The organism is Streptococcus chenjunshii (assembly GCF_003086355.1).
GTDB lineage: Bacteria > Bacillota > Bacilli > Lactobacillales > Streptococcaceae > Streptococcus > Streptococcus chenjunshii.
Window position 1 is genome coordinate 1,611,815 of the sequence record NZ_CP031733.1, and the last position, 115,343, is coordinate 1,727,157.

The window sequence follows — 115,343 nt, forward strand, 5'->3', positions numbered from 1 at the left end:
TTTCGCAGGAGAGCACCCAACTTCCTTTTTGATATACCTACTGATGACACTATTAAGAGTAGGGCTTCTTATCCTAGGGGCTGTAGGCGGTGATTATTATGAAAAAGACACTAGAGTCGGCAATACTCCCGGTATATTAATGAATATAGGCAGCACAATTTCTGTTATTTCCTACTTCAGCTGGATTGGCGGCAGTCTTATTATTGTCAGCAGCCTGTTTTACTTCAGAGCTTTAAGAAAATTTACAAAATAGGAACTCCAGATGACAAACAATTACTTGAAAGAAATCTGGTTTTTATGCACTTTTTTCTCTCCGTACGGTTGACTGAGCCAGCACTCTACTTTATTTTATAATTAAAAGTTCAGATTTTTTCTTAAAAATTAATTTTTCATCTATTTAAGATTAGCGCATTTCCTTTCCTAAAAATCTGCGAAAAAATACAACTATATTTTTTAGTTTCTAGAAAAAAATATAGCAATTATCTAATTTTTTTATTATAATGATAATGGAAGGGTTTACTTCCTTTATTTCGTGTGCTTAAAAACAACTGCTAGGCACGCTCTAACATCTAAAGGAGAGGTTCTATGAAGAAAAAAATACTTAGTTTATTAACCCCATTCCTTCTGATATTTGGAGTAACAGTTTTTGCTGAAACTGCAAGCGCTAAGGAACTGACCAATGTTATTACAGATGTCATCATTTGGGATGTTGCAAATGGCAAAGAGGCCACTCAGACCAATGGGGTTTACCAGCTTACTCAAAATAATAACTACAGGTATGCTGTAAACTTTGATTTGAGTGCCTATGACGGAAATCTTAGTGATGGAGATACCTTTACTTTCACTATTCCTGCACCACTGACAGTGACAGGGACAACTTTTGATTTAACTGACAAGACAACCGGCATAGCGGTCGGCGAAGCAAATGTTGTCTCAAACGGGGCAGGGTCTGGCGGCACCGCAACTATTACCTTAAAAAATCTGGCTGATTACCTTAAAGAGAAAGGTGGAACAGAGATTCAAGGGGTATCCGGCACTTTTTATACTCAGTTTAAGCCGGAGGAACTGACGGAAAATACAGAAATCACCTTTTTATCAACTGAAACTAAAAACACCATCACTCATCAAATCAAAGTTTCCCCCAGCGGAGGCAGTGACTACTCTGACGTTATCGACAAAGAAAATTTTGCCAAAACCGGCGGGATTCTGTATGGTAAAAACTGGACATCCGAAGCTCTTGAAAAGAGTGGCCAGTATGTTCACGGCTGGACGGTACGGATTAATACGCGACAGGTAGCCTATGATACCATTGAAGTAACCGATACCGTTTCAGAAGACTATTCACCAATGCAGTTTATACCTGAGACAGTCACAGTGACGGCAGGCTGGTACCGTAGCGACTTTAGTCTCATGGATCAAGAACAATTAAAACTGGGAACTGACTATACCATTGACTGGAACGAATCGCACACTCAGTTTGTTCTGAAAATCAACAATGCTTCGTCATTTATCAAAAACGGGAAACCTGCCAGCTTCCGGATTCAGTATGATACGACCGCACCGGCTGATGGCACCAAAGTGCAGAACGCCGTTTCAGTGAAGGGCGATGACAAAGATATCACTGCTACCAGCACGAACACACAGTTGGTTTATTATAATACAGGCAACTCTCTTGTCACAACTGGTGGTACCATCCAATTGCAGACCGGTTACCGCATCACACTTTACAAGGTAGACAGCAAAACACTGGACCGTCTTCCTAATGCTCAGTTCAAAATTACACCTCCGGCAGGGGCAACCGCAGCCGAAGAAATTGTCACAACTGACCAAAATGGTGTAGCACAGTCCTCTGTCTATTCCGAAGAAGATGTAAAACTTGGCGCATTCACTATCACTGAAGTGACTGCACCAACAGGCTATGTGCTTGACTCCACCCCAATTAAGGTGACTGTCGGTTCAGAAGGCGTAATCAGAACAATCAGCAACGAGCGTAAAACAACAACGGCAGATATTGCTGCTACTAAAAAGCTGACTGGGCGGGACTTAAAAGCAGAAGAATTTGAATTCACACTGACTAATGCTGATACAGGTGAAGCCGTTGAAACGGTAAAAAACGATGCGGACGGCAATATCTCCTTCTCCAAGCTTACCTATGATACTGCTGGTGTTTACAACTACACCATTACAGAAGCAAATGCTGGCCAGACCATTGACCGTGTCACTTATGATGCAGAACCTATTAAAGTCACTGTCAATGTCGAAGCCGATGAGCAAGGCGATTTGAGCGCAACGGTGACCTATGCTGACAATGATACGTCTTTTGAAAATATCTATATACCGGAAACAACAACAACAACAACAACAACTACGACCACTACAACAGCAACAACAACTACTACTGCGCCTACAACGACCGAACCAGCAACAACGACAACATCTGCTACTACATCAGAAGCAAGTACCACAACGGAAGTAACGACAACTACTGAACCAACAACGACAGCGGCAGCCACCACTACATCAGAGGTAAGTACCACAACAACGGATGCCGCTACAACAACGGAAAAACCAGTAACCACTACAACCGCCGAACCGGTCACTACGACTGTGACTGAAGCAAGAACGACCGTTGTAACAGAGTCAACAGAATCTACTACTACTGAAGCAAGTAGTTCTGATCCAACATCTACTACTACAACGACTACGACCAGCACAAGCACAGCTGATCCAGCAACGACAACAGCTGATGGTAAACCAACCCCAACAACGACAGCAAATAAACCGAAGAAAAAACTTCCAAGCACTGGTGAAAGTACATCTGCGGGAGCAGTTATTCTTGGTTTCGCATTTCTGTCCATAAACGTTGTATCGATTTACTTCCGCCAATCTCATAAGCAATAGAATTTTTGCTAGAACAACTGGACAAACTGGTTGTTTACCCGTCGTATCAAAAAAGACAGGTTTCCTCTTACCGGGGACCTGTCTTTTTTGATACAGCAAACACACCCTCATCATATCAAGTATGCTTGCTGACTATTCAGAAGACCCATTTTTGTCATCATTTTACTATAAAATGAAGTCTATTATTGCCTGTGCACACAAACTGATCTGAGCTATTTATAAACTACTTCAAACTCATCAGCCTCATAAGAACAACGTTTGAGAATATTATAATAAGGAAATGAAGGGAACTCTCTATCATGTACAAGTATAAAAAAAGGTAGGAAGCGATGCAAAACTTGTTCAGAAAAAGGGGGATAAGGGGGAGCAGAGATTACCTGCAATATTACAGATATAGCAGCAAGGTGAGATTGGATTGAACTTAAAGGTGTGTTTGAAAATTAAGATTTATGGTGTGTCCCACAGTTATCAGAGATCAATACAAAACGCATTAAAAATCAAAGGTTTTATTCAGTTCATTAGATCAAAGAATAGCACTAAAGTTAGTTAATGTTGTTTTTTTAACATATTTAAACAAAATACATTGACATAATGTTTGATTTTGAGATATAATAAAAAATGAAAAACAATAAAAACGGTTTTCGAACAAAAATTAAAGGAGTTTAAAAATGATTAAAAAAATAATAACGATCTTCTTTTTAATGAGTGCTTTTGCTTATGGGGCTTTCACAGTTGAAGCTGCAGAAATTGAAGGCCATATTGCACATTATCCCAATGAGACGGCTCGAAATTTTGTTACCGGAATTGATGGAAAAGGATACGGAACACAAGTATCATGGGTATCTTCAGCATATTTTGATGGTGTCAATGTAACAGTAGAAGATGGGTCAGGACAAGTGATTTATAGCGGTTTGTCAGGAAATAGTGGTAAGGGAGCATTCAAGGTCCCCGATCTTCCTGTCGGTACCTATACAGTAACTTTATCAGATGATAAAGTGCTTCCTCTCCCCTTTAGTAGAGAGCAATTGGAAAATCCGAATACTCCTCTTGTATTACAAGATAAAATGACAGCCACTGTTGAGATTACTGAAGATACAGAGCTGAAAAGATTGTACTGGATCATGGTCAGTAAATCAAAACAGGTCATGAGTTACTCTCTCCACGGAGAGTTTCCAAATGGTTCTCAAGGAGTTGATCAAAATGGAGCAGCTGTATCTTATCGTGTCTGGTATAAAGGAGGAGATTGGCCAAGTTCGTTTACAAGTGCGAACAACCGACAATTTATTTCATTCCCTGGGGTGCTAGTAAATGATACATTAGGGATGTATGCTGGCTATTCAACTATCCCAACTCTCTCTGCTGAAGAACAAGCTTATGGCTGGACTTTTCAAGGCTGGCGTGTCAATGGCAGTGACAACATTTACACATTAGAAGAGATTGCACGTCTCACTATTACTGAGGATATACAGTTAGAAGCAGTCTGGACCGCACCGAACCATAACGTTACTTTTATGACAGACATTGAAAAAGGGGATATTGCAGGACAATCAAGTGTGAATTATAAGATTGAAGGAAATAGTAGCACAGTTTCTGATGCTACAGCAAATACACTACCTGAGGTTAGTGCCAAAGAAGGCTATACTTTTTTAGGATGGTACATTGATAATTCGACTAATCTTGTTAATGATAGTGATATCTTAGCAACTAATGTTCAGAAGGATTTGGTTTACTACGCAAAATATAAGAAAAACACACCCGAATCCAAGGGGGAAAAAGGGGATACTGGTGAACCCGGACCCAAGGGAGATAAAGGTGAAAAGGGTGATACTGGTGAACCTGGATCAAAGGGAGATAAAGGTGAAAAGGGTGACACTGGTGAACCTGGATCAAAGGGAGATAAAGGTGAAAAGGGTGATGCTGGTGCGCTTGAATCCAAAGAGACTACACCTAGAACTCTGGGTGGTGCTACTGTTAATTCAGGAAATTCAGGAAATCAAGTTGCTAAAAATATATTACCGAATACAGGTGATAATGGGGTGCCAGTGCTTAGTATATTAGGAATGATATCTATCATCACTGCTATTTCTCTCTTTAGAATAGGTAAATCCAAGAAATAATTATTATCCCCATATAACATACTTTCCTTATAACTTCTAGCGAAACAAGATATTTCACTAGAAGTTATAAGGTTTTTTGTATCCCCCTAAAAAGTTCAAAGTCAGCAAAGGAGACGTTAGAGATTAGCATCTTTTCACCACCTCCACCATAACTACCTAAACTTCCAAATGAGCTAATCACACGGCAGCAAGGCATTGGCTCCTTTGGCATTTTCAGCAGCCCTTACTTTGTGTTCATCTCCTCAACTTTAAAGCTAGGTTTTTAAGCTGAACACAGCCCTTTTTAAAATACATAAAAAAAGATGGCTCGAATCTGCCATCTAAATGTTCAGCGTCGGCTCCTCAGAAATTTTTCTGTAATTTCTTTTTGGATATTTAAATTGTTCTGATAGCCCATAGACAGAACCAGACCTACTCCGATAAGATTAGTAATAAGAGCGCTCCCGCCCTGAGAAATAAAGGGCAGAGGAATACCGGTGAGCGGCAAGAGACCGATAGCCGCTCCAATATTTTCAAGAATATGAAATAAAATCATCATAATAAAGCCGGTTGAGATATAAACATAAAAACGATTATTTGAAGCAAATGTTACACGAATCATGCGGTAAATTAAAAGCAGATATAAGCCTAAAACTACAGCGCTTCCTATAAAGCCAAAATCCTCGGCAATGACTGTAAAAATCATATCGCTTTCACGAACCGGAACCGATAGCGCAACATTGCCAAAACCCCGTCCGAACAAGCCGCCAATACCAATCGAAACCATGCTTTGCGTTTGCTGATAGGCGATCGTTTTTGAAAAACTAAACGGATCCAGCCAAGCAGATATACGGTTAATCTGATAAGTATCCATCCCCATATTAAAAAGAAACTCTTTGCCGTTAGGAATGATAAAAATGATAATAAAAATAAGAAAACAAAGGGCGATAAAGAGAATAACCGGCAGAATCAGCCACCAAGAGATGCCAGCAATTAAAATCATCCCTGCCAGTATCGCAACGAAGACCATGGCTGTCCCCAAGTCTTTCTGCAAAGCTAAGAAAAGCATAACCGGCAGAGTAATCAAAGCATAGGTACCAATCAGCCTTAAATCCTGTTTAAAGGTTAATTCCTGATACTTTTGATGAAACCATATGGTTGAACGGGCCAGCATCAGGATATAGGATATTTTCATAAATTCTGATGGCTGGAATAATGTGACTGAACCGACAGTCACCCAATTCTTAGATCCCGTTGCTTCCACCAGGGTCGGACTATAGAAAATCAAGGGTAGAACCATCAAAAACAGCCCTAAAATATAAAGATAAGGGGTAATTTTCCAGAGCAGCTCCGTGCTAAAAAGCATAACAATAAAGGCAATAATGCAGCCACAAAGCATCCAGACTACCTGCTGGGTCATAACCACCATAACATTATTAGGATAGTCATGCAGCGTTGCAATATAAACTGCAGCTAAACCGATAAGCAAGAGAAAAAAAACGGGTAACACAACTGAGTAGTCAATACGGCTGTCTATGGAATTTCTTTTACGTGCCATGATATTTCCTTTTACGTTTTTCTGATAACGCTCCTATTATACCATTTTTCTTAAAAGTTTGGCAGACTAGGTATCAATAAATCACATCCGGCAGTTCAAATAACCAGAAATAGTCTCCCATCAAAACAAAAGACGACTCACAGGCAGCCGTTTATCTTTTGTTTTTTTGAATAAAAGCAGACTCTGACTGCAAAGTAAGACAGTCAGAGCCAACTGAGAGTATCCGTTTTCTGTTCAGACAGGATTATAGCCAACAGCTTTTGTCTTATTTCAAAACGGAGTTTTTCTTAGATTTGCACCAGATACCCCCTGCCGGAATCGAACCAGCAACTACTCCTTAGGAGGGAGTTGTTATATCCATTTAACTAAGGGGACAAACCTCTAACTATTATACCCTAGACTAAAAATGAATGCAACTCTAAGAAGATAATTGAGACAACTAAAACGTGAGTCTATTCCTTTCCCAAAATCAAGTAAACACCTTGCCGCTCTTCCATTACAACATCTACTATCGCTCAAGAAATGCTAGAAGAAGGATTCACCTTAGAAGCTTCTGTAAAAAGTTGAAGAACGTCTGTCAACTCTGAATGATATCTTCAAAAACTTATCTAATTATTTAGAAGATAAGCCGTCAAATTCTGAAGAGAAACAAACAGTCTGACAGACTATTCAAAACATAGATAAAACTTATTTTAATAACTCTGGAATGATAGATAAGCTTTACTACTTTTAGAATTGCTGATAGCACAGCATTCTAAAATTTTATCTTGCAAATAAAAAAGTTGAAGAAAATAGTTATTTTCTTCAACTCAAACAGCTCAGTGAACTGTTTCTTATTTACGGATTTCCTTGATACGCGCTGCTTTACCTTGCAATGCACGCAGGTAGTACAGTTTTGCCCGGCGAACACGCCCGCGACGAGTCACTTCGATTTTTTCAACACGCGGTGTGTGAAGGGGGAAAGTACGTTCAACACCGATACCGCTTGAAATTTTGCGAACAGTATACATTTCTGAAATACCTTGCCCTTTACGGGAAATAACAACACCTTCAAAAATTTGGACACGCTCACGGTTTCCCTCAACAACCTTAGCATGGACACGAACAGTATCACCAGCACGGAATTTGGGAATATCAGTACGAAGCTGACCTTCAGTAACACTTTGAATTAATGGATTCATTTGATTCTCCTTCTTTGCTAATCATAAGAGCATCAGTCCCAGCGGATTAACTGTTTTTTGTGCTTCCATTATAATGCACAACCATTATTTTAACAGAAATACATACAGCTGTCTAGTCTTACCTCAAGAAAAAATGCTGTTTTCACCTGACATGGTAAAACTCGATTAAAGCAACTCCGTTTCAAACGCTATGAGCACCTGTCCCCCCTGCCTCAAACAGACATACCGACATACACCATAAGAAGTCCCAAACAATAGGTTAAACTATAATAAGCAAGTGCGTGTATCCGTTTAGCAAAAAAGACAGCAAATTCATAGTTCAAAGCCGAGTAGGCTCCTAGCCCTCCTAAAAAACCAGCAGATAGAATAAGGTAGGAGATTTCATCAGTAATATTCTGAGAAAAATAGCCCATTAAAAAGGAGGCTAAGAGATTACTAAGCAGAGTTCCCCAAGGAAAATTATCACGATTAACAGACAACAGAGCATAGCGAAGGAGCGCCCCTGCACCGCAGGCAAAACCAATTCCTAAAATGTTAAGCATATCATGTCCTCTTCTTTTTCTCTGCAAAATAGACACCTGCCAGTACAACAATAATACCGCCGCAAAAATATAATAAAAGATCAAAAATAAACGTTGCCTTATCTCCGGTCCGCAGCCCCTCAAGCATAGCCAAAACCGGACTGGCAAAGGTTGTCAAGCTGCCGATTAAACCAACGCCAAGAGCTGTTAATACTGTTTTTGCTACCTTTTTTCCTCCAGCGAGCACTCCCTTGACAAAAAAAGCCAGTACAAAGGTCCCGAAAAAATTGGCAAACACCGTTCCCCAATCAGAAGGAAACCAGCAGCTCAAAAGGTAGCGCATAATACCGGCAGCAAAAGCAAAAATGAAGATGAGGAAAACTGTCAGTAATTTTCTTTTCATTGCTCTATTTTACGCGTCTGGTAAGCTCGTGAATGTTTCATAATATCAGCAAATATATTGGCAATAGTCTCTTCAAACTCTTTATCCTCTACTCGCTCAGACACACTTTTAAGAACTGCCGTTTCGCGTGCGCTGTCTGCAACTGCCTTCTGCTGCTCTTTTTTATACTCACTAACCTGCCTGACTAATGCCATCCGTTTTTCAAGAAGCAAAGTCAGCTCTTTATCAATAACGTCAATTTGTCTGCGAATACACTGTAAATCCATATTTAATTCCCTTTTTTCCTTGTAAAATAGCGATAAAGTCCGTATACTGTCCCCATGGCCAACAGAATAAGCAAAATACGCTTGATATTCCCCGATAGAATAGCGTCCCCTCCAAAAGCATACAAAAGACTGGTTGGCATGACTCCGATAAAAATACAAGACAGCCAAATCCGCCAAGAAACCTTCAGTTCTAAAACACTGTAGTCAACGACAAAAGTTGGGAGAATTGGCAGCATATAACCTGCAATCAGTGCGGCTTTCGTATTGCCGAATGCATCCAGTTTAGCCAGATTTTTTTTCAACTTCGTATCCTTGTCAATAATATCAATTTTATTCATCAGCCGAATCAGGAAAAAATTTCCCAAAATATTGGCGCTCACATTCATAACAAATCCCAGCCAAGGACCAAAAACAAGACCATTAAAGATTGCAAAAACAGCGTTAGACATAAAAGGAATGGCTGCTGTAACAGCAGTCAGCAGGATAAGGATAACAAAGTTTAAAGGCGTTCTGGCTTTCAGATGCGCTTCAAACCTTTCTAAGGGCTTTTGGCTGCTCAAGACGGCCTCAAAATCTTGATAATGCTTCAGTACAAAAATGAAAAAATAAAGGACAATCAAGAGCAGTCCCAATCCGAGAAACCATTTTCTAAGTTCATTATATTGCCAGTGTTTTTTCTTCATCTTGCTAAATATTATAAATAAAAATAACTGACTTTGCAAGATGATTACCAGTCCAAGTACCTTCACAGACAAAAACATTTGTACTTTAGCAGCCCGCTTGCTAGAACTGAACTCCGCCTAAGAGCTGAAAAAAAGAACCGCACTCGTATGAAGCACTAGCAACTTACGGGTGTAGCAGCTCTGTGAGTATAGCCTTTCCTAGGCCTGCGGTTCTTCGTCCGGTCTCCTAGCTTCGCACTTTTAACGGCCTTTGTATCTTGTTAAAAAGCTTTAGGCTGCTTTTGCAGCAGCTTAAAGAAGCTTCTGTTTTTCTGAACGCTCTTCTTCAGCCGACAGACCCTTCCATACTCATATTAATCAAGGTATTTAATTCAACAGCATATTCCATCGGCAATTCTTTGGTAATTGGTTCCATAAAACCATTAACAATCATGGCTGTTGCTTCCTCCTCAGAAATTCCCCGGCTCATCATGTAATAAAGCTGAGCTTCCGACACTTTGGAAACTTTCGCCTCATGCTCCAAAGCAACATTGGCATTGTGGATTTCATTAAAGGGAATCGTATCAGATGAAGATAAATCATCCATAAGAATCGTATCACACTCAATATGGGATTTGGATCCGGAACTGTCTTTGCCGAAAGTAACCTGTCCACGGTAATCTGTCCTGCCGCCGTCTTTAGCCACCGACTTTGAAATTAAAGTTGAGGAGGTGTGGGGTGCATTGTGGAAAACCCTGCAGCCAGCATCCAAATCTTGACCGAAGTTAGCAAAAGACATGGATAAAACCGTTGTTCTGGCATGCGGCCCATTAAGAATGGAGCAGGGATATTTCATGTTGACTTTGCTGCCGATGTTCCCATCTATCCATTCTAATGTGCCGTTTTCAGCAACTGTTCCGCGCTCAGTAACTAAATTATAGACATTATCAGACCAGTTCTGCATTGTGGTATATCTAAAATAAGCATCCCGTTTAACAATGATTTCAACTGTAGCAGCATGCAAACTGTTAGCCGAATATGTCGGGGCTGTACAACCTTCAATGTACTGGATAGAGCCTCCTTCTTCTACAATAACCAAGGTCCTCTCGAACTGGCCGGCGTTTTCACCATTAATCCGGAAATAAGTCTGCACCGGTATATCGCACTGCACACCCTTAGGGACATAGATAAAAGTTCCGCCGGACCATACAGCACCGTTTAGGGCAGCGAACTTGTGTTCTGCATTAGAAATGATGGTACCGAAATATTTTTTGACCAGCTCTGGGTATTTCTGAACAGCTGTGTCAGTATCCGTAAAAATAATACCCTGTTTTTCAAACTCTGCCTGCATATTATGATAAACTACTTCAGATTCATACTGGGCAACCGCACCGGACAAGAACTGTTTTTCAGCCTCAGGAATTCCTAGGCGGTCAAACGTTTCTTTTATTTTATCAGGCACATCGTCCCATGAACGGACATTTTCGCCGGCATATCTTTGATAGTAAATCACCTGCTCAAAATCAATACCTGATAAATCCGGTCCCCAATCAGGCAGAGGAAGTTTATGAAACAGTTCTAAAGACTGCAGACGGTAATCAAGCATCCATTGCGGTTCATTTTTTATTTCAGAAATATCTCGGACAATTCTTTCTGTCAAGCCTTTGCCAGTAGAATATAAAGGCCGGACATCATCATGAAAGCCAAAAGCATAATCTCTCTTCTTTACCATATTGTACCTCTTTCATATTTGCAGCAAGAAACCCCAACTGTTAGCAATGTTTGTAAATCATTCATCTGCACACCAAAAAAAACCAGACATTAAAATCAGCAAATCCTCCGCCTATCTTTGTCAATCAATTTGTTAGCGCTTAAACTCTTTTCTCTATTATACTCTCTTTTAAAAACAATTTCATAGAAAAAAGCCGCAAAATGATGGAATCAAATGGGAGACTTGCTGTTGACTGCCTGATAAACTTGCAATAAGCATTTCCGTTTCTCTGCAGATAACAAAAAAACAGTCCGCCGGACTGTAACTTAAACTTAATTCAGCTTTGCAGAAAGCTCTTCTGCAAATGCTTCTAAGTTTTCAATATCTTCATCTTCAGCAGCTAGATCAACCTTGACAGATTCTGCACCTTTGAGAGCACCTGTCAGAGCAAACTGTGCTTCAAAATCATCCACTGACTGGCAGAAATAATCGTAGAAAGTATCACCTGAACCAACAACTCCATAAAGTTTTCCAGATAAATCCAAATCACCCAAGTCCTCATAGAAATCAACAATTTCATCAGGAAGCTCACCGTCACCATAAGTATAAGTTGCCACAACTGCTAAATCAACATCCTCAAAGTCCGCTGCATCTACTGTTGTGCACTCATCTACTTCGACAGTATGCCCTAGATCTTCCAGTTTCTGAGCAACAATATCGGCAATTTCTTCTGTATTGCCGGTCATGCTGGCAAAAACAATTTTAGCTAAAGCCATTTTTTCCTCCAATTACAAAGTACTTTTATTTTAGCATATTTCTACAGGAATGCAGCATATATTTTTTCTATTTTTCTTAATAGGTCTTTTTTTTCAGACTCACTGGCAAAAGAAGCTTCAACCGCATTGCGGTTGAACTGCAGGAAATCAGCTAAATCGGCGGCAAAATAGAGATGGAAAAGCTCATATTCCTTGGTCAGATTCGTATCTGATACCGTCCGATTATCAGTATTAATAGTAATTTTTGCTCCTGCTTCGTACAATTCCCGGTAAGGAAATTCGGAGATTTCTTTTATAGCCTTGGTTTGCAGATTGCTGGTCAAGCAAAGTTCCGCTGTTACGCAGTTGTCAACCAATGACTTGATCAATTCCGGCTGGTTATGAATAGCTGTCACATGTCCTAAACGTTTAATACCGAGGGCAATGGCATCAGCAATATGGTTCGGGCAGCCGCATTCTCCGGCATGCAGGGTCAGAGGACGGTCTAAAGTTTGCGTATAGCGGATTAAATCTTCAATTTCTGATGTTGGATACCCTTCCTCATCACCAGCAAAATCAAACCCTGCCAAACCCGCTTCAGAAAGATCCGCCAGCTGCCCAAAAAGATCTCTAGTCAGTTCCTTTGGAGACTGGCGCATGCCGCAGGCAATAACTCTGGCTGTAATATCAAAATCAGCTTCAGCTTGTTTCAGCCCGTCTAACACGGCAAAAACAGTATCTGCCGCTGATAGCCCCTTATCCATGGAGAGCTCAGGTGCAAAGCGAATTTCAATATAAATCACATTATCCTCTGCTGCTTGTCTGGCCACATCATAGGCTGCCAGCTGCAAAGCCTTTTTAGTCTGTAAAAGCGGACGAATAAAATCAAAAGTCTTCAGGTAGTCTACTAAACTTTCTGTCTGTTCAGGCACTGTAACCAGTTTTTTTAAATCTTCATCCGCCTGAGGCAGTGAAATTCCAGCCATAGCCGCTAAAAGACGGATTGTTTCCAATGAGATAGATCCGTCTAAATGACAATGCAACTCTGTCTTTGCTAATTTTTCTAATACTTTTCGATCCATTATCAGCCTCCTGCAGGAAAAAGATATTTTTTCTATCTTAACACAATTTATTTGAAATTCAAGCTTAAATTTGCTATGCTTATCACATCATTTAAAGCAGTCAGCGTTTTTTCACTGTGTTATGTTTGTAAGTGTGTCTGTAAACAGCGAAACTTACTGAAATCTCTATGACTTCAACGGCCTTTGTATCTTATTGAATTGAACACGGCCTAAAATCTTGAATAGAACACGGCCTAAAATCCTAGTGAAAAAGACGCAGTCCATCGCGACGTGGAGCTTCGCTCGTCCTTCCCTATTTTCATACGGATTTTTAAACGGCCTTTGTATCTTATTATAAGGAGGAAACAATGTCAGACTATACACCACCGAAAATTTGGAAAAATCCTGCTAATCTTGGCGGTCAATGGGGCGGCTTGAATCAGCCGACTGCCGGAGCGCGTTTTGAACAAAAACTGCCGGTTGGGAATAAACCTTTTCAGCTCTATTCTCTCGGTACACCAAACGGTATCAAAGCGACCATTATGCTTGAGGAGCTTAAAGAAGCTGGCATTTCTGAGGCGGATTATGATTTGTATCGGATTGCAATCAGCAAGGGTGAGCAGTTTGGATCGGACTTTGTAGCTATCAACCCTAATTCAAAGATTCCGGCTCTGATTGATCAATCAGGAGATAAAACAGTCCGAGTTTTTGAATCATCTCATATCCTTCTCTACCTAGCTGAAAAATTCAACCAACTTATTCCAGCTGATCATACCCAGCGCACTGAAGTATTAAACTGGCTCTTCTGGCAAACCGGAGCAGCACCTTTTCTCGGCGGCGGATTTGGGCATTTCTTCCATTACGCACCTGAAAAAATTGAATACAGTATCAACCGTTTTGCAATGGAAGCCAAGCGCCAACTTGACCTCTTGGATAAAGAATTGGCCTATAAGCCTTTTATCGCCGGCGACAGCTACAGCATTGCAGATATTGCTATTTGGTCGTGGTATGGACGCTTAGCCCAGGATAACATTTGGGATAGAGCGGGAGAGTTTCTTGATGTCCAAACTTACCAAAATCTACAGTCTTGGACTGAAAAAATAGCTATACGGCCGGCTGTTATTCGCGGGCTTCAGGCAAAATATCAGGACATTAAACAAAGCTCTTCAGAATGAAATCTTCACTTGCACACTATCCCTGTCTGGAGTTCCTGACTGCAGAAATTATAGAACCACAGAACTTCTGGAAGCCTTGAAATACAGGGCATTCTGGAAGTTCTGTTTTTATGATATAATATCCTTAGAAAGGACCGTATATGTGGAAACTAAAAACATTTGCTGAACTGACAACCTCGGAATTATTTGCCATTTATCAAGCACGGGTTGCTGTTTTTGTTGTGGAACAAAACTGCCCTTATCAAGAAGTTGACTCTCTTGACTTAGAAGCTCTGCACTTTTTTAAAGAAAAATCCGGTTCCATTAAAGCCTACTGCCGCTTAATTCCAACTAAAGGAACTGTAAAACTGGGCCGCGTTTTAACTGCAGAGGACTGCCGCCATCAAGGGCTTGGCCGAGAGCTGGTTTTACAAGTTCTGCGATTTTGCAGAGATAAATTTCCAAAGCTTCCTATCTATATTCAGGCACAAAGCTATCTAAAAGATTTTTATAATTCTTTTGGTTTTCAGCCCATTTCCTCACAATATTTAGAAGACGGTATTTCTCATATTGATATGCTTTTGAAAGGGAATTAATTTTTTTATGACAACATTCAAACACATTTTAGCCAAAATTGAAGAGTATGATACCATTATTATTCATAGACATATGAAACCGGATCCCGATGCTTTGGGGAGCCAGCTGGGACTCAAAGCCATTATCAAAACCAACTTCCCCGAAAAAAAGGTCCTTGCACCAGGTTATGACGAACCTACATTGACTTGGCTGGGTCATATGGATAACATAGATAGTAAGGACTACTTAAACGCTCTTGTTATTGTGACCGATACAGCTAACAGACCTCGGATTGACGGCAGCGATTATATGAGAGGACAATTTCTTATTAAAATTGATCACCATCCTAATGACGATGTATATGGCGATTTGGTTCATGTGGACACTGCTGCTTCCAGCAGCAGTGAAATTATTGCTGATTTTGCGATAACACTGCAGCTCAAACTTTCGGATGAAGCCGCTCGCCTCCTCTACGCTGGTATTATTGGAGACACCGGCCGCTTCCTTTATCCTGCTACCAGCAGCAAAACCTTTGCCATAGCCAGCGAGCTTCGAAACTACCATTTCGATTTCGCAGCTGTAGCTCGGCAAATGGATAGCTTCTCTTTAAAAATTGCTAAACTACAAGCCTACACCCTTGATAATCTTGAAATTAATGAGAACGGAGCTGCCCGCCTTATCCTAACCCAAGACTTAATGAAAAAGTTTAACATCACAGATCCTGAAACATCTGCTATTGTTGCCACTCCAGGAAAAATTGACTGTGTGGAAGTCTGGGCGATTTTTGTGGAACAACCTGACGGTCATTATCGTGTACGTTTACGCAGCAAGTCCCACTCGATTAACGATATCGCTAAACGGCATGCTGGCGGCGGCCATCCTCTGGCCAGCGGCGCCAATTCGTACAGTCTCAAAGAAAACGAAGATATTTATCAAGAAATCAAAGATCTTTTAAAGAACTGACACTCAGTTCTTGTCACAACACAGGCAAAATAAGATATTGACTTAACATTTTTTTAAATAAAACACTTGTCAAGCTCTCTAAGTTCTGATAAAATAAAATGGTTAACAACTATGGCAGGCAGCTGCCATGGCAGAAAGGAAAAAGTTTAAAATGAGAAAAGACATTCATCCAGAGTACCGTCCTGTTGTCTTTATGGACACTACTACAGGTTACAAGTTTCTTAGCGGTTCCACAAGATCTTCTGACGAAACGGTAGAATTTGAAGGAGAAACATATCCGCTTGTACGTGTAGAAATTTCATCAGATTCACACCCCTTCTACACAGGACGCCAAAAATTCACACAGGCAGACGGCCGTGTCGATCGTTTCAACAAAAAATACGGTCTCAAATAAAAGACTGTATCTGCTGGAAAAAAATATTAGACTCTGTAACTCTGTAAAGGACAGATCCTTCAGAAATTACAGAGTTTTTTTGTATATGCAAAAAGCTAATAATGATAAAACAGTTAAAGATGACATCTGTTTTTAAACTCCAATCCTGTATTTTTGGGGGCAGTTTATTACAAGTAGTTCTGTTCAGTAAATTGTTTTTCAATTTACAAGCCACATAAACAAGAAAAAGAAGCGGATTTTCGCTTCTTTTTCAATAATTATCAAGCCTTTATTTTCTCAGTTTTCTTGCCGGAAAAAACCAAACAAGAACAGCAATCAGCATAACCCCAAGAATAGGCAGAAGGTTATGACTGTCTTCGCCAGTACTAGGGAGAGTAGACTTTTTATTCTTTTTAACCTGTGACTGTGATGACGTGACAGCCAATGAAGGACTGCTTGTTGAAACAGAAGTCGCAGATGTGCTGTCAGATGTTGAGCTTGAACTTGTTGGGGCTGATTCCGAAGTTGTTACCGAACTTTCTGTCGTAGTCCCTTCTTCTGTTGTTACTGATTGTTCAGTTGTGGTACCAGCAGTTGTAGTCGGAGCTTCTGTGGTTGTGGCATTTTCTGTTGTCGTTTGCGTAGTAGTGGTTGTTGCTTCAAACTGTGCAGGAACAATCCGTGATGAGGCACTGCCATAAGCGGCTTCTATGCGAGCATAGCCTGTTTCTGTAGAATAGGCAACATTTTCACCAGAAACAGCGATACTGTTAGTCATGTCAGTGCCAACTGACTGCGCTGAAGTTAAACGCGTATCATAAGAAAGGAAAACCGCATTGTTACTGCTGCCTCCAATCGTATGCCTAAAGCCGTTTGTTTTGCCTAAATCATCAGTTGTATAGGTAATATCAGCCGAAAAATTATAGCTATACGGACGTGATGCAGCTTCCTCAAGGGAATCTACAGCATCTCCTTCAACATACTGAACCTGAACACCAAGCATTGTTTCCGGAAGCAATTCCTGACCTTCACCAAGAGTATCAGCGACTGTCAGGTTATCAACAGTACTCTGCTGACTGTTAATCAAAACGCGCCAGTGAATAATACTGGAATCAAGATCGTCTTGATAGCCTGTTTTAGTGATAACAGGACTGACAGGAACTACTGTATTTTCTTCAACAACTAACGGATAAACTACCCCTTCATAAGTAATATCAATCGGTGTATTGGTCGGAACCGTATCATGATTCACTTGTACATTGAAGTTTAAGGACATTTCCTTATCCAGCGGGAGTCTTTCAAAAATATCAGTAAAAGTAACGGTCACCTCACCTGTCTCAGAATTGATGACAGCCTGTCCTGCCGGATCGCCGCTGGCGTGCATCACGTCAAAAGGGATAGTAGTTGAAAAACGCAGCTGCTCAGGCAATTTAAGAGTCAGCGTATCCCCTTCTTTAATAGCCTGCTCGTCAGGGAAAGTGATGCGGTTACTGACTGCTAAGGGCTCCCAGTAACCTACCGTACTGTTTTCGGACAGCGATGTTCCGTTTTCTTTAGTTAAAGTAGCTGTATTAGTATAATTCGTAATCTGATCAGCCTTAACTGTTTGCGTCAATGAAAAGATTCCTACTAAAGCCGCTAAAACCGTAAATAAACTTAAAAGTTTTCGCTTCATTTTCATAGTTATTAAAAACCTCATTATTTAAAATATAGAATGTAACAATAACATCTATAACTGATATTTTAACATAGAAATAATGAAGAAACAATCTCTTCTACTGTTTCATAAACTTCATGTAACATTTGTAACCAAAATGTTTTGTGGTTCTAATAATCTAAAAATTGAATCATTTGCTCATTCAAACTATATGATTCAACTGCCCCTATTTTATCGATATGAAAGGGTAAAAAGCTGATTGCTAGGCGGATTCGATCTTACTTGCTGCTTGCTGTTTTTACAGATTTCTTAATGCTTTTTATAAAAAAACTCTGGAATTCAGCTGTTAAGCGATTTCCAAGAGTTTTTTTCTATAAAGATTCCAATGCTACTAAAGTAACTAAAGCTGCTTCATAATAATTTTCAGAAGAAAGCTTCGTCATGAAAACATATTTATTTTGCTGAACCAGTTTACGGTAATCAGCATCTCTGTTTGCTGCATAAAAAACCGGTGCTGCAAAGCTGGATGCCTGATACTGATTCAAAGGCTCACCTTCAAGCGAGTAACCCGCCTTAATACTGTCTTCCTCCATAAAGAAATCCAGCATTTTAGTTAGTATCTTTTGGCTCCTTTTATCCTTGCTCTGAGCTAAATTATACGGCAAACGGCAGGCATTGTAAGAATAGTCGCCGTCATTTTCCGTCGAAATATCATTGGGTGCTGCAGCGGTTACTTTGTCACCATCAACCCAAATAAAGTCGGGAATCAGACCTGTCTGATGCTGCTGACTGACTGTCTCCAGCTTAGCCAGCATAGAGTCTTTGATCTCTAACCACTCCTGATCGCCTGTCAAATCATAAAAAGCTTGGAATTGCGCCGGCAGTATATCCGACGTTCTTACAAGATTATGAAACTTCGTATCAGCAGCAGCCCAATTGCCGACAGTCAGGATTTTTTGTTCACTGTTATAATTATAAGTCAAAACATCCTGTAAGATAGCTTGGGCTTGCTTCTGATACTCGTCAGACTGATTCGGCCACTGCTGAGCTGCCTTAATTAAAGAGTAAGCAATATAAAGGTCGCCATCAGTAGCGTTATTCGCTTCATCGCTGACTTGATTTTGAACAACGGTCTGGCGCCAAGACATTAACTGAGTATCACCGTCTTTGTGAGACAGATAATAACGGTAAAGCTTTTCAAAATCTTCCTGTTCAGCCAAGCCATTTTCAGCTGCATCAACTGCAATAAGCATACCGTAGCCCTGTGCTTCAGATAAAACAATATCTTTATCCTTATCGGTAGTTGTTTTGATATAAGCATAGTCTTTCCCGCTTACCACAAAGTGCTGCTGCCATTCTTTATAGCTATTCTTCTGCAAAATACTTTTGCTGTCCTTTCTAGCGTAAAACATGACAGCTATCAAAGCCGCTATAGCCGCTGTAAACCAAATAAATCTAAATTTTGTTCGTTTCACGTTTTCTCCTAACCTGCAAATCGTTTTGTCTTGACCCACTTCGTTCCATCGCGCCGGAAGATTTTATCCAGCGTTACAGAAATAACGGAATCAATAGATACAATAATAAACAACTGTGCATAGGTGAAATAGGCAGCCAGAGCCAGCCAAACCTGTCTTACTGTAGCCTGTCCAAACTGAGTGGCTAAAGAAATATTAATTTGCAGAAGGTAAAGCAGAATCATTAATATCCAGTTAAACAGCATCAGTTGTGTAATGTAAATATTGCTTGAGTCAAAGGTAAAAGGAAGTCTTACATCCGGCACAAACAGATGAACTGCCATTGCAATAATATTAGCCAGAAAAACGAGATCGGACAAAATAATCGCTGCATTGAACCAAAAGAAAGTACAGGAATAATAAAAGACTTCCAGTTTTACTCGCCAATTGCTTCTATCAAAAAGGTGCTTAAAATTAGCAAGAACCACTTCATAATTACCTTTAGCCCAGCGTTTGCGCTGCATATAATAAGTCTTTACTGTCTCAGGTTCCTGCTGAAAAGCCTCAGAATTATATGCAAGGGCGATCAGTTTTCCGCTCTGCATAATTTTAAAAGAGATATCTGTGTCTTCCGTCAAGGCACCGTTGCGCCAGCCGCCGATACTTTTGACAAAATCGCTGTTGATGATAAAATTCGTCCCCGGAATACGGCCGATTTTAAAGAGGTGCCACATCCCAACATGCTGAATACGCTGAGTAACAACAATTTCCTGATTGATACAGCGTGTTAAAAAATTTTGCTTAGCATTGCGTGTTTTGTTACGTCCAAAAGCTGCTACATGCCGTTCAGGATCCTCTAAAACCTTTTTAACTAAAAAATACAGAGCATTTTTTTCAGGCATGGCATCAGCATCGTAAACGCAGATATAGTCACCTTTGGCCATTTTTAAAGCGTCATTAAGGACACCGGCTTTTCCGCCTGTCCCTTTGCGGTCAATAATGGTGATATCTCTGCCAGCGTATTGAGGCAGTGCTTCTACTTTCAGACATTCTGAGTAGGTATTGTCATCACAGTTATCAGCAAATAACAAAAGTTCTACTTTATCATGCGGATAGTTCATGTCTAAAATAGCGCTGGCTGTCTGAGCAATGACGACATCTTCATTATGAGCCGGAACAACAATTGTCACCATAGGATACTCTTCTAAAGGATCAGTGTTAACCTTGAAATTACTGTGTTTCAGCCAAAAATGTGTTGCTGATGATAAGGTCATCAGGCTCCATGCCAGCGAAAACCAGATTGAAACCAGCGTTATTATCATAATAATCTGACTAATCATGTTTAACCACCTTAAAATTTCTATTGACTTTATTAAAAATGACCAGATAACAAATGAATAAAATCAGAAAACAGCTTGCAAAGAATAAACTCAGCACTAAGGCAAAAATGAAGAAAATATTTGTTAACATAGGACTCCTTCTCAATACTCAACGATGATATCTGTCTCCAGCTGTCTGAGCAAATTATTTAAGACATCATCAAGATCTCGATATTCTTGCAGGTTAGCTTTATTAATCAAGATATAGCCTCCCTGATACTGAATCTCGTGAAGGCTCTTACTGTTTCGAAAATGCAGGGTCGCCAGTTCAGGCAAAACCTGCTGCTGAAAAAACGTCCGGAAGTCCAGACTGCTGTCAGACGACAGAATAATAAAATCTCCGTCTGATAAATAAAAAATCTTCGAATCGTAATTGCAATATTTATATAAAGCCATTTTAATTCGTTTTAACATCCGGCGGAATTCTTTAGAATGAATTTGTTCAAAATAATCATTATGGGCCCAGTGCAAAAGGTAAAGCTGCAACTCTGCTTCACTTTCAGTTTCGATCATTTCTGTGTAATCCCGATAGTAATCATAGGCCTTCTGTGTTTCATCTTTGACTTTAGATAAACGCAAATGATGCTGATAGGCCAGCCGCTTAGTCAGCCCCAGAATAAGAGGAAAAGTGGCTGCGAGCAGAAATCTTTGGTAAAACGGAATGTAGACAACACCGGCAACCAAGATGATAGTCGAAAGAGCGAGTGAAAATAAGACCAGCCAAGTCACCATCATATCGCTGAGAAAAACAGCGCTCAGCAAGGCAAGAATCAGTAAAATCAAAATTTCATATAAAAAGCCATCAGCAAGAGCAAAAGTAAAGATAATAAGCGCTGCGCTCAGCAAAATGAGACCAAGTGTTTCTAAAACGAGGTATTTCTTTTGATACATTATGACTCCTTTATCCCAAAATCAGCAGGTCTCTCATCTGACAAGCCAAAATAATATGCAATAGCCTGAGCAATACGGATAGCGCCTTTTCCATCACCATAGGGATTAGAGGCCTGTGCCATTTGCTTATAGCTGTCTGAATTTGTCAGCAGCTCTGTTGCAGCTTTTTTGATGTCAGCAGGTTTTGTTCCAACAAGTTTTAAAGTACCTGCTGCAACACCCTCAGGACGCTCTGTTGTATCACGCAGGACAAGGACAGGCTTGCCCAGAGAAGGTGCTTCTTCCTGCACACCGCCCGAATCTGACATAATAAAATAGCTTCTGGCAGCAAAATTATGAAAATCAACAACATCTAAAGGGGGAATAAGATGAATACGGTCGTGATGGCTGAGAACGGCTTCTGCTGTTTTCTGAACTGCCGGACTGAGATGAACAGGATAAACAATACTGATATCGTCACGGCTGTCTGCGATTTCTTTTAATGTTTTAAACACCTGCCGCATGGGCTCTCCCTGGTTTTCACGCCGATGCATGGTGACTAAAATCATTTTACGATTAGAAGGCCAGCTGTCCAAAAGCTGATGCCGGTAATCCTTTCTAACTGTCAGACTTAAAACATCAATTGCAGTGTTGCCCGTCACAAAAATATTTTCTTCAGCATGATTTTCTTTCAGCAAATGATGCTTGCTCTCCTCTGTAGGAGCAAAATAAAGATCTGCCAAAACATCTGTCAGCTGTCTGTTCATTTCCTCAGGGAAAGGAGAGTATTTATTCCACGTTCTGAGGCCCGCCTCAACATGGCCTACCTTAATTTGATTGTAAAATGCTGCTGCTGCAGCCGCAAAAGTAGTTGTCGTGTCACCGTGGACAAGAACCAAATCCGGCCGGCTCTCTTTTAAAATAGGATCTAATTTTATAAGAATATTAGCAGTAATATCAGTTAAGCCCTGATTGGCTTTCATAATATCCAAATCATAGTCGGCTGTAATAGCAAACGTCTTTAAAATCTGATCCAGCATTTGCCGGTGCTGGCCGGTAACTACTGTGACAACTTCAAATAAATCTGCCTGCTTTTTTAACTGATGAACAAGAGGAGCCATCTTAATCGCTTCCGGTCTTGTCCCAAAAACGAGCATTACCTTCACTTTTTTCATAGTCTTACGAGATTGTTCCTTACAAATTAATAGTCAATTTTACACTTTGATTAATTTATTACTTAATAAAAACACCTTAATAATCAAAGATCAAAAAGCACTTTGGTGATTATCTCACAGAAATATTAAAAATAAATGATTCTTATATTTCTAGTCAGTTAAAAAAACACCTTTGCTCTCTTAGATTTATTTGTTTGCAAAAACCCTTATATAACAAAGGTTTACGGCTTTATTACTCAGTTTTCTGTCATACGTTTGTAATATTTCGCCTCATTCCATGAGAAAGAAGAAATTTTAGCAGTCTTTTTTTACAAAATAAAACGAAAACTCCTTAAATTGCTGGTAAACAACATTTAAGGAGTTAAAAAAATATAAAGACCGTCAAAACGCAAAGAGAAAATAGGAGTCTGATCGCCGACTCAAGGGAAGGCTGTACTCACAGATCAGTCACACTCGTAAGCCGCTAACGCTTCCAACGATGGCGTCTCTTTTTCTCACAGCTTTAGGCCATGTTCAGTTCATAAGATACAAGCGCCGTTCAAAAATCTGTATAAAAATGGCGGTAAGGCAGAAATCTTAGATTTCGTAGGCCACCCCTGCCAGAGGTGCGGTCGGCCGGCAAGATGGCAGCTACAAATAACAGTAAGCTGCCTGTGTTTCATGCAATTGTGTTTCCTGCTGCAAAAGTTCTGTTATAATTCTATTTGCAGAAATTTACATTTTTGGGCAGCTTTGAAGGCATGAAGCTGCTGAGGCTGAATGACCAGCAAATCCTGAGCAGTTAATTTTTGAGGAGCTTCATCATCGCCCATCGTGACTTCTAAACAGCCCGCTAAAACCTGAATAAGCTTTGTCTGCGGACTCTGTTCACCGCTGATTGTTTCCTCTTTATCCATGGCATAAATCATTATCGGAGCTGTAAGACCAAGTTTTTTCGATAAGGAGCGGCTGGTGATTTGAGCATCGTGGTAATCAACCATCTGATTAAGATTTATTTTCATTGTCAGTCCTCTTTTTTACAACAGTAAGCAACATTTGAAAAGCTTCTTGTGCGTACAGAGAGTGCGGGATATTTGCTGGCATAATAAGCGTTTCGCCCGCCGCAACTAAAAATTCTTCCTAATCGATTGTAATTTTAGCTTCGCCGCTTAAAATATTGACCATTGCATCTCCCGTTGCTGTATGGCGTCCAATTTCCTGCCCCTTGTCCAGCGAAAATACAGTAATCCCTAAATCTTTGCGCTGAACTAAGGTCCGGGACAATATTTGTTCTTCTTCTATAGGAACCTCTTTTCTTAAATCGAGAACTTGCGCATGTTTAATTTTTTCAATGTAGGCCATAACCTCTCTCCTTTCGCTTTTGCGATGCATATGCAACAGTATATAAATGTTTGTATTTTTTACTGAAAAATAACATATTTAGGTAAAGAACTAAAAAGGGACGCCAGATGAGTGGTATTATAGTCTATAGTCCATACCAGAAATTATTTTATCATATTTTTTGACTGTCTAAGCCAGAAAAAGAGTAAGAAAACTTCCTTACCCTTTATCCTGATCACAGTTATAGTCAAAATTGATTAACACATACTGCAAAAGAAGCAGCCTCCTTCAAAAATGCAGATTTTAAAGATTTTTCTTCTTTTTTGGTTTTTTAGTTAATGAAAGATCAATGCGGTTAACACTGTGAAGCAGTTGATTAGTGAGAGAATAATCATCAACTCCGGACTTCAAATCAACTTCGTAATCCAAACGCAGGTAGCTTCCCTCTTTAGAGCTGCTGACAGAAATTAAATCTGAGCTGCTGCAGCTGTTTTTCAGTATTGTACTGATACGCATCTCTTCTTCCTTTTCTTTAGGCACTTCCACTGTGAGATAGCGCCGTGTTTGCTGACTGTTAAAAAGGGAGAATTTTTCCATAAGCCGCCAGATAATAAGAAAAACCAAAGTTGATAAAAGGGCTAACAAAAGATATCCCATACCGACTGTCAAACCGACAGCCATTGATAGAAAGAGAGACAGCAGTTCTCTTGACCCTCCAGCAGCCGAGCGAAAGCGCACTAAGCTGAAAGTTCCTGCGACGGCTACACTGGTTCCTAAGCTGCCGTTGACCAGAAAAATGATTAAACTGATGATACTTGGAAGCAGGATCAAAGTGACCACAAATTCTTTTGTGTAGAAGGTCCGGTATTTGTAAACCCAAGCGAGAGCCGCACCTAAAATGAGACTGGTCATCAAAGATAAGAACAGCATTTTGGGTTCAACTGCTGCTGTCGTTTGCGTATAAACGCTGTCAAATAATTCTGTCATTGTTGCTTTCCTTTCTTACTGCTCCTGTACTAAGCCTGATTGATATAAGATAAAGCGCGGATAAGAAAACAGCTCCTTCACCAAACAGGCAACAATATCAAAAAACATAATAAAAGCAGCCGTTTATTTTGATAAACATCTGTCTTCAGCCTACTGTAAAATCCCTTGCGACTTGCGATAAGCGGTTCCGTATTTAGAAAAGGAAGTCGGTTCAAGCTCATATTTTTTTATAATCTCTTGAAGCCAGACTGGCTGTTCTCCCGGTGCCTTAATTTCCATGATAACTTTCCCTTCGCCTACTAAATCTCTGCCATAGCGGTCTTCCAGCATCGTTACATCATAATCCCGGTAAATCAGATTCTGGTCAATTGTTACCCGAACCTTTGTCTGCGGATAGCCTTCAAGAGAATGTTTTTCTTTCAAAGAATAGCGTTCATAGTAAATATACATTTTAGGACTTAGGGCAGTATAACGCTTTTTTAATGAAGTTAATTCATCAATCAGTTCCTTATCATCAACAGTGGCATTGGTAGTTCTGCCGTTTTCCATAAACTGAAGAACTGACTGCAAATCCGAAGCAATTCGGTATTTATGGCCGACTCCCTCCTTATCTTTTTTCTTCAGTTCCAGAAAAACGCGGCTATTCGCTGTCGGATGCGCAACGTAAGTACGCATCCGAACTTTTTCACGGCCGTTTTTTCTGTCAATTGAATCTCGTATCACTTGAAAATCCTGATTGTCAAAATAAATATTTGTAATAGTCGATCTCGGAAAATCATCCTCTGCCAAATACTCTTTTAAATCCGCCAGCAGAGCTGATAACTCTTCAGCTGCTACAATATACTTGGTTTCGATACGTTTAAAACTGGTTTCAAATTCTCTAACCATCTTTATATTCCTCTGTTTCTAATATCATATTACTTTTAAAAGTAAATCAAACATTAAACTCATTTTGTTAATGAAATCATGTTTATTAGAATACAGTCTTTTCCTTATTTTTTTATTAAACAAAAAAAACAGTTAGATAACTGTCTTTTACAATTTAGTTAAGGACAATCACCTTGCCCAAACCTGAGCTGCTTTCCAGGTAACTGTGGGCTTCGGCAATCTGTTCCAGAGAAAAAATTTTCTCAGGACGGGTATCAACATGATAATCAGATACGTAGTCAAGAAGATCCTGTATTTTCTTTTGGCTGACGTTACCGGAATAAAAACTGGTCAAGTAACTATTATTTTTGAGCTCCATAATAGGATCGAACTCTTCCAGATACCATTTGCCGCCGAGCTGACCGTTAGAGCAGACAATTCCGTGTTCCTTGATATGATCAAAAGAATTTTTTACTGATGCCGGTCCAACCAATTCTAAGATTTTATCAAACATTTTATCTGTCTGCAGCCTGTTTTGCTGATCTAAAATAACCCCATCAAAACCTTTCTCCAGAAGTTCAGGCTCTTTCGATAAACTGCGGCTGCTGCCATAAACGTGGTTTTGCGGAAATCTAGCTTTAATTAATCTCAGCATAGCAATCCCCACACCGGAAGCAGCCCCCCGAACCAGAGTGACATCTCCAGCTTGGATTTGCAGATTTTTAAAAGCACCGTAAGCGGTATAATAGGTTTCCGGCAAAGCAACCAGCTGTTCCAGCGGGAGCCGGCTCTCTATTGGGTAAATCTGATTATTGGGGAGCAGTGTATATTCTGCATAAGAACCATCAAAATCCCTCCCCATCTCTCCCATAATGGAGATAATCCTTTGCCCAACTTGAAATTGGGGGGCTGTACTCTCAACGATTTCACCAACACACTCAATACCTAAAATACGCGGGAAGGAGACACTGGGAGACAGACCCTGTCTTGTGAAAATTTCAGAATGATTGAGACCAAACCCCAAGACTTTAATCAGGCTCCAGCCCTCCTTAAGCTGTGGTTTGCTCCTTTCCTCTATTGTAAGCACTTGTGGGCCTCCAGCCTGATAAACAACTGCTGCTTTCATAGGACACTATCCTTTCCTCGTTTTTCTTTCATTTTACATCAAACGACAGAAAAAAACCACTAAAGATCAAGCTGAGAAACTTCTTGGACAAGTTTTATTTCAAAACAACTCTAAGATAAAAGCTTGCCAACTATGTCTTTAAACTTAAAACACAGAAGCTGGCTGACCGTCTTCTAAGAAAAGAATGACGGTTAAACTAATAAACAAATCACTATACCAAACTAATCACTTATAAATTGGGAGTTGACAAAAATCGGTAAATCATCATTTTATGACAATTTACCGATTTTTGTCCTATTCTCCTTCTTATTCTGCTCTCAGGCAAAATAACTTGTGTTTATTGGCTTAATGAGCTATAATTTCTTGAGCAATTTCCCGTCCGCTCAGATCGGCTGGATAATAAGTCGGCCAATTCTCCAGTTCTTCCAGGAGTTTCTTTTGACTTTCTCCGCCCCAGTACAAGTGGAAATGCTCTGCTTTTTGTGAGGAAATCCCATGGTCGCTGAACTGCACGTATTTGAATTCTCCTGCATTATCATCCGTCGCTTCAAAAAGGTAACGCACTCCTCTGTTTCCTTTTTTATAGGTTAAAATTTCATATCCCTTATATTTATAGGTATAAGTGTGCTCCTGACCGTTTTGAACAAAACTGATTGTTTTTTTCTTACCGTTAATTGTTATTTTTTCAACATCTGTTTGGTAGCCGGTTGTATAGTAAGATTTATATTCTTCCGCCGACATATCCTTATTGGCTTTAGCTTTATACTCCCAGACTTCATCCAGTGTTCCGTCTGTCAAATACGGATAGACTGACTGCCACTCACCGCTCCAGTCTTTAAGGGAGCGATCTGTCACATCAGCATCATCGAAATAACCGTTAGCTGCTGTTTTGCTCGTGTCGGTTTCTGCCTTGATTGTTTTTCCTGAAACATCTGTTGTCAAGCGCAGAGCTTTCAGGTTGGCTTCCATGATAGAAAAGTAATCTTCTCCGGCTTTAATCTGCTTTTTGCTTAAATTTTCCAGCGGATTAAGCACTTGTGTTGTTACTCCTGCCTCATCTGCCAATGTCTTAGCAACCTTGCTTGAAGCATTTTCTTCAAAGTAAATATATTTAATATCGTATTTTTTAACATATTTTACCAGACTGGCCAAACGTTTAGCACTGGGCTCTGTTTCAGCAGAGACACCAGTAATCGGAATCTGCTCCAAGCCATAGTCCAATGCTAAATAGCCAAAGGCTGCATGCTGGGTTACAAAACTTTTCTGCTTAGCTTGTGACAGAGCCTCTGTGTAGGTTTGATCCAGTTGATTGAGCTTTTCAATATAAGCTGCAGCATTTTCTGTAAACACAGCACTTTTATCAGGATATTTTTGAATCAAACCATCACGGATATGCTCGACTAGTGTCACAGCTCGTTTAGGTGAAAGCCAGACGTGGGGATCATAAGCATGAGAATGTCCTTCATGGCCTTCTTCTTCACTTTCCTCACTGCCAGCCATAAGCAGCATATCACCGGTTGCTTTGATAGCTGTCTGCTCATCCAAATTCAAAGATTTTTTGATATCCGGGACCCATGTTTCCATATTATCATCCAGATAAACAAAAGCATCTGCATCAGAAATTGTCCTGATATTTTTGGTTGTCGGTTCAAAATCATGAGGTTCTGTTCCAGCCTTAATCAGCATGCTGACTTTTCCTTCATCTCCTACAACCGCTTTAGTGAACTCGTGAACAGGGTAAAAGGTGGTCACAACATCAAGTTTATCATCTGCAAAGACCTGTCTGCTTAGCAGTGCGAAACCAAGCATGAACAAACTGACCAAACTAAGTAACCATACCAATTGCTTCTTCATATTGCCTCCTTATTATTAACTGGTTAATTATTTACCAGTTAAGTATATCATAACTTTTCTGATTTGTCACTATTTTTTTTAAATCTTATATCAGCAGTCTTTTTTATGACTTTAGCTGTCTCATTTTCCAAATCAAATAAATGAACCAGCTATATTCACTGCCAATGTAAAAAAGCTGCCTCAGCAGCAATGAAAATACATATCTTAGTGCTACCGGGAACAAGAAAGAGAGCACTCTCAGTCTCACTATAGGTCCTGAATAACAGTGTCTTAATATCCAACTATGTTCCTTTTAGCAACAGTTTTAAGTGCGGTAATACCTCAAATCAGCTTAGTCTTTATCAAATAGCCAAAATGGCATGATTGGTCAGCACTCGTAAAGTTCTTTCCTAAATTTTTCTAAAAAGATGGGTTATATGACAAACACAATATCAAACTATTGATGTTGATAAGGTTTAAGCTTCTGCACTTCCAGTCGTAGTCCGGATCATCTCCTATGAAAAAGTCAGCACCAATCCAGAAAAAGAAGGGGGAAAACTGATACCTTATAAATGACAATTTTGCCCCACTCTCCAGATACAAACGCCAATCAGCTTATTTGCAGCTGGCAGTTAAACCAATCTGTAGTTTTTTTCAGTCGCTTGCAGAAAAATGGTTGGTCATAAGATTGCTGGCTCGAAAAAGAACCTGATTTAGCAAATCTTGAGTCGCTTCTTCAACAAAGTCACTCATTGCTTGATTCTCAGCCTCAAAATCTATGCTTCCATCTTTTGCCAAAGCGCAATCAACCCGATTAAGCATAGCATGCCCCTGTGCCATTGTTTTTTCAACATAAGCCATAATATCATCTTCATGCTGCTGGAAATGACTGTCAGCAAGGGCTGCAATCAGCCGGTTAGCCCAATAAAAACTGTCTGTTGATACCTCAGCTTTTGTTTCTGCAAAGTAAGCAGGTGTTTTGCTGACCTGTGTAAAGAAAGGGACTATAGTGGCAAAAGGCATTGATCCGTAAGCCAGCCATTGGATGCCCCTCGTTTCTTTGGGCTGGTCAGGCCGTATTTGCAGGATGGCTGTCTGACTTGTCCGATTAATCCCAATAGGACGAAAACGGTGCCGGCTTGTCTGATCACCTGTAAGGCCGTAAGGGTCATAAACTGTATCTTGATAATGATTGCTTAAGACATATTTTATGTCTTCTATGGTTATTTTACGGTAGGGTTTTTGACACCAAGGCTGGAAAAATGACTGCGGATCCTGCTGCAAATCAGGATTTAGAAAACGCTGAATAGCCCATGAACGCGGGGTGTTATAGCGGCGGTCTTTATCGCTTTGGCTGCCAAAAGCATAGCGCGGGTTAAAATGTTCATGGTTGTAGGTTAAATCTAAATGATGTTCTTCAATAAAATGCCGCAGATCACTGGCATAGAGGTAATCATTGGGATTATTAAATTCGAAATAATCAATCCCAAGCTGATTAGGATTTGTGACATAGGTATCATCTGGAACACGGCGGGCAATCCAGCGGTGTCCGCCAACAGTTTCCAGCCACCAGATTTCATCGGAATCAGCAAAAGCCACCCCATTAGCTTCATAGGTTCCATATTGCTCAAGCAAGGCTCCTAAGCGCTCAACTCCTTCTCTTGCAGAACGGATATAAGGCAGAACAAGAGTCAGCATATCTTCTTCACCAATACCTGATGCAACCAGCGGATCCGCTCCAAGAACACGCGCATTGCTGGTAATTGTCTCAGTTGCGCTCATAGCAACATTGGCTTCATTAATTCCTGCTTCTCCCCAAATGCCTTCATCAGGCAGAGCATTAGGGACAGAGGTATAGCTTAAAGCCTGACTGGGCAGTGTCAGCCTGAATGATGATAAAACTGATCTATATTCATTAGGCTGTTCCTTTGGCTGAATGACTTTAAATGCTTTCGGACAAAAACTGCCGTTTTGTGAATCCTCTGTTCTGGCAATCATGGCTGAACCATCATAACTTGCTTTTTTCCCAACTAAAACTGTTGTACAGCCCATTGTTTTCTCCTTTTATTATTTTATTTTCTACTAGCTGTTCCTGCTGAAATCAAAGCAAGACAGCACTTGGTCTACTGTTTTCTTTTTTACTGATAAACTTTTAATTTGGCAGAAATTAAGAGCTTATTTCACCTTCTAGTCTAAATGGAATAGTGAGAACTGCTTAAAACTATGAGAGCCTTAACAAATCTATTGACAACAACAAACAAGCAGAACAGGCTTTCAGGCTGCAGCTGAAAGATATCACAAGTCAGCTGCAATACTGTTAATTTTACGCAGACGGTGATTAACACCGCTTTTGCTTAAAGGCGTATCAAGCCTGTCGGCAATCTCCTGCAGAGAATAATCCGGATGTTCCAGCCTGATTTGGGCAACCTGTCTAAGCTCAGAAGGGAGAGCATCAAAACCGATGGTTTCTTTAATTTTAGTGATATTGCTGATTGTCTTCATACTGGCTGTAACAGTCTTGGCTATATTGGCCATCTCTGCATTATTAGCACGGTTCAAATCATTGCGTGTTTCCCTTAATAGTTTAGTCTCCTCAAAAGCCTGTTTCGCCTTCATCGCACCGACAAGAATGAAAAAATCCATAATATCCTCTGCCTTTTGCAGATAGGTCACAGCCCCGTTTTTACGTTTAATGACTTTGGCATCTAACATAAACTTGCGCAGTAGATTCGCTAAATCCTCTGCATGGTCCTGATAAACCGAAAATATTTCCAGCTGGTACTTTCCTGATTCGGGATCTCGAACAGTACCTGCGGCAAGAAATACACCCCGCAAGTAAAAACGCCCAGCTTCATCATCATCCAAAATATGCTGCTCAATTCCAGTCGCATGACCAAAAAATGAGTCTGCCAATTGCAGATCTGATAAAATTTCTGCAACATGCTGGGATAAGAATACTGTGTAAACACGGTTTTTGCGTAAATTTGTTTTTTGATGATACCTGACTTCAGGTGCTGTATGGTAAATGGCTTCTGTAAGAGCATAGATATGGCGTGCAATTTTAGCATTTTCAGTTGTTATTGACAAACTGAGAGTCTGACTGGCCAAACTGAGGCTGCCCGACATTTTTATGATAGCCGACAGTTCGCTTTTATCACTGGCCTGCAGATTCAAAATCTCTTCCTTCACTTTTCTCGTAAAACTCATGGTTTTCCAGTCCTTACCAAATTCATCAGCTCTTCTACAACAGATTTTCCGTCATGAAAGGCACCGCCATTTTCTAAGCGTAAAAAATCAGAAGAAATCACGCGTTTTACTGCTCGGCACAGCCCTTGAAAATCGTGGGCAACCTGAACCAAGGATTCATCAAATTTGTTTGAATCCATATAATCCTGAGGCACTTTTTCAACATTGACTAAAACGGTATCAATAACATCCTTTCCTAAATGCCTGTTAAGAACAGCTACGTGATCAGCATCTGTAAAATGCTCTGTTTCACCGTACTGGGTCATAATATTGCAGACATAGGCTACTTCTGCCGGCGTATCCACGAGCGCCTGCCTAATCTCAGGGATAACTAAATTAGGTAATATCGACGTAAAGAGTGATCCCGGACCAAGAACTATCATATCACTCTGCATGATGGCCTGCACAACTTTGCGGCTGGCCTTAGGAACTTCATCATTGTAGGTATTAGTTACGTAAACATGGTCAATCATTCCCTGATAATCAGCAATCTGGCTTTCTCCAACCACTTCATGGCCATCCTGAAAGACGGCATGCAGAGTTAAAACCTGCTCGCTTGAAGGATATATTTTGCCGGTTATATGGAAGAATTTTGTCAGAAGCTGGATAGCGTTGTAGGTTGAGCCCTGCATCTCAGAAATACCGGCAATAATGAGATTGCCTAAGGGGTGGCCGGCTAAAGCCCCATCCTGTTCTTTAAACCGGTACTGAAAAACTTTTTCATAGAATTTGGGCATATCACTCATCGCAACTAACACATTGCGCAAGTCTCCCGGCGGTGTTACCTGCATGGCAGACCGTATCTCTCCCGATGACCCCCCGTCATCTGCCACTGTCACAACAGCGGTAATATCTACATCTTCCAAACGAAGGCTGTTAAGGATTACCGGAATACCAGTTCCGCCTCCAATAACAGTTATCTTAGGCTTTTTCATGAGCGGTTCACAGTCTCCTTACGGCGGTTTTTATCACGGTGGCTTTCATTGACCGTCCAATTTGCTTTAAGTTCTTCCGCTAAACGGTGGGCAAAAGCCACACTGCGATGCTGCCCGCCCGTACAGCCGACAGCAATTGTTAAAATAGATTTTCCTTCTTTTTGATAAGCCGGAAGAATAGGAACAAGCATATTCAGCAAGTGCTGATAGAAGCTTTCTGAAGCACCATGGTTCATAACATAATCAAAAACCTTCTGATCTAAACCCGTTAATTCCCGCATTTGCGGATCATAATAAGGGTTTGGCAAAAAGCGGACATCAAAAACTAAATCTGCATCCAAAGGCAGGCCATACTTGAAACCAAAACTCATGACTTCAATACGGAAAGCGGACTGATTATTGTCACCGGAAAACTGATCAGTAATCGTTTTTCTCAGTTCCCGAGGGGTTAAATCTGTTGTATCCACAACATTCTGACTTAAATTTTTCAAAGGTGCCAGCAGCTCACGTTCCAGCTTAATCCCGTCCATGACACGGCCGGCGGGAGCGAGTGGATGGCTGCGGCGTGTTTCTTTATAACGGGAAACCAGCTCACTGTCTGTAGCATCTAAGAAAAGAATGCGCAAATCCACAGCTGAGTTCAGCTCAATTTCATCTAAAATCTTCTGCAGCTCTTTAAAGAAATGGCGGCTGCGCATATCGACGACCAAAGCGACCTTGTCATTATCATCACTCGTTTCAGCCAGCTCTAAAAATTTAGGAACCAGTGCCGGCGGCATATTATCAATTGTAAAGTAACCCAAATCTTCAAAAGACTGGATAGCTACTGTTTTACCAGCACCGCTCATTCCTGTGACAATGACAAGACTGGTTTTATTATCAAGCATATCTTACTCCTTATTTTTTTCTGTAAACTTCTTAGATAAGTCTCTGATAGCCTTTTACCTTATAGAGCCTCTGCATCACTGCGATGTCAGCCAGCTGCAGGCTATATTCCAACTTCCATTATAGCATAAAAACACGGTCCTGCCGTGTTTTCTTTTCTTATAACAGTTATGAGTTATTTCTGATAGCCAGTAGGATTTTGGCTTTGCCATCTCCATGAATCCTTAACCATATCTGATAACTCTTTTTTCGCTTCCCATCCCAGTTCTGTCTTTGCTTTAGTCGGGTCCGCATAACAGGTAGCGATATCGCCTGCGCGGCGGGCTTTAATAGTGTAAGGGATAGCTACGTGATTAACAGTTTCAAAGGTTTTAACTAAGTCAAGGACACTGTAGCCAGTGCCGGTTCCTAGATTATAGACCTTAGCCCCTTTATGTTCAAGATTATTTTTTACTGCTAAGACATGACCCTTAGCCAAGTCGACAACATGAATATAATCGCGAACACCGGTACCATCAGGTGTATCGTAGTCATCACCGAAAACATTGAGTTCCTGCAGCCTTCCCACTGCGACTTGAGTGATGTAAGGCATAATATTATTGGGAATACCATTTGGCGCTTCCCCAATTAAACCGCTTTTGTGTGCTCCAATGGGGTTAAAATAACGTAAATTAGTCAGCGACCATTCCTTATCTGCAGCAACAACATCATTAAGAATCTGCTCCATCATTACTTTTGTGTAACCGTAAGGATTAGTGGCCGATGTAGGCATATCTTCCGTCAGCGGCGAAATATTATTCATACCATACACAGTAGCGCTGGAACTGAAGACAATATTTTTCACCTTATTTTCAGTCATGGCTTCTAAGAGGACAATAGTACCTGTAATATTATTATGATAGTATTTCAGAGGTTCTGCAACCGATTCTCCCACTGCTTTAAAAGCTGCGAAATGAATAACTGATTCAATGGTATTCTCTTGAAAAATCTGATTCAATAGTTTCTTATCTAAAATTGAACCTTCATAAAAAGGAATGTCTTGACCGGTAATTGTATGCAGTCTGTTTAACACCTCAGGAGAGCTGTTAGAAAAATCATCAACAATAACAACATCAAATCCTGATGCAATCAGTTCTACAACGGTATGGCTGCCAATATAGCCAGCCCCGCCGGTTACTAAAATGGACATATTTTACCTCATTTTCTAAATAAAAAGATGCTTTTACTCAAATAAAACTAAACGTTCTTGTTCTTCCTGGCCTTTTACCGCAAAATGTACGGCATCTTTACCGGTCATCGGATCGACAATCCCTACTGAAATGCGGTACTGATTTCTGGTGGCCTCTGCAACTCCGTCGGTGGTCAGGTCTACAGAAAGACTTTGCTCGTCTTCCGGAAGCAGGCTGGATAAATCAAGAGGGAGCTCAACCTTTTCAACAACTGTTCCTGTAAGGTCCTGAACATAGACATAAGCCTGCCAGTTTCTGTAAAAAGGCGCTACTCCTGAATTCTGCCAGGTCATTGTCAGTTTTGTTGAATCTGTATTTTCTTTCAAATCGGCTTCAGAAAGCCACAAACGGTAACCCATATTTTTTAAAACAGTGTCATATCCTTTTTTATTATCATTAACATTTTGAGCAATTTTAGGCCCAAGAAACGTTGTATGGGAATCTCGGATAAGCTCAACTGTCTGTTCTAAATTTTTGACAAGCATGGTCTTCATACTATGAGAACTTGTAAATTCACCGCCAATCGGTGACTCCTGCCAAACTTCCGGCATAGCTACAATATCTGCTTCTCCCGTCTGGTCGTAAACTCCGCCGGATTCAATCCAATCCAGCCATTCATCAGTACTTTCCAAATCACCGGCCATATCATTGTAAATACCCAGCTGATATTTATCAGCTGCCGAAAAAGAACGGCGCATCAGTAAGTCTGCCTTAGGAAAGGCAGCCACCCAAGGCTCGACATACTGTTCTCTTACCGATGCATCAGGGAGCTGTCTGATACCTGCTTCAAGGTCAACATGCCACTCTCCCCAATGTCCCAAACCACCGAGTTCAATAAAGCTGATTAATTCCTCGTTGCCCCAGCGCTGTCCCATTGCCTCAACAGCTTTTCGGTAGTAAGCAATCAGGTTTTCATCGCCGTAATTAGGCGAAAAGCCCTTACCTAATTCTGAATTGTACCAGTCACCTGAATCATCCAGCTCAGAAGTCAGCCATTCAGGGACATCTTGGTGTTTTTTATCAGACGGATAATCTAAAACAAAGCGTAAGACAAGGTGTTTTCCTTCCTCCTGCCATCTGCTGAACTGGTTTTCTTCCTCAATAGCTTCCCAGTTATACACACCTTTTTCAGATTCTAATTCCTTCCAAGTGATGTCAACATAGACCAAATTGATATCGTCGGATACTGTCTCTTCAATAGCTGGCGGTGCATAGCCCATCAAAGGGTTAGCCAGCAGTTCATCAGAATAAGAAAAACTTCTTTTATAAATAGCTCTTTTCATAAAATACGTTGAAATTAAAAAACTTAAGCCTACAACGCTTAGAACAATTAAACTTATCAGCACTTTTTTTTTCATCATCCCGCCTTTTCTAAGTCAGTAAAATTCTTTTTGTCATTATACTAGATTAATTCTTTTCAAACAAGTCTTTACAGTTAAAAACTATTTAGTTTCTGACTTTCCCTAACCGTTTAGCCAAGTAGGTAAAGAGGCCGTTTTGTTTAGAGTGATACAGGGGCTGGCTTCCTAATACATGGTAAGGCAAATCTTCCGTATAGGCGTTTAATCTAGCAGAAGCAAAGATAAACAGAAGTGCTCCTGCTGCAAGAAAACCAAAACCGTAAAAAGGCTTGCCAAAAAACTGTGAAAGAATGGTTAAAGAAAGGCTGGCTGCTGCAAAAAGTCCGGCGCAGTTCTTTGCTCCTTTGTAGTCAGCGAAATACAGCAGTGCCATCAAATAAGCATTCCCGACAGCATAGAGGCCGTAAGCCAAGCAAAGAGTTTGGAAGTAGCCCCGCATTTGTCCGTTAAAACCTAAGGGCAGATAATCCAAAAGAAGGGTTCCTGCAAACATAATCAATATGGTAGCCAGCAATTGTTTCCAGCCCAAATATTTTAATTCATTATTAAGGACTTCCAGCATTTCTACTTCACTTTCTTCAATTTCTAAAAGATTGCCTCCTTCATTATACAGCTGGTAGTAGGTTTTGAATTTCGGATAAAAGAAGACCTCCACCGATATCACAAAATTTACAGTTGATACTAAAGTAGTCAAGAAAGCAAACATGGCTGGAATATCATAAGACGGAGCACTGCGAAAGAGGCCTGCCATTTCTTTGCCCAAGGGGCTGAACCAAATGATGACGATATGGGCAAAAAGCCCGATAAACAGATAAACACCAACTTTGAATAAATCAAAAAAGGAGTCAAACCATTGCAAAAATTCAAAAGACCGCTGATGATTATGAGGAAAATAACGATTTAAAAGCCAAACAAACCACAAAAGCATGAGACCGTAAGCTAAAGCTACACTTAAAAGCAGTCCTGATGGCACAGCATATGAAATGCTTAAAAATCCGCAGAAAAGAGTCGTCAGAACGGCAGCTGAAAATCCCAGAATAATACTTCGGTAATCTTTAACAACTGTTAAATAATTCATAGCATTCCAAATGACCGTAAGCTCTCCAAACAATAGCAGAGAAATAAACATGTCCAATGATGAAATGCCTGAAAACAGCAAAAATGTTCCATACAGAATCTCCCCTAAGAGCAAGACACAGGCGCTGGAGGCATAAAAGGAAGGCAGAATACGATCTGTTTTACGCTCATAAAGCATATCAGAAACATAGCGTGTCACAATAAAGGAAAAAAGACTAGAGACTGCTAAGGAAGCCAAAATCGCATAAGAAATTAAAACCATTATGCTGTCACGCTGACTGCTGTCCATTTTCCCAGACAGGCTCAAAACAACAACAGCAGTATTAAGCAGTATCCCCAGTATAACCGGTCCGCCATAGATGATGCCGGCATAGCTGTAGGCCTTTTGTTTTGCTAACAGTCCTGCCTGATTATGAATTTTCCTTAGTTCAAAGCCTATACCTGCCATGTTTGTCCATACTCCTTATATAATTGTCGATATTGCTGAATCATCTGCGGATATTGATAATAACGTTCAGCCCGTTTCTGGGCAATAGCGCCCATCTGTGTTCTGGCAATAGAATGCTTACTCATTTTGATTATGGCTTCGGCCAGACCTTCGCGGTAAGTCGGCGGCACACAGTAGCCTGCTACACCCAGACTGTCCTCCGGCTTTCCTTCAAGCAGTTCGCGGCAGCAGCCCACATCAGTTGTAACGCAGGGACGCCCTGAAGCCATAGATTCCAAGACAGATAAAGGCTGTCCCTCCGATATACTTGTTAAAACTGTAAAGTCTAGTTTTTCCATATAAGCCTTAATATCAACCCGACCGGTAAAGATAAGATTGTCCAATTTCAGCTTATCTGCCAAAGCATAGCACTCGTTGGCATATGCGCGATCATCCACCCCTCCCATAATATGTAAACGAACATTCGGAAGCCGTGAAGAAACTTCATAAAAGGCGTAAATTAATGTTTTAATGTCTTTAATCGCTGCTAAGCGGACAACCGCACCAATATCAATCCAGCCATCGGCCTTTTTCCTAGCAATTTGAGAAAAACTGGCATAATCAATGCCATTAGAAATCACCTGACATTTATCCGGTTCACAGCCAATTTCAATCTGTGTCTCTCTGGCTTTGGTAAAGAGACTGGTAACACGGTCAGCCCGCGAATAAATAACATCTGACAGCATATAGAAGAAATCTGTCCACTGTTTTTTCATGGAAGGCAGAACCCAGTCAGCCCGAATAATTTCCTCCTCCCTTTCCCGGGTATAGATACCATGTTCTGTTAAGAGGAGAGGCTTTTGATGAATATAGCTGCCTAATGCGGCCAAAACACCGCCGTATCCCGTTGAAATAGCGTGATACAGATCGGCTTTTGGAGTCTCTTTGGTCAAAAGGCAAAGCAAAGGCAGCATCATTGAACGCATGGTATGAAAAACATCTGACAGAGGGATAAACGGATATTTTTCTGAACAGATTTCTCTGACGATTTGCAAAAAAGCTTCACTTTCTAAGAAAGCGGTAGGATTTAATTTCCCTAACTGAAACAGTGCAAAAATGGTCGGCCAATGGGGACGTTCACAGGATACAAGCTGAGACAATGCCTGAAACTCTTTTTTTGTTAAGTGTTTGCTTCCCCGTCTCGGCATTCTTTTCTTGGATACCTCTAAATCATCTAAAAAGACTTCATGAACTTCTACCACGTTTTCGGGAAGTGTGTAAACAAAGCTGCCGCGGTTTTTCTCTTTGGCCCCGATAGCCCAGATAACAAATTCATGCTCTTTCATTTCAGTGATATACTGGTGGGCCCATGTTGAGACCCCTCCATGGACATAGGGGTATGAGCCCTCTAAAACCAAACAAATTCTCATAATTATTTCCTATTTCATTTCAATTGTTACTTGTGCCTCTTTTGCCTGCAGGAGGTAGAGGTTGCCCGTCAGATGGGTCAGACTGCCTCCCGAAACATTGCCGGGTTTAGCTTCATTATTGAGCCTAACCATCAGGTAAGCTTCATCATGGAAATTCCCCAGATTAATATTCAGACCGTTTTCATTCTGACTTTGCTGAACGGTTAAAATAGCATAACGCTGAACAGCTCCTGCTAACTCAGAACCAGTCAGTTTCCGTAAGTCGGGAGCAGACTCTTCTATCCAAACGATATCTTTTTCAAAGCTCTCAAACATCTTTGCCCAGCCGTTGGCTGCTCCCCGATCCTCATCCAAAGCATCATCGGGATGCATAAAGTGATTATTGACAAAGTGCATGTTTAATTCAGAAAAAGCAGTCAGCTTAGCATAGTCATCCCAAATCGTTCCTGATACCGTACGCGGCTGCTCAATCATTCCGTCATCAGCTATTTCAAATTCCTGACTGTAGGCAAAGTCTTCAGAGAAATAATTGCTGGCAATACTTTTAACTTGCGGGAACTGGCTGACCAACATCTGCCGGCCCTCAGCAGAAAGAACATTAGAAGGCGGAACATAAACGGATGTTTCAATATCAGGAAACAGATCCTTGATAAAACGATCCAGTTCTGTCATAGAAGCCGCCATGGCCTCCGTGCTGGCCCACGTTTTATAATTAGGATAAACATCCCCATAGTCTACATTATCTAAACTAAAAGGCTGATGATTATAGCCATGATAGCCGATTTCACCGTCATTAGCCAAAATGGAACTTCCAAAATAATTGAACCGTTCCGTGTCTTCCTGCCGCTTAATCTTCCCAGAAGTATCATCTTCATAATTTTCAATGACCAGACCGGTATATTTAATCCCATATTTATCATGTAATTTTAATAAGTCAGGCCACCAGACATTGGTATAGAAATCTGAAACAGACATGTTATAGTCACGCTTAATAAAACTGGCATTCCCTGCCGGAACTGGAGCCGGAAAATCATCCAGATAATAAGTTGCCCCATCAATAACAGGATAAACTGCTGTATCTGTTAACAGACTGTATGATGCGGCATGTATTCCGCGAACCGATCTGTCATAAAAACCCAGATTATCAATAACAAAATGACCTGATCCATAATCTTTCTCCCAGACCAGCGGATTCTTGCTGTTATCATCTATCCAAGCATAAACCTTGCTGTCATCAGAAAGAGACACTGTTCTGGCAGCATCAAATGGCTCATCAATTTTATAAGCTTTACCGCCGCCGATCATAAATGTATCATCAATAAAAATACTGCTGACAACTGCATTATTAGGATTTGAATCAAGCACTCCCAAGTCTTGATCAATCCCTTTTAGAATTTCTTCCTGAAATAAGGTCATTCCAAATAAGACATTTCCGCCGTCAGCTACCCAGGCCATCAAATCCGGAGTGCGCTCTTGCATCAAATCAAGTGCAGACAGTAAGATGACCACTTTTTGATAGGCCGAAAATTCTGGAATCGTTTCCGCTGCGACATCGACAGTCTGATAGCCCATCCTCATATCTTTTAAAATCTGCTCAAACTGCTCCTTAGCTTCCAGACTGGAAGGATCCGCTGAGTCTACCAAAACCAAGGTGTCCTTGCTTAATGTCGCAAAAACCTCATTACTAGTAGGGACATCTCCTTTAAGGTAGGTTTTCTTTTGAGAATCAACTTTATAAATTTCTCCGCGTTTTTGTATGAAAAGAAAACTTGTGATAGCTAAAAAAACAATCAGTACAAAAACAGCTTCCTTGCGGAAAATTTTCTTTCTTTTCTTTTTCACTTTTTCACTCCTAAAACAAGACACAAAGGCCGTTAAAGAGCAAAGCAAAAATAGGAGGCTGGACGAAGAGCCGCAAGGCTCTAGGACAGACTGTCTTTTTTGCATAGCTCTTAGGGCGTGTTCAATTCCGACAAGATACAAAGCCCGTTTAAAAATCCGTATGAAAATAGGGGATGGCAAGTGATGCCTAAGCATCGCGATGACAGCCATCTTTTTCACTAGGATTTTAGGGCGTGTTCAATTAAACAAGACACAAAGGCCGTTAAAAACGCAAAAGGAAAATAGGAGACTGACCGCTGAGTCATTAAAAACTCAAGGAAAGTCTATCTTTTTCCCGCAGCGTTTAGTTAAACAGTCTGCCAAAAGTCAACAAGCGCTCTATTATCTGCAGAAATATAGATGCTTTCTTCTTTCATCTTCCTAGCTAAAACAGCTGCATTGTGACCTTGCCGCATATCCAGAAAAAGCCGTAATTGAAGCAACCAAGGGTTTTCATCTTCAGGCCATTTCCGCATCATATAATCTATACAGGTCTGAGCAGGTTTATATTGTTTCAAAATCAGAAGATTGTCAGCCAGACTGGCAAAATCAGCCAGATTTTCCTTAAGCTGAATTTTTTTCTCCAGCAGTTCTACCAATTCCTCACGCCGTGCTTGTGCCATCTGCCCTGTTACAAACTCATTGTTTAAATAATTTTCCAGCACAGTGCAGTATTTTGTCAAAACCTCCAGATTATCCGGATTTTTAGCATAAGTTTTTTCCAGCTGGTTGATTTTTAAATCATACTGCCTTGACAATTCTGCAATAACAGTCGTAGCATAGTGAACGACTTCGGCATCCTCATTGAGCCTGGCCAAGTAAAACAGATCCAAAAAATCTTCCGGATTTTCGCCAATAATATCCAATAAAATATCTCTGGCTACATCAGAATTTTTCAAAAGAAGAGCTTCTTCTAAAGAAATGAGATTGTTATTTTCTTTCTCATCATTTGGGATAATATCTCTGTTATCAGCTGTTTTTTCTTCAGAAGCCTCTTCGATAATATCAAGCTTATCAGAATCAGACTGCCGTGTACCTACAGTAATCCAAAGCATCAAAGACCCGATTACAGGCAGGCCGCAGGAAAAAAGCAAATAATAAGCTGGAATAGCAACTTTTTTTCGAATAAATAGATAGGTGATTAAACAAAAGAGCAGATGAAATCCGAGTATCAGTAAATCAAACCTTATTTCCATAATATTTAATCAACCCTTCTGTCTTCAATATGAATAACACTATCACCATTTGCAGTATCAAAGGAAGAATGTCCTTCATCAGCACTCCTTCGAGCAGCTTCCTGATAGTAAGCTTTTTCCAAAGCAGAACCAATCATCTGGCTAATCATCTGAAAATGGTTAATTTGCTGCTGACTCAGCTGCGAGTAATTCACATCAGAAACCCAAAGCAAGTGCTGCAGTTTCCCTGCTATTCTGACTCCGACAGCATAGGTAGGATATTGTTCCAACAGCGACTTATTCACCCAGATTTCACCCTTATTAATCTGCCGAATTGCTTTGGGGAAATTCATTAATTCCACAGTCTGCTGATCAACTGGGATTTCTTTGGCGGATGCCTGCAAGCGCGCTGTAAAAACACTGTTGCGGAAGGTGTAGATACGAACATCATCTGTTTCCAGCCATTCTCCTAAAATAGCTGTGCTATTGCGCAGAATATCATCATATGCTTGATTGTCCAGCTGTTTAAAGACATGGAATAATTTAGCTGTTCCATTTCGGCTGCTGATAATCTGATATTTCAGCTTTTGTTTATCTCGGATAATGTTAGCATAGACATTCTGCACAAAAGTATTTTGTTCTTTTAAAACAGTATTTTCCTTTTGCAGCGAACGATTCTCATCTTGGTTTTTAGCTTGTACAAAACCGCAGACTGCTGCAACAAACAGATAGGCGATAAAAGGTACCCACTGCTCTGTGTTATAAAGAATTATCCGCCAGTCAGTCCCTGAAGCAACACTGGAAAAGAGGAGAGCCAGAGCCGAAAGCGCTGCAGCAAATAAGCCGAAATAAGTTCCAAATACTGTACTGATAAGCACTACAAAAAGCAAACGAATATCCACAAGCCGAAATTGAAGATTAGCACTTGTATAAGAATAAAGAATCTCGGATAAAAGAAAGAGTATACCGACTTCCCCCAATTTTTGAATCTGTCCTTGGGAACGGATTCTCCGTAAAATCTCACTTAAGCGCCGGCGCTTTTGATCGTTTTTTGCCCGCTGAGCAGCATGCCGATAAAGTTCAGGCAGGTCATCAAGAATCGATGATCTCATCTGCCAGCCGTAACGTTCTTTGAGGATATTATCTGCTTTCTCAGAATAGGTGCGCTCCCTACGCTGAGTTTTTTTGAACGCTACAATGTCTCTTCCTGCCAGTTGATTCAAACTATCTGCAACTTGCTGAAGAGTAATTTTATAAGGATTATTAATTGAAAATAGCTCACTGTTAGTATCCCAGCTGTCTAAAATCTTATAAAAGAGCTCTGCCAGTTCTTCTATGTTGACGAAATTAGCCATTTCCTGAGGATTTTCGGAAAAACCTTTGATTTCTTGATTTCCGGCATTTTCTAAAAGATCGGCCAAAACATTAGCTGACTGCTTGGAATAAAGGTAAGGGCTGTGTAATATTTTAATTCCCGAACCAGCGCTTTTCTCCCAATTCAAACATAACTGTTCAGCAGTCCTATCTAGTACCTGTTTATAGCTGGAAAGCTCCGGACCTGTATAGTAGATAAATTTCAGATACTCCTGATTCTGTGTATGATTAAGGACAGACTGCAGTCTCTCAAGCTCACCGATTTTTTCATTCTGAAACGATAAAGAATTTGAAAAATAGACAATTTGATCAAACTCATAGGATTCAAAAACTTCTTCAATAAGATTCTCTTTGACATAATCTGAAAAGACTGTAATTTCATCCCACCTTGATGTTTTTAAATCCGTTTCTCCTAAGATCAAGACCCGATTTTTCGGAAAAGCTTTCTTGATGAAAGATTTTGTAACATTTTTGGTATTGCCGATTAATAGTGTTTTCAAGTTAACCTCTCCTTTGATTAGAACACAGCAGCTAAATAGGAATACTGGCCTAAAGCCTTTTATTGCTTCCTATGTTCTATTTAATTATTTATTGTAAAAATTACAATATCATTCGGATTATTACATTTCATGTTTACACCGTTTCTATTTTAACTCCTTTTTGTAATATTTTCAAATATTATCGTATTCTTCAAAATATTTGTTTTTTCAAATTATATAGCAAGAAAAAGCAAAGACCGTTTTATTGTGCGGTAAACGGCTGAAATTAAGCAATTTTCAGCGATTAATTAAGAATTGTTTTAAACTCAGCTGATAGTCAGTAAAGATCAAAACAGCTTGCTGAATTAAACCTGCTATCTTACATTTCGAAGAAGATTGAGCAAAATAAAAAAGACTGAAGCAGACAAACGAAAAATGTTCACCTCTCCAATCTGAAATTTTTTAGCGGAATTTTTTATAGTCTCTGCCTCTTAAAACTCACCAACATAAGCGATTACTTCAATTTCAATTTTAACATCCTTGGGCAGACGCGCTACTTCGACTGCTGAACGAGACGGAAAGTCAGCCTTAAACGCCTCTGCATAAACCTGGTTAAACGCATTAAAGTCATTCATATCACTTAAAAAACAAGTGGTTTTTACGACATGTTCAAAATCTGTCCCCGCTTCTTTTAAAATAGCAGCAATATTTTTTAAAACTTGCTGAGTCTGCTCCTCAATACTGCTGCCGATAATTTCACCTGTTTCCGGAGACAGAGGAACCTGTCCGGAAGCAAAAAGGAAATTCCCGGCTATTTTCCCTTGTACATAAGGACCGATAGCTTTCGGTGCCTTATCCGTATGAATTATTTTTCCCATAGTCTCCTCCTCACATTTAGATACAAAGGCCGTTTCAAATTCATACGGCCCTGAGTCAGCAGAATACCAAATACAGTCTTCTTATCAATACCAAGGTTATGGTTTTAACCGATGAAGCATACGCGGAAAAGGAATCGCTTCCCGGATATGTTTAGTACCTGCTACAAAAGTTACCATCCGTTCAAGGCCAAGCCCAAACCCACAGTGCGGTACAGAACCGTACTTGCGAAGGTCAAGGTAAAAATCATAATCTTCTGGTTCAAGGCCGTTTTTCTTGATTTGCTCTAACAGCTTATCATAGTCTGTTTCACGTTCCGAACCGCCGATTATCTCGCCGTAGCCTTCAGGAGCCAGAAGATCGGCGCAAAGAACACGGCTTTCTTCATTAGGGACTGGTTTCATGTAAAAGGCTTTAATATCTGCCGGATAATTGGTTACAAAAGTCGGAACACCAAAATAGTTGGAGATCCAAGTTTCATGCGGCGATCCAAAATCATCCCCATGTTCCAGATGTTCATAGCCTGTATCTTGATCAGCCTCATGTTCCTGAAGCAAATCGATTGCATCATCATAAGAAATACGTTTAAAAGGTTCAGTTATATATCTTCGAAGCAAATCAGTATCACGCTCTAAGGTTTCTAAAGCCTGCGGAGCACGGTCTAAAACTCCTTGAATCAAAGCTTTGACATATGCTTCTTGCAAATCAAGGGATTCTTCGTGATTCAGGAAAGCATATTCTGCATCCATCATCCAAAACTCTGTTAGGTGCCGGCGGGTTTTCGATTTTTCAGCACGAAAAACCGGGCCAAAATCAAATACACGTCCAAGTGCCATAGCACCGGCCTCTAAATAAAGCTGACCGGACTGACTGAGAAAAGCAGATGTCCCAAAATAATCAGTTTCAAACAGCTCAGTTGTATTTTCGGCAGCATTGCCAGATAAAATCGGGCTGTCAAACTTAATAAAACCATTTTGGTCAAAAAATTCGTATGTAGTATAAATAATAGCATTCCGAATCTGCATGATAGCTGCCTGTTTGCGCGACCGCAGCCACAAGTGACGATGATCCATTAAAAAGTCCGTCCCGTGCTCTTTAGGGGTGATGGGATAATCCTTGCTGTCACCCACTATCTCAAGGTCGGTCACATCGAGCTCATAACCAAATTTAGAGCGCTCATCTTTTTTTACAACTCCCTTAATAAGAATTGCTGTTTCCTGATTGAGATGCCGGATAGTACTAAACTTTTCTTCGCCCATTTCTTCACCAAATTTTTCAATAAAATTAGGCTTAAAAGCTACTGCTTGAAAAAAGGCTGTTCCGTCACGCAGCTGCAAAAAGGCAATTTTCCCTTTACCTGATTTATTGGCAACCCAAGCACCAATAGTAACTTCCTGACCGACATAGTCTTTAACATCAGCAATTGAAACATAATTTTTCGGCATATTTTCTCTTCCTAATTTCTTTATTTTTCCATGAAAATTTTAAGGCGGCGGACTGCTTCTTCCAGTGTTGACAGATTTGCTGCATAACTGAAACGTATATTTTCCGGCGCGCCAAAACCAGCTCCCGTTACTAAAGCAACATCTGCCTCCTCTAAAATAGCATCAGTAAAAGCAGTAACATCGTCATAACCCTTTAAAATCATTGCTTTTTTCACATTAGGAAACAGATAAAAGGCTCCTTGAGGTTTAATGACTTCAAAGCCAGGAACTTGTTTAAGTAAAGGATAAATCGTGTTTAATCTTTCTTCAAAAGCCTGACGCATCGTTTCAACTGAATCCTGAGGACCTGTCAAAGCTTCAATAGCAGCATACTGCGATGCAGCTGTTAGATTGGAAGTGGTCTGGCTGACAATCTTTGCCATAGAGGAGACAATCTCTTCACTGCCAACAGCAAAGCCGACCCGCCATCCGGTCATAGCGTAGGTTTTGGATACGCCGTTAATGACGACAGTTTGTGCTCTAATTTTTTCTGAAATAGCAGAAATGGGGGTAAAGTGATTCCCGTTATAGACCAAATGGCCGTAGATATCATCGGCTAAAATCAGGATATCATTGTTGACTGCCCAATTGCCAATGGCTTCAAGCTCATCAGACGAATAGATCATCCCTGTAGGGTTAGAAGGACTGTTGAGAAGAAGAACCTTAGTTTTATCTGTTTTAAGAGCTTCAAGCTGAGGAACTGTAATTTTAAACTGATTGTCCTCACTGGTCTGAGCAAAGACTGGTACTCCTGAAGCCAGCTTTACTTGATCCGCATAAGATACCCAGTACGGGGTTGGAATAATGACCTCGTCTCCTTCATTCAGAACCGTCATGAAGAAAGTATAAAGCATAAACTTGGCTCCGGTTCCGACAACTATCTGACTAGATTTGACTGAGTAGCCATAGAAATGTTCAAAATAATGAATAACTGCTTGTTTTAACTCTGGCAGGCCGCCTGCCGGTGTATAAAAACTGGCACGGCCATCTGAAATAGCTGCCTGTGCTGCTTGCTGAATGTTTTTAGGTGTTATAAAATCCGGTTCTCCCAAGGTTAAACTTAAGATATCGCGTCCCTCTGCTTTTAGAGCCTGTGCTCTGGCTCCAGCTGCTAAAGTGATGCTTTCTTCCATTTCCAATATGCGCCTTGCTAATTTCATAACGCCTCCTTATATCATAATATTTTTTCTGATTTCTAAACACATTGACAGAAAAACAGCTTAATTTCTTTTTAAAAAATCACCTGTTTCAAAGTTTATAAGATAGTAGCCATTTTCTGCGGTGATTTCCCAAATCGGAAAATCATCAAAAATCCCAAAAGTAACCTTCTTTATCTTTTTCGCACCGTTTTCATAGGCTATCTGCCGTGCCTGTCTTTGACTGATCCCGTCGTTTAAACGGTAAGTATAAATCTTCCTGCCCTTTTTAGAGACAGCAACAACTTCTTCGCTTCCGGATTCTGTAGTACCAAATACACTGTAGTAGGTTTCCTTGCCGTGATAAAGCTGAAAATTGGCAATATGCACCAGATCGGTTTGCTTTTTAGCTGTCTGCACTGCAAACTTTTGGGCATCGTATTTAGGTTTCATCGCTAGAAATAAAACAATAGATGCAGCTAACAGAAAAAGAAAGCCAATTAAGGCAAGAACGAATAAACACCGTTTTAACAGCTTTACTTTTTTCATTGCTCCCTCCTAAATACACTGTTGATAACATTATATCAAAAAATCTTCTATTTCTGCCAGACAGTCAGCAAATTTTTGATTAGAAAGATAAAATTCCTCATCTAAAGCGTGATAAATAACCGGACTATAGGTTTTATTCAGTATACGGCTGTCCATAATCAAAACCGCGGAACGCTGGCTGCTTCGGCGCAAGGTCCGTCCGATAGCTTGTTTTAACCGCAAAATCATCAGAGGAAGACTGTAATCATAAAAAGGATGCTTTCCCTCCTTTTTTAAGCGCTTATTCATCTTTTTAACAAAAAAGTCTTCAGGATTGTCGAAAGGCAGGCGCGTTATCACTTCAATCATCCGGTCAGCTGCTACAAAGTCAGCACCCTCCCAAAATGAACCTGTACCTAACAGCAATTGGCTGTCACCAGCTTCAAATTTTTGTTTTACCTTGGAAGCTGTGCCGTTTTTTTCCTGAGTCAAATGCAAAATACCTGCTTTTTCTAACTCTTCTGAAACCATTAACATACTTTGGATTGAAGTAAAAAGAACTAAAATTGGTTTTTTCAGGGTCAGGAGCTGAAAGAGTCGTCCAGTAAGTTCCTGAGCATAATCTGCCGCAGACAGCTGAGTAATTATCGGCATAGTTCGATCAAGCCAAATGCGCTGACTGCTGTTTTTAGTTTTAGGAAGTCTGGCAAAGTCAACGTCTGTAAAGCCCAAAAGTCCGGGCAAACTGACTTTAGGACTGATATCTAAGGTTGCAGAAATAAAGTACAGTTTTTTCAGTTCAGGTAAAAAAGACTTGAAATTCAAAAAATCTTCCCTACCAGCATTCAGATACATTTGACGCTTTTCTTGGTTTATTTCCGAAGACAGCCAAAATTCTGTAAAAGAACCCGTTATCATTTCTTTGAGAGGCTGTAATTCAGCTCTATTTAATTCTGACAGATTTTGCTGCAGCTGATTAACTGCTGTTAAGTCTAAATGGCCGTCCTTTGTCTGATGAAATTGTTCCATTATATAGTCTAAATGGAAAGAAAGGCTTTCAAGCAGTCTCTTTTCTATAAGTTGCTGACTGTCTTTGCTCCAATGCTGAACAAGAGGCAGAAGCTGGCTTAAATTCAGACTTCTTCTTGAAAACTGCTCAAGGTTCAGCAAAAGTTTCTGTGCTTCATCAAAAACAAGAACTTTCTTTTCAGCAAAGGCTTTATCGTCTTGCACACGTTCCAGAAAATAAGCATGATTGGTCAGCAGAAGCTGGCTGCTCTTAGCGTTCTCATAGCTTTGGCGCCAAAAATCTACTGGGAAATACTGGGACTGTTTTCTTAGCTTACCATCATGTCTAAGTGAGTCAAAATAACTTTCAAAACGCTGTTTTTGTTTGATTTCGTCCAAATCGCCGGTCTCGGTTTCCAGCAGCCAGACTAAAATCTGCATTTTATAGCGGTTAATCAGCCGATTGCTGCTTTCGTGGTTAAGGCTTTCTGCAAAAGCATCGAGTTTAATATAATTTCTAGGACCTTTAATACTATGGCAAGGGAGATGAAAGACATCCTTAATTTTCTTAACTTCATTTGCCATAATCTGATCCTGCAGCACTTTGGTCGGCACAGAAACGATGAGCTGTCTGTCAGAGGATTTGCTCAGAAGCGGCAAAAGATAAGCATAGGTTTTTCCAAGACCTGCCTGAGCTTCTAAAAAACTTGGACTTTGATCGCTTAATCCTGTCTCAACCAGCTGGGCAAAAGCCTTCTGTTTTTCACGCGCCTCCAAACCGAGCAAAGCGAGATTCACTGTAAAATCCTGTGATAGCTTCCGTTTTTTGGGCAGAGGCAGACTCTTTTTCAAAATAAGCTGACCTACCTCAGTATATTCTTTTTGAGAAAGAAGAGGCGCCTTTATTAGGGCTTCATCAAGCAGCATTCGAGATTCAAACAAGAGATTATCCGCTAAAGGCAGGAGCTTCTCTAATGCTTCTTTGGGAAGCCCTTCTATTTTTTTCTTCAGCTTTAAAAAAAGCTGAGCTGTCGCCAGTGCATCAGCAATAGCTGTATGGGCTTCGGACAAATCAAGCTGGAGTTCAGCTGCTAAACTGACTAAAGAATATTTTTCAAAATGCGGATAAAAAACCTGAGTCAGCTCTACCGTATCAACTCTGGGAGTGCGCAAATCAAAGCCTTCTAAAAAAAGGTGCTCTGCCAGGAGGTTAGCATCAAATTTCACATTATGAGCTACGAAAACACAGTCTTTTATCAGATTATAAATAGCCGCTGCAACTTGAGAAAAATCAGGTGCCTGAGCCAGCTGCTCATCAGTGATGCCTGTAAGAGCAACAATGTGTTCAGTTAAAGCTTCATGGGGATTCACATCGGTTTGGTAGGTTTCTACAATCCGGTCGTTTTTGATAATCACAATTCCTACTTGAATAATCATCGCAGAGGCACTGCCACTGGTTGCTTCCAAATCAACAACAGCATATTTTCTGGAATTTTTATCAGTCATAACATTAAGATTATACCACAATAACAGAACTTTTATCAGCCCAAACCCGTTTATATGCGGGTAAAACAACTAAAAACTGCCGGCAATATTTATAGTTTTTATTGAAAGAGTGCAAAAACGATTATTTGCTTGATCGTAAAAAGCTTTTTCTTTCTGCTGTCCTTTATGTTATAATGAAAATTCAAACGGAAGAATTTTTAATACTTGGGAGCAATGATGAAACGGACAAAGCTGAATAATTACTATCTTGAAATGGCAGAACATTTTCTATATGTCCCTTATTATGATGAAGAACGCCGCATTCGGGTACTCCTTCCCAAAGATTATAAAAAGGAAGACTGGGCGACTTATCCTGTGCTTTACATGCATGACGGTCAAAATATTTTTTACAGCAAAGAATCCTTTTCCGGTTATTCCTGGAAAATCATTCCGACGATTAAAAAACACAAAGAGTTTCCTAAACTCATTATTGTAGGCATTGATAATGCTGAGGAAAATCGGCTCAATGAGTATGCTCCCTGGATGACTGATGTCGGGACAACTCCGGAGACTGCCAGTGTAGGGGGAGACGGTATGGATTATGGAGAATGGGTGGTCAATGTTGTTAAGCCTTTTATTGATAACCATTACCGTACCAAACCGGACAGAGCCAATACCTTGCTGGCGGGATCCTCTATGGGCGGCATCATCACCGCTTATATGGGGGCAGCCTATCCCCAGATTTTTGGCAATCTGGGCGTTTTTTCACTGGCTTCTTGGTTCAGCGAACGCGACTTTCTGCGTTACTGCAATCACCATGCTCTCAATAAACAAAGCAAGGTCTATATTCAGGTTGGCACGAAAGAGGGAGATGACGTGGATGAAGCTTTTGCACCAGATATGAATCAGGCTTATATTGACTGCAGTCTTCACTACTATCAGTCTCTAATCAAAACAGGAATGCCATTAGAAAATATCAGGCTGCGGATTATGGCTAATGAAATTCACCATGAAAAGCACTGGGCGGAACATTTTGTTGAATTCCTGCAGTTTACCCTAAAAGACTAGTTCTGTTGGAGCCATACGGCCTAAGAACTGTCACTCAATGGATAATTTCAGCCAGAACTTAGGGATGGCAGGGTGAGAGAAAATTAATTCCCCTGTTACTGTCCTGTTCTGCTCTCAGCATCTGCTTCAAAATAAGCCGTAAGTCTGTAGTAAATTTTTTTGTCCCGGCTTCAAACTTCTTTAACAGAAAAAAACTCCCCTTAAAGCAGACAGTGAAAATCAGTAGCTTTCACTGTCTGCTTTAAGGGGATATGCGTTTATTCCGGCTTTTTACTGCAGCAGGTCAATTGCTGTTAAGCCTTTAATAAAGTCCAAAAATACTTTTAAACAGTCAAGCAATTAAACTAAACTGCAGGAAGACCTTAAATGCCTCCCTCTGCCTCAAGCTTACCTAAAAAGTAGGGCATCTGCTGGCGCCACCAATCCCAGTCATGGGCAACATCGCCTCCCCAGTAATCAAACCAGGCAGGGACAGATTTAGCCGCAAAAGCTTCCTCCAGCCGTTTTGTGTCCGCAATGTGAGGTTCTTCCCAAGCCCCCTGACCGACTGCAACAATAAAGCGGTTTTGGCGGTAATGATAGAGAAACCAAGGATCATCTTGATTCCAAAGGTAATCAATGGGAGAATTGTAATAAACCGTATTATCACCAAAGTACTCTCCTGTAAAAAAACGGACATCGTAAACACCAGAAAGAGCAATTGAAAGATCAAAAAGATCCGGATGCCGCAGGACAAAATTAACTGTATGATAAGCTCCCATTGAACAGCCTGTCGCAGCCAATCCTCCCTGCCATCCGGATTCATAGCGGATAAGCGGAACCAGCTCATTGACAATATAACGGTCATAAGCTTCATGCGCCAAAGCCATATCATGACCGGATTTGCCTAAATTCAGCCATGATTCACTGTCATAAGACTCCGGCGTATAAAATACAATCAGCCCCCGCTCGATGAAATCCTGACAAGCTTCGATCATTCCAAAATCGCCGTATTCATTCTGACTGCCGCCTGATGACGGAAAGACGATGAATGGCTTACCAGCATGGCCGTAAACATTGAAATACATTTCCTTGCCGAGTTCTCCGGACCAGTGACTTCTTCTTTCAAAATGCATATTTTCTTTTCTCCCCCTAACCTTATCTGGGAATGGAACCAAACTCAAGGCATGGTATCCGCTGGCCATCCCCTACAGTTCATCCGGCAGGAAAAATTGATTTTTAGCTTTTCCCACCATCAGTCACTGCATCAAAATGTAATCACGTATTGATTGAAATGCCGGGAGAAATTTCCCAGCATCTTTGCTGTCAATCATTTTCAGCAGCCTTTTTCTGCTGATATTTTATGCTACTGCTTAGCATGTGCAAATTGGATAATGTCACGCATTTCTTCTATCTTTTCAGTCCGAGCCAAAATACCCACTTCCCCCATTATCTTAGAAAAAATACCTGGTACGGCCTGTACACTGATAATATTGGGCCTGAATTTCTCGACAACTGTGTTGACACTGTTAGCATAATTCTGATTGGCCTTGCGCGAGATATAGACAACATTGTAAGGCCGGGTAATGTCTGCTTCAAAAATATTATCACGCACAATATTGGCATATTCTCTAAAGATATCGAAATCGTTGGCATAATTCCACATATCGATAGTCAGTCCTCCCGGCGGCCGGCAGTTGACCTCCAGAGCAATCAGCTCTTTGCTCTCTTTGATACGGAAAAATTCAAAATGGAAGAACCGCTCCTTCACCTTAAAAGCATCAACACAAATTTCACCGGCTTTTATCAGTTCATCAGAAATATCGCGCGGGACATAATAAAACATGTCATGATCTTTCTCCACAGTTGCCAGAACAGCTTCGGAGTATTCCAGACTGGAATAAAAAACAATATTCCCATCATGATCGGTCAAACCATCAAAGGTTACAATATCTCCTTCAATGTATTCTTCCATGATATATTCAACATCAGCATTTTTATAGGTGAAAAAATCCTCCAAAGCTTCAGGTGACCTCAGCTTATAAGTATCTGAAGCACCCACACCGGAATTAGGCTTAATAATGACAGGAAAACCAAGTTCAGCAGCCAGAGCACGCGCTTCATCATCAGTTCGGAACACTTGCCCTCGCGCTACTTTTAAACCGTGCTGACGAAAAATTTCTTTCATCTGGGCCTTCGTTTTAATGGCCAGCATATCTTCATTTTTATAGCCAAAAACATTAAAGTCTGTCCGTAAAGCAGCATCTAATTCCAGCCAGTATTCATTATGTGATTCGATGCGGTCAATACGGCCGTATTTATGGGCAAAATAAGCCACTGCCCGATAGACCTGATCATAATCTTCCATATTATCAACGCGGTAATATTCGGTCAGATTTTCCCTGAGCCCCGGACTTAACTCGTCATAGGGAGCATCCGCAATTCCAAGTGTATGAAAACCACTTTCATGCAGTCGAAGGGCAAACGTCTCAAAATTAGCGGGAAAATGGGGAGAAATCATCACAAAATTCATTGGTTTTGTCATTTCATTTACCTCATTTTTTATTTTTCTTCCAGTTTAACATAATTTAAGATGTTTTTCTAGTAAGTTTTCTGAAAATAATATCAATTCAGATAATTTTGAGACAGGACCGATCTCTTTTTCCTGTAGGGTTCTCATTTCAGAAATGCGCTATCTTTTTTTAATTTTAAAATCACATTTTTTTTGTTACACTGATAAGTATGGAAGTCTTAAAAATATTAAACACTGTTGCTCGTGAAAACACCTATATCCTCAGCAATGATCAGGCGCTTATCTTAATTGATCCTGGAAGCAACGGAACTGCTATCGCTGAACGCATTGTATCCTTAGGAAAACCTCTGGCTGCTATTTTACTGACCCATACACACTATGACCATATTATGAGCTTGGACTTTGTGCGTGATCGTTTCGGCAATCCGCCGACCTATGTTTCGCAGAAAGAAGCAAGCTGGCTGGGGTCTCCAACAGACAACTTATCCGGCCTTGACCGGCACCGTGATATGCAGGATGTCACTGCCAGACCTGCTGACTTTTATTTTGACCAGTCTTCTTACCATATTGCCGGTTTTCATTTTACTGTTGCTGAAACTCCCGGACACTCTATAGGAGGTGTGTCCTTTATTTTTCCTGATGATGAACTGGTTCTGACAGGAGATGCTCTATTTAAGGAGACTATTGGCCGGACGGATCTGCCCACTGGCAGCCTTGAGGTTCTTATAGACAGCATCCGTCAAAATCTGCTGACACTGCCCAATCATTATAAGGTTTATCCCGGCCATGGCATGAATACCACCATTGCCCATGAAAAAAACTTTAATCCTTTCTTTCAATAAAATAACCGCCCAAATCTGCTGCAGAAATAGGCTCGGACATTGGATTGGACATCGTCAGCCGTAGATGTCTGAAAGCAAACAAAAATCCAGCCTCTCAAACCATTGCTTGTGTTGTAAACAAGACGCAGTAGCCTAGCGTCATTTTAGTCGCTTTTTCAAAGCTTTAAAATAAAATGCCTACTAGGCTTTGCGGGGGCGAGACGTCGAATGTTATAGTCTGGTTCTGTCTCGCTCCCTAGTCGTCCTGACAGAGGGGCGCAGACGAAATCAAAAATTTCTGGCTTACCGTCAGCCGTAGACGTCTGAAGGCTTTGTCGTCTTGGCAGCCGACCGCACCCTTCTAGTCATCTTGGCAGAGGTGCGCCTACGAAATCATAGATTTCTGGCTTACCGTCTTTTTCCTTTGGTGTTCTTTAATCTTGTTAGAATTGAACACGTCTTAAACTGCGGGAAAAAGAGACGCAGTCGTAGGAAGAGCTGATGTACGAATGTGGCTGCTTTGTGAGTATAAACCGTCTGGGCTAGCGATCTAGCCTTTGTATCTTAAAAATAAAAAACTACCTGTTTGTGTGAACAGGCAGTTTTTTGGGATACAGAACGTTTTCTTCAAAATTGAAAGTTCTAAAATGAAGTTAGCCACTTAGATGCAAAAAAACACCTCTATGTTACACTTGTAGTTGACGAAAACACAAGTAAAGGACATAGAGATGCAAGACCATTATACACCAACAGGCAAGCACTTGACAATAGCTGATCGCCGCTTGATTGAACGCTGGAAGCAAGAAGGGAAATCTAATCGTGAGATTGCAGGTCTCTTAGGCAAAGCTCCTCAAACGATAAACAACGAGATGAAACGTGGACTGGTCCTCCAACAGGTGCGTAAGGGGAAGTTTGAGAAGCTTTATAGGGCGGATAGAGCTCAGGAAGTGTATGAGATTAATCGAAAAAATAGCCGTAAAGCTGTTAGTCTCACGAAGAAAGTCAAGGAAACCATTGTCCACTACATCAAGCTGAAGTGGTCACCTGAGATGATTTCAAAACGTAAAGTCAACGTCCCACAATCCACCATATACTACTGGATGGACAAGGGGTACCTGGGGCTGACTAAGGCAGATAGGCTGTATCCAAGAAAAGGCAAATCCCCTAAGAAAACAGCCAGTCCTAATTTCATGCCTGTTGGAAAGTCGATTGAGGAGCGGCCTGAAGCGATCACTCAACGACTGGAGGCTGGGCATTATGAGATTGATACGGTTGTTCAGACACGGGCTAAAGCGCCTTGCTTTCTGACATTAACAGATCGAAAAACCAGGTATGAAATCATTCGTTACTTGCCCAGTAAGACAGCACAAGCCGTTAACGAAGCCTTGTCGAGCATTTTACAGGAATATCAGATCACGTCAATCACAGCTGATAATGGGGCAGAATTTGCTAGACTAAGCGAGATTTTTAGTGAAGAGAAGATCTACTATGCTCACCCTTATTGCTCTTGGGAAAGAGGCTCTAATGAGAATCACAACCGTCTTATTCGACGTTTCCTACCCAAGGGAAAAACAAGAGCGACCAGAAAACTGGCCACTCAGATTGAATGGTGGATAAACAATTATCCCAAACGAATATTAAACTACAAGACACCTAGAGAAATTGTATTCAGTGGCTAACTTCAACTTGAAATTTAGCGTTTTCTTCAAAATACATCATTTCATTCAGACTTTAAAATTTCAAATAACGGCGCATTGACAGCATCGAACCGATTGAGCCAATGACAATGCCGATCAGAAACAGCAGACCGATTAGGGATGGAAGGAAGAAACCGGGATCGTACAGTGAAAGACTTTGCAGTTCTAAGCTTGGACTGAAGGCTCTATATACATATTGATAAAGGAAGTAGACAACCAAAGAAGGAATAATAGCTCCCAAGAACCCTACCCAGGCACCTTCAAAGAAGAAAGGTCCGCGGATATAAGAATTTTTAGCACCAACCAATCGCATGATTTCAATATCACGCCGTCTTGAGATAATGGTAATCCGAATCGTATTTGAAATCAGAAAAATAGCGACCAGAACAAGCAGACCGGTACCGACAAGGCCCCAGGTACGTATTAGAGCAGCAAATCTGAAGAGCTGATCTGAATCAGAACCGCCGTAGTCTACGGACTCTACACCCTCAATGCCGCTGATACTCTCTGCAATATCTTTGACTTCCTCAGGGGCAGCAGCCTCGACGACATAAACATCCTGCAGAGGATTAGAATCCCCATCAAGCAGTGCCCAATCATCACCATAAGTGTCCTGAAGTTGCTTCAGCTGCTCATCCTTGCTGGAAAAAGTGATGGACTTCACGCCTGATATTGCCATAATCTGGTCATAAACCTTATGATAATTTTCGTTAGCAACAGGCTGACCGGCAGGATCAGCTGTCATTTCTGAATTATCCGTTGAATCAATCTCCAGATAAGTATTGATTTGGATATTATTCTCAATACCTGAGGCTAACCGCTCAGTATTCAGAAGGACTGCTCCAAAAATACCAAGCAAGGTCAAGGTAATTGTTACCGAACTGACAGAAGCCAGCGTCATCCAAAAATTACGCTTTAAGCTCTTCATGGATTCCCACAAATGATGGAAAAAGTTTCTAATCATCGTAACCGTATTCTCCTTCCTCTTCATCACGTACCACACGACCATCTTCAATTGCGACAACGCGATGGCGAAGTGAGTTCACAATTTGGCTATTATGTGTTGCCATAAGTACAGTAGTTCCCTGCAGATTAATCCGCTCTAAAAGCTGCATAATTTCCCAAGCGATTTCTGGGTCAAGGTTCCCAGTCGGTTCATCAGCAATCAGGACTTTAGGATTATTGACAATCGCCCGAGCAATAGCTACACGCTGCTGCTCGCCGCCCGACAGCTGATCGGGAAAAGAACGCATTTTGTGCTTGAGTCCTACTAAATCAAGAACCTCGGTAACACGCTTTTGAATATCACGCTTTTTGGCACCGATAACCTGCATGGCATAGGCAACATTTTCGTAAACAGTCTTGGCCGGAAGCAGTTTATAGTCTTGGAAGACTACGCCTATGCTGCGGCGCAGCATGGGAATTTCCCGCTTTTTTATCTTATCCAGATTGAACTTGCCGACACGCAGCGTCCCTTTAGTATGGGCCTCCTCGCGGTAGAGAAGCCTGATAAATGTTGACTTCCCTGCTCCGGACGGACCGACAAGATAGACAAATTCACCCTGATCAACAGAAATAGTAATATCTCTCAAAGCAGTGGTTGAACGGTGGTATTTTTTACTGACACCGTTCATTTCAATTAAAGCCATGTTTTTCTTTCCTTTTCTTTAAATTTTTGATGAAGTATCCGGGACAAAATATCCCAGCTTGTTTTACTATATAGAAATAACTGTTTGCAGCTGGAGGTTCTTATCGGGACACATCTTAATTTTCAGGTATCCTCCTTAAACCGTCCGCTGGGCTGTTTAGTTACTCTTACAGTAGCGGTCAGCTTAGACAACTATGCAGAGCAGGGACAGCCTATCACTGATCGCTCATCCGCCATTTTAGATAAGCATCAATAAAGCCGGTCAGCTCTCCGTCCATAACCCGGTCAACCTGAGCCAGTTCATAGCCGCTGCGGTGATCTTTCACCATGGTATAAGGCGTAAAGACATAGGACCTAATTTGGCTGCCCCAAGTAATTTCTTTTTTATCTCCCTTAAGTGCATCAATTTCCTGAGCTTTTTTCTCTTCTTCCATCTGGTAAAGCTTAGCCTGAAGCAGTTTCATCGCCCGATCACGGTTACCATACTGGGTACGGTCAACAGTCGAAGCTGCGACAAGACCGGTCGGTATATGTGTAAGACGGACACCGGTTGACACTTTATTGACATTTTGACCGCCGGCTCCGCCAGAGCGGAAAGTGTCCATCTTGATGTCTTCATCACGAATAGTTACCTCAATCGTTTCATCAAGCTCGGGCATCACTTCAACAGATGCAAAAGAAGTGTGGCGGCGCTTGGCAGAATCAAACGGAGAAATTCGCACCAAACGGTGCACGCCCATTTCCGATTTTAATAGACCATAGGCATTAGCACCCGTAAAAGCTAAGGTCGCTGATTTGATCCCGGCTTCATCGCCGGCCTGATAATCCAGAAGTTCAACTTTAAACCCTCTGGCATTGCCAAAACGGGTATACATGCGCAGCAGCATATCTCCCCAGTCCTGTGCTTCCGTTCCGCCAGATCCCGGATGAATTTCCAAAATGGCATTATTATGGTCATAAGGCTCTGATAAAAGCAGAGCCATTTCATAGTCTGCCATGATTTTATCCAGCTCTCCCAGCTTCTCTTCCAGTTCTCCCTGTAAAGACTGATCTTCCGGCAGCATTTCCAGTAGCAATTCTGTTTCATCACACAGTTCTGCCATACTATGGAAGGTCTCATAGGTTGTCTTCAGTTCATTCAGTTCCTGTGATATTTTTTGAGCAGCCGAGCTGTCAGTCCAAAAATCAGGCTCAGTCATTTGATGTTCAAGCTGGGCAATCTCTTCTTCCAAGTTTTCTAAGTCAAAGAGACCTCCTGAAGTCAGTCAGCTTCTCTTGATTTTCTGCTATTTTTTGACGAATTTCAGCTAATTCCACAAAAGTCACTCCTTTTTTATCGTTATAGATATCAGTCAATTATTAAAGATAGATAACTCTCCAGTAAGAAACACAAAAAACGTCAGCATCCCTTTGGAGTTCTATCTATTTTAATAGTCTATCATAAAAATGTCAGTTTTGCCATTTTGCAAGCACTGCAGCCAGTTCTTTTTGGCTATCCTCTTCTTTCAGATTCAGATGATGCAGAAAATCCAACAATGCAGCATCCGGTTTCCTGACAATCTCTCCTATTGCCCAGATAGCTGTGGCTGTATGAACAGGATTATTATTTTTATCAATAATTTCCATAAGTTTGACTAAGGCACTCTTGTCATGAATGTTCGCTAAAGCAATGATGGCATTGCGCTGCAGAATATTCTTTCCGCGCCAGGCTGCTGCAAGCAGGCCAAACTGTTCTTTAAAAGATTTATTAGTTAACTCCAAAAAAGGCAGCAATTCGGGCATCGCCAATTCCGGGTCAATAGCACTAGCAGGAGGATTATCAATACCTTTATTATATGGACAGCAAATTTGGCAGATATCACAGCCGTAAATGACCGTCTTGATTTTTTTGCGAAATTCCAGCGCCATCATTCCTTTGTCCTGTGTCTGAAAGGAGAGGCAGCGTCTAGCATTCATACTGCCATCGCCGATCAGACAGGACGTCGGACAGGCATCCAGGCAGCGCCGGCAGTCACCGCAGTCATAATCAACCGGCTGGTCAGGTTCAATGTCCAGATTGGTAATCAGTTCCCCTAAATACATGTAAGAACCAAATTCCTTAGAAATAACCAAGCCGTTTTTCCCGATAAAACCGATTCCGGCTCGTCTGGCAACCGCCGTATCAACTAAAGCACCTGTATCTACCATAGCTTTATGCTCAAAAGAAAAATCTGCACAGAGCTGTTCAATCCCTTCGGCTAAACGTTTCAATTTGTCCTGCAAAACCTGATGATAGTCCACTCCCCAAGAATTGGGTGTGATTTTCCCGCGGCGGTATTGTGTTTTAGGCGGTTTAATTGACAGCTTATGCGGATAAGCGACAGCGATAGCGATAATAGTCTTAGCAGATGCAAGCGAACGCTTAGGATCGAGACGGTCTTCAATGATTTTATGTTCAAAGCCCGAATTTCGCTTTTCTGCAACAGCCAGACGCAGTGATTTTTCTAAATAAGCAAAATCATCCGCTTTTGTGAAACCGATTTTTGAAATCCCAATATCGGCAGCCAGCTCCTTAATTTCTTCTTTGATATCCATATTCTTATTCTAAAGCAAAAAGACAGGGACGGCAAGGTTAAGTTTTTGGAACAAGAGTGCCCTAGACCAATTTATTTGATAGAAATCAATTTTTACAATTGGAAGTCCTTAGCTGGGTACGTCTTATTTCCAGGTTCCCGCCTTAGGCAGTCTACTGGATCGCTTAACGACTAAAATATAAGCAGTTACTCTGACTAACTGTGCGGAAGGTGGATCCCAACCTAGAAATTAGAAAGTGAGGAAAGTTTATGTTTTTGGGCTCCGCTTCATTCTCTTAAAAAGGCTTTTACATCCGTGAGTTTCACTGGCATCGCCAAAATAAACAATACTGCAGAGCCTTAAATCAAACATTATACTGTCCAAGTCTTCATCCATTTATTAAGAAAAAGTATTTTCCTCTGCAATTTTTTGCCATACTTGACTTAAATGATCAACCAAAACATCTGCTTGGGTTTGATCGATACCAAACAAACGGTCACGAATAGCAAAGACGCGCAAGCCGGCTGCTTTTCCAGCTGCGATTCCCTTTGAACTATCCTCAATAACGAGAATGGCTTCTTTTTCGAGACCCAGCATCTCACAGGCTTTATTATAAATAGCAGGGTCCGGTTTGCTTTCTGTAAAGTCACTGCCTGAGAGAACCACTTCAAAAGAGTCTTTAAGCCCCGTACTTTCCAAAGCAAAGAAAATATCACCGTATTCAGCATTAGAAGCTAAAGCCAGCCGAATCCCTTTTTCCTGTAAACTGCGAATGACCTGTTTAGTATCAGGAAAAATCAGTTCCTGATAAGGTGCCCGGTGTTTTTCTTTATACAGAATGTACTGCCCTTCCAAACTTTTAGTATCATAATCAGAAGAACGGCCAGCTAACAGTTTATCCCAAATCTGATCCAGACGTCCGCCTACAAAGTCTCTGGCTTTTAAATGAGCGATAGAAATGCCTTTTTCTGCTAGAAACTGCTCCCTGCGCTTAAAATAAAAGCTTTCAGTGTCAAATAAAACACCATCCATGTCAAAAATTACTGCTTTAATCATTTGAAGACCTCATTTCTGCTTTTATTTTACCATATCTCCACTACATGCGTCTTTGCTTAAGAAAGAATTATTCCTATTTTTTTGTTAAAATAGATATATGACTAAACTCGCTATTATCAGTGATCTGCATATCGATCTCAATCAATTCGGCGATTTTGAAATCGAAACACTGATTGCTGTACTGAAAGAAGAAAAGGTTAGCCATTTGCACCTGGCCGGAGATATTTCCAACCATTTTTATACTGTTTCCCAGCCTTTTATAGAACAAATGGCTGCTCATTTTACGGTTACTTACAATTTGGGGAACCATGATATGCTGGATTTATCTGAAAAAGAAATTCAGCAGCTGGACTTTCAAATCTTTCCGCTTGGAAATAGGACGCTTCTTTCGTTCCACGGTTGGTACGATTATTCTTTCTACCCGACCAGAACGGATGCACAGAATCTCAAATTCAAAAATACTTTTTGGTTTGATAGAAGGCTTAAGCGCAGCATGAGTGATAAAGAGCTGACTCTGCAAAGCGCCCATCGCCTTGAGCAGACCTTAGCACGCCTTGACCACAATCTTATTGTCAGTATGCATTTTGTGCCCCATCGCCGATTCACCATGACGCATGAAAGATTTAAACCTTTTAATGCTTTTTTAGGCAGTCACATTTTCCATAATATTTTTAAAAAATACGGCGTTTCCGATGTCGTTTTCGGTCACGCCCACAGATCTTACGGCTGCCAAAATATTGAAGGTGTCGCCTACCATTCCCGGCCACTGGGCTATATCCGCGAATGGGACTTAACCATCGGCTTTGTCAGCCAGCACCCTGTCTACAACCCCAGCGGTACTTGGAATCTCAGCAAACGTTATAATGCGGTGAAAAATCAAAAAGACTTTCTAGCCTATAAAAAAAAGCATCTGGCTGAGGAATTTAGAAGATCCATAACCCTTTTTCCGCTGAAATAAGAATATTATAGAAATACCCCCTCAGCTTCGTTTTGCAGTTCAAGCCGAGGAGGTATTTCTTAAACAATATATTTTAAGCTTTTTACTCAGTAAAGAGCGTTTTTTATGCGTGTTCTTCCGTTCCGAGCAAGTAACGGCCGACAAGAGCCGCCAGAACTGCTCCCAGAATCGGTGCTAAAATAAAGACCCATAATTGACCGAGAGCATCGCCTCCAGTTAATAATGCTGGGGCCAAACTCCGTGCTGGATTAGCTGACATACCGGTCAGCGGTATCCCAACGAAGTGAATAAGGGTCAGGGTTAAACCGATAATCAAACCAGCCAGGTTAGCATTCCCTTTCTTGGCCGATGTGACCGTCACAATCACCAGAACAAAGATAAAGGTCAAAATCGTTTCAACCAAGAAAGCACCGACGGCATTAACACCATTAAACAGATTCTGCCCAAGGTTATCGGTTACAACACCGATATTAGCAATCAAGACTTGTAAAGTAAACGATCCTAAAAGTGCACCAATAATCTGAGCACAGATGTAGATAAGCAGGTCCTTGCTGTTTATACGCTTATTGATGAATAAAGCGATAGAAACAGCCGGATTTAAATGAGCGCCTGATACTGTCCCAATACTGTAAGCAGAAGCAACAATGGTTAAACCAAAAGCCAAGGCAATCCCAGTGATTCCAATACCGGCTGAACCGCCGCCAAAAACAGCAGCACTTGTCCCAACAAAAACAAGAATAAAGGTTCCAATCAATTCAGCAAAAAACTTTTTCATAATAAAATTCCTTTCTTCTGATATTTTAATCTTAATTGAAAAAAACTGCAAATAAAACAACTTCTCCTATAGCTGATGCTGCATGAAAAAAACACAGCTGAAAAAAAGGGGGGGAATCTCCGCAGTTTTCTCTGCTTAAATTTCCGGAAAGTCAAGACCTCTAAAACAGACAACAGAGGATAGTAACTATAATCCCAATCGCAATTCGGTACAGCCTGACTGCTTTGGACTGCACACGGTCTAAAATATCAAGGGAAAAAGGAAATCGCTGCGATGCAACCATCAGCTGTCCTTTCTTTCATTTTTTAACATCCTTTATCTCGTAAAACAAAAAGAACTCAGGATGAACTCCCGAGTTCTAAAAATATGCAATGAAGCATTGGCAGTTCCAAAACAAAAACTGATGCCAAAGCAGCTTGTCTTAAATTTACTTGCAGCTTTAGATAGCTTTTTTGTCTTGACCGGCTGCTCGCTGTACGGCCTTAACCAGTTCAACAATAAGGACCATCAGAAGGCTGCCGAGAACAACAACTCCCCATTGTGTTAAACTCAAATGGGCAACATGGAAGAAAGTATTGAAGCCCGGAATAGCAATCGTTGACATCAAAAGAACAAATGCCACCGGAATAGACCAGTTAAAGAGTTTATTTTTAAAGAGTCCTACTTTAAAAATAGACTGATAAACCGACTTGACGTTAAAGGCATGAACCAGCTGAATCAAGCCCAGTGTCGCATAAGCCATAGTCAGGGCATCCTCGTGTATAGCCTGACTGCCCGCATGTTCAGGATTAATAATAGCCCAGCCGTAAACCCCTAAAACCAGCAGCGTCTGCAGAATTCCCTGATAAATAATGGCCCCCATCACACCGCCTGAAAAGAAACTGGATTGGCGGCCGCGCGGTTTGTGTCTCATAACTCCCGGTTCAGCCGGCTCAACTCCCAATGCAATAGCAGGCAAAGTATCAGTTACCAAATTAATCCACAGCAGATGAACCGGTTCTAACACATCCCAGCCAAAAAGGGTAGCAAAAAAGATGGTAAAGACTTCAGCCATATTAGCTGACAAAAGGTATTGAATTGATTTTTGAATATTAGAGAAGACCTTGCGCCCCTCTTCAACCGCTACAATGATTGTCGCAAAATTATCATCGGCAAGTACCATATCCGAAGCGCCTTTAGAAACTTCCGTCCCGGTAATTCCCATACCGATACCGATATCAGCTGTTTTAAGAGACGGTGCATCATTAACTCCGTCACCTGTCATAGCCACTACCTTGCCCTCATTTTGCCAGGCTTTAACGATTCGCACCTTATGCTCCGGCGATACACGCGCATAAACAGAATACTGTTTGAAAACTTTTTGGAACTCTTCATCTGATAATTCATTCAGTTCAGCGCCAGTAAAGACATGATCTTCCACATCATCCGCTTCAATAATGCCAAGCCGTTTAGCAATAGCTTCCGCTGTATCCTGATGGTCTCCCGTAATCATAATCGGACGTATGCCCGCCTCTTTGGCTACACGAACAGCTTCTGCGGCTTCTGGCCGTTCTGGATCAATCATACCGACAAGTCCGGCAAAAATAAGATGGTTTTCAATAATATCTGAATCGAGTTCCGGTACCCTGTCTTCATATTTGTAGGCCATCATCAGCACGCGCAGAGCTTGTTTGGCAAGCGATTTATTAGCGGCAAGGATGGTTTCCCTGTCAGCCTCTGTAATCGCACGAACAGACCCGTTTTCTTCAATCTGTGTGACACGTTTAAGCAGCTGATCCGGTGCCCCTTTGACAGCCACTAAAAACTTACCATCTGCTATTTTATGGATGGTTGACATAAGCTTCCGGTCAGAATCAAAAGGAATTTCTCCCACACGCGGTTCTTCTTTTAGCGCTTCACGAACATCAAAACTATGGTCAAAACCGTATTGTACAAGCGCTGTTTCTGTCGGATCACCAATCAATTTTCCTTTTTGATCAACCTTAGTATCATTTGCAAAGTTCATAATTCGAAGCGCCATATTGTTCGCTTCAATATCATCATTGGCATCATGGAGCTGACCATTGTAATACATTTTTTCAACAGTCATTTGATTCATCGTCAGTGTCCCTGTTTTATCAGAGGCAATAATTTCTGTAGATCCCAATGTTTCAACAGCAGGAAGCTTGCGCACAATCGAATTACGTTTAGCAAGCGTTTGTGTCCCCAATGACAGAACAACTGTCACGATAGCCGGGAGACCTTCCGGAATCGCAGCAACAGCAAGGGCTACAGCAGTCATCAGACCAGTGAGGACTTCCTGACCGCGAAGAAAGACACCAACTATAAAAGTGACCAGCGCAATAGCCACGACAACATAGGTTAGGAACTTAGACAGCTGATTTAAATTTTGCTTAAGAGGCGTATCTGTCTCATCGGCATTAGCCAGCATCCCCGCGATATGGCCAACCTCAGTATACATACCGGTGTTGGTAACCAGCCCCATACCGCGGCCATAAGTCACATTTGAGTTTTGATAAGCCATATTCAGACGGTCGCCAATACCGGCATCAGCAGGAACCGCAGCCGATAAATCTTTATCCACAGGAACCGATTCTCCTGTAAGGGCAGCCTCTTCAATCTTGAGCGAGTTAGCCTCTAAAAGCCGCATATCAGCCGGAACAACATCGCCCGCTTCCAGCATAACAATATCGCCGGGAACAAGCTCCTTTGCATCAACTTCTTTTACATGACCGTCGCGGCGGACTCGCGCTAAGGGACTGGACATTGATTTTAAAGCGGCAATGGCAGCTTCGGCCTGTCCCTCCTGATAAACACCAAATGCAGCATTTAAAATAACAACAGCCAAAATAATAATGGCATCTGTAACACCTTCTCCGCCTGACGTGATAACCGACAGAACCGCAGCAACCAGCAGGATAATAATCATTAAATCCTTAAACTGATCAATAAACTTGGCAAAAAGAGTGCGCTTCTCTCCTTCATCCAGTTCATTGCGGCCATAATCGGCCAGACGCTGCTGCGCTTCTTGAGTTGTCAGCCCCTTTTTAGAGCTTTCCAAAGCGGATAGCACAGAAGATACATCCTGCGTATAAAACGTTTCTTTCTTTTGTTCTTTTGACAAAATACATTCTCCTTAAATTAAGATACAAAGGCCGTTTAAAAATCCGTATGAAAATAGGGAAGGACGAGCGATAATCTGCACTGCGACGGACTTCATCTTTTTCACTAGGATTTTAGGCCGTGTTCAATTCAAACAAGATACAAAGGCCGTTAAGAAATCTGTATGAAAAGGCGGTAAGCTAGAAATCTGTGATTTCGCAGACGCCCCTCTGCCATAGACGGTTTGAAAACCGAGGCAGATGATAAAATATCAAATCTCTTCACAGCAGCCCATCATCTATTTTTCAAACTGAATTTTCAGTCTCTTTTTTTAAAACAAAAAGAGACCTGTTTATTTAAACAAGTCTCGCTGTTTAAGACCCGGCCGGAAATTTCTTTCGTAATGACGACCGGAGCCACGGTAAAACCGTCTGCTACTCCCTTGATATAGATTCATTATAACAAAAATTTATTCTTCTTGGCAAGTGCCTGCTTTTCTGAATCCGTAAAACAGCAGCAGAGGATTTAAATCTTTATTTTTTAACCCCCTGACCTGAGGTTGGGTTGTAAAGACCTTCACTTTCTCTTTTTTCACCTAAAACATCAGCAAGGCTAAAACAAAGATATTTGACACACAGACGGTTTTTGTAAGCATAAACAAGATGCAGAAAACCATCCTTGCTTTGATACAATGTCGGATATTCGTACTGAGCATTGTTTGTTTTATTCTCCGAACCGATAAAACCTTCAGCTGGTTCAAAAATCCGTCCCAAAGGCCAGGTCTCCCCTAAATCCTCTGATAAAGAAACAGCAACAGAATGACGCAGGCCCGGCCAAGCAACTTTGCCAAATTCCGGTTTTCCGGCAGCATTCAGATTATAGGCAAGGGCAAGCTCCCCTGACTGCAGTTTGATAGCGCTGATACTGGCATTATTATTAGGCAGAACTGTTTGACGAGGCTCACTCCATGAATCGCTAAAATCATAAGATTCACTGACATAGATATTATCTGCAAAGCGGCTGCGCATAAAGGCCAGCAGGTGTCCGTTTTCATCCTCCACAACATTGGCATGGACCCGACCGTTGCTCTCAGGCATAGGAACACGGCGCCAGGTCTTGCCAGCATCATCGGATAAACGAAATTCAGTTGGATCATTGGTCAGTCCTTCAGCAGAGTCTTCACAAAGCCAAGTCGAAAACAGCCAGCGCCCATTGCTTAAGATTTGAATCGTCTGGCGGGAAAAGGTGCCCTCCTCTGGGAAAAGGACTTCTGCTTCTCCCCAAGTCGTCCCCTCATCGCTGGATTTTTGCATCATAACGATTGAGGTAAACTGCATATTGTCCTTTCCCTCCTGACGGCTGAGCTGCGATGTATAAATCAGCCATATTTGACCGTCAGGAGCCCTAAAGAAAGCTGGATTTTGCTCACTGCGTCCCTGACCATGGGAAACAATCTGCGGCTGATCCCAGACGTGATCCTGTGCAGAATATTTAGATACTGCAATTGAAATGTCACCGCTTCCTTCGAAACTACCTGCGAACCAAGCGCATAGAAGACCCCCATCGTTTGTTTCAATCAATGTCGGTGCATGTGCTGTCGCCTTGCCGCCAGTTGGCAGTAAAGCATAGTCAATATTTAAAATATTGGTCATGATAAAGAATACCATTCGGATTATCAGTTCTTGTTTGCGGCAGTTGTTCTGTCATTGTTTTTCCTTTCTTCCACAGCTAATTTAATGACAGCTTTAGTAAATGTAAGAGGTTCATCAAAGTGGAAAACAGCCCTATGCGCAGCCCAAGGAAAACAGACATAAGCCATTCCTGCTGTCATTTTCATATAATGACGAACCTCGCCTTCATATTTTTCAACATCTTTTTCTTCTTGATAGGGCAGAGCAACTGATAAATTTAGCAAATCTTCCAGCGCTTTAAGAGAAAGGCTGTCAGCCGATGCTGTTTTTTTCAGACGAAAGCGCAGCCGGGTGCTGCAGTAACGAACATCTTTAACATTGGCAGCACCGCCCAGATGTTCCAACAGATTCTGTGCCAATACTTGTGTAGCTATAGCAGTCATTTTCTTTTCTCTTTCTCTTGTCGTATAAGTCAGCACACTGCAGACTGGCAAAACTATCTTATTTCTCTCTGATTGCTTAAGACAGCTTCTCGTACCAGCTTATTGCTAAATGATAATTCGCAAAAACAGCTTCAGTCTCTGCCTGCTTCAATGTATAATCGACTATTATCCTCTGTTTTTCGGGCTGAACAGAAAGATTTTCCGTTTCTATCAGTAGCTTCTGACTGCCCAAAGGAGTGGAAATCTGGGCTGCTGTCAGGTGATTTTCTCGGAATGTCATGATTGATTTAGGCTTTGAATAGCGAATCATCGCCAGTTCTTCATTCCTATATTTAAGCAGAACCTGCTCTTTTTCAGCATTATGATATATAATATAGGATGTTCCCTTTTTTTGACTGAATTGGCAGTCATGGGTTTCACAGATGGTTTCTGTCCGGCCGTCTGTTTGGACTGTATTTTTAATTTCGATTTGCATACAGGTACTTTCTAAATTTATACTATCGGCTTTAATTCTATCAATTTCTGAATAAACTTGCAATTTTTGTTATAATGAAAGCATGAATGAAAAAGTCTTTCGTGATCCCGTTCACAACTACATCCATGTCAATAATCAGCTTATCTATGATCTGATTAACACTAAAGAATTTCAAAGGCTCCGGCGAATCAAGCAGGTTCCGACTACTGCCTTTACTTTCCACGGCGCAGAACATAATCGTTTCTCCCATTGTTTAGGAGTTTATGACATCGCCAGGAGAGTAACTGAAATTTTTGAGCAAAAATACTCCGATATTTGGAATAGCGATGAGTCGCTTTTAACAATGGCAGCAGCCTTGCTCCACGATATCGGACACGGTGCCTATTCCCATACTTTTGAACGGCTGTTCGCTACTGATCATGAAGCTTTTAGCCGTGAAATCATCACCAATCCTGAAACAGAGATTTACCGTGTGCTCAGCCAGGTCTCTCCTGATTTCCCTGAAAAAGTAGCCAGTGTTATCAGTCATACCTATCCTAACCAGCAGGTTGTACAGCTTATTTCCAGTCAGGTAGACTGTGACCGCATGGACTACCTTCTCAGAGATTCCTATTACACTGCGGCCAGTTACGGTCAGTTTGACTTAACAAGAATTCTGCGCGTCATTCGCCCGACAGAAACTGGGATTGCTTTTGAACGCAATGGTATGCATGCTGTAGAAGATTATATTGTCAGCCGTTTTCAAATGTATATGCAGGTTTATTTTCACCCAGCCAGCCGGTCTGTGGAAGTCCTGCTGGAGAAAATTTTAAAACGTGCCAAATGGCTTTTCCAGCAAGAGGGCTATTTCTTTGAAAAAACAGCGCCTAATCTCATCCCTTTTCTGCAGGATCATTTCACTTTAAACGACTATTTGGCTTTAGATGACGGCGTTATGAATACTTATTTTCAGTCTTGGATGACTGCTGAAGACAAAATTCTGGCTGATTTATCCAGCCGTTTTATCAATCGCAATATCTTTAAATCAGTTACTTTCAACGAGCAGTCTCAGTCTCAGCTTTACCGGCTGAGAGACTTAGTGCAGTCAGTAGGGTTCGATCCTGAATATTATACAGGCATTCAGGCCAGTTTTGACCTTCCTTATGACATTTACCGTCCGGAAAAAGAAAACCCGAGAACACAAATCGAAATCATTCAAAAAAATCAAACCTTAGCAGAACTGTCCACACTGTCTCCAATTGTCAAAACCCTGACTGGAACCAGTTACGGCGATCAGCGTTTCTATTTTCCAAAAGAAATGCTGCAGCTGAATGACCTTTTTGCTGCTAATAAAGAAATTTTTATCAGCTATACTGCTAACGACCACTTCACACCTCCTAAAAAATAGAAACAGTCCCACTTCTTTAACAGTAAACCTGTTTGATCAGAACAAATGTGTTCACATCAAAATAGAAAAACATCCGAGAAACTGAAGTTTCTCGGATGTTTTTATCTGCAAAGCAGCCTTATTCCTAGCCTCCCTGCACTTCGCATAATTGTATCACCTTGTTCAAAGAGTTCAGACCATGTTCAGTTTTTCTGCACAGTCCCCATGACAAAACCCTTATTTTTTAGTAATATAGTATATAGAAATTTTTAGATTACGGAGAAATCAATGTCTATCAAACTTGTCGCTATTGATATTGATGGCACACTTCTTAACAACGACCGAAAAATTACACCGGATGTGCGGAAAGCTATTCAGGAAGCCAAAAAAGAGGGCCATAAAATTGTTCTGGCGACCGGCCGCCCAATAGCCGGCGTCCAAAGTCTGCTGACAGAGTTGGATCTTAAAGACAAAGGCGATTATGTTATCACTTTCAATGGCAGTCTGGTACAGGATACAGCCAGCGGCGCTGATATCATCAAAAAAACACTGACATATGAGGACTATCTAAACCTTGAATTTTGGAGTCGTAAACTCAATGTCCACTTGCATGCCATCACCAAAGAAGGAATTTATACAGCTAACAGAGATATCGGCAAATACACCATTCACGAAGCTACGCTGGTTGACATGCCAGTTTTTTACCGAACACCGGAGGAAATGGCCGATAAAGAAATTGTCAAAGTCATGATGATCGATGAGCCTGAGATTTTAGACGCTGCTATTGCTAAGCTGTCGCAAGAACTGTATGATTCATATACTATCGTAAAATCAACTCCTTTCTATCTCGAAATCATCAACAAAGAAGCTAGTAAAGGCAAGGCGCTCACCCATCTGGCAGAAAAACTGGGACTGCAAAACAGTGAAACCATGGCCATCGGTGATGAAGAAAACGACCGAGCTATGCTGGAGGCTGCAGGTACACCAGTAGCCATGGCCAATGCTGTGCCGGAAATCAAAAAGCTGGCTAAATATATCACCAAATCAAACGAAGAAAGCGGCGTAGCTTATGCGATTCGCCAATGGGTACTAAACTAATGCTTACATATAAAACTGGGATTTCAAAAACAGAGCACGATGAGTTTGTCAAAGCAAGCCATCAAACCAATCTTCTGCAGAGTTCAGACTGGGCGCAGGTTAAAGATAATTGGGGCAGTGAGCGTCTTGGGTTTTATCAGGATGATGTCCTTGTTGCATCAGCTTCTGTTTTGATCAGGCCTTTGCTGCTCGGAATGACTATGCTCTATGTTCCAAGAGGGCCAGTTATGGATTACAGCAATCCGGACTTAGTCAAAGAGGTCATTGCTGCTCTGAAGGCTTACGGCAAAACAAAACGTGCTCTTTTTATCAAATTTGACCCCGCCCTCCTTCTCAAGCAGTATAAAATTGGGCAGGAAACGGAAGAAAATGAAGAAACGCTTACACAATTAGCGAATCTCCAGAAAGCCGGTGCCCGCTGGACGGGCAGGACTAAGGAAATCGCGGAAAGTATTCAGCCGCGTTTTCAGGCCAATGTTTATACCGAAGCTGAACTGACAAAAAGCTTCCCCAAGCATACTAAACGATTGATGAAAGATGCCCAAAAAAGGGGGGTAGAGACCAGCCGCGGTGATGTTGCAGATGTCAAAGCTTTCGCCGATGTAGTAGCCTTGACTGAGAGTCGAAAAGGCGTAGCCCTGCGCAATGAAGCTTATTTCAAAAAAATGATGACTATCTATGGCGACGATGCTTACCTGCATCTTGCTAAAGTTAACCTGCCCAAGCGCCTGCAGGAATATAAAGAACAGTTAGCCCAAGTTGAAAAAGAACTCTCAGAAACCGAAGAGCATCAAAAGAAACGGCTGACCAAACTCAGACAGCAGGAAGCTTCTATCAGCAAGTACATCAAGGAATTTGAAGATTTTGTTGAAAAATATCCAGATGAACTGATTATTGCGGGCATCCTCTCTGTCCGCTTCGGGAATGTAATGGAAATGCTCTATGCCGGTATGAATGATGAATTCAAGAAGTTCTACCCGCAGTATTCCCTCTATCCTAAAGTCTTTGAAGATGCATACCAAGACGGTATTGTCTGGGCTAATATGGGAGGAGTGGAAGGCAGTCTGGATGACGGACTGACCAAGTTTAAAGCTAATTTTAACCCAACAATTGAAGAATTTATCGGCGAATTTAATATTCCTGTCAGTAAATTACTTTATCCATTAGCTAACTATGCCTATGAGACAGGCAAAAAAATGAGGAATAACCACTAATGCCTTTTACAATTTTAAGTCAAGAACAATTCAGCGATTACTGTGCACGTCTTCCTTATAAATCTTTTATGCAGTCTGTTCAAATGGCTGAATTGCTGAAAAAACGCGGCTTTACCGCTGAATTTGCCGCCTACAGTGAGCAAGGAAAAGTCCTTGTCGCTGCAGTTCTGTACAGCACGCCTATGACTGGAGGGCTGCACATGGAAATTAACTCTGGGCCGGCAGTTGCAGATAGCCGTTATCTCAAAAAATTCTATAAAGAATTACGGGACTATGCCAAGGAAAAAGGGGCTTTAGAACTCATTGTCAAACCCTATGATACCTATCAGACTTTTGATGGTGAAGGCAAGCCGCTTGACAAAGAAAAGCCGGAACTTATTGATAATTTGGTTGATTTAGGCTATAAACATGATGGCCTGCTGACCGGCTACCCAGGCGGTGAGCCGGACTGGCACTACGTCAAAGATATCAGTCAATTAGATGAAAAGTCCCTGCGCAAATCCTTTAGTAAGAAAGGACGGCCTCTTCTAAAAAAGGCTAACACCTTCGGTATTAACATCAGGCAGCTTAAGCGCGATGAACTGCCGCTTTTTAAGGATATTACAGCAGCAACTTCTGACAGACGTGCTTATATTGACAAACCGCTCGATTATTATGAAGATTTTTATGATGCTTGGGGAGAGGATGCAGCCTTCACTGTCGCTACCCTCAATTTTTCAGATTATTACCAAAATCTTGAACAAGACCAAGCTAAGCTGGCTCAGCGGATTGATAAATTAAAAGCAGCACTCGAAGAACAGCCGCAGTCTGATAAAAAACGCAACCAGCTGCGTGAACTCAGCAGCCAGTATGACAGTTTCGAACTCCGAAAACAAGAGGCTCAGCAGTTTTTAGAAGAATACGGCCAAAAAGACGTTATCCTTGCCGGCAGCCTTTTTGTTTACACTAAACAGGAAGCGATATATCTCTTTTCAGGCTCCTATCCGGCCTTTAATAAATTCTATGCTCCTGCTCTCCTGCAAGAATATGTCATGCTGGAAGCCCTAAAACGCGGTATCCCCAGCTACAATCTTTTAGGTATTACCGGAGAGTTTGATGGATCCGACAGTATCCTCCGTTTCAAGCAGAATTTTAACGGCTACATTACGCGAAAAACAGGGACCTTCCGCTATTATCCTCAGCCTTTAAAATTCAAAATCCTTCACACAATCAAGAAAATACTGGGCCGCCAATAAAAATAAAGTGAAACAGATTGGGGCTTCTAGGTTTTCGCTCATCTCCCTGTGCAGTTGATAACGCCTTTGGTATCTTAGTGAACTGTATTCAGCGGGAATGCCAGCGACAACTTAAACGAGGGTAGCTGCTCTGTGAATATAGATCCTCCCTTATGTTTAAGGCAACACTGCGATTAGTCTTCTATTTTTCAGTCACTTTTACCGATCTTTGTATCATGACGAAAGCGATGCGTTTATCGTTGCTGTTATCGGGGAGTTGTTGCCCGTCATTATTGCTGCATGGATTATACCTGCTACTATTCAAAAAGCCTCAAACAACGTTTTTAAGCGTCGTTTGAGGCTTTTTGACTGTTACTCAATAAAAAGAAAGACACCCTTTTAAGTCAGTCTGCTTAAAAGGGTGCTGTATTTTGTTATTTCCCTCTGCTCAGCAGTTACTTAGCAGCAGAAAATCAGTGAAATTAATTTTTTAGTTAACAAAGTCAAGCAAAGCAAGAAAACTATCTGGCTGCAGAGAAGCACCGCCGACCAAAGCACCGTCAACATCCGGACAAGCCATGTATTCAGCAATATTCTCAGGTTTTACAGAACCGCCGTACTGAACGCGGACCTTATCAGCAACCTCTTGACCGAAGTCAGCAGCTACAACGTCACGGACTGCTTTACACATCTTCTGTGCATCATCCTGAGTGGCTGATTTACCGGTACCAATAGCCCAGATTGGTTCATAGGCCAGCACTAAGGAAGCTACTTGTTCAGCTGTCAAGCCTTTAAGTGCTGCAGAAACCTGTGCTCCTACAAACTCTTCTGCTTTACCAGCTTCATAGGTTTCAAGAGACTCTCCGCAGCAAATAATCGGAGTCATACCGTTCTTGAAAATAGCCTGTGCTTTTTTATTGATATCGTCGTCTGTCTCATGGAAGTAGTCACGGCGTTCCGAATGGCCAATAATAACATAATCAACATTTAAGGCTGCAAGTGTTGCAGGACTGTTTTCACCGGTGAAAGCACCGTAGTCTTCAAAATAACAGTTCTGCGCTGCTACTTTCAGTTCAGTATCCTTAACCCCTTTTTTCATCCCTTCAAGAAACAGAGCCGGTGCACCAATAACAGTATCAACAAGTGCACTTGCCGGAATTTTGTCTTTCACTGCTTCAACAAATTCACGCGCTTCAGCAGCCGTTTTGTTCATTTTCCAGTTACCAGCAATAATTGGTTTACGTGACATTTCACTTACCTCTTCTTATTTTATTTTACGCTTCTATTGTAGCATATTTCCTGTAAATATTAAAGATTATTCTGTCTTAAAGACACTAAGGCCATTCAAATTCAAACAAACGTAAGGCAAAGTCGGGTAAACGTGCATCGCAACATCCACTGCACAGGCTGTCCAACTATATGTTAAAAATAATTCACTTTTTCTTGACAAACTGCACCGAAAGTATTATATTAGTAATGAAAAAGTTATAAATATATCACTTATAAAATTTTATTTTCTCCTAAACTTTCTGTTAAATCTTTAAAGAAAAGCTTCTTATTCTGAACCTATCAATAATCTTAATAACATACAGGCCTATCTCTACAAATAGAGAAAAATCACAATAAGGGGGACTGCACAATGAAATTTTTTTTGAGGATAGTAAAATACGTCGGTATTATAATTGTTCTGCTCATCTTGATTGTCATCGCTCTACGGCTGTACAATCATTACACTTACAGCAAGTATAATCATATCGACAGCAATTCTGTTTATTCTGACCCAACTAATCTTGACCTTTACCCTTCTGAGTATGAAGGAGTGCAGATAGAGCATATTCAGGGCGATTATCTGAATGGCTTTCACCTCAAACCCGCTGCAAAAACGAAAAAAGGGGTCATCGTTACTTTCGGCGGTTCTGAAGGATCTCCCGGTTATTATGAAGGAGTCAGTTTTGCCCTTCAAGGCTATGAAGTGCTGTCACTCTTTAGCTACGGTATGCCAAATCAGCAACCCTCCCTTTCAAAAATTCCAATTGACTTCTTTGATGAAGTACTGGCTTATATTGAGAAAAACGTTGCCGATCCTGCTCCTCTTACACTGTATGGGGCTTCTAAAGGGGCTGAACTCTGCCTCAATCTTGTTAATTATTATTCAGAGATTGACCATATCATTCTCATGGCACCAAGTGCTTATAACTTCAATGGTCTGGATTATGAAAACATCAGCTCATCATGGACTTATAAAGGAAAAGAGCTCCCCTATATCTCAACCATGCATGCCGGTTTTCCAGAGTATATCGCTTTCTTGTTTGGTATGGTTAGCGGAGCACCGACCTCCTATGAACCGCTTTACCGTACAGCAATTGCCAATACCGACAAGGTTGCAGATTATGAGATCCTCCAAAAAGCTGCTGATGCCGATATTTTGATTTTTGCAGGAGGCGATGATCGTATGTGGCCCAGTGCCAGTATGGCAAAAGTAATCAAGAAAACTCAAGGAGAACGAGCTGAGCTCCACATCTATGATAAAGCTGGCCATATCTTTGCAGAAGAAGGCTATCTTGCAAGTCCCTACGGACTTATAGCAACCGGCGGCAGCAAAAAAGAAAATGAAGCTGCCGGCCAAGCTTACCGTGAAGTTTTGGTGCAGCGCTTAAGCCAATGGCATCAGTGAGCATCTTTATTAGAAAATTACACATCTGCTTTATTAAGTAAAATATTTACTCAAAAATTAATTTCTTAAAATAATAGCTTAGGCTGAAGATAAACTTAATTTTTTGATGTTTATCTTCAGCCTTATCTTTTTTCTGCTGTTGTCATATTAACCTTTGTTTATATATTATACTCGTGGTGCTAGTTAAACTCAAAATAGCTTAGATTATAAGCCAACAGGATTTGTTCAAGCCTCAACTGTAGCCCAGTTAGTCCTCTGGCAAAGGTTTGTTCCATATCAAAAAGAGTACATAACTTAGAAAAGCGCGTTTCAATGGTTCGCCTCATAGCTAACAATCTCCAATTGTTGTGCTGGCCAGTCCCTTCCATGTTCTGACGCCATGGCGTCCATAAGTGATCCCCTCTTCGTTCCAAGTTATCTTTAAGCTCCTGACTGAGGTAGCCTAAGTCTGCTAAAATCACAGATTGTCGGCAACCTTCCAACAAGTCATCAACCACCTTGATATCATGAACAGAAGCTGGTGTCTCAACATAGTTCAGAATATAGCCAGATAAGGTAACGAGCATATGAACTTTGAAGCCATAGAACCATAAGCGTTTAGATGCATTGTAACCAATATCTGCCAGCCCTTCAAAAATCCTTGCTCTATGATTGCGAATAGACTGACAAAGAGTTAAAGGGAAACTATCCATGATGACGATGGTATCAGGTGGTAGTTGCTTGTTCATGGCTTGGCGAATCAGTTGCACTAGCCAAATTAATTGTCTAGAATGTCGGTTAAAGCGACTTCTTTCTAGTAATCTTCCGTAAGAAAAGAGTCGGCAGATTCTATAAAAATGACGTTGAGATTTCATCCCTAATTCAGCTTGAAGCACCAGGCAGTAGTCACGATAAAATTGATGACAAATTTTTGATAATTGCTTCATATCCCATTGTAAATGATGAGATTTAGCGGTATACTGTAAGTGGCTCATTTGGACTAGCCTCCTGTTTGTTTCGTCACTTACAGTATAGTCCATTTGAGCTTTTTATTGTATATCAAATGTAACTAGCACCACGGATATATTATATAATTTTATTCTCAACATAATCGCTATCTTTTTTTAGAATATATTCTCCCCATTTATCTTTAATGTCAAAATAGTACGAATTTCTGAAAACGGCATCATCCCCAAACAGATCTAAATATTTTATTGCAAGTAGTTGACGTGTGTTCATAACACCAACATCTCCTAATCAATTACTAATAAATTAAACATTCAATGAAATAGTTTTATCAAAATATTGTAATTCTTCCTTTCTATGCGTTATACAAATTATAACCTTATTACTGACAGTTTCTTTTATTAGTTGATAAAATGTACTAGATGATTTTATATCTAAACCACTTGTAATTTCATCAAATAATATAATATTAAAGTCTGATATAAGTGCCCTTAAAATGAGAATTTTTTGCTTCTCTCCTCCTGAGAAGGAATTGGTCATTTCTCCTGTTATCTCTATATTTAAATCTGCATGTGGCGAAATGATATTATCAATTTCTAGCTTTTTAGCTAAAGAGTATAAAGTTTCTAATTGGTCAGAAGCTAGCTCTGTATGTGGATATCCTAGATTATCTAGTAAACTTCGATTAAATAATACAGAATCTTGATTAATATACAAAACTCTTGTTTTTAAAGGTTGGTAAATTATTCCCTTATCAGGGATTAAAAAACCTGCTACTAATTTTAAAACAGTTGATTTTCCAGAACCATTATCTCCAATAAGAGCAGTTAACTTCCCATATTCAAAACGACAGCTCAAGTCTTTTAACACCTGTACTTCATTATCTAATTCTTTGTAGTAATATGAAATATTGTCAAATACCACATCTAATCCGTCATATATTACCCTATGATTCTGTTTAGTAATATCTTTATTATTACCATATTGTAATTTAGAAAGAGCAGCTTCTAGACGATCCTTCAACTCCACTCCTCCTAAAAAGTCAGTTCCAAAGTTAGATAAATTTAAAATAGAATATATTAGGATAAGTATAAACTCCAAATTCTGTTGCTTGAAACTACTAAAATTAATTAAACCTATATAAAGAATCAAACCGATAAGAAAAACTAAAATAATCTGCTGTAACAAATATACTAGATGTATTTGCTTTTGAATTTTATAATAGATATTTTTTTCGTAAGTAAGTCTAGTATCAAAAAACTCTAATTCATGTTTAAATGACATATAGGAAAATACTGTATCAAGATTTTTAAAAAAGTCATCTATTGACTTATTAACCTCAACTGTTGAATCTAAAGCCTTCTTTATATCATTCCTGTTTTTTTGTGTCAATAACGCTGATAACACCATATATACAAGGCAAACTAATAAGTATAAGATACCTATTTTAAGACTATATTCACCAATTAAGCTAGTATAAAACAATACAGTGACAACAACTTTTACCATAGATGGCAATATTTCTTGTACTAGATTTCTACAAACAAACGATACTTCAGACATTAGACTTTGAAGAGTGGAAGATTTATAATCATTATAATATTCGTAACCTCTCGATTCTAAAAAGAGGAACAAGATTTTTTTGGACGATTTTCGTGTTGCTTGTACTAAGTCATTTTTGATGAAATTGATAAGCGCTGGAATTAACAATGATATTAAAAAGAATAACAAATATTTATAATTAACTGTATTGTTCACTAACTTTGACAGAAAATAAGGTTGTAAGCAGGTAATAATATTTAAAACACATAGGCCTCCAACAGAAATAATATATTTGAATTTTCCAGTGTCTCTCATAACATTTTTTAAATAACTAATCATCATCTTCTAATTTTTTGAACTCCTCAAAAGTTTTAGCTGGGCTTGTTAATATACGTTTTAAAATTAGTCTCCATGTTTGAAAATCCGCATCTCCCCATGCACTTTTTTCTTTGACGTAATCTATTATTTTTCTAAGTTCTTGCTGTGAAATATTCTTACCATATTTTTTTAGCATCATTTCCGAAATTGCTGAACCGCTATTAAAATAATCACTTTGTCTCACTGGTTCTACAAAATCTGAAATAACATGTCTAGTAGGTAAAGAAATGACCCTATTTAAAAAAATAACAATACTAACCATGTTCCTGTATGTTTTGTAACTCCTCGTCTAATTTCGATTCTCATCGAGTATCAGATTACTCAACAATCAAAAAAAGCTCTTGTGTGCAAACGAAATTTTTTGTTTTTCTGAAACTGATATCAAGCTATAGCACTATACTATACTTGACTGTTCGCCCAATCTTCTAGTTTTTTCTCATCACGTATCATAATCCCATGCCCTCTCTTTTCAATAATACCTGCTTCTTTCAAATCTTTAATCAATCGGGCAACCGAAACCTCGTGTACTTTGAGAAAACTAGCAATTTCTGCATAAGTAAATACCTTATTCAGCCGCCTATACTGTCCCTTTTTCTGAGCATATTCATTGATAAATCGGCAAAGATGAACGAGGGTACTGCCAGTATTATTATCTTCTTGTTTATTCATGGCAAAAATATAATCCTGAAGAACAGCATCCAACATGGCCGTTAAAACAGCAGGATCATCCTTCTTTTGCAGAAATAGATCTGATGGTATCTTCCACACCTTACAAGCTGTCTTAGCTACCACTGCTACTTCTCGTCCATTCTCAAACCCTAATCTCGCACGCGTTAAAAAAGGGACAATAGTCAAAAAACTGGGTTCTGTAAAATATTGATGGGTTTGCTGTTCTCCTTTTTCAGTGACTGACACCAATGAAGCAATGCCTTCTTCCAATAGATAAATAGACGAAATCGTTTCTTGAGGGCCTATTCGAGTAATCAATCCCCCTTTGGGAATCGTTGCAACTTCTCCCCAAGACTTAAAGAATTCTAAATCCATTTAAAACCACCTTAAATCTTAACATATGTTATGGTCTTTTCTATTTCCTTCTTTTAAAATAGTTGACAGGATAAGTTTATTATACACTATCCTGTCGACAAATACGAAGAAAAGAGGAATCCCTATGTCAAAACAAAAATGGTTAATAGCAGGAGTAACCCTACTAGCTTCAGGTGCTCTACTCACAGCATGTACAAACAGTAATTCGTCTGAAACAACGACTTCCTCATCAACTTCATCTCTATCAACTGGTGAGGTGACGACAACCCTTGATCAAATCGATAATACAAAGTGGCTCTACAACGCCGAGGATAACGTCTACTATCAAATAGGCATATCCTACGCAGCCAATCCTACAGATACCGAGCAACAGACCCTATCTATCTTTGTTCCAGGTGATTACATGACTGCCACCGATAATGACGACGGTACCTATACAGCCAAACTCAACACGGAAAAAACAGTTGGCCATTATACAGCTCAAACAGCTCCCATTGTCATCCCATTCAACACGCCAGGCTACTCTGCCATGTCTGCTCTAACAGACTACAGCAGCCAAGCGGCAGATTATACGAAGGAAGGCATGATTTATGTCTCTGCTGGATTACGTGGCCGTGATAGCGGGGCACCATTAGGGGTTACAGATGCTAAGGCAGCCATTCGCTATCTAAGATACAACCAAGGCAATATCGCTGGAGACACAGATACCATCTTTGCTTTTGGAACCTCTGGCGGCGGTGCTCAAGCGTCTATCTTAGGTGCCTCTGGTGACAGTTCACTTTATGATGCTTACCTAGAAGAAATCGGTGCTGTCACAGGCGTTTCCGATGCCATCTCCGGTGTCATGGCCTGGGTTCCTATCACCAATCTCGACACAGCCAACTTGGCTTATGAATGGAACCTTGGTTCAGCGAGAACTGATTTGGATGACGAAACACAGGCAATTTCAGATGACTTGGCAGCAGCCTATGCGGAGTATATCAATGAGCTTGGGTTGAAAGACAGTGATGGTAACACTTTAACTCTTGACGCTTCTGATGAAGGTATCTATCAAGCTGGTAGTTATTATGACTTCATCAAGGAAACCATTGAGAACTCTCTCAACACCTTCCTTGAAAGCACCACTTTCCCTTATGATGCCAGCTCTAGTTCTTCAGCTATACCAAGCGGCGGAGCACCTTCGGGTGAAGCACCAAGTGGCGGAGCACCTTCAGGTGAGGCGCCAAGCGGTGAAGGAGCTTCAGGTGATGGTCAAACGGAACGTTCAGAGAACTCCTTAGAGGCAACCGATGGGATTTCAAGGGCAACGTCTTCTAGTTCAGCCCTAGACCTCTCAGGAACCTACGAGTCGGCAGAAGATTATATTGCCGCCTTGAATACCGACAGTGAATGGGTTTCTTATGATTCCAAGACCAATACAGCAACCATTACAAGTGTTGCAGATTTTGTGAAATACCTCAAAAATCCATCAAAAGATGTAGGAGCTTTTGATGATTTCAATGAAGAACAAGGAGAAAACCAGCTCTTCGGCGTTGATGGCTCAAGCACCCACTGGGATTCACGTATGGCTGAAATCCTCAAAGGGACCAGCTATGAAAGTGCTTATGAAGAAGATATGTCCTTAACGGACAGTCTAGGAAATGACCTCACAACACGAATCAATATGTACACACCGCTCTACTATCTCTCAGATTATTACGATGGTGTTGGAACATCGACAGTTGCCAAATACTGGCGAATTCGTTCAGGGATCAACCAAGGTGATACAGCCCTGTCCACTGAGGCTAACTTAGCCCTCGCTCTTGAAAATTATGGTGTTGAAACGGTTGATTTTGCTACCGTTTGGGGACAAGGACATACCAATGCAGAAGTTTCTGGAGATGCCACTGAAAACTTTGTTAGTTGGATTAATGAAATCTTAAGTGAACAATAATGGCTCTCTATTAGAAGAGGGCTGAGACAAAAAGTCTCTCGACTCAAGCAAAAAGCAACGGTTTTGATGCCGTTGTTTTTTGTGTTATAGAGGCAATAGCGGTCTAAAAAATATTGGAAAAACTACCTCACACACATCCACTATATCACACAAACCAGACGGCTTTACCACTAGAGCTTTCCTGCATTTGCCGCCAAACCATATGTCTTTACGATTGAACAAGGTGGTAAATGCTCTGGAAGAGAGTCATTTTAAAACCTTTTATCATGACTTTGGCCGCCACCCATCCTATCATTCCAAACTTCTTCTGTCAGTTCTTCTTTTGACTTATCCACAAGGGATTTCTAAGGAAGCGATTGCTTTAGATGAACAGAAACAATAAGCTCTGAACAATTGACTGACTTCACTATCTTAGAAACAGAACTCGCAAAGATCAATCAGGTTATTGAAGAAAAACTTGTTACAGGAAAAGATGATCGGAAAGCCAAACGCTTTTACCTGAAGAAGGCAGCTGGATTTTCGCACAAGGCAAAGTTGATATAGGCCTATCTTTGGCCAAATAAAGGTTTCTTTGGGGTTCAATCGGTGCCGTCTGGAGAGGTAAACGTCAAGTCAAAATGGACACGGGATGGGGCTCTTAACCAATAACTTCCTCAAATATAACAAGAAAATCGTATCAAACGAAAAATAGAGACTCACCAAACAGTGAATCCCTATTTTTTGAACTGAGACTACTTTTGTCTCAGACACTTTTCTAAATAATTGTCTGACGCTTATATCGTTTGGGAAAGTAAGTTGTTATTAGGCTTCAATTTCTGAAACGATACCTGAACCAACAGTACGTCCGCCTTCACGGATAGAGAAGGTTGTTCCTTGTTCAACCGCAATTGGGTGAATCAATTCAACATCGATAGTTACGTTATCACCAGGCATAACCATTTCTGTACCTGCAGGCAGTTCGATTGAACCTGTTACGTCAGTTGTACGGAAATAGAACTGTGGACGGTAGTTATTGAAGAATGGAGTGTGACGTCCGCCTTCTTCTTTAGTAAGGATGTAAACTTCACCTTTAAATTTAGTGTGAGGGTTGATTGAACCTGGTTTAGCAAGCACTTGACCGCGTTCAATTTCATCACGTTGAATACCACGCAGAAGCACACCAACGTTATCACCAGCCAAACCTTCATCAAGCTGTTTGCGGAACATTTCCACACCGGTAACAACTGCTTTTTGGATATCATCTCTGATACCAACAATTTCAACTTCATCGTTTACACGAACAGTACCGCGATCGATACGACCTGAAGCAACAGTACCACGTCCAGTGATTGAGAAGACATCTTCGACAGGAAGAAGCAATGGTTTGTCAGTGTCACGTTCTGGTTCTGGAATGTATTCATCAACAGTGTTCATCAATTCCATGATGATATCTTCCTGAGCAGTGTCACCTTCAAGAGCTTTAAGGGCTGAACCTTGGATAACTGGAAGATCGTCACCTGGGAAGTCATATTCAGACAAGAGGTCACGGATTTCCATTTCAACCAATTCAAGCAATTCTTCATCGTCAACTAAGTCAACCTTGTTCATGAAGACAATCAAGTTTTTAACACCTACTTGGCGTGAAAGAAGGATGTGTTCACGTGTTTGCGGCATAGGACCGTCAGTTGAAGCCACTACAAGGATAGCACCGTCCATTTGGGCAGCACCGGTGATCATGTTTTTAACATAGTCCGCGTGTCCTGGTGCATCGATGTGAGCATAGTGGCGTTTTTCAGTTTCATACTCAACGTGCGCAGTGTTGATAGTGATACCGCGTTCACGTTCTTCAGGAGCAGCATCGATTGATGCATAGTCTTTTGGTTGGTTAACAGCTGTAGGAAGGCGGCGAGCCAACACAGTTGTAATAGCTGCAGTCAATGTCGTTTTACCATGGTCAACGTGGCCGATTGTACCAATGTTAACGTGTGGTTTACTACGATCGTATTTTTCTTTTGCCATCTTAGGAAAAGCCTCCAATAAAATATATTTTATAGATAGACGGTAGGCAATACAGTCTAACTTTACCTTACTATTTTAACAAATTACAATGAAAATGCAAGCATTTTATGCTATTTTAACTAATTCTTTCTCCCTTTTAAACAGACTTACAGCTGCATGTCTGTTCTCAAAAATAAGAGAAGCCAGGAACACTAAAAACTTGTTTAATAGCAGGAAAAAGGCTTAGAACAAGTATTCCAAGCCCTCGATACTATTTTAATGATAACATACAGCAGCCATTCAAACAAAAACTTAGTAATCAGGGACAGCGTTATTCATTTGTGACTGATATTCTGCTTCTGCTTCTTCCAAAATACTTTCTCTTTTTTCGTTGGCATCGATATTAAGCACAAAACCAATAGCGACGGACAGGACAAGCAAACTATTGCCGCCCTGCGATAAGAAAGGAAAAGTTACACCTGTTGAAGGAATCAGACCGGATATACCGCCGATATTGACAAACACCTGCATCAGAATCATCCCCCCCACTCCAAGAGAAATCATAGAGTTGAAAGGATCCTTAGCTTTCAGGCCGACATTCATAATTCGCAGAATCAGAAAGAAGACCAGAGCTAAAATCATAATTGCACCAATTAAACCAAGTTCCTCAATCACAATAGAAAAAACAAAATCTGTGTGGGCTTCCGGAAGGTAGCCGCGTTTTTCGATAGAGTTGCCGAGTCCCATACCAAACCAGCCGCCATTGCTCATCGCATAATAAGAATTGGCCAGCTGATGCCCCGAATCGGTCAGATCCTTAAAAGGGTTGAAATAAGCGCTGAAACGTTTAGCTACATAGCCAAAAATCGGGATTTTAGCCATGTTTTTCACTCCCACAACAGCAATCGTTCCCAAAAATAAGGAAGAGAGACCGACAATAATCGTCAAAATAGTCGAAAACCACTTATAAGCAACACCGCTGACAGAATACATAATAACGACGGTAAGGACAATGATCGCAGCATTTCCAAGATCGGGCTGAGCTGCAACTAAGGCTATCATCAGCAGAGAATAGAGACGCCAGTCCCTCAGGTCACTCCAGCTTCTCGGATACCACCGCCGTCTGGTCAGCGCCTGATAGTCGTAAGTTTCAATCAGTTTCTGTTTTCTGGCGAAAGTAAAAGCCAAGAACCAAACCATAATAATTTTTAAATATTCAGCCGGTTGAAAACTGATGGGACCAATAACAATCCAGCCGTGAGCCCCGTTGACCTCCTGCGTAAAAAAGCGGGCGATTAACAGCAGGACCACTTCGATCAGCATGGCAAAAGTCAGAACTCTTGAATTTTTTAAGAAATTTAATTTCAGCCGGTAGATAAACCAAATGGCCAGCAAACTGACTACCCAAAAAATGCCTTGATTTAAAACTGAACGAAAAGGGTTTGCCCCATACTGAATGAGCGTTGCGCTTGTCGTTGAATAGACAATAATTAAACCAAGTATTGAAAGCACTAAATAAGGCAGTAAAATAGAATAATTTAATAAATGCTTCTTATCAATTTTCATACTTTCCCCTAAATTTGACATTATCATAAGCATTATAACATCTTTCCCAAGTAAAAAAAAGTAAGGAGGATACAAAAAAACTGCGTTATCTCCTAAGTTCAGTGTCAATTCAAACTCCACTCCAGTGCATATATGGACCGACTAGACTCGGGCTTTTTACGGTCTTGTATCTGCGCTGTGATTTTCAATAATTAAGATGAGGATAATACAAAAACAGGACTAAAGCTAACTTCTTAGCAGTTAGCTCTAGTCCTGCCTTGGTAGATTTGGCAGCTCTGCTGCATCAGCCGGAATTCCGCAATCCGGTGGCAATACCGTTAATAGTTGTATGAATGAGTTTTTCATAATCTTCATCCAATTCTTTGTTCCGCAAACGTTTAATCAGCTCAATTTGCAAATAGTTGAGAACATTGAAATAGGGCAGCCGGTAATCCAGACTGGCGCGCAGCGAGGAATTCTCCTCCAGTAATTCATCATGTTTTTCAATCGCTAAAATAACATTTTTTGTCAGCTGCCATTCGTCCAGAATGATGTTGAAAACATCGCGGACTTCTTGCTTTTCAGCCAGCTGAGCATACTGAAAAGCGATGTTCATATTTGATTTTGACAGCACCATATCGACATTTGAGAGCAAAGAATGGAAGAATGGCCATTTCTCATACATATGCTGCAACTTGGCTAGATTCTCCGGCGCTTGATCGATAAAATGTTTAAAAGCTGAACCAACCCCGTACCAGCCAGGAAGCATAACCCGATTCTGTGACCATGAAAAGACCCAAGGAATAGCACGCAGACCTGAAATTTCTGTAATTGTCTTACGTGCAGCCGGACGGGAACCGATATTGAGACTGGAGACCTCCTTAATCGGACTGGCCTCAAAAAAGTAATCATAAAAATGCGGATTTTCAAAAACCAAATTGCGGTAGATGCGATTGCTATCTGCTACAATACCATCCATGGCTGCCCGAAAGCCATTAATCTCATCCGGGCTGGTAATCATTCGAGTAACCATTCGGTCAATAGAGGCCGATATTAGCATTTCTAAATTATAATAAGCCACATCTTTGTTGCCATATTTATTTTCAATAATTTCACCTTGCTCTGTTAAGCGAATACGATCTTTAATCGAACCGAAAGGCTGGGAGGTAATGGCTTCGTAGGAAGGTCCTCCACCACGGCCGACGGTCCCACCGCGGCCATGGAAGAAAGTAATTTTTATCCCGTATTTCTCCCCGATCTGAGTGAGCTCATTCTGTGCTTTGTACAGTGTCCATCCTGATGACAGATAGCCTCCGTCTTTATTGCTGTCAGAATACCCCAGCATGATTTCCTGATAATGATGATTTGCAGCAATCCAGTTTTGAACCAGTTCATAGCTCAAATATTTTTCCATGATGCCGCGAGCATTATCCAAGTCTTCGATCGTTTCAAAAAGCGGGACGATCTGAACTCTGGCACCGTCTTTATCAACCAGACCGGCTTCTTTGAGCATAATTGCCATTTCAAACATATCTGAAACACTTTCAGTATGTGAAATGATATGTTGTTTGATAACTTCCTCGCCTAGTTTATCTTTTAATTGTCGCGCTGTCTGATAAATAGCCAGTTCTTTTTGCAGCAGCTCCGATTTTTCCAAATTAGCTGATGAAAGAGTTCGCGGATCTTCCAAAAGCTGCCTAGACAACAGCTGACATTTCTCACTTTCAGGTAAGGCACTGTAATCCTCACATATATTAGCTGATTTGAGGAGTTCGGCAACACAGGCTTCCTGAACGCTGGAATCCTGACGCAAATCAATGCTGGCCAAATAGAAACCAAAAATATCCACGGCCTGCAGTAAATCATCAAAGTCACCAGATATCAGAGCTGCATCTCCATTTTCCAAAAGAGACTCTTTGATAAGCAGCAAATCATCTTTGAAATCCTGAGCAGACGGATAGCCTGGGATTTCGGAAGCATGCAGCTCAGAACCAACTGCTCTTATCCTGGTCTGTAAAAATTTTGCAAGAACAGAAGCATTATTGCTTCCATTATTGATATCACCGTACAGAGCCCGCTCTTCGGCCTCTTCAGCTAAAGAAGGATGAGGGGCGTTAAAAGCGATTAAGGTTTGGACCAGACGGGACTGAATATAGTTAAAAGCCTTTCGGTAGGGTTCATTTTCACGGTAGATTGACTTATCCTCAGACAGCTGGGCTAATTTTTCGACAGCCGGACTGATTTGTGTCAGACTGGTTGATAATGAAAATGTGCGGTAAAGTTCTGAAAGTTTTTCGATGTAATAATTGATAATCACTTCGCTTTGAACCGCCGCTGATAAGGCCAGTGTTTCGGCCGTTACATAAGGATTGCCGTCACGGTCGCCGCCGATCCACATACCCATAGTAATCGGCTTAGGATTATCCAGCTGCAAACCTTTTGCTGCTGCTAACTTTTTATACTCGGCAGTCAATTTTGTAATGGCTTGAATCAAGGACGAATTATAATATTCCATGACATTCGTAATTTCATTCTTGACTTTCAGTTTCTTTTCCCGAATAATGTCTGTCTGCATGATGATTTCAACATAACGGTGCAGATCAGCATACCATTTTTCTTGATTGACTACCCCCGCTTTAACATCGCGGTATTTCCGAAGCAAATCATGGATTTTGTTAGTCAGCTCCAGAACGGTTTTACGCTGAACTTGTGTCGGATGGGCGGTCAGAACAGGGACAACATTGACCTGCTCAAGGATATCTCTTGCTTTCTCATTTTCCGCCAGCATATCAATCGTTGCAGAAAGTTTGCCTAAATAGTCTGTACTTGTATTATTCTGATAATTAATTTCATAAGCCAAATCAACATCTTCAGAAATATTGATTAAAAGAGGTAAAATTGAAAAATAGCGGGAAACAACGACCATCTCATCATTAGTCATCTGCGCCAGTAGTTTTTCCAGTTCCAGATAGTCTTCCTTGACAGATAGGTCCAGAATGCTTTCAATTTTAGCAAATGCTTCATCGCCAATCATATGACGGGTCGTTTCTTCAAGCAGTTCCTTTAAAATATTAACTTCTTCCGTAATGATAGTTTGATTACTGTTGCTTTCTAATTTTTTTATGGACACACCTCTACTCCTTTAGCTTCTAATAAACCAGCCTGCTTGCCTAAAGACAGTCAGTCGATCTTTATGCACATCTTTTTCAAGTTAAACTAGTTTTGGCTGCTACTCAATGTACCTTTCTTATCATATCATTTTTCTGCTTAAATGTAACCTAAATTTTGTTGCTTACAGCCTCCTGAAACGTTTTTAGACGATCTGCATGACTGATTTTTTAACAGTTAATAGACTGCATCAGCCCCTCTTGAGCAAATCTTATAGCTTAAAGTCTGCAGTTTGTCTCTAACATCTGCGAACCGCCTGTCCCATTTTTTCCAAAAAAATGCAATATGAGCAAAATTTTGATATACTGAATAAAATTAAACACAGCCAAAAAGCTGTGTAATACCATAGGTCAAAAAAGCAGAGGTTCAAGTTTTACGTTGCCTTTCTAGTCGTCTTGACAGTGGTGTGCCTGCGAAATCAAAGATTTCGGACTTGCCGCCTTTTCATACGGATTATTTATGGCCTTTGTATCTTGTTGGAATTGAACACGGCCTAAACGCTGTGAGAAAAAGACCGCCCTTCCTTGAGTCTTCAATGACTCAGCGGTCGGACGCCTATTTTCTCTTTGCGTTCTTTACGGCCTTTGTATCTTGTTATAAGGAGTGATAAAATGGCATATCTTTACGATTTTACAGTTAAAGCTCAAGATCAGTCGGATGTCTCTCTGCGGGACTATCAAGGCTCTGTTGTTTTGGTCGTCAACACTGCAACCGGATGCGGCTTAACCCCGCAGTATGAAGGACTGCAAAAGCTCTATGACACTTATCGGACACAAGGTTTTACTATCCTTGACTTCCCATGCAATCAGTTTATGGGACAGGCGCCAGGAACAGCCGAAGAAATTAATAGCTTCTGTACGTTGAACTATCAAACCACATTCCCGCGCTTTGCTAAGATTGAGGTCAACGGTAAAAACACTGTTCCGCTTTATCAATGGCTGAAAGCTGAGAAAAAGGGGCCTTTAGGCCAAAAAATTGAATGGAATTTTGCTAAATTTCTCATTGACCGTCAAGGCAATGTGGTCCAGCGTTTTTCGTCCAAGACAGAGCCTGATGACATTGACGCTGCTGTCCAAAAACTGCTGTAAACTGCATCCGGAAAGACGAGCTTTCCCCTCTTTAACCATTAATATAACAAACTGTTAAAAAGCTCTTCCCCAAAGCCTGTCAGCTACAAGGCTGAAACTTTGGAAAAGAGCTTTTCTTCTTTAATTATCATAGACATCCTGATAAAACTCAATTTTATCCCCGTCTTTTACTTTTATTTGATCAGCTGCTTTCGGTGCTAATTCATCATTGAGCATAAACATCCAATATTTACCGGCCTTCTCATCCTGCTCCAAACCATCGATAGCTGTAATAAAGCCGTCCGTTTCTTCAACTTCATAATTATCCTGTAAAACATCCATTACCGTATCCCCTTTTTTAAAGCCTACATTTTCATCAATCGTATTGCTGTCTTCCTGAACAATCAGCCGAACAGTTCCAGCATCTGACGATGCTGTACTTTTAGTGGAATTACTGCTGCAGGCTGTTAAGAGGATGAAAGAAAGGGTGATTAGAATAAGCTTACTGATTTTTTTCATAGATGAATCTCCTAAAAATAGATACTAATAACGGATAAAAAAATAGAGTCGATAAGGCATGAGCCAGATTAAAACTCAGCCCTGCCATTATATAGCTCCACCAGGGCATACTGTAAATAAGGGCATAGCAAAAATCAATAATACAGCCATAAAACGCTCCGAGCAGACCAGCAAAAACAGACTGCAGAACAAGTTTCTGCTGCTGTTCCGACAGCAGCGTTTCTGTCAGTGGATACAGTAGATAACGCCAGAGTACTAGTATAGCTCCAAAGGCCAATATCTGCCACAGCACCCAAGGCCCAAAGCCCAAAAGAAATGAAGAAACCAGCATAGTCACAGCCATGGTTAAAAAGCTCTCAGACAGGCTCCAACTTACAGACAGAAGTAAAAAAACAGCAGTAATAGGCTGAACATTAGGCAGTCCTGCAAAAGCGTACCGTAAAACAACACATAAAGCTGATAGCATAGCAATTCGGCTGATTTTTTGCAGTACAGCTGATGAATTCCCTCTTTTCATATGTTTTTAGTTTAGCTTAAAGCCCTTATGCTGTCAAGGTCAGCGAAGAAACGCAAAAAGGAGCCGATGCTTTTTGTTAAACAGGCTCCTGAGCTTTATCAAAAGCCCAGAAAGTCCTGTCCCCGTCTTCATCAGTTTTCAGCAAATAATAATGATTAATGTTTTTCTTCTGCTGAAAAGGCGGCAGCAAAAGCCGAGACCACTGAAAAACTTGTGAAAGAAAAATCAAGACGATAAAAAACGAACGTTTTGTGTTAGTCAAACGGGACTAAGTTTATATCGTTCGTTTTTTAATTTTTTTATTGCTTTTCTACCAGTTTATTTGTTGATACTTTCATTGAGATGACTTTTTCAGTGGCCTTGCAAAATTTCATTTCTCCCAAACTTCGTCAATAATTTCTTTGACAAGGGCTAGCTTTTTCCACTGATCAGCCTCTGTTAAAATATTTCCTTCTTCAGTTGAAGCAAAGCCGCATTGAGTAGACAGCCAAAGCTGTTCCAGTGGCAGGAAGCGAGCAGCCTCTTTAATCCTCGATATAACAGTTTCCTTATCTTCGAGTTTTGCTTCTTTGCTTGTTATCAAACCAAGAACAGCGATTTTGCTGTCACTTATTTCTGCCAGCGGTTCAAATCCACCGGATCGCTCATTATCAAACTCCAGGAAATAACTGCTGACCTCTTCTTTCCCAAACAGCTCTTCTGCAACAGTCTCATAGCCGCCGGAAGAAGCCCATGTCGAATGATAATTGCCTCGGCAGACATGAGTGTTAACCTGCAAGCCATCTGGAACATTTTGATAGACATCATTATTTAGGGTTAAAAAGAGAGCAGCCAGCTCTTCACGCACTTCCTGTGCTGTCTGTCCGCGGGCCGAGCCCCAGGCTGTCAGGAAACGGTCATCAACCAGAGTCCCCCAAGTGCAGTCATCCACCTGAAGCGTCTTTAGACCAAGTGCGACTAAATCATTAATAACCTGTAAATAAGCTTTTTTGATATCCTTGCGCAAATCAGTGAAATCTGGATAAACAGCTTCCAGCTGTTTAACGTGCTCTTCATCGCGGATAAGCTCAAAATAAAACTGAGCTGGAGCCGGAACGGTATATTTAGCTTCGGCTGTACCGCCGCTTTTATCAACATAGTCTTTTAAAAAGCGGTAAGCCTCAACAAAAGGGTGATCAGTTCCTGTAATTTTCCCAGTGATCAAAGCTGAATCAGGCCGTGTTGTTTCACCATGAAAACGATAACCTTCTGCTGCTTGGACATGTTCGATGCCGCCAAAACTCCAGAAAAAATCAAGGTGCCAGTAACTGCGTCTGAATTCTCCATCAGTCACTTTTTCCAATCCGGCAGCAAGCTGCTTATCAACTAGCTGTTTGATGCATTTGTCCTCAACAGCCTTTAACTGCTCTCCTGAAAGTTTTCCTGCAGCAAATGCTTCACGCGCTTTGATGAGCTCCTCGGGACGCAAAAAAGAACCTACATGCTCAAAATATTTTTTCCCCACTGTCATTATCCTCCCTGCAATTTTCTAATGGCTTTATTTTAACAAAGAATGGTATAGCTGTAAATTATATTTATATTATGATTTGCTATAGTTATAAATTATAACGGCAGCAGAAAAAGAGCAGGCTCTGCAAGCGTTTTTCTTTTTTTGTAAAAATATCAGCAGATAAGGATAAAAACGGCTAAGAATTTTGATTTTTTCATCGTTTTAGGTTACAATAAAAATAATGAGAAGAAGAATTAAGCCAATTGTTGTTTTCGTTTTTTTCAGTCTCCTCAGTATCTTGCTTATCGTCAGTAAGATTCACACCGATAATGTTCTTCAAAATCGGATAGTAACTGCGGAGAAAACGATTCCTTCTACCAGCAGTCAGACAGAGGAAGAAACGACAACAGCAGATTCAGAGGAAGACACATTTGTTCTCAATCCGATTATCGATGTATCAGGATGGCAACTTCCTAGTGAGATTGACTATGATACTTTATCACAAAATATTTCCGGAGCTATCGTGCGTGTTTATGGAGGGTCACAAATCAGCAAAGATAGCAATGCCGCCTATACTACTGGTATTGATAAATCGTTTAAGAGACATATTGAGGAATTCCAAAAGCGCGATGTTCCTGTTGCTGTCTACAGCTACGCGTTAGGAACCAGCGTCAAAGAAATGAAGGAAGAGGCTAAAACATTTTACGAGAATGCTTCTCCTTATAATCCCACTTTTTACTGGATTGACGTTGAGGAAGAAACCATGTCAGACATGAACAAAGGGGTCAAAGCCTTCCGGGAAGAGCTTGAGCGTCTGGGTGCCGAAAACATCGGTATCTATATCGGCACTTATTTCATGGAAGAACAAGGGATATCCGTAGACGGTTTTGATGCTGTCTGGATTCCGACATACGGTTCTGATTCAGGTTATTATAATAGTGCTCCCGAGACAGATTTAGATTACGATCTTCATCAATACACTTCCCAAGGTTATCTCAGCGGCTTCAGCAGTCCCTTGGATTTAAACCAGATTGCTGTAACAAAAGATACCAAAGAAACCTATGAGAAACTTTTTGGAAAAATAGAAGAATGAGGTTGGGACAAAAAGTCCTGCCTCGTTTTACTTTTTTAAACAGATGAGTTTGACGCAGCGGCTGATTGGAAGTTCTTATCCCTTGTTGCGTAAGGGACAGCGACCTCCCCAATCAACTGTGCGGAGGCGGGATGCCATATTTTATGACAGTTTCCCGATTGTTGTCCCACTCTCATCTTATTGACAAGAGAATTCTTTTTATGCTATAGTGTAAACAAGTAAATAATAGTTGAACATCACAAAGGAGTGCTTCGGCTGAGATCGCACCTGCGAAATCCTCAAAACCTGATCTCGTTAGAACGAGCGTAGGGATTGTGACCATTTAAATATTGGTGGCCGGACTGACTTCTTTGAAAACAAAGGAGTTTTTTTATATGTCCAGTAAAATCAACGCTCTCATTGAAGCCGCCATCATTGCCGCTCTAGCGATGGCACTGTCGCTTGTTCCTGATTTTGCCAGCTGGTTTACACCGTCTTTCGGAGCAGCGCCTCTCATCCTGTTCTCACTGCGCAGAGGCAGCAAATATGGTATCTTTGCAGGCTTTATTTGGGGACTGCTGTATTTTATTTTAGGTAGAGTTTATTATCTCAGTCTCAGCCAAGTTCTGCTGGAATATATCCTAGCTTTTGCCTCAATGGGGCTGGCAGGACTGTTTGCCGCTCCACTGCAAAAGGCACTCAAACAGCAGCAACGTAAAAAGGCACTTTTTTCAGCCTTAATTGCCGCTTGTTTTGCCGTCTTCACCAGATATTTCTGGCATTTTCTTGCTGGTGTTATTTTCTGGGGGGCTTATGCACCAAAAGGGATGTCACCGCTTTTTTACTCTCTGCTTGTCAATGGCAGTGCCTGCATCTTCACTCTGCTGTTTGTCACGGCAGCACTGATTATTCTATTAATGACACAAAGCTCTTTCTTCCTGCCTAAGCGCTAAGAAGTCGCAGCAATGTGAGAGTGCACCTCAAAAATCACCGCAGAAGCTGCCTTTGGCACCAGACTATAACAAGCAAGTTCTTTTTTACAACTGAGCTATGACTAAAACTGATAAACAAGATCATCTCTCCTGCTGCAGACTGATAATATTAAGGACATGATCAGCCTCTTTGTCAGCGCAATAGTTTTCCTGCTGTTACTGAAAAAGATTTAAAAATATGAAATAACATGTGGAAATCCTATTCCCAGCTGTATTTTGCAGGTCATATAAATGTTAAAAAGAAGAATAAAATGGTATAATAATAATGAAATTATTATACTGTTTTTTACTGCTATCACTGACCATTCAGAAATAAAATGAGCAAGAAAAAGAAAACGAAAAAAACATTAGCTGAACAGATTTTAGATAAGGCCAAGATTCCTTATGACAGTTTGACCGTCAATGCCCTGACTGGCGAGCTGCCTCAGGATGTTGACTCTTCTGATATTTTCAAGACTTTGGCACTGACGGGAGACAAAAGCGGACCGATTATTGGTATTGTCCCTATTACAGAGCGGCTTTCTGAGAAAAAATTAGCCAGACTTTCTGCTAATAAAAAAGTGACAATGATTCCTCAAAAGGATCTGCAAAAAACGACAGGCTATGTCCATGGTGCCAATAATCCTGTCGGTATCCGCCAAAAGCATCGTTTCCCTATATTTATTGATAAAACTGCTTTAAAAAAAGGAAAGATCATTGTATCAGCTGGAGAAATCGGCCGTTCACTCAGAATTGACAGCCAAAGCTTAGCAGCTTTCGTTCAGGCTGAGTTTGCAGAGATTATTGAAGATTAGATTAGGAAGGAAAAAGCAAATGAAACTTTATTTTGTCAGACACGGCAAGACACAGTGGAATCTGGAGGGGCGCTTTCAGGGAGCCGGAGGCGACTCTCCGCTTTTAGAAGAAACCATTGAAGAAATTGAAACGTTGGGCCGCTACCTTTCACACATCCCTTTTGATGCGGTCTACTCCAGTGATTTAAGGCGTGCTAAAGAAACTGGACGGATTATCAATAAACAAAATAAAAACCCCAAAATCATTCAGTATACGCCTGCCCTGCGTGAATGGCGGCTGGGTAAGCTGGAAGGCAGTAAAATCAGCACAATGACTTCTATCTATCCCCAGCAAATGAAAGCTTTCCGGCATAATCTGGCTAAATTTAATGCCAGTATGTTCGAAGCAGAATCAGTTTACCAGACGACTCAGCGAGTGAGAGAGCTGATTGCTTCACTCAGGCATAAAAGTTTTGAAAATGTTCTATTTATCGGCCATGGAGCCAATCTGACCGCTTCTATCCAGTCGCTTCTAGGCTTTGCGCCTGCTAACCTTCGCCGATTGGGAGGTTTAGATAATCTCAGCCTGACCGTCCTTGAAACCAGTGATTTTGAGCAATATAACTGCCTGTTATGGAATGATAAATCTTATCTGACAGAAGTGCAGGAGGAAGTTCAGCAAAATCTTTAACCACAAAAAAGCAAGAGGCAGGACTTTTGTCCTTGCCTCTTGCTTTTTTAAACAGATGCGTTTGGCGCAGTGGCTGATTGGACGTTCTTATCCCTTGCTGCGCAAGGGATAGCTGCCTCCATAATCAACTGTGCGGAGGCGGGACGGCAAAATCGAAAGCATTATGTTATGACAATTTATGATTTTTGTCCCGCTCTCTTAAATGCGTTAGGTGTTAAAAGGTATTATTTCGTATACTTCATCCGCAGGATTTTCTCCTGATTTTTGTTCAAACGTAGTAAAATAACCACTTTGTCAACACTCATATTGCTGGCAAGAAGCCGCTCTGCAGCCATCATGAGACCGTTATTAATCCCTAGCTGCAAGATAGGGTTCTTTTTATCGTTAGCATCAAAGATGAATTTATTATCAGGCAGATCAAAGAGCACTTTAACAGCTCCGTACAGCTGTTCAAAACTGTCAATTTCCAAATCAAAGACCGGCTTGGTCCCCGGCTTTAAAACACGGTCGCGGTGATTGAACCACATCGAATGCCAGCCGCTGTTAAAAGCACCCATGACATCATTATCGTAAGAATCTCCAACATACAGCGTTGTGGCAGGATTCATGTCAAACTGCTCTGCAGCCAGATTAAAAAGTTCTTTCTTAGGTTTTTGAAAACCGGTAGCCTGACTGACAAGAACGCGTTTGGGATCGACATAATCATATAAGCCTAATTTTCTAATCTTTTTCAGCTGATGTTCGGTTGGACCGTTGGTAATAATGCCTATAGGCACGTTTTTAGCTTTTAGAAAATCCAGAGTCAGCCGCATCTCATCAAGCATGGTAATATGATCGAGCTTATTTTCATATACAGTCTGAAACTGCTTGCCCTCTTCAGGACTGATTTCACGGTAAGAAAAATCTAACAGTGTCTCCTTGCAGCGCCAAAAGCGAAAGTATTCTGTTGTCCATTCTCCTGCCATAACACGCGGAAATCCCTGATCGGAATAATGACGGAAACGGATGTAAGCCTGATTAATCACCGTCATATCAAAATCCGGAAAAGACTGCTCTATAGCCAGCCGGTAAGGGGCCTGCTGATCATAAATGGTATCATCAACATCAAAGACAATCGAAGTAATCATATATGCATTCTTTCTTAAATTTTCATCAGTCTGTCTATTATACTATTTTTTACCAGCGATTTCAATTCAGATCCCCATACTGAGTCACCAGCAGAACACTTCTTCCTGATTAAAATAAAGATGTGATCTGCTGGCTTTTGTGGTACAATAAGATGTACAACTTATGGGAGGAAACTATGTCTAACCAACATAACGAAGAATTAAATGACCAGCAGCTGGTGCGCCGGGAAAAAATGGCAGCCCTTCTTGAACAGGGGATAGACCCTTTTGGCAAACGTTTTGAGCGTACGGCTCTTTCTGGTCAGCTGAAAGAAAAATACGGTGATAAAACAAAGGAAGAGCTGGATGCTCTAAATGAAACAGCCACTATTGCCGGCCGGCTGATGACCAAACGCGGCAAAGGTAAAGTTGGTTTCGCCCATCTGCAGGATCGTCAGGGACAAATTCAAATCTATGTCCGTAAGGATGCTGTCGGCGAAGACAACTATGATATTTTTAAAAAAGCTGATCTGGGGGATTTCCTTGGTGTAACAGGGCAAATTATGCGGACCAATATGGGGGAGCTGTCTATTAAAGCTGACCATATTACTCATTTATCCAAGGCTTTGCGGCCCCTTCCAGAGAAATTTCACGGTCTGACTGATGTTGAAACCATTTATCGTAAACGATACTTGGACTTGATTTCTAATCGTGAAAGCTTTGAACGCTTTGTTACACGCAGTCAAATTATCTCAGATATTCGGCACTATCTTGATGGGATGGGATTTTTAGAAGTGGAGACACCCGTCCTTCATAACGAAGCAGGGGGTGCTGCTGCTAAACCTTTTATGACCCATCATAACGCTCAAGATATGGATATGGTTCTGCGTATTGCTACCGAACTGCATTTAAAACGGTTAATTGTCGGCGGCATGGAGCGTGTTTACGAAATCGGCCGTATCTTCCGCAACGAAGGCATGGATGCTACCCATAATCCTGAATTTACTTCTATCGAAGTTTATCAGGCATACGCCGATTACCAGGATATTATGGACTTAACAGAAGGCATTATTCAGCATGCCGCTAAAGCAGTCAAAGGGGATGGTCCTATCAGCTATCAAGGGCAGGAAATCAAAATCAATGAACCCTTTAAACGTGCTCATATTGTCGATCTGATAAGAGACGTTACCGGTATTGACTTTTGGCAGCCAATGTCTTTTGACGAAGCGAAAAAGCTGGCAGAGGAGAAAAACATTTCTGTTGAAAAACATTTCACCTCAGTCGGCCACATTATCAATGCTTTTTTTGAAGAATTTGTAGAAGACACTCTTATTCAGCCGACTTTTGTTTACGGACATCCGGTAGAGGTATCGCCTTTGGCCAAGAAAAATGCTGACGATCCGCGCTTTACCGATCGTTTTGAACTCTTCATAATGACAAAAGAGTATGCTAATGCTTTTACAGAACTGAATGATCCGCTTGATCAGCTCAAGCGTTTTGAAGCCCAAGCTCAGGCAAAAGCCTTGGGAGACGATGAAGCTACCGGTATCGATCACGACTTTATCGAAGCTCTCGAATACGGCATGCCGCCGACAGGCGGGCTGGGAATCGGCATTGACCGCTTAGTTATGCTTCTCACGGATACGACAACTATTCGTGATGTCCTGCTTTTCCCAACGATGAAGTAAATCTATGAAAAAAAGTTATTTATCCTTTTTATCAGCTTCTATCTTTATCCTTTACGGGATTTTTGCATCCAAGTACAGCTTTATTGGGCTGGGATTGGTTTTTATTATCATCGGACTTGCTGATAGGCTTAAAAAATAGTAATAGTTTTAACGAAAAATTCCCTGAATCACTTAAGATCGGTTCAGGGGTTTTTATGGTCCAAAAACACCATGCAGCACAATGCAGTTTTAAAATACTAACCAAAAAGTTTTTATACAGCTTGACAGATTTTTTTTAATAGTCTATTATTTAGTTAACCTAAATATATTTTAGGTTAACTTTTTCAAAGAGGAAAGCTATTATGACTTCTAAAACTTTAGGACTGGTACTACCTGCTCTTGGCGCTGCTGTAATTGCTGCAGCATCACAGCTGACTATCCCATTAGGCAGCATTCCGTTTACCCTGCAGACTTTAGCGGTCGGCTTAGTTGCCACTCTCTTTCGTAAGCGTGAGGCTGTTTTGAGCCTCTTACTCTATCTCTTTTTGGGAGCTGTCGGATTGCCGGTTTTTGCCGGCGGAACGGGAGGACTGGCTGCCCTTATAGGACCGGCTGCAGGTTTTCTGTGGGGCTTTATTGGATATGCTGCTCTGACTTCTGCTCTTGTTTCCCCAAAAAATTCTGCTCCAGCTGTTTTTGCGGCAAATATTTTAGGGGACAGTGTGGTTTTTATATGCGGCATGCTGGGACTCATGTTTCTTGCAAAAATGCCCTTGCACTCTGCCTTCGCTGCCGGTGTGTTACCCTTTATTCTGCCGGACTTAGGAAAGTTGGTTATTGTCACCTTTTTAGCAAAATCTCTGTTCAGAGCTTTAAAAAATGAGGATTATTTCACATAACCCTCATTTTTTATTGGTGAAAGCATCCACCATTGTCTGAAATTCTTCATTGGTTAATGTAATGCCCTTACCCATTTTCGTATGATCGGGACTCCATGACCGGATGTCATATTTCGCCGGAGCGCCATTAAAACTGACGCGGTTCAGCTCCTTAGTCCAGCCTTTATCGTTTTCAGACAGAACCAAAAGTTTTTCTTCGATTTCAAATGTAAATTCTGACATATGCCCTCCTATAAAGTCTATTCGAAAATGCTAATTAAAATAGTCCTTTTATTTTTATTGCAAAATATTTTTTTTTTCGCAAAAATGGTGTATAATCATTCTATCAATTTTTTGGGGAAATAACGATGAAAAAAGTTTTACAATTGCTTAAATCCTATTTATATGAATTTATTGAACCAAGTTCTAAACCGAAAGAAATTACGCTGAAAGCCAATCAGATTGCCCACACCATTAAACAAGCCCAAAAAAAACATCTGGCTCTCCACGCTATCTATGGCGATAAAAGTTTTGCTGGTGATTTAGTCAAATACGATAAAAAAGAAGGTAAGTTGATTCTTAAAAATTTTTCACAAAATATTTCAACTATTATTTCTATAAAAGACATCGACCGTCTGTCATTAGTCCCCAAAACAGTCCGTTATTCTCAGACACTCACAAATAAAAAGAATTGAACAGGAAAACCAGCCAGACTTTCCTGTTCATTTTTTATTAAGATACAAAGGACGTTTAAAAAGCGACTGAAAAATAGGGGCCCAACCGATGTGTTGCAAAACACAAGGGAGGGACATCTTTTTTCCGAGCTTTTAGGCCGTGTTCAATTCATTAAGATACAAAGGCCGTGAAAAAATCCATATGAAAAGGCGGTAAGTCCGAAATCTCTGATTTCGCAGACGCACCCCTGCCAGGATGACTAGAAGGGTGCGGTCGGCTGTTAAGACGACAAAGCCTTCAGTCAGCTACGGCTGGCGGTAAGTCCGAAATCTCTGATTTCGCAGACGCACCTCTGCCAGGACGACTAGGGAGCGAGACAGAACCCCAGACCATAGCGTTCGACATCTCGCCCCCGCAAAGCCTAGCAGACATTTTAAAGCTTTGAAAAAGCGACTAAAATAACGCTAGGCTACTGCGTCTTGTTTATAGTACAAGCAATGATTTGGGAGGCTGGGATTTTTGTCTGCTTTCAGATAGCTTAAATGGGCAGGCCAAGACAGCTAGCTGATAGAGTCAGACACGAACAGTCCGGCTTGTCCCATCTTCTCTGTACAGATTGACCAGCCCTTCTTTGCATGTCCGAATCATATCCCCAGGTTTTACAGGCTGCGGTACTGTAATCGTCAGCAATTCCATCGGGTTAGGAGCTCGGTCAATTTTGTTGCCTTCAGAGTCATGCAAGTCTCTGATATAACAGCCGAAATGACGGAACCCAGGGCCGTAAAATTCGACAGGATCTCCTTCTAGAATCACATTGCGCTGACGGATAGTTGCTGTCATATTTTTTTCGTCAAAAGCGACAACTTCTCCCACAAATTTATATTGCGGAATTTTCCTGCGGGCACCGAACAGCTGCTCTTCTTCACTTGGAGTTTTGTAATAAAAACCGGTTGCTAATTCGCGCTGAGCCACTTTCCACAGTTCATCAATAAGATCTTCTTTAATAGCTTCAAATTTTTCCGGACTTTCCATATAAGCATCCACTGCTGCTTTATAACAATTGGTAACTGTTGATACATAATGGATAGATTTCATACGGCCTTCTATTTTCAGACTGTCAACACCATTTTCAATCATATCCGGAATATGCTCAATCATGCACATATCAACTGCTGACATAGAAAATTCCTCAGGAATTTCGCCTTTAAGAGAGCGACGCTCCTGACCGAAAGGCAGATCATACAAATCATATTTCCAGCGGCAGGACTGCGAACAGCCGCCCCGATTAGCATCCCGGTGGCTCATGTGGTTAGACAGTACACAGCGGCCTGAATAAGAAATACACATGGCGCCATGGACAAAAGCTTCAATTTCAACAGCTGTCCGCTTACGAATTTCAGCCAATTCAGCCATAGAAACCTCACGCGCCAGAACTACCCGGGTCAGACCAAGTTCTTTCCAAAATTCAAAGGTTTCGTAATTAGTAGATGACGCTTGGGTCGATAGATGAATCTCTAAACCAGGAGCTTCTGTTGCGCAAATCACAATGAGCGCAGGATCCGAAACAATAACAGCATCCAGTCCCATATCTCTCAGCTCACGAAACCACTCTCCTGCTCCTATTTCATTGCCTTCATGTGTAACCATATTTGCAGCAACATAGACTTTTGCACCTCTTTGGTGAGCGTAATCAATGCCTTCCTGCATTTCTTCCATGGAAAAGTTACCTGCTCGGCTGCGCAGACCGTAGGCCTGTCCGCCGACAAAAACAGCATCTGCGCCGTAATCAATAGCAACTTTTAATTTTTCTAAGGTCCCGGCAGGCGATAACACTTCCGGACGTTTCAACTTCTTTGTCATTATTTATCCATTCTTTCTAGATCGTTATAAGAGAAAACCTTAACAAAACAGTCAAAATCCAAAAAATACTAACTGTTATTTGACCAAGCCCGGATCAAAATCATAAAAACCGGTATCAAGACCGCGGCCAGCTGGATGCCAGTGCCTGATTTTTTCATCTAAAAGCACTGCCTGCTCTTGTGAAAATTCTCCGGCTTCCAGCATTCTTCTGGCTTCAACAAAAATTTTAGCAATTTCAACAAAGTTTTGCCCCGGACAGTAAATACCGTCCAATTTCCAGTGAGTAAAACGGTGTTCTGCCAGCTCTGTCAATTTAGTCATCATATCAATATCATTATTGACAAATATATGTGTTCCGTGCTTATCCTCATAAATGGAATAGTGACTGGCTGGATCGCTGGGCTCAGCAAGGAAGAGTCCGCGTTCACGAGTTTTTTCATCATCAATATGTGTAAAATTATAGTAATTTTGCAGGAGAGGGCGTTTTGAGTGATGGATAACGGAAGCACCGTAAACCAAAATTTCCGCTGGAAACTCCAGATTTTCAGAAATCTTAAACAATTCTGCTGACGGGATTTCCCTAGCCAGCACAGTTTCAACAGCTCCATGCTGCCCCCAGAAATTGACCTGCCGACTGGAGGTTACAAAGACTGAAGCGTCATAAATTAATTTGAAATGATAGCCTTCATGCTTGTTAACATAAAAAACACCGGCATCACCTGCCACAAGATAATCTGCTTTAATCTCTTTCATAAAATCTAAAAAGGGTCTGATACTGTCCATCATATCCTGATGCATCAAAGCATTGCAGGCAACTGTCAGTTCTTTCCCAGCATTATGAACGAGGTCTGCAATTTGTTTCAGTTCATCATAAGAAAAATTATGAGGCAGCCGCAAACCATAATCAGCTTCTCCAACATAAATACGGTCAACACCGGCTTTTAAAAGTTCCTCAGCCTGAGCAACTGACTCAGCGGTTGCTGTAATAATGATTTTTTCCATAATAAATCTATTATACCAAAACTTCATCTCTTTGAACAATTTCTCGAAAAAATGGTGACAAAATTCTGCTTTTATGTTATTATAGTTCAGTATTTCAAAACTAAACACAGATTATGTTAAAGAAAAGGCTCTCTGGCCCCGCTTTGACGGGCAGCCTAATCAGCAGCCGATGCGGCAAAAACTTTAGACCGCCTTTATATTTTAGTAAAAGGAGGGATGTGTATGGCAGCGCCATTAAAAAAAACTGAACAGTTCGAACAAGAAGAACTGCAAGAAGCGCCTTCTCCCAAATTTCAAGAATTTCAAGAAATCAACAGTAATAATGCTAAATTCCGTGAACTAATGTTTTTTACACGCGTTGCAATTTTCGCTGTGACAACTGTACTGACCGCTTTCACTTTACTGGCTTTCAATCTGTCGCCTGTCTGGTCTTTTATCTTTGCGCTGCTTATCAGTGCTGCAATAACATCAACCCTTTCAGTATTTATCATGTCTTTAAAAAAATAACTCAGCCGAGTTATTTTTTTTATTTCTCTCGTTCAGAATCAGCTTAATTTTGCTCACTGTCAGAAGAGTCCGCTTTCTCATCCGTGTCTGTGTAATCAATGATAATATCTTCTGCTTCTTCAGTCACATCATCATCTTGCCTGTCTGCTTCAGAATCAGAAGTTTCTGTATCGCTGCATTTTTCTTTAGCCTCATTCATTTTTTCATTGGCAAACTGGGCAACCTGATTAGTTTTTTCCCTAACGGCTGAAATAATATCTTCTTTAGTCAGTTCTCCAGTCTGCCATTTTTCTTTATAGTCATTAAAGGTATCAACGGCCAGCTGAGAGTATTCTGCAGCTTTTTCCTTTGCTGCTTGATGATAATGCTCTGGTTCCTGTTTGTAGGCCTCATAAGCTTTAGTTAATTTAACCTTGAATTCCTTCCCTTTTTCAGTTGAAAGGAAATAGGCCGCGGCTGCGCCTGAAGCGGCTCCGACAATAACAGTTTTTAAAAATTTATGCATCATTAATCTCCTTTTCTGCGAAATAATTTAGAGGCAAACCTGCCAATTGTAAAGGCTGTCCCAGCTTTACTGACAGTTGAAGCTGTCGCTGTCGCCTTGTGGCCGAAATTTCTGGCCTGGCTGTTCAAGTCAGAAACACTTTCTGACAAATCTGCAATTGCTGTAAAGAGAGGATCAATTGTGGCAACCTTGCCATTGACATCTTCAACAAGAACATTTGTTTTAGCTAAAAGTTCGTTTGTTTGGTGAAAAGTAATATCAGCATCGCTTCTCAATACTGAAATGGTCTCGCTGACCTCTGTTTTCATGGCTGCAATCGTTTCATTAACTTCGTCTACTGTTTTATTTAATTTTAACGCAGTAGGCACAATAACACCAACCAAAACTGCAAAAGCAATTCCAATAATCAAGAGGGCAATTCCAACTAAATCCATTTTTTTCTCCTGTCTTTTTTACATTTATTCCTGATAATAAGGAATATATTTTTGTTTTCTCCGCCAAACAGTCAGCCCAATCCCTGCAATAACCAGTATTAGAGACAGCCACTGTGAGACTCGGAAACCGAAAAACAGCAAACTGTCCGTCCGCATGCCTTCGATGACAAAACGGCCGCTTCCATACCAAATAAGGTAAAAGAAAGTTGCTTCTCCCTCTTTCAAAAAGCGGGAACGATGCCTAATGAGCATGATAAGAGCAAATCCAAGTAAATTCCAAAGCGACTCATACAAGAAAGTTGGGAGACGGTAAGCACCGTCGATATACATCTGTTTGCGGATAAACGCTGGTAGATAATCCAGATGGGCCACTGTTCTGCCGTATGCTTCCTGATTAACAAAATTTCCCCAGCGTCCGATTGCCTGAGCTAAAAGGACACCCGGTGCAGCAATATCTAAGAAATTAAGAGGATTGATCATACGGTAATAAGAGAAAATAAAGAGAACCGCAGCTCCGGTGATAAGGCCACCATAAACAGCCAAACCGCCATGCCAAACAGCAAATATTTCAGCTGGATGCTGCGCATAGCCACCATCAGACCACTGAAAAACAACATAGTAGATGCGAGCTCCGATAATCGCCAACGGAAAGGCAATAAGGATAAAGTCCAGCACATCATCAGGCTTTATTCCCTTTTTGGGAGCCTCTTTCATGGCCAGATAAACCGCTAAAAACAAGCCAGCCATAATACAGACGCCATACCAGCGAACCGTCAAAGGTCCGAGTTCAAAAATAATGGGATCAATCATCGCTGGCCTCGTTTCGGCTGATCAAATTAGTCAAACGTTCTTCAAAAGTTTGCGTCGCATCATAGCCCATCTGTTTAGCACGGTAATTCATCGCAGCTGCTTCAATCACTACAGAGACATTCCGACCGGTTTTTACAGGGATGCGGACACGGGGAACCTTGACTCCTGAAAGTTCAATCTCTTCATTGCCATTGCCCAGACGGTCAAAAATCTTATCTCTTTCAAAATTTTCCAGATAAATAGCCAGCTGAACCTGAGAAGAGTCTTTAACTGCGCTAGCACCGTACAGGCTCATCACATCGATAATACCTACGCCGCGGATTTCCAAAAGATGGCGGAGAATCTCAGCAGGCTCCCCCCAAAGTGTCTCTTCATCTTTGGCATAAAGATCCACACGGTCGTCAGCAACAAGCCTGTGCCCGCGTTTAACAAGCTCAAGACCGGTCTCACTCTTTCCGATACCTGAATCCCCTTGAATAAGGACTCCCATGCCATAAATATCCATTAAAACACCATGCACACTGGTCCGTTCAGCCAAACAGGAGTCAAGATACCAAGACATTTCTCCTGACAGACGGCTGGTAGGAACATGGCTTTGCAGAACGGCAATCCCTTCTTCCTTAGCCGCCTGGATCATCTCATCAGGAATAGCTAGATTTCTGGCAACGATGATGGCTGGCGTTTGAGGCTGAAACATTCCTTTGAGTACAGAATAGCGGTTGTGAGAAGTCATCTGTGTCAAGTAAGACCACTCTTTCATACCTAACAGCTGAATCCGCTCAGGTGAATAATAATCAAAATACCCCGTCATTTCAAGACCGGGTCTTGAAATATCCGATGTTGTGATTTTTTTAGCCAAAAGCTGATCAGTCCCGTAAATAACATCCAATTTAACGCGATCAGCCAGCATACCTACTGTAACTGCCATATTTTCTCCTTTTAAGTATTATACCATATTAATACAGAAATGACAGTTAGAGCCTGATGGCGTACAGAATCCTCAGATGACCAGCTGATGTGACAGAAAGGCAGTTCTTCTCTTTACTTTCATACTCCTCTCAAAACTAAATAAGCGTTTTCGGTCGCAGATCTGTTGCCAACACATATAAAAATTTCCTTTCAGCTTTACTGCCAAAAGGAAAGTCAAAATCTTAAAAACAAACAGTTAAGCACTCGCTGTTTACCAAAACCAGCCGTCGTTGTCATCGTCAATGATATCTGCATCTTTACGTTTGCGGGGACCTCTGCCATATTTATCATCATCTATTAAATCTTCTTTATAGGGCAGAAAAATAGCCAATAAGATATAAAGGAAAAAGCCAAAACCGGTGAAATAAATCAACAGAGCTCCTAAAATACGGGTCAAAGGAAGATCCCAGCCAAATTTATCAGCAAGACCAGCACAAACACCGCAAACTAATTTATTTTTCCTTTGCTTGTAAAAAATGGACTTCATCTTCATCCCCCTTTAATCTTTTCTATAGTATCAGTATACCATTTTCAGAAAAAATAAAATCAGCCCTAAGACTGATTCCACCAACAAGATACAAAGGCCGTGTAAAAATCCGTATGAAAATGGCGGTAAGCCAGAAATCTGTGATTTCGTTGGCGCACCCCTGCCAGGATGACTAGAAGGGTGCGGCAGGATGTCGAGACTGCAAAGCTTTCAGACGTCTGCGGCTGGCTAAAACTTAAGTCAGTGCTAGGTCGTCAAACCTTAGACATTTTTTTCTTTAAAAATGAACAATGTTGTTTCTAATCTGGGCTTATATGTCCATACTTACAAACTGTCCATGTCCTTTATATTTCTCTTTTTCAGACTCTTAGTCCGAAGTTTTTCTGATTAATTTGCCGCAGCAGCGGCCGCAGACAAATTTTTGTCTGTTGACACGGCGGTGACGTTGGTAGACTTGGCCGCATTGTTTGCAAGCATAAACATAAAAGTTTTTTCCTGCTGCAAAGGCGGGGTGTAACGGAGCCCGCCAACTTCCTGCAAAAGCTTTTTAAAGTCGGCATCTCGGTGTTTATAGCCTTTATTGGCATAAAAAAGATGATAATGACAAAGTTCGTGCCGAACAATTTTTCTAAACACTGTTAAATCCAGTTCTTGATAAAGCCGGAAATTAAATTCCAGATGGCCGTCCGAGGGAAAGAAACGGCCGCCTGTAGATCGCAGTCTCTTATTCCAATGAGCCTGATGCCGAAACTCTTCGCCAAAATCTTCCTGTGAGACCTGCCGGACATAATCAGTTATGTTCATTGATATTTACCAGTGAGAGATTGATTTTTCCGCGTTCCTGATCAAGTTTAGATACCCATACTGTCACAATATCCCCAACCGAAACAAGCTGACTGGGGTGTTTCACAAAACTGCTGCTCATTTCAGAAATATGGATAAGGCCGTCATCGTGCAGGCCAATATCCACAAAAGCTCCGAAATCAACAACATTCCGCACTGTCCCTTCTAACTGCTGACCGATTTCCAGATCCGAAATATCAAGGATATCCTGACGTAACACAGGGGCAGCAAAATTATCACGCAAGTCGCGGCCAGGTTTAAGAAGGTCTGCCAGGATATCTTTCAGCGTTTCCTTTCCTATCTTCAGTTCCTGAGCCATATCCGAAATCTCTACATCTCTCAATTTAAGCTGAGCAGACTCGTCCAGTTCCTGAATATCCAGCAAGGCAAAGAGTTTTTCAACAGCTTCATAAGCTTCCGGATGCACTCCAGTATTGTCCAAAATATTTTCTGCATCTGGAATACGCAGAAAGCCGGCTGCCTGCTCAAAAGCTTTAGCGCCGAGACGTGGAACCTGTTTGATTTCATCGCGGGATTTTATCTTTCCTTGTTCTTCGCGGTATTTAACAATATTTTCGGAAATGGATTTATTAAGGCCGGCAACATGGGATAGGAGGGCAGGACTGGCTGTATTGATATTGACTCCCACTTGGTTGACTACGGTTTCAACAACAAAGTCCAGATTTTCCGCCAGTTTCTTTTGGCTGACATCATGCTGATACTGTCCTACACCGATAGACTTAGGATCAATTTTTACAAGCTCTGCCAAAGGATCCTGCAGGCGACGGGCGATTGAAACAGCTGAGCGTTTCTCAACGGTTAAATCAGGGAACTCCTGCCGAGCCAGATCCGAAGCAGAGTAGACCGAGGCGCCGCTTTCATTGACAATAACGTAACTAATTTCAGGGAAGTCTTTAAGGACTTCTGCAACAAAAGCCTCGCTTTCGCGGCTGGCTGTCCCATTGCCGATAGCGATGATTTCTACAGCAAATTCTTTAAGTAGAGAGGCCAATTCCTGTTTAGCCTGTTCAATTTTAGCTGAGCCGGCAGGAGGAACAGGAAAAATGACTTGGGTTGTCAGCAGTTTGCCGGTCGGATCAACAACCGCCAGCTTTGCACCTGTCCGAAAAGCCGGATCGAAACCTAAAACGGTCTTGCCCTTAAGCGGTGAAACCAAAAGCAAATGGCGCAGATTATCTGAAAAAAGCACAATCGCTCCATCCTCAGCTGCCTCTGTTAATTCTGTACGAATACGGCGCTCCATTGCCGGAACAATCTTTTTCTTGACCGCCTGTGAAATCACCTGTTCAATATAAGTGTTTTTTTCTTTAAATCGGGTCGCAAAAAAGCGAAGCATTTTATCCGTATTATGAACAAAATGGATTTTCAAAACACCTTGTTTTTCACCACGGTTTAAGGCTAGGACGCGATAGCCTTGAATTTTTGATACCTTCTCAGAAAAATCGTAGTAAATCTGATAGACTTTATCACTGTCAGCTGCTTGATCTTTCAGACTTGAAGCAAGTGAACTGTAGGTCCAAATTTCATTATAGGTCCATGAGCGCAGTTTGGGATCATCTGACATGGCCTCAACAAGTATATCAACAGCACCGGAGAGAGCCGCTTCAGCACTGGCAAATCCCTCTGTGATAAATTTTTCTGCTTCTGTTTCAAGATCAGACGTGTTTTGTAAAATGAGCCTAGCTAGTGGGAAAAGGCCGGCTTCACGGGCGATCGTTGCTTTGGTACGGCGTTTCTCTTTATAAGGCAGATAAAGTTCTTCAACATCTGCTAATTTAGGCGCCGCTTCAATAGCTTGCTGAAGCTCTGGGGTAAGCTTACCTGCTTCAGAAATTTTAGCGAGAACTTTTTCTTTCCGCTCCGACAGTGCTGTCAGACTTTTATCTAAATCCAGAATAGTTTTAATCTGGATTTCATCTAAATTTCCTGTCATTTCTTTGCGGTAGCGGGCAATAAAAGGAATGGTGTTACCTGCAAGCGTTAATTCCAGAACTTTTTCAACTTGATTTTCTCTGATGCTCAGTTCTTGAGCAATCGCTGTCGTATTTATATTTTCCATAACGTTACTATTTTAGCATATAATTTCGGAAAAAGTCACGAAAATCATCAAGAATACACTCTTTTTTCGCAGAAAACCGAAAAATGCACCCATCAGAAAATCTTAGGCTGAACAGCTTACGCTTAGCACATTTCTCGGACTTGCAGCTTTTTTAAAACTTATAAAGCTAAAATCCCACTATTTTTTTATTTGATAGTATAATAATAATATGATCTTTTAGAAAGTAGGCTGATATTATGGCAATTACCTTTAAACGTGAAGACAGATTAGAAAAAATGCTGGAAAATTTTGCTACTCTTCCTGATTCAGATAAGTCGGAACCAAGCGATTCACAAGGAAAGGACAGTAAAAAAACAAACCCTTCCAAAGACGAAGACGCAAATTAGTTGACTGGATTTTTCTGACAAAGAGTGCTGCTCCGCTTGGCAGATGATCTAAAAACTGATACTGACTGCAAAAAGAGGGACTGCTCCTGCCTGATTTTTTAGGCCTGCAGCCGGCCTTCTTTTATTGTTACCGCTCTACTGAAAAAGGAGAACAACTCATGGCCTTTTTTAACCAGCTGCCTGACAGTGTCCTTCAATGGCTGGCCATTTTTCTATCCATTATTATTGAAGCACTTCCTTTTGTCTTTTTAGGTGCTATTTTAGCGGGATTTATCGAGGTCTATGTGACACCTGATTTGGTTCAGCGCTACCTTCCCAAAAACAAATTTTTGCGCATTCTTTTTGGTACTTTTGTTGGCTTTGTTTTCCCTTCATGCGAATGCGGAATTGTCCCAATCATTAACCGTTTCTTGGAAAAAAAAGTTCCCAGCTATACTGCTGTCCCGTTTTTAGCCACAGCACCTATCATCAATCCCATCGTTTTGTTTGCAACCTACTCTGCCTTTGGGAATTCCGTGCGCTTTCTCATGCTGCGCCTTCTTGGGGCTGTCTTGACTGCTTTTGTTCTAGGATTTATGCTGGCTTTTCTGGTTGACGACAATATTCTGAAAAGTTCTGCTCAGCCTGTTCACAGCCATAATTATTCTAAAGAAAAGGCAGGCAAAAAAGTTTTTCTGGCTATGGGACATGCGATTGATGAGTTTTTCGACACGGGACGCTATTTAGTTTTTGGAACCCTGATTGCCTCTGCAATGCAGATCTATGTTCCAACACGTATTTTAACAACAATCGGCGGAAATCCGCTGACTGCGATTCTTGTCATGATGCTGCTGGCCTTCATCCTGTCTTTATGCAGCGAAGCGGATGCCTTTATCGGTGCTTCCTTGTTGTCAACATTTGGTCTAGCACCAGTTCTGGCCTTCCTTCTGTTTGGACCGATGGTCGATATTAAAAATTTGATGATGATGGCAAAATCTTTTAAGAGCCGCTTTATTATACAGTTTGTCAGTGTTTCCGCACTGATGATTACCGTCTATTGTTTACTTGTGGGGGTGGTTTAATGGCTCGTTTTTTAATCTTAGTCGGTTATTTTGAATTATCAATGTATCTGCAGTTATCCGGAAAATTGGACCACTATATCAACAGCCACTATTCTTATTTGGCCTATATTTCCATGGCGCTGTCATTTATTTTAGCACTCGTTCAGCTGACAATCTGGATGAAAAAATGGCAGTTCCCCAGTCACTTGTCAGGCAGAATAGCCAAACTGACCAGTCCCTTAATACTGCTTTTCCCTGTTTTAGTCGGCTTGCTGGTGCCGACCGCTACCCTTGATTCAACTACTGTTTCTGCTAAAGGATACACTTTCCCATTGGCTGCAGGAACATCAAAAAGCGGACAGAGCGAAGACGGGACGGCCATTCAGTATTTAAAACCAGACACCAGTCTTTATTTTACGGAAACGGCTTACCAAAAAGAAATGCAGAAAGAGCTTAAAAAATATCAGGGAGCTAAAGAACTCACCATTACTACCGAAAACTACATGGAAGTTATGGAGCTGATCTATCTTTATCCAGATGAGTTTATGAACCAGGAGATTCAGTATACTGGTTTTGTTTATAATGAGCCAAATCATTCCGGCTACCAATTCCTATTTCGCTTTGGCATTATTCACTGTATTGCCGATTCTGGTGTATACGGGCTGCTGACTACAGGAAACAATCAGACCTACACTGATAATACTTGGGTCACTGTCAAAGGGACTATTACGATTGAATACAATAAAACACTGGAACAAAGCCTGCCTGTCCTTCATATTACAGAAGCAGCTGAAAGCAAAGAGCCTGATAATCCTTATGTTTACCGCGTCTTTTAGATTACCAATTCAAAATTGTCTGCTTCTTTCTTGTATTTATCAAAAATGGGAACACAGCTGTTCTTCAAGATGATTCTCCCCTTTAATAAATAGCTGCAGCAAGGCAAAAACTGAACCCTCTTTGTTTCCTTCCAGCAGCTCGTTCTGTCTTTAATCAGAAAAAACATCCGAAAAAGTGATTTTTCTCGGATGTTTTTCTATTTTCCTTTACCTGCTCAACAAACGGTCTTTACCTTTTACTTATAAAGTAAGCCAAACTGAGATATTTCTCAGCCTCGTCTTTTAGAAAACCCCTTCTAAAAGTCCTCTCATAAAGTCTTCGGAATTAAATTCACCAATATCGTCAATTTTTTCACCAAAGCCCAGCAGCTTAACAGGGATATCCAATTCCTGGCGAATAGCTAATACAACGCCGCCTTTAGCTGTCCCGTCAATTTTAGTCAGAATTAAACCTGTTAAAGGCAAAATTTTTGAAAATTCTTTAGCCTGACTAAGGGCATTCTGACCTGTTGAAGCATCTAAAGCCAAGAGAGTTTCATGAGGAGCATCCGGCAGCACGCGCTTAATAATGCGGCCAATTTTTTCAAGTTCTGCCATCAGATTGTCTTTATTTTGCAAGCGTCCTGCTGTATCGATTAATAAAAGATCAACGTCCTCAGCAACAGCTCTTTCAACACCGTCAAAAACAACCGAAGCCGGGTCCGCTTTTTCTGCACCTGTGACAACAGGTACATCCACACGCCGGCCCCATTCAACAAGCTGAGCAACAGCACCGGCACGAAAAGTATCTGCGGCAACCATCATGACTTTTTTGCCCTCTTGCTTGTATCGGTAAGCTAACTTCCCGATAGATGTTGTTTTTCCGACACCATTTACACCAACAAAAAGCATAACAGTCAAATCGTCCTGAAAATTCAGCTTTTCATTGTAAACATCGTCTTTTTCGTAAATATCAACCAGTTTCTCAATGATAACCCGCCTTAAGTCTTCTGGTTTTTTCGCATTTTCTAACTTCGCTTCATAACGCAGCTCCTCTGATAAAGTTGATGCTACATTAACACCGACGTCCGAAAGGATGAGGACTTCTTCCAATTCTTCGAAAAAGTCTTCATCAACACGGCGAAAATTAGCTAAAAAAGCATTGAGACGGGCACTAAACCCTGTTCGAGTCTTTTTAAGGCTGCGATTGTATTTTTCTTCTTTTGTTTCCGGCTGCTCAGAAGCCGAAGGTAAATCTGCTTGGACAGCTGTTTCGTCTGAAGAGGCTTTTTCTGGTGCTTGAGGTTTAACATAGGTTCCATCAGCTATAGCAGCTTCAATAGCTTCTTTTTGCGCATAATATTTAGCCATAAAATCTGCAGCTGCTTGATTGGCAGTATCAGCTGCCGAATCACCGCCTGCCGCCTCATTCAATAACTCTTGAGCAGGCGGATTTTCTGCTTCAGCAGACGCCGCTTCTTCTTTAAACAAAGAGTCATCGGCAGGCTGCTGAGACGGAAATGCCTCCTCTTGTTCTTGTGTTTGAAAAGTTGTCTGCGGCTCTAGTTCCTCTTGCAGCGGCTCATCAGAAACACTTTCCATTTGAGCATCGGCAGCAGGCGCTGATGTTTCCAAAATATCTTTTGCTTCATCAGTAACGGTTTGCTGAACCGGCTGTTCCTCTGACTGCTCAAAAACAGCTTTTTCTTGCTGCGCAGCTCCAGCCTCTGATTCTTGCAGCTTTTTCTCTTTTTTATTTCCAAATAAACGGTCAAACAGTCCCATAGCTAATCCTCGCTTAAAATATAATTATGAATGGCTTCCGCCACACCGGCTTCATCATTAGTACGTTTTGTTACAGTATCAGCAGCTGCCTTAGCAGCTGCTGTACCATTAGCCATGGCAACCCCCAACCCGGCCCAGGCAAGCATGGATAAATCATTTTCTTCATCACCTACAGCCATAACTTGACTGCTTTTCAATCCCAGATGTTTAGTCAGTCTTTCTAAACCAACCGCTTTATGGACACCCTTGGGCATAATTTCAAGAATAATATCACGTGATTTAAAAACCTCAAACTCATTATACAAGCTTTCAGGAAGTTTTTGAATTTGCTGATCGAGATAAGCCGCCTCAATGACACTGACTGCTTTATTATAAACAATATGCTCAGGAACAGCAGCGAGGTCAGCAACTTCTACGAAAGTCAAAAGCGGATTAGCTTTGTGATAAAGCGAGTGATGACCGCGGCTGGCTAAGCTGTAAACAGTGCCGTCACTCAATATATCCAAAGGAAGACCTAGAGGCTCAAAAACGGTATAGAGTCTGTTCAGATGCTGTCGGCTTAATTCACTTTTATCCAGAATTCCCCCGGTATTGCGCTGCACAAGGCCGCCATTAAAGGTAATGCTGTAATCATCTGCACTTATCAAGCTAAGTTCTTCCAGCAGGCCGCCG

101 protein-coding genes, 1 tRNA gene, 4 pseudogenes and 1 riboswitch (2 of these 107 running past the window's edge) are annotated in these 115,343 nt (G+C 41.0%); of the genes and pseudogenes, 32 read left to right on the forward strand and 74 right to left on the reverse strand.

Going from position 1 to position 115,343, the window contains the following annotated elements:
• The 3 genes from DDV21_RS07720 to DDV21_RS11995 form a co-directional block, all read left to right on the forward strand.
• Positions 1 to 253, forward strand: the 3' portion of a protein-coding gene (locus tag DDV21_RS07720; RefSeq protein ID WP_116877748.1) for a hypothetical protein. 134 nt of this gene lie to the left of the window's left edge; only the last 253 of its 387 coding nucleotides appear in the window; the start codon falls outside the window, past its left edge; it ends in the stop codon at positions 251 to 253.
• 332 nt (positions 254 to 585) lie between these two features.
• Positions 586 to 2,901, forward strand: coding sequence for a Spy0128 family protein (locus DDV21_RS07725; RefSeq protein WP_116877749.1), 2,316 nt, complete (start codon positions 586 to 588; stop codon positions 2,899 to 2,901).
• 668 nt (positions 2,902 to 3,569) lie between these two features.
• Complete coding sequence (locus DDV21_RS11995; RefSeq protein WP_116877750.1) at positions 3,570 to 5,018, forward strand: InlB B-repeat-containing protein; 1,449 nt, start codon at positions 3,570 to 3,572, stop codon at positions 5,016 to 5,018.
• A 328-nt stretch (positions 5,019 to 5,346) separates the two neighbouring features.
• Here DDV21_RS11995 and DDV21_RS07735 read toward each other — a convergent pair whose 3' ends face one another.
• Both DDV21_RS07735 and DDV21_RS07740 read right to left on the reverse strand, forming a co-directional pair.
• Positions 5,347 to 6,555, reverse strand: a complete 1,209-nt coding sequence (locus tag DDV21_RS07735) for an FtsW/RodA/SpoVE family cell cycle protein (RefSeq protein WP_116877751.1) — start codon at positions 6,553 to 6,555, stop codon at positions 5,347 to 5,349.
• 303 nt (positions 6,556 to 6,858) lie between these two features.
• A tRNA-Arg gene (locus DDV21_RS07740) sits at positions 6,859 to 6,930 on the reverse strand.
• A gap of 135 nt (positions 6,931 to 7,065) precedes the next feature.
• Between DDV21_RS07740 and DDV21_RS07745 the strand changes: the two are divergent.
• Positions 7,066 to 7,216 (forward strand): annotated as a pseudogene (locus DDV21_RS07745) (MerR family transcriptional regulator); the annotation flags it as partial.
• A 172-nt stretch (positions 7,217 to 7,388) separates the two neighbouring features.
• Here the strand turns inward: DDV21_RS07745 and rplS are convergent.
• From rplS to add, 8 genes are all read right to left on the reverse strand, one after another.
• Entirely contained in the window at positions 7,389 to 7,736 is a 348-nt protein-coding gene (gene rplS, locus DDV21_RS07750) for a 50S ribosomal protein L19 (RefSeq protein WP_116877752.1), read from the reverse strand.
• 212 nt (positions 7,737 to 7,948) lie between these two features.
• Positions 7,949 to 8,278 (reverse strand): CrcB family protein, encoded by a 330-nt coding sequence (locus DDV21_RS07755; protein WP_116877753.1) that lies wholly within the window; start codon positions 8,276 to 8,278, stop codon positions 7,949 to 7,951.
• A gap of 1 nt (position 8,279) precedes the next feature.
• Complete coding sequence (locus tag DDV21_RS07760; RefSeq protein WP_116877754.1) at positions 8,280 to 8,660, reverse strand: CrcB family protein; 381 nt, start codon at positions 8,658 to 8,660, stop codon at positions 8,280 to 8,282.
• Positions 8,657 to 8,926, reverse strand: coding sequence for a chorismate mutase (locus DDV21_RS07765; RefSeq protein WP_116877755.1), 270 nt, complete (start codon positions 8,924 to 8,926; stop codon positions 8,657 to 8,659). The genes DDV21_RS07760 and DDV21_RS07765 overlap by 4 nt, the downstream gene beginning before the upstream one ends.
• A 2-nt stretch (positions 8,927 to 8,928) precedes the next feature.
• A complete protein-coding gene (locus DDV21_RS07770; protein ID WP_116877792.1) occupies positions 8,929 to 9,609 on the reverse strand; it encodes a TVP38/TMEM64 family protein in 681 nt (226 codons plus the stop codon).
• A 325-nt stretch (positions 9,610 to 9,934) separates the two neighbouring features.
• Complete coding sequence (gene sufB / locus DDV21_RS07775) at positions 9,935 to 11,320, reverse strand: Fe-S cluster assembly protein SufB (RefSeq protein ID WP_116877756.1); 1,386 nt, start codon at positions 11,318 to 11,320, stop codon at positions 9,935 to 9,937.
• Positions 11,321 to 11,631: 311 nt separating this feature from the next.
• Positions 11,632 to 12,075, reverse strand: coding sequence for a flavodoxin (locus DDV21_RS07780; protein ID WP_116877757.1), 444 nt, complete (start codon positions 12,073 to 12,075; stop codon positions 11,632 to 11,634).
• A 41-nt stretch (positions 12,076 to 12,116) separates the two neighbouring features.
• Positions 12,117 to 13,136 (reverse strand): adenosine deaminase, encoded by a 1,020-nt coding sequence (add, locus tag DDV21_RS07785; protein ID WP_116877758.1) that lies wholly within the window; start codon positions 13,134 to 13,136, stop codon positions 12,117 to 12,119.
• A gap of 347 nt (positions 13,137 to 13,483) precedes the next feature.
• Between add and yghU the strand changes: the two genes are divergently transcribed.
• The 4 genes from yghU to DDV21_RS07805 all read left to right on the forward strand — a co-directional run bounded on the left by yghU (position 13,484) and on the right by DDV21_RS07805 (position 16,202).
• Positions 13,484 to 14,290, forward strand: coding sequence for a glutathione-dependent disulfide-bond oxidoreductase (yghU, locus tag DDV21_RS07790; protein ID WP_116877759.1), 807 nt, complete (start codon positions 13,484 to 13,486; stop codon positions 14,288 to 14,290).
• A 140-nt stretch (positions 14,291 to 14,430) separates the two neighbouring features.
• Positions 14,431 to 14,865, forward strand: a complete 435-nt coding sequence (locus tag DDV21_RS07795) for a GNAT family N-acetyltransferase (RefSeq protein ID WP_116877760.1) — start codon at positions 14,431 to 14,433, stop codon at positions 14,863 to 14,865.
• A 7-nt stretch (positions 14,866 to 14,872) separates the two neighbouring features.
• On the forward strand, positions 14,873 to 15,808 hold the full coding sequence (locus DDV21_RS07800) for a DHH family phosphoesterase (protein ID WP_116877761.1): 936 nt from the start codon (positions 14,873 to 14,875) through the stop codon (positions 15,806 to 15,808).
• A 151-nt stretch (positions 15,809 to 15,959) separates the two neighbouring features.
• Positions 15,960 to 16,202 carry a type B 50S ribosomal protein L31 gene (locus DDV21_RS07805; protein WP_310590870.1) on the forward strand — a complete coding sequence of 81 codons (243 nt, stop codon included), beginning with the start codon at positions 15,960 to 15,962 and terminating at the stop codon, positions 16,200 to 16,202.
• Positions 16,203 to 16,470: 268 nt separating this feature from the next.
• Here the strand turns inward: DDV21_RS07805 and DDV21_RS07810 are convergent, their stop codons facing one another.
• The 27 genes and pseudogenes from DDV21_RS07810 to DDV21_RS07940 all read right to left on the reverse strand — a co-directional run bounded on the left by DDV21_RS07810 (position 16,471) and on the right by DDV21_RS07940 (position 50,886).
• Positions 16,471 to 17,862: a collagen binding domain-containing protein gene (locus DDV21_RS07810; RefSeq protein WP_116877763.1), complete on the reverse strand. Its 1,392-nt coding sequence runs from the start codon at positions 17,860 to 17,862 to the stop codon at positions 16,471 to 16,473.
• A 347-nt stretch (positions 17,863 to 18,209) separates the two neighbouring features.
• Positions 18,210 to 19,313 (reverse strand): family 8 glycosyl hydrolase, encoded by a 1,104-nt coding sequence (locus DDV21_RS07815; protein ID WP_116877764.1) that lies wholly within the window; start codon positions 19,311 to 19,313, stop codon positions 18,210 to 18,212.
• An 8-nt stretch (positions 19,314 to 19,321) separates the two neighbouring features.
• A complete protein-coding gene (locus DDV21_RS07820) occupies positions 19,322 to 20,632 on the reverse strand; it encodes a glycosyltransferase family 2 protein (RefSeq protein WP_116877765.1) in 1,311 nt (436 codons plus the stop codon).
• A gap of 141 nt (positions 20,633 to 20,773) precedes the next feature.
• Complete coding sequence (locus DDV21_RS07825; protein ID WP_116877766.1) at positions 20,774 to 21,562, reverse strand: hypothetical protein; 789 nt, start codon at positions 21,560 to 21,562, stop codon at positions 20,774 to 20,776.
• Positions 21,562 to 22,716: a non-hydrolyzing UDP-N-acetylglucosamine 2-epimerase gene (wecB, locus tag DDV21_RS07830; RefSeq protein WP_116877767.1), complete on the reverse strand. Its 1,155-nt coding sequence runs from the start codon at positions 22,714 to 22,716 to the stop codon at positions 21,562 to 21,564. The genes DDV21_RS07825 and wecB overlap by 1 nt, the downstream gene beginning before the upstream one ends.
• Positions 22,717 to 23,408: 692 nt before the next feature.
• Positions 23,409 to 23,717 carry a cupin domain-containing protein gene (locus tag DDV21_RS07835; protein ID WP_116877768.1) on the reverse strand — a complete coding sequence of 103 codons (309 nt, stop codon included), beginning with the start codon at positions 23,715 to 23,717 and terminating at the stop codon, positions 23,409 to 23,411.
• A pseudogene (locus DDV21_RS07840) lies at positions 23,701 to 24,057 on the reverse strand (cupin domain-containing protein). Before DDV21_RS07840 ends, DDV21_RS07835 begins: the two are co-directional and overlap by 17 nt.
• Before the next feature lie 282 nt (positions 24,058 to 24,339).
• Positions 24,340 to 25,023, reverse strand: coding sequence for a DUF4956 domain-containing protein (locus DDV21_RS07845; RefSeq protein WP_116877769.1), 684 nt, complete (start codon positions 25,021 to 25,023; stop codon positions 24,340 to 24,342).
• A 150-nt stretch (positions 25,024 to 25,173) separates the two neighbouring features.
• Entirely contained in the window at positions 25,174 to 25,911 is a 738-nt protein-coding gene (locus DDV21_RS07850; protein ID WP_116877770.1) for a polyphosphate polymerase domain-containing protein, read from the reverse strand.
• Between the two features lie 154 nt (positions 25,912 to 26,065).
• The gene (locus DDV21_RS07855) at positions 26,066 to 27,016 is read right to left on the reverse strand and encodes a zinc-binding alcohol dehydrogenase family protein (RefSeq protein ID WP_116877771.1); all 951 of its coding nucleotides are present in this window, start codon (positions 27,014 to 27,016) and stop codon (positions 26,066 to 26,068) included.
• Positions 27,017 to 27,361: 345 nt separating this feature from the next.
• A complete protein-coding gene (locus tag DDV21_RS07860) occupies positions 27,362 to 28,870 on the reverse strand; it encodes a zinc ABC transporter substrate-binding protein AdcA (RefSeq protein ID WP_116877772.1) in 1,509 nt (502 codons plus the stop codon).
• 633 nt (positions 28,871 to 29,503) lie between these two features.
• Entirely contained in the window at positions 29,504 to 30,901 is a 1,398-nt protein-coding gene (locus tag DDV21_RS07865; RefSeq protein WP_116877773.1) for a C69 family dipeptidase, read from the reverse strand.
• A gap of 243 nt (positions 30,902 to 31,144) precedes the next feature.
• The gene (gene whiA / locus DDV21_RS07870) at positions 31,145 to 32,056 is read right to left on the reverse strand and encodes a DNA-binding protein WhiA (protein WP_116877774.1); all 912 of its coding nucleotides are present in this window, start codon (positions 32,054 to 32,056) and stop codon (positions 31,145 to 31,147) included.
• Complete coding sequence (locus DDV21_RS07875) at positions 32,053 to 33,030, reverse strand: YvcK family protein (RefSeq protein ID WP_116877775.1); 978 nt, start codon at positions 33,028 to 33,030, stop codon at positions 32,053 to 32,055. The genes whiA and DDV21_RS07875 overlap by 4 nt, the downstream gene beginning before the upstream one ends.
• On the reverse strand, positions 33,027 to 33,917 hold the full coding sequence (gene rapZ / locus DDV21_RS07880; protein WP_116877776.1) for an RNase adapter RapZ: 891 nt from the start codon (positions 33,915 to 33,917) through the stop codon (positions 33,027 to 33,029). Before rapZ ends, DDV21_RS07875 begins: the two co-directional genes overlap by 4 nt.
• A 173-nt stretch (positions 33,918 to 34,090) precedes the next feature.
• Positions 34,091 to 35,104, reverse strand: coding sequence for a UDP-glucose 4-epimerase GalE (gene galE / locus DDV21_RS07885; RefSeq protein WP_116877777.1), 1,014 nt, complete (start codon positions 35,102 to 35,104; stop codon positions 34,091 to 34,093).
• A gap of 33 nt (positions 35,105 to 35,137) precedes the next feature.
• Positions 35,138 to 36,502, reverse strand: a complete 1,365-nt coding sequence (locus DDV21_RS07890) for a DUF4832 domain-containing protein (RefSeq protein WP_116877778.1) — start codon at positions 36,500 to 36,502, stop codon at positions 35,138 to 35,140.
• 88 nt (positions 36,503 to 36,590) lie between these two features.
• A complete protein-coding gene (pelG, locus tag DDV21_RS07895; protein WP_116877779.1) occupies positions 36,591 to 38,030 on the reverse strand; it encodes an exopolysaccharide Pel transporter PelG in 1,440 nt (479 codons plus the stop codon).
• Positions 38,018 to 39,439, reverse strand: a complete 1,422-nt coding sequence (gene pelF / locus DDV21_RS07900) for a GT4 family glycosyltransferase PelF (RefSeq protein ID WP_116877780.1) — start codon at positions 39,437 to 39,439, stop codon at positions 38,018 to 38,020. The genes pelG and pelF overlap by 13 nt, the downstream gene beginning before the upstream one ends.
• Positions 39,440 to 39,448: 9 nt before the next feature.
• The gene (locus DDV21_RS07905) at positions 39,449 to 41,281 is read right to left on the reverse strand and encodes a DUF2194 domain-containing protein (RefSeq protein ID WP_116877781.1); all 1,833 of its coding nucleotides are present in this window, start codon (positions 41,279 to 41,281) and stop codon (positions 39,449 to 39,451) included.
• Positions 41,282 to 41,628: 347 nt separating this feature from the next.
• Positions 41,629 to 42,516, reverse strand: a complete 888-nt coding sequence (locus tag DDV21_RS07910) for a hypothetical protein (protein WP_116877782.1) — start codon at positions 42,514 to 42,516, stop codon at positions 41,629 to 41,631.
• 5 nt (positions 42,517 to 42,521) lie between these two features.
• Entirely contained in the window at positions 42,522 to 44,369 is a 1,848-nt protein-coding gene (locus DDV21_RS07915; protein ID WP_116877783.1) for a hypothetical protein, read from the reverse strand.
• A 470-nt stretch (positions 44,370 to 44,839) separates the two neighbouring features.
• Complete coding sequence (locus DDV21_RS07920; protein ID WP_116877784.1) at positions 44,840 to 45,226, reverse strand: RidA family protein; 387 nt, start codon at positions 45,224 to 45,226, stop codon at positions 44,840 to 44,842.
• Between the two features lie 96 nt (positions 45,227 to 45,322).
• Entirely contained in the window at positions 45,323 to 46,669 is a 1,347-nt protein-coding gene (gene asnS / locus DDV21_RS07925; RefSeq protein WP_116877785.1) for an asparagine--tRNA ligase, read from the reverse strand.
• A gap of 20 nt (positions 46,670 to 46,689) precedes the next feature.
• Positions 46,690 to 47,868: a pyridoxal phosphate-dependent aminotransferase gene (locus DDV21_RS07930; RefSeq protein WP_116877786.1), complete on the reverse strand. Its 1,179-nt coding sequence runs from the start codon at positions 47,866 to 47,868 to the stop codon at positions 46,690 to 46,692.
• A gap of 60 nt (positions 47,869 to 47,928) precedes the next feature.
• A complete protein-coding gene (locus DDV21_RS07935) occupies positions 47,929 to 48,393 on the reverse strand; it encodes a cell wall elongation regulator TseB-like domain-containing protein (protein WP_116877787.1) in 465 nt (154 codons plus the stop codon).
• 30 nt (positions 48,394 to 48,423) lie between these two features.
• Positions 48,424 to 50,886: a bifunctional DnaQ family exonuclease/ATP-dependent helicase gene (locus DDV21_RS07940; protein ID WP_116877793.1), complete on the reverse strand. Its 2,463-nt coding sequence runs from the start codon at positions 50,884 to 50,886 to the stop codon at positions 48,424 to 48,426.
• Between the two features lie 216 nt (positions 50,887 to 51,102).
• Here DDV21_RS07940 and DDV21_RS07945 point away from each other — a divergent pair, with 216 nt between their 5' ends.
• Positions 51,103 to 51,933 (forward strand): alpha/beta hydrolase, encoded by an 831-nt coding sequence (locus DDV21_RS07945; RefSeq protein WP_116877788.1) that lies wholly within the window; start codon positions 51,103 to 51,105, stop codon positions 51,931 to 51,933.
• 362 nt (positions 51,934 to 52,295) lie between these two features.
• Here the strand turns inward: DDV21_RS07945 and DDV21_RS07950 are convergent, their stop codons facing one another.
• Positions 52,296 to 53,048 carry an esterase family protein gene (locus DDV21_RS07950; RefSeq protein WP_116877789.1) on the reverse strand — a complete coding sequence of 251 codons (753 nt, stop codon included), beginning with the start codon at positions 53,046 to 53,048 and terminating at the stop codon, positions 52,296 to 52,298.
• Between the two features lie 230 nt (positions 53,049 to 53,278).
• A complete protein-coding gene (locus DDV21_RS07955; protein WP_116877790.1) occupies positions 53,279 to 54,457 on the reverse strand; it encodes an ATP-grasp domain-containing protein in 1,179 nt (392 codons plus the stop codon).
• A 197-nt stretch (positions 54,458 to 54,654) separates the two neighbouring features.
• Here DDV21_RS07955 and DDV21_RS07960 point away from each other — a divergent pair, with 197 nt between their 5' ends.
• Entirely contained in the window at positions 54,655 to 55,287 is a 633-nt protein-coding gene (locus DDV21_RS07960) for an MBL fold metallo-hydrolase (protein ID WP_116877791.1), read from the forward strand.
• A 707-nt stretch (positions 55,288 to 55,994) separates the two neighbouring features.
• Entirely contained in the window at positions 55,995 to 56,945 is a 951-nt protein-coding gene (locus DDV21_RS07965; RefSeq protein WP_116879182.1) for an IS30 family transposase, read from the forward strand.
• Between the two features lie 52 nt (positions 56,946 to 56,997).
• Here DDV21_RS07965 and ftsX read toward each other — a convergent pair whose 3' ends face one another.
• The 5 genes from ftsX to DDV21_RS07990 form a co-directional block, all read right to left on the reverse strand.
• Entirely contained in the window at positions 56,998 to 57,927 is a 930-nt protein-coding gene (ftsX, locus tag DDV21_RS07970) for a permease-like cell division protein FtsX (protein ID WP_116878239.1), read from the reverse strand.
• Positions 57,920 to 58,612 (reverse strand): cell division ATP-binding protein FtsE, encoded by a 693-nt coding sequence (gene ftsE / locus DDV21_RS07975; RefSeq protein ID WP_116878238.1) that lies wholly within the window; start codon positions 58,610 to 58,612, stop codon positions 57,920 to 57,922. Before ftsE ends, ftsX begins: the two co-directional genes overlap by 8 nt.
• 214 nt (positions 58,613 to 58,826) lie before the next feature.
• A protein-coding gene (prfB, locus tag DDV21_RS07980) for a peptide chain release factor 2 (RefSeq protein ID WP_116878237.1) occupies positions 58,827 to 59,928 on the reverse strand; the annotation gives its coding sequence in 2 pieces (ribosomal slippage) (positions 58,827 to 59,855 and positions 59,857 to 59,928; 1,101 coding nt in all).
• Positions 59,929 to 60,060: 132 nt separating this feature from the next.
• Positions 60,061 to 61,185 (reverse strand): tRNA epoxyqueuosine(34) reductase QueG, encoded by a 1,125-nt coding sequence (queG, locus tag DDV21_RS07985; RefSeq protein WP_116878236.1) that lies wholly within the window; start codon positions 61,183 to 61,185, stop codon positions 60,061 to 60,063.
• Positions 61,186 to 61,563: 378 nt separating this feature from the next.
• Positions 61,564 to 62,220 carry an HAD family hydrolase gene (locus tag DDV21_RS07990; protein ID WP_116878235.1) on the reverse strand — a complete coding sequence of 219 codons (657 nt, stop codon included), beginning with the start codon at positions 62,218 to 62,220 and terminating at the stop codon, positions 61,564 to 61,566.
• Between the two features lie 97 nt (positions 62,221 to 62,317).
• Here DDV21_RS07990 and DDV21_RS07995 point away from each other — a divergent pair, with 97 nt between their 5' ends.
• Complete coding sequence (locus tag DDV21_RS07995) at positions 62,318 to 63,178, forward strand: metallophosphoesterase (protein ID WP_116878234.1); 861 nt, start codon at positions 62,318 to 62,320, stop codon at positions 63,176 to 63,178.
• 103 nt (positions 63,179 to 63,281) lie between these two features.
• Here the strand turns inward: DDV21_RS07995 and DDV21_RS08000 are convergent, their stop codons facing one another.
• The 5 genes and pseudogenes from DDV21_RS08000 to DDV21_RS08020 all read right to left on the reverse strand — a co-directional run bounded on the left by DDV21_RS08000 (position 63,282) and on the right by DDV21_RS08020 (position 69,604).
• Positions 63,282 to 63,953 carry an MIP/aquaporin family protein gene (locus DDV21_RS08000; RefSeq protein WP_116878242.1) on the reverse strand — a complete coding sequence of 224 codons (672 nt, stop codon included), beginning with the start codon at positions 63,951 to 63,953 and terminating at the stop codon, positions 63,282 to 63,284.
• Positions 63,954 to 64,392: 439 nt separating this feature from the next.
• Positions 64,393 to 67,077 carry a cation-translocating P-type ATPase gene (locus DDV21_RS08005; protein ID WP_116878233.1) on the reverse strand — a complete coding sequence of 895 codons (2,685 nt, stop codon included), beginning with the start codon at positions 67,075 to 67,077 and terminating at the stop codon, positions 64,393 to 64,395.
• 511 nt (positions 67,078 to 67,588) lie between these two features.
• Positions 67,589 to 68,762: pseudogene (locus tag DDV21_RS08010) on the reverse strand (sialidase family protein).
• Positions 68,731 to 69,129 (reverse strand): YhcH/YjgK/YiaL family protein, encoded by a 399-nt coding sequence (locus DDV21_RS08015; RefSeq protein ID WP_116878232.1) that lies wholly within the window; start codon positions 69,127 to 69,129, stop codon positions 68,731 to 68,733. The pseudogene DDV21_RS08010 and the gene DDV21_RS08015 overlap by 32 nt, the downstream one beginning before the upstream one ends.
• 76 nt (positions 69,130 to 69,205) lie before the next feature.
• Positions 69,206 to 69,604, reverse strand: coding sequence for a YwiB family protein (locus tag DDV21_RS08020; RefSeq protein ID WP_116878231.1), 399 nt, complete (start codon positions 69,602 to 69,604; stop codon positions 69,206 to 69,208).
• A gap of 82 nt (positions 69,605 to 69,686) precedes the next feature.
• On the opposite strand from DDV21_RS08020, the gene DDV21_RS08025 reads away from it, so the two are divergent.
• The 4 genes from DDV21_RS08025 (at position 69,687) to DDV21_RS08040 (ending at position 74,517) form a co-directional block, all read left to right on the forward strand.
• Positions 69,687 to 70,991, forward strand: a complete 1,305-nt coding sequence (locus DDV21_RS08025; protein ID WP_116878230.1) for an HD domain-containing protein — start codon at positions 69,687 to 69,689, stop codon at positions 70,989 to 70,991.
• A 267-nt stretch (positions 70,992 to 71,258) separates the two neighbouring features.
• Positions 71,259 to 72,068, forward strand: coding sequence for a sugar-phosphatase (gene yidA, locus DDV21_RS08030; protein ID WP_116878229.1), 810 nt, complete (start codon positions 71,259 to 71,261; stop codon positions 72,066 to 72,068).
• Positions 72,068 to 73,282, forward strand: coding sequence for an aminoacyltransferase (locus tag DDV21_RS08035; protein ID WP_116878228.1), 1,215 nt, complete (start codon positions 72,068 to 72,070; stop codon positions 73,280 to 73,282). Before yidA ends, DDV21_RS08035 begins: the two co-directional genes overlap by 1 nt.
• Complete coding sequence (locus DDV21_RS08040) at positions 73,282 to 74,517, forward strand: aminoacyltransferase (protein WP_116878227.1); 1,236 nt, start codon at positions 73,282 to 73,284, stop codon at positions 74,515 to 74,517. Before DDV21_RS08035 ends, DDV21_RS08040 begins: the two co-directional genes overlap by 1 nt.
• A gap of 469 nt (positions 74,518 to 74,986) precedes the next feature.
• Here the strand turns inward: DDV21_RS08040 and tpiA are convergent, their stop codons facing one another.
• Entirely contained in the window at positions 74,987 to 75,745 is a 759-nt protein-coding gene (tpiA, locus tag DDV21_RS08045) for a triose-phosphate isomerase (protein ID WP_116878226.1), read from the reverse strand.
• Positions 75,746 to 76,135: 390 nt separating this feature from the next.
• Here tpiA and DDV21_RS08050 point away from each other — a divergent pair, with 390 nt between their 5' ends.
• Positions 76,136 to 77,170, forward strand: a complete 1,035-nt coding sequence (locus DDV21_RS08050; RefSeq protein ID WP_116878225.1) for an acyl-CoA thioester hydrolase/BAAT C-terminal domain-containing protein — start codon at positions 76,136 to 76,138, stop codon at positions 77,168 to 77,170.
• Between the two features lie 179 nt (positions 77,171 to 77,349).
• Here the strand turns inward: DDV21_RS08050 and DDV21_RS08055 are convergent, their stop codons facing one another.
• The 5 genes from DDV21_RS08055 to DDV21_RS08070 all read right to left on the reverse strand — a co-directional run bounded on the left by DDV21_RS08055 (position 77,350) and on the right by DDV21_RS08070 (position 81,079).
• Positions 77,350 to 78,144 carry an IS982 family transposase gene (locus DDV21_RS08055; RefSeq protein ID WP_116878224.1) on the reverse strand — a complete coding sequence of 265 codons (795 nt, stop codon included), beginning with the start codon at positions 78,142 to 78,144 and terminating at the stop codon, positions 77,350 to 77,352.
• 91 nt (positions 78,145 to 78,235) lie between these two features.
• The gene (locus DDV21_RS11770) at positions 78,236 to 78,388 is read right to left on the reverse strand and encodes a hypothetical protein (RefSeq protein ID WP_162886298.1); all 153 of its coding nucleotides are present in this window, start codon (positions 78,386 to 78,388) and stop codon (positions 78,236 to 78,238) included.
• Between the two features lie 33 nt (positions 78,389 to 78,421).
• Positions 78,422 to 79,999, reverse strand: coding sequence for an ATP-binding cassette domain-containing protein (locus DDV21_RS08060; protein WP_116878223.1), 1,578 nt, complete (start codon positions 79,997 to 79,999; stop codon positions 78,422 to 78,424).
• The gene (locus DDV21_RS08065; RefSeq protein ID WP_241964658.1) at positions 79,989 to 80,297 is read right to left on the reverse strand and encodes a hypothetical protein; all 309 of its coding nucleotides are present in this window, start codon (positions 80,295 to 80,297) and stop codon (positions 79,989 to 79,991) included. Before DDV21_RS08065 ends, DDV21_RS08060 begins: the two co-directional genes overlap by 11 nt.
• Before the next feature lie 137 nt (positions 80,298 to 80,434).
• Positions 80,435 to 81,079, reverse strand: coding sequence for a Crp/Fnr family transcriptional regulator (locus DDV21_RS08070; RefSeq protein WP_116878222.1), 645 nt, complete (start codon positions 81,077 to 81,079; stop codon positions 80,435 to 80,437).
• Positions 81,080 to 81,203: 124 nt separating this feature from the next.
• Here DDV21_RS08070 and DDV21_RS08075 point away from each other — a divergent pair, with 124 nt between their 5' ends.
• Together DDV21_RS08075 and DDV21_RS11775 are read left to right on the forward strand one after the other, a co-directional pair.
• Positions 81,204 to 83,012: a subtype A tannase gene (locus DDV21_RS08075; protein ID WP_116878221.1), complete on the forward strand. Its 1,809-nt coding sequence runs from the start codon at positions 81,204 to 81,206 to the stop codon at positions 83,010 to 83,012.
• Between the two features lie 223 nt (positions 83,013 to 83,235).
• Entirely contained in the window at positions 83,236 to 83,394 is a 159-nt protein-coding gene (locus tag DDV21_RS11775; RefSeq protein WP_479685578.1) for a hypothetical protein, read from the forward strand.
• A gap of 419 nt (positions 83,395 to 83,813) precedes the next feature.
• On the opposite strand, the gene tuf is transcribed toward DDV21_RS11775, so the two are convergent.
• The 3 genes from tuf to ppc form a co-directional block, all read right to left on the reverse strand.
• Positions 83,814 to 85,010: an elongation factor Tu gene (gene tuf, locus DDV21_RS08080; protein WP_116878219.1), complete on the reverse strand. Its 1,197-nt coding sequence runs from the start codon at positions 85,008 to 85,010 to the stop codon at positions 83,814 to 83,816.
• Between the two features lie 291 nt (positions 85,011 to 85,301).
• The gene (gene ftsW / locus DDV21_RS08085) at positions 85,302 to 86,555 is read right to left on the reverse strand and encodes a cell division peptidoglycan polymerase FtsW (RefSeq protein ID WP_116878241.1); all 1,254 of its coding nucleotides are present in this window, start codon (positions 86,553 to 86,555) and stop codon (positions 85,302 to 85,304) included.
• A 283-nt stretch (positions 86,556 to 86,838) separates the two neighbouring features.
• Positions 86,839 to 89,664 carry a phosphoenolpyruvate carboxylase gene (ppc, locus tag DDV21_RS08090; protein ID WP_116878218.1) on the reverse strand — a complete coding sequence of 942 codons (2,826 nt, stop codon included), beginning with the start codon at positions 89,662 to 89,664 and terminating at the stop codon, positions 86,839 to 86,841.
• Positions 89,665 to 90,313: 649 nt separating this feature from the next.
• Between ppc and DDV21_RS08095 the strand changes: the two genes are divergently transcribed.
• On the forward strand, positions 90,314 to 90,790 hold the full coding sequence (locus DDV21_RS08095) for a glutathione peroxidase (protein WP_116878217.1): 477 nt from the start codon (positions 90,314 to 90,316) through the stop codon (positions 90,788 to 90,790).
• Between the two features lie 120 nt (positions 90,791 to 90,910).
• On the opposite strand, the gene DDV21_RS08100 is transcribed toward DDV21_RS08095, so the two are convergent.
• The 3 genes from DDV21_RS08100 to DDV21_RS08115 form a co-directional block, all read right to left on the reverse strand.
• On the reverse strand, positions 90,911 to 91,288 hold the full coding sequence (locus DDV21_RS08100; protein ID WP_116878216.1) for a DUF4430 domain-containing protein: 378 nt from the start codon (positions 91,286 to 91,288) through the stop codon (positions 90,911 to 90,913).
• Complete coding sequence (locus DDV21_RS08105; protein ID WP_116878215.1) at positions 91,272 to 91,805, reverse strand: ECF transporter S component; 534 nt, start codon at positions 91,803 to 91,805, stop codon at positions 91,272 to 91,274. The genes DDV21_RS08100 and DDV21_RS08105 overlap by 17 nt, the downstream gene beginning before the upstream one ends.
• A gap of 370 nt (positions 91,806 to 92,175) precedes the next feature.
• Complete coding sequence (locus tag DDV21_RS08115) at positions 92,176 to 93,315, reverse strand: 5-methyltetrahydropteroyltriglutamate--homocysteine S-methyltransferase (protein ID WP_181963481.1); 1,140 nt, start codon at positions 93,313 to 93,315, stop codon at positions 92,176 to 92,178.
• Between the two features lie 220 nt (positions 93,316 to 93,535).
• Here DDV21_RS08115 and DDV21_RS08120 point away from each other — a divergent pair, with 220 nt between their 5' ends.
• The 4 genes from DDV21_RS08120 (at position 93,536) to DDV21_RS08135 (ending at position 96,822) form a co-directional block, all read left to right on the forward strand.
• Positions 93,536 to 94,387: a glycoside hydrolase family 25 protein gene (locus DDV21_RS08120; protein ID WP_116878214.1), complete on the forward strand. Its 852-nt coding sequence runs from the start codon at positions 93,536 to 93,538 to the stop codon at positions 94,385 to 94,387.
• A gap of 232 nt (positions 94,388 to 94,619) precedes the next feature.
• A riboswitch (TPP riboswitch) is annotated at positions 94,620 to 94,716 on the forward strand.
• Between the two features lie 45 nt (positions 94,717 to 94,761).
• Positions 94,762 to 95,319 carry an energy-coupled thiamine transporter ThiT gene (gene thiT / locus DDV21_RS08125; protein WP_116878213.1) on the forward strand — a complete coding sequence of 186 codons (558 nt, stop codon included), beginning with the start codon at positions 94,762 to 94,764 and terminating at the stop codon, positions 95,317 to 95,319.
• Positions 95,320 to 95,675: 356 nt separating this feature from the next.
• Positions 95,676 to 96,152 (forward strand): aminoacyl-tRNA deacylase, encoded by a 477-nt coding sequence (locus DDV21_RS08130; RefSeq protein WP_116878212.1) that lies wholly within the window; start codon positions 95,676 to 95,678, stop codon positions 96,150 to 96,152.
• A gap of 19 nt (positions 96,153 to 96,171) precedes the next feature.
• Positions 96,172 to 96,822, forward strand: a complete 651-nt coding sequence (locus DDV21_RS08135; protein ID WP_116878211.1) for a histidine phosphatase family protein — start codon at positions 96,172 to 96,174, stop codon at positions 96,820 to 96,822.
• A 224-nt stretch (positions 96,823 to 97,046) separates the two neighbouring features.
• On the opposite strand, the gene DDV21_RS08140 is transcribed toward DDV21_RS08135, so the two are convergent.
• Entirely contained in the window at positions 97,047 to 97,949 is a 903-nt protein-coding gene (locus DDV21_RS08140) for an HAD family hydrolase (RefSeq protein ID WP_116878210.1), read from the reverse strand.
• A gap of 176 nt (positions 97,950 to 98,125) precedes the next feature.
• On the opposite strand from DDV21_RS08140, the gene lysS reads away from it, so the two are divergent.
• The 3 genes from lysS (at position 98,126) to DDV21_RS08150 (ending at position 100,494) form a co-directional block, all read left to right on the forward strand.
• Positions 98,126 to 99,616 carry a lysine--tRNA ligase gene (gene lysS, locus DDV21_RS08145; RefSeq protein ID WP_116878209.1) on the forward strand — a complete coding sequence of 497 codons (1,491 nt, stop codon included), beginning with the start codon at positions 98,126 to 98,128 and terminating at the stop codon, positions 99,614 to 99,616.
• Between the two features lie 4 nt (positions 99,617 to 99,620).
• Positions 99,621 to 99,755: a hypothetical protein gene (locus DDV21_RS12000; RefSeq protein ID WP_259293360.1), complete on the forward strand. Its 135-nt coding sequence runs from the start codon at positions 99,621 to 99,623 to the stop codon at positions 99,753 to 99,755.
• A 202-nt stretch (positions 99,756 to 99,957) separates the two neighbouring features.
• Entirely contained in the window at positions 99,958 to 100,494 is a 537-nt protein-coding gene (locus tag DDV21_RS08150; protein ID WP_116878208.1) for a biotin transporter BioY, read from the forward strand.
• Between the two features lie 3 nt (positions 100,495 to 100,497).
• Here DDV21_RS08150 and DDV21_RS08155 read toward each other — a convergent pair whose 3' ends face one another.
• Positions 100,498 to 100,716 carry a YdbC family protein gene (locus tag DDV21_RS08155; RefSeq protein WP_116878207.1) on the reverse strand — a complete coding sequence of 73 codons (219 nt, stop codon included), beginning with the start codon at positions 100,714 to 100,716 and terminating at the stop codon, positions 100,498 to 100,500.
• 125 nt (positions 100,717 to 100,841) lie between these two features.
• Here DDV21_RS08155 and DDV21_RS08160 point away from each other — a divergent pair, with 125 nt between their 5' ends.
• Positions 100,842 to 101,168 (forward strand): hypothetical protein, encoded by a 327-nt coding sequence (locus DDV21_RS08160; RefSeq protein WP_116878206.1) that lies wholly within the window; start codon positions 100,842 to 100,844, stop codon positions 101,166 to 101,168.
• A 553-nt stretch (positions 101,169 to 101,721) separates the two neighbouring features.
• On the opposite strand, the gene DDV21_RS08165 is transcribed toward DDV21_RS08160, so the two are convergent.
• Entirely contained in the window at positions 101,722 to 103,008 is a 1,287-nt protein-coding gene (locus DDV21_RS08165; RefSeq protein WP_116878205.1) for a peptidase U32 family protein, read from the reverse strand.
• A gap of 75 nt (positions 103,009 to 103,083) precedes the next feature.
• Positions 103,084 to 104,010 carry a peptidase U32 family protein gene (locus tag DDV21_RS08170; protein WP_116878204.1) on the reverse strand — a complete coding sequence of 309 codons (927 nt, stop codon included), beginning with the start codon at positions 104,008 to 104,010 and terminating at the stop codon, positions 103,084 to 103,086.
• Between the two features lie 222 nt (positions 104,011 to 104,232).
• On the opposite strand from DDV21_RS08170, the gene DDV21_RS08175 reads away from it, so the two are divergent.
• On the forward strand, positions 104,233 to 104,517 hold the full coding sequence (locus DDV21_RS08175; protein ID WP_116878203.1) for a DUF3270 family protein: 285 nt from the start codon (positions 104,233 to 104,235) through the stop codon (positions 104,515 to 104,517).
• 43 nt (positions 104,518 to 104,560) lie between these two features.
• On the opposite strand, the gene DDV21_RS08180 is transcribed toward DDV21_RS08175, so the two are convergent.
• The 7 genes and pseudogenes from DDV21_RS08180 to DDV21_RS08210 form a co-directional block, all read right to left on the reverse strand.
• Positions 104,561 to 105,022: a YtxH domain-containing protein gene (locus tag DDV21_RS08180; RefSeq protein ID WP_116878202.1), complete on the reverse strand. Its 462-nt coding sequence runs from the start codon at positions 105,020 to 105,022 to the stop codon at positions 104,561 to 104,563.
• Positions 105,023 to 105,024: 2 nt separating this feature from the next.
• Entirely contained in the window at positions 105,025 to 105,456 is a 432-nt protein-coding gene (locus DDV21_RS08185; protein ID WP_116878201.1) for a DUF948 domain-containing protein, read from the reverse strand.
• 24 nt (positions 105,457 to 105,480) lie between these two features.
• Positions 105,481 to 106,266, reverse strand: coding sequence for a prolipoprotein diacylglyceryl transferase (gene lgt / locus DDV21_RS08190; RefSeq protein ID WP_116878200.1), 786 nt, complete (start codon positions 106,264 to 106,266; stop codon positions 105,481 to 105,483).
• Complete coding sequence (gene hprK, locus DDV21_RS08195; RefSeq protein WP_116878199.1) at positions 106,259 to 107,194, reverse strand: HPr(Ser) kinase/phosphatase; 936 nt, start codon at positions 107,192 to 107,194, stop codon at positions 106,259 to 106,261. Before hprK ends, lgt begins: the two co-directional genes overlap by 8 nt.
• 252 nt (positions 107,195 to 107,446) lie before the next feature.
• Positions 107,447 to 107,722 (reverse strand): PspC domain-containing protein, encoded by a 276-nt coding sequence (locus DDV21_RS08200; protein WP_116878198.1) that lies wholly within the window; start codon positions 107,720 to 107,722, stop codon positions 107,447 to 107,449.
• A gap of 367 nt (positions 107,723 to 108,089) precedes the next feature.
• Positions 108,090 to 108,526, reverse strand: a pseudogene (locus tag DDV21_RS08205) (SprT family protein).
• Positions 108,513 to 110,645 (reverse strand): Tex family protein, encoded by a 2,133-nt coding sequence (locus tag DDV21_RS08210; RefSeq protein WP_116878197.1) that lies wholly within the window; start codon positions 110,643 to 110,645, stop codon positions 108,513 to 108,515. The pseudogene DDV21_RS08205 and the gene DDV21_RS08210 overlap by 14 nt, the downstream one beginning before the upstream one ends.
• A 236-nt stretch (positions 110,646 to 110,881) precedes the next feature.
• Between DDV21_RS08210 and DDV21_RS11780 the strand changes: the two genes are divergently transcribed.
• The 3 genes from DDV21_RS11780 (at position 110,882) to DDV21_RS08220 (ending at position 112,907) form a co-directional block, all read left to right on the forward strand.
• Positions 110,882 to 111,031: an SPJ_0845 family protein gene (locus DDV21_RS11780; RefSeq protein WP_162886300.1), complete on the forward strand. Its 150-nt coding sequence runs from the start codon at positions 110,882 to 110,884 to the stop codon at positions 111,029 to 111,031.
• A gap of 158 nt (positions 111,032 to 111,189) precedes the next feature.
• Positions 111,190 to 112,092, forward strand: coding sequence for a permease (locus tag DDV21_RS08215; protein WP_116878196.1), 903 nt, complete (start codon positions 111,190 to 111,192; stop codon positions 112,090 to 112,092).
• Positions 112,092 to 112,907 carry a TIGR03943 family putative permease subunit gene (locus DDV21_RS08220; RefSeq protein WP_116878195.1) on the forward strand — a complete coding sequence of 272 codons (816 nt, stop codon included), beginning with the start codon at positions 112,092 to 112,094 and terminating at the stop codon, positions 112,905 to 112,907. Before DDV21_RS08215 ends, DDV21_RS08220 begins: the two co-directional genes overlap by 1 nt.
• Before the next feature lie 282 nt (positions 112,908 to 113,189).
• Here DDV21_RS08220 and ftsY read toward each other — a convergent pair whose 3' ends face one another.
• Both ftsY and DDV21_RS08230 read right to left on the reverse strand, forming a co-directional pair.
• Complete coding sequence (ftsY, locus tag DDV21_RS08225) at positions 113,190 to 114,671, reverse strand: signal recognition particle-docking protein FtsY (protein ID WP_116878194.1); 1,482 nt, start codon at positions 114,669 to 114,671, stop codon at positions 113,190 to 113,192.
• A 2-nt stretch (positions 114,672 to 114,673) separates the two neighbouring features.
• On the reverse strand, positions 114,674 to 115,343 hold the 3' portion of the coding sequence (locus DDV21_RS08230; RefSeq protein ID WP_116878193.1) for a Cof-type HAD-IIB family hydrolase. Its footprint extends 152 nt past the window's final position; only the last 670 of its 822 coding nucleotides appear in the window; its start codon lies off the right edge, out of view; it ends in the stop codon at positions 114,674 to 114,676.

Excerpts from the sequence above, each read along its gene's own strand:
- DDV21_RS07725 (WP_116877749.1), top strand. The coding sequence starts at position 586 with ATGAAGAAAAAAATACTTAGTTTATTAACCCCATTCCTTCTGATATTT.
- DDV21_RS11995 (WP_116877750.1), top strand. The coding sequence starts at position 3,570 with ATGATTAAAAAAATAATAACGATCTTCTTTTTAATGAGTGCTTTTGCT.
- DDV21_RS07735 (WP_116877751.1), bottom strand. The coding sequence starts at position 6,555 with ATGGCACGTAAAAGAAATTCCATAGACAGCCGTATTGACTACTCAGTT.
- rplS (WP_116877752.1), bottom strand. The coding sequence starts at position 7,736 with ATGAATCCATTAATTCAAAGTGTTACTGAAGGTCAGCTTCGTACTGAT.
- DDV21_RS07755 (WP_116877753.1), bottom strand. The coding sequence starts at position 8,278 with ATGCTTAACATTTTAGGAATTGGTTTTGCCTGCGGTGCAGGGGCGCTC.
- DDV21_RS07760 (WP_116877754.1), bottom strand. The coding sequence starts at position 8,660 with ATGAAAAGAAAATTACTGACAGTTTTCCTCATCTTCATTTTTGCTTTT.
- DDV21_RS07765 (WP_116877755.1), bottom strand. The coding sequence starts at position 8,926 with ATGGATTTACAGTGTATTCGCAGACAAATTGACGTTATTGATAAAGAG.
- DDV21_RS07770 (WP_116877792.1), bottom strand. The coding sequence starts at position 9,609 with ATGAAGAAAAAACACTGGCAATATAATGAACTTAGAAAATGGTTTCTC.
- sufB (WP_116877756.1), bottom strand. The coding sequence starts at position 11,320 with ATGGTAAAGAAGAGAGATTATGCTTTTGGCTTTCATGATGATGTCCGG.
- DDV21_RS07780 (WP_116877757.1), bottom strand. The coding sequence starts at position 12,075 with ATGGCTTTAGCTAAAATTGTTTTTGCCAGCATGACCGGCAATACAGAA.
- add (WP_116877758.1), bottom strand. The coding sequence starts at position 13,136 with ATGGATCGAAAAGTATTAGAAAAATTAGCAAAGACAGAGTTGCATTGT.
- yghU (WP_116877759.1), top strand. The coding sequence starts at position 13,484 with ATGTCAGACTATACACCACCGAAAATTTGGAAAAATCCTGCTAATCTT.
- DDV21_RS07795 (WP_116877760.1), top strand. The coding sequence starts at position 14,431 with ATGTGGAAACTAAAAACATTTGCTGAACTGACAACCTCGGAATTATTT.
- DDV21_RS07800 (WP_116877761.1), top strand. The coding sequence starts at position 14,873 with ATGACAACATTCAAACACATTTTAGCCAAAATTGAAGAGTATGATACC.
- DDV21_RS07805 (WP_310590870.1), top strand. The coding sequence starts at position 15,960 with ATGAGAAAAGACATTCATCCAGAGTACCGTCCTGTTGTCTTTATGGAC.
- DDV21_RS07810 (WP_116877763.1), bottom strand. The coding sequence starts at position 17,862 with ATGAAAATGAAGCGAAAACTTTTAAGTTTATTTACGGTTTTAGCGGCT.
- DDV21_RS07820 (WP_116877765.1), bottom strand. The coding sequence starts at position 20,632 with ATGATTAGTCAGATTATTATGATAATAACGCTGGTTTCAATCTGGTTT.
- DDV21_RS07825 (WP_116877766.1), bottom strand. The coding sequence starts at position 21,562 with ATGTATCAAAAGAAATACCTCGTTTTAGAAACACTTGGTCTCATTTTG.
- wecB (WP_116877767.1), bottom strand. The coding sequence starts at position 22,716 with ATGAAAAAAGTGAAGGTAATGCTCGTTTTTGGGACAAGACCGGAAGCG.
- DDV21_RS07835 (WP_116877768.1), bottom strand. The coding sequence starts at position 23,717 with ATGAAAATAAATCTTAATCAGATGGTTGATTACCACGATGCTCAAATC.
- DDV21_RS07845 (WP_116877769.1), bottom strand. The coding sequence starts at position 25,023 with ATGACAGAATTATTTGACAGCGTTTATACGCAAACGACAGCAGCAGTT.
- DDV21_RS07850 (WP_116877770.1), bottom strand. The coding sequence starts at position 25,911 with ATGGTTAGAGAATTTGAAACCAGTTTTAAACGTATCGAAACCAAGTAT.
- DDV21_RS07855 (WP_116877771.1), bottom strand. The coding sequence starts at position 27,016 with ATGAAAGCAGCAGTTGTTTATCAGGCTGGAGGCCCACAAGTGCTTACA.
- DDV21_RS07860 (WP_116877772.1), bottom strand. The coding sequence starts at position 28,870 with ATGAAGAAGCAATTGGTATGGTTACTTAGTTTGGTCAGTTTGTTCATG.
- DDV21_RS07865 (WP_116877773.1), bottom strand. The coding sequence starts at position 30,901 with ATGGGCTGTACAACAGTTTTAGTTGGGAAAAAAGCAAGTTATGATGGT.
- whiA (WP_116877774.1), bottom strand. The coding sequence starts at position 32,056 with ATGAGTTTTACGAGAAAAGTGAAGGAAGAGATTTTGAATCTGCAGGCC.
- DDV21_RS07875 (WP_116877775.1), bottom strand. The coding sequence starts at position 33,030 with ATGAAAAAGCCTAAGATAACTGTTATTGGAGGCGGAACTGGTATTCCG.
- rapZ (WP_116877776.1), bottom strand. The coding sequence starts at position 33,917 with ATGCTTGATAATAAAACCAGTCTTGTCATTGTCACAGGAATGAGCGGT.
- galE (WP_116877777.1), bottom strand. The coding sequence starts at position 35,104 with ATGTCCATTTTAGTAACCGGCGGGGCTGGCTATATTGGCAGCCATACC.
- DDV21_RS07890 (WP_116877778.1), bottom strand. The coding sequence starts at position 36,502 with ATGAAAAAAAAAGTGCTGATAAGTTTAATTGTTCTAAGCGTTGTAGGC.
- pelG (WP_116877779.1), bottom strand. The coding sequence starts at position 38,030 with ATGGCAGGTATAGGCTTTGAACTAAGGAAAATTCATAATCAGGCAGGA.
- pelF (WP_116877780.1), bottom strand. The coding sequence starts at position 39,439 with ATGAGAATTTGTTTGGTTTTAGAGGGCTCATACCCCTATGTCCATGGA.
- DDV21_RS07910 (WP_116877782.1), bottom strand. The coding sequence starts at position 42,516 with ATGGAAATAAGGTTTGATTTACTGATACTCGGATTTCATCTGCTCTTT.
- DDV21_RS07920 (WP_116877784.1), bottom strand. The coding sequence starts at position 45,226 with ATGGGAAAAATAATTCATACGGATAAGGCACCGAAAGCTATCGGTCCT.
- asnS (WP_116877785.1), bottom strand. The coding sequence starts at position 46,669 with ATGCCGAAAAATTATGTTTCAATTGCTGATGTTAAAGACTATGTCGGT.
- DDV21_RS07930 (WP_116877786.1), bottom strand. The coding sequence starts at position 47,868 with ATGAAATTAGCAAGGCGCATATTGGAAATGGAAGAAAGCATCACTTTA.
- DDV21_RS07935 (WP_116877787.1), bottom strand. The coding sequence starts at position 48,393 with ATGAAAAAAGTAAAGCTGTTAAAACGGTGTTTATTCGTTCTTGCCTTA.
- DDV21_RS07940 (WP_116877793.1), bottom strand. The coding sequence starts at position 50,886 with ATGACTGATAAAAATTCCAGAAAATATGCTGTTGTTGATTTGGAAGCA.
- DDV21_RS07945 (WP_116877788.1), top strand. The coding sequence starts at position 51,103 with ATGAAACGGACAAAGCTGAATAATTACTATCTTGAAATGGCAGAACAT.
- DDV21_RS07950 (WP_116877789.1), bottom strand. The coding sequence starts at position 53,048 with ATGCATTTTGAAAGAAGAAGTCACTGGTCCGGAGAACTCGGCAAGGAA.
- DDV21_RS07955 (WP_116877790.1), bottom strand. The coding sequence starts at position 54,457 with ATGACAAAACCAATGAATTTTGTGATGATTTCTCCCCATTTTCCCGCT.
- DDV21_RS07960 (WP_116877791.1), top strand. The coding sequence starts at position 54,655 with ATGGAAGTCTTAAAAATATTAAACACTGTTGCTCGTGAAAACACCTAT.
- DDV21_RS07965 (WP_116879182.1), top strand. The coding sequence starts at position 55,995 with ATGCAAGACCATTATACACCAACAGGCAAGCACTTGACAATAGCTGAT.
- ftsX (WP_116878239.1), bottom strand. The coding sequence starts at position 57,927 with ATGATTAGAAACTTTTTCCATCATTTGTGGGAATCCATGAAGAGCTTA.
- ftsE (WP_116878238.1), bottom strand. The coding sequence starts at position 58,612 with ATGGCTTTAATTGAAATGAACGGTGTCAGTAAAAAATACCACCGTTCA.
- queG (WP_116878236.1), bottom strand. The coding sequence starts at position 61,185 with ATGGATATCAAAGAAGAAATTAAGGAGCTGGCTGCCGATATTGGGATT.
- DDV21_RS07990 (WP_116878235.1), bottom strand. The coding sequence starts at position 62,220 with ATGATTAAAGCAGTAATTTTTGACATGGATGGTGTTTTATTTGACACT.
- DDV21_RS07995 (WP_116878234.1), top strand. The coding sequence starts at position 62,318 with ATGACTAAACTCGCTATTATCAGTGATCTGCATATCGATCTCAATCAA.
- DDV21_RS08000 (WP_116878242.1), bottom strand. The coding sequence starts at position 63,953 with ATGAAAAAGTTTTTTGCTGAATTGATTGGAACCTTTATTCTTGTTTTT.
- DDV21_RS08015 (WP_116878232.1), bottom strand. The coding sequence starts at position 69,129 with ATGACTGCTATAGCTACACAAGTATTGGCACAGAATCTGTTGGAACAT.
- DDV21_RS08020 (WP_116878231.1), bottom strand. The coding sequence starts at position 69,604 with ATGCAAATCGAAATTAAAAATACAGTCCAAACAGACGGCCGGACAGAA.
- DDV21_RS08025 (WP_116878230.1), top strand. The coding sequence starts at position 69,687 with ATGAATGAAAAAGTCTTTCGTGATCCCGTTCACAACTACATCCATGTC.
- yidA (WP_116878229.1), top strand. The coding sequence starts at position 71,259 with ATGTCTATCAAACTTGTCGCTATTGATATTGATGGCACACTTCTTAAC.
- DDV21_RS08035 (WP_116878228.1), top strand. The coding sequence starts at position 72,068 with ATGCTTACATATAAAACTGGGATTTCAAAAACAGAGCACGATGAGTTT.
- DDV21_RS08040 (WP_116878227.1), top strand. The coding sequence starts at position 73,282 with ATGCCTTTTACAATTTTAAGTCAAGAACAATTCAGCGATTACTGTGCA.
- tpiA (WP_116878226.1), bottom strand. The coding sequence starts at position 75,745 with ATGTCACGTAAACCAATTATTGCTGGTAACTGGAAAATGAACAAAACG.
- DDV21_RS08050 (WP_116878225.1), top strand. The coding sequence starts at position 76,136 with ATGAAATTTTTTTTGAGGATAGTAAAATACGTCGGTATTATAATTGTT.
- DDV21_RS08055 (WP_116878224.1), bottom strand. The coding sequence starts at position 78,144 with ATGAGCCACTTACAGTATACCGCTAAATCTCATCATTTACAATGGGAT.
- DDV21_RS11770 (WP_162886298.1), bottom strand. The coding sequence starts at position 78,388 with ATGAACACACGTCAACTACTTGCAATAAAATATTTAGATCTGTTTGGG.
- DDV21_RS08060 (WP_116878223.1), bottom strand. The coding sequence starts at position 79,999 with ATGATGATTAGTTATTTAAAAAATGTTATGAGAGACACTGGAAAATTC.
- DDV21_RS08065 (WP_241964658.1), bottom strand. The coding sequence starts at position 80,297 with ATGGTTAGTATTGTTATTTTTTTAAATAGGGTCATTTCTTTACCTACT.
- DDV21_RS08070 (WP_116878222.1), bottom strand. The coding sequence starts at position 81,079 with ATGGATTTAGAATTCTTTAAGTCTTGGGGAGAAGTTGCAACGATTCCC.
- DDV21_RS08075 (WP_116878221.1), top strand. The coding sequence starts at position 81,204 with ATGTCAAAACAAAAATGGTTAATAGCAGGAGTAACCCTACTAGCTTCA.
- tuf (WP_116878219.1), bottom strand. The coding sequence starts at position 85,010 with ATGGCAAAAGAAAAATACGATCGTAGTAAACCACACGTTAACATTGGT.
- ftsW (WP_116878241.1), bottom strand. The coding sequence starts at position 86,555 with ATGAAAATTGATAAGAAGCATTTATTAAATTATTCTATTTTACTGCCT.
- DDV21_RS08095 (WP_116878217.1), top strand. The coding sequence starts at position 90,314 with ATGGCATATCTTTACGATTTTACAGTTAAAGCTCAAGATCAGTCGGAT.
- DDV21_RS08100 (WP_116878216.1), bottom strand. The coding sequence starts at position 91,288 with ATGAAAAAAATCAGTAAGCTTATTCTAATCACCCTTTCTTTCATCCTC.
- DDV21_RS08105 (WP_116878215.1), bottom strand. The coding sequence starts at position 91,805 with ATGAAAAGAGGGAATTCATCAGCTGTACTGCAAAAAATCAGCCGAATT.
- DDV21_RS08115 (WP_181963481.1), bottom strand. The coding sequence starts at position 93,315 with ATGACAGTGGGGAAAAAATATTTTGAGCATGTAGGTTCTTTTTTGCGT.
- DDV21_RS08120 (WP_116878214.1), top strand. The coding sequence starts at position 93,536 with ATGAGAAGAAGAATTAAGCCAATTGTTGTTTTCGTTTTTTTCAGTCTC.
- thiT (WP_116878213.1), top strand. The coding sequence starts at position 94,762 with ATGTCCAGTAAAATCAACGCTCTCATTGAAGCCGCCATCATTGCCGCT.
- DDV21_RS08130 (WP_116878212.1), top strand. The coding sequence starts at position 95,676 with ATGAGCAAGAAAAAGAAAACGAAAAAAACATTAGCTGAACAGATTTTA.
- DDV21_RS08135 (WP_116878211.1), top strand. The coding sequence starts at position 96,172 with ATGAAACTTTATTTTGTCAGACACGGCAAGACACAGTGGAATCTGGAG.
- DDV21_RS08140 (WP_116878210.1), bottom strand. The coding sequence starts at position 97,949 with ATGATTACTTCGATTGTCTTTGATGTTGATGATACCATTTATGATCAG.
- lysS (WP_116878209.1), top strand. The coding sequence starts at position 98,126 with ATGTCTAACCAACATAACGAAGAATTAAATGACCAGCAGCTGGTGCGC.
- DDV21_RS12000 (WP_259293360.1), top strand. The coding sequence starts at position 99,621 with ATGAAAAAAAGTTATTTATCCTTTTTATCAGCTTCTATCTTTATCCTT.
- DDV21_RS08150 (WP_116878208.1), top strand. The coding sequence starts at position 99,958 with ATGACTTCTAAAACTTTAGGACTGGTACTACCTGCTCTTGGCGCTGCT.
- DDV21_RS08155 (WP_116878207.1), bottom strand. The coding sequence starts at position 100,716 with ATGTCAGAATTTACATTTGAAATCGAAGAAAAACTTTTGGTTCTGTCT.
- DDV21_RS08160 (WP_116878206.1), top strand. The coding sequence starts at position 100,842 with ATGAAAAAAGTTTTACAATTGCTTAAATCCTATTTATATGAATTTATT.
- DDV21_RS08165 (WP_116878205.1), bottom strand. The coding sequence starts at position 103,008 with ATGACAAAGAAGTTGAAACGTCCGGAAGTGTTATCGCCTGCCGGGACC.
- DDV21_RS08170 (WP_116878204.1), bottom strand. The coding sequence starts at position 104,010 with ATGGAAAAAATCATTATTACAGCAACCGCTGAGTCAGTTGCTCAGGCT.
- DDV21_RS08175 (WP_116878203.1), top strand. The coding sequence starts at position 104,233 with ATGGCAGCGCCATTAAAAAAAACTGAACAGTTCGAACAAGAAGAACTG.
- DDV21_RS08180 (WP_116878202.1), bottom strand. The coding sequence starts at position 105,022 with ATGCATAAATTTTTAAAAACTGTTATTGTCGGAGCCGCTTCAGGCGCA.
- DDV21_RS08185 (WP_116878201.1), bottom strand. The coding sequence starts at position 105,456 with ATGGATTTAGTTGGAATTGCCCTCTTGATTATTGGAATTGCTTTTGCA.
- lgt (WP_116878200.1), bottom strand. The coding sequence starts at position 106,266 with ATGATTGATCCCATTATTTTTGAACTCGGACCTTTGACGGTTCGCTGG.
- hprK (WP_116878199.1), bottom strand. The coding sequence starts at position 107,194 with ATGGCAGTTACAGTAGGTATGCTGGCTGATCGCGTTAAATTGGATGTT.
- DDV21_RS08200 (WP_116878198.1), bottom strand. The coding sequence starts at position 107,722 with ATGAAGTCCATTTTTTACAAGCAAAGGAAAAATAAATTAGTTTGCGGT.
- DDV21_RS08210 (WP_116878197.1), bottom strand. The coding sequence starts at position 110,645 with ATGGAAAATATAAATACGACAGCGATTGCTCAAGAACTGAGCATCAGA.
- DDV21_RS11780 (WP_162886300.1), top strand. The coding sequence starts at position 110,882 with ATGGCAATTACCTTTAAACGTGAAGACAGATTAGAAAAAATGCTGGAA.
- DDV21_RS08215 (WP_116878196.1), top strand. The coding sequence starts at position 111,190 with ATGGCCTTTTTTAACCAGCTGCCTGACAGTGTCCTTCAATGGCTGGCC.
- DDV21_RS08220 (WP_116878195.1), top strand. The coding sequence starts at position 112,092 with ATGGCTCGTTTTTTAATCTTAGTCGGTTATTTTGAATTATCAATGTAT.
- ftsY (WP_116878194.1), bottom strand. The coding sequence starts at position 114,671 with ATGGGACTGTTTGACCGTTTATTTGGAAATAAAAAAGAGAAAAAGCTG.